The sequence below is a fragment of the Microbacterium esteraromaticum genome, from assembly GCF_028747645.1.
In the GTDB taxonomy this organism is placed as follows: Bacteria; Actinomycetota; Actinomycetes; order Actinomycetales; family Microbacteriaceae; genus Microbacterium; species Microbacterium esteraromaticum_C.
This window is the reverse complement of the sequence record NZ_CP118100.1, coordinates 2,381,673-2,493,907: the sequence shown is the minus strand read 5'-3', so window position 1 is coordinate 2,493,907 and position 112,235 is coordinate 2,381,673. Positions and strand designations below refer to the sequence as shown.

The 112,235-nt window shown below is 66.7% G+C and carries 112 protein-coding genes, 3 tRNA genes and 4 pseudogenes (1 of these 119 only partly in view); 49 read left to right on the top strand and 70 right to left on the bottom strand.

Going from position 1 to position 112,235, the window contains the following annotated elements; translation table 11 throughout:
- Positions 1-24 precede the first annotated feature (24 nt).
- From PTQ19_RS11975 to PTQ19_RS11925, 11 genes and pseudogenes are all read right to left on the bottom strand, one after another.
- Positions 25-783 (bottom strand): Fic/DOC family protein, encoded by a 759-nt coding sequence (locus tag PTQ19_RS11975; protein WP_274367503.1) that lies wholly within the window; start codon positions 781-783, stop codon positions 25-27.
- Positions 773-1,012, bottom strand: a complete 240-nt coding sequence (locus tag PTQ19_RS11970) for a hypothetical protein (protein ID WP_274367502.1) — start codon at positions 1,010-1,012, stop codon at positions 773-775. The genes PTQ19_RS11975 and PTQ19_RS11970 overlap by 11 nt, the downstream gene beginning before the upstream one ends.
- Before the next feature lie 149 nt (positions 1,013-1,161).
- Positions 1,162-1,389, bottom strand: a complete 228-nt coding sequence (locus PTQ19_RS11965; protein ID WP_274367501.1) for a hypothetical protein — start codon at positions 1,387-1,389, stop codon at positions 1,162-1,164.
- 17 nt (positions 1,390-1,406) lie between these two features.
- On the bottom strand, positions 1,407-2,297 hold the full coding sequence (locus PTQ19_RS11960; protein ID WP_274367500.1) for a hypothetical protein: 891 nt from the start codon (positions 2,295-2,297) through the stop codon (positions 1,407-1,409).
- Between the two features lie 262 nt (positions 2,298-2,559).
- A pseudogene (locus PTQ19_RS11955) lies at positions 2,560-2,832 on the bottom strand (transposase); the annotation flags it as partial.
- A gap of 106 nt (positions 2,833-2,938) precedes the next feature.
- Positions 2,939-3,289 carry a hypothetical protein gene (locus PTQ19_RS11950; protein WP_274367499.1) on the bottom strand — a complete coding sequence of 117 codons (351 nt, stop codon included), beginning with the start codon at positions 3,287-3,289 and terminating at the stop codon, positions 2,939-2,941.
- Positions 3,290-3,336: 47 nt separating this feature from the next.
- Complete coding sequence (locus PTQ19_RS11945; protein WP_274367498.1) at positions 3,337-3,678, bottom strand: hypothetical protein; 342 nt, start codon at positions 3,676-3,678, stop codon at positions 3,337-3,339.
- 58 nt (positions 3,679-3,736) lie between these two features.
- On the bottom strand, positions 3,737-4,195 hold the full coding sequence (locus tag PTQ19_RS11940; protein WP_274367497.1) for a hypothetical protein: 459 nt from the start codon (positions 4,193-4,195) through the stop codon (positions 3,737-3,739).
- 825 nt (positions 4,196-5,020) lie between these two features.
- The gene (locus tag PTQ19_RS11935) at positions 5,021-5,284 is read right to left on the bottom strand and encodes a hypothetical protein (protein ID WP_274367496.1); all 264 of its coding nucleotides are present in this window, start codon (positions 5,282-5,284) and stop codon (positions 5,021-5,023) included.
- A 63-nt stretch (positions 5,285-5,347) separates the two neighbouring features.
- Positions 5,348-5,476, bottom strand: coding sequence for a hypothetical protein (locus PTQ19_RS11930; protein ID WP_274367495.1), 129 nt, complete (start codon positions 5,474-5,476; stop codon positions 5,348-5,350).
- Positions 5,477-5,710: 234 nt separating this feature from the next.
- A complete protein-coding gene (locus tag PTQ19_RS11925) occupies positions 5,711-7,006 on the bottom strand; it encodes a PIN domain-containing protein (RefSeq protein ID WP_274367494.1) in 1,296 nt (431 codons plus the stop codon).
- A 381-nt stretch (positions 7,007-7,387) separates the two neighbouring features.
- On the opposite strand from PTQ19_RS11925, the gene PTQ19_RS11920 reads away from it, so the two are divergent.
- Complete coding sequence (locus PTQ19_RS11920; protein WP_274367493.1) at positions 7,388-7,720, top strand: hypothetical protein; 333 nt, start codon at positions 7,388-7,390, stop codon at positions 7,718-7,720.
- An 18-nt stretch (positions 7,721-7,738) separates the two neighbouring features.
- On the opposite strand, the gene PTQ19_RS11915 is transcribed toward PTQ19_RS11920, so the two are convergent.
- From PTQ19_RS11915 to PTQ19_RS11845, 15 genes and pseudogenes are all read right to left on the bottom strand, one after another.
- Positions 7,739-10,714 carry a type I restriction endonuclease subunit R gene (locus tag PTQ19_RS11915; RefSeq protein WP_274367492.1) on the bottom strand — a complete coding sequence of 992 codons (2,976 nt, stop codon included), beginning with the start codon at positions 10,712-10,714 and terminating at the stop codon, positions 7,739-7,741.
- Positions 10,711-11,931, bottom strand: a complete 1,221-nt coding sequence (locus PTQ19_RS11910) for a restriction endonuclease subunit S (protein WP_274367491.1) — start codon at positions 11,929-11,931, stop codon at positions 10,711-10,713. Before PTQ19_RS11910 ends, PTQ19_RS11915 begins: the two co-directional genes overlap by 4 nt.
- Positions 11,924-13,450 carry a type I restriction-modification system subunit M gene (locus PTQ19_RS11905; RefSeq protein ID WP_274367490.1) on the bottom strand — a complete coding sequence of 509 codons (1,527 nt, stop codon included), beginning with the start codon at positions 13,448-13,450 and terminating at the stop codon, positions 11,924-11,926. The genes PTQ19_RS11910 and PTQ19_RS11905 overlap by 8 nt, the downstream gene beginning before the upstream one ends.
- Positions 13,447-13,587: a hypothetical protein gene (locus PTQ19_RS11900; protein ID WP_274367489.1), complete on the bottom strand. Its 141-nt coding sequence runs from the start codon at positions 13,585-13,587 to the stop codon at positions 13,447-13,449. Before PTQ19_RS11900 ends, PTQ19_RS11905 begins: the two co-directional genes overlap by 4 nt.
- A gap of 74 nt (positions 13,588-13,661) precedes the next feature.
- Positions 13,662-14,453 carry a DUF2510 domain-containing protein gene (locus PTQ19_RS11895; RefSeq protein WP_274367488.1) on the bottom strand — a complete coding sequence of 264 codons (792 nt, stop codon included), beginning with the start codon at positions 14,451-14,453 and terminating at the stop codon, positions 13,662-13,664.
- A gap of 371 nt (positions 14,454-14,824) precedes the next feature.
- Positions 14,825-15,757: an ROK family protein gene (locus PTQ19_RS11890; protein WP_222445932.1), complete on the bottom strand. Its 933-nt coding sequence runs from the start codon at positions 15,755-15,757 to the stop codon at positions 14,825-14,827.
- A complete protein-coding gene (locus tag PTQ19_RS11885; RefSeq protein WP_222445933.1) occupies positions 15,754-17,427 on the bottom strand; it encodes an ABC transporter ATP-binding protein in 1,674 nt (557 codons plus the stop codon). The genes PTQ19_RS11890 and PTQ19_RS11885 overlap by 4 nt, the downstream gene beginning before the upstream one ends.
- Positions 17,424-18,311, bottom strand: a complete 888-nt coding sequence (locus tag PTQ19_RS11880; RefSeq protein WP_274367487.1) for an ABC transporter permease — start codon at positions 18,309-18,311, stop codon at positions 17,424-17,426. The genes PTQ19_RS11885 and PTQ19_RS11880 overlap by 4 nt, the downstream gene beginning before the upstream one ends.
- Complete coding sequence (locus PTQ19_RS11875; RefSeq protein WP_222445935.1) at positions 18,308-19,315, bottom strand: ABC transporter permease; 1,008 nt, start codon at positions 19,313-19,315, stop codon at positions 18,308-18,310. The genes PTQ19_RS11880 and PTQ19_RS11875 overlap by 4 nt, the downstream gene beginning before the upstream one ends.
- Before the next feature lie 44 nt (positions 19,316-19,359).
- A complete protein-coding gene (locus PTQ19_RS11870) occupies positions 19,360-21,174 on the bottom strand; it encodes a peptide ABC transporter substrate-binding protein (protein ID WP_261393747.1) in 1,815 nt (604 codons plus the stop codon).
- Positions 21,175-21,425: 251 nt separating this feature from the next.
- Positions 21,426-22,868, bottom strand: coding sequence for a M81 family metallopeptidase (locus tag PTQ19_RS11865; protein WP_425313211.1), 1,443 nt, complete (start codon positions 22,866-22,868; stop codon positions 21,426-21,428).
- Positions 22,869-22,968: 100 nt separating this feature from the next.
- Positions 22,969-24,150, bottom strand: a complete 1,182-nt coding sequence (locus tag PTQ19_RS11860; protein ID WP_261393748.1) for an ROK family protein — start codon at positions 24,148-24,150, stop codon at positions 22,969-22,971.
- Between the two features lie 120 nt (positions 24,151-24,270).
- Positions 24,271-24,516 (bottom strand): annotated as a pseudogene (locus tag PTQ19_RS11855) (integrase core domain-containing protein); the annotation flags it as partial.
- A gap of 331 nt (positions 24,517-24,847) precedes the next feature.
- Positions 24,848-25,744, bottom strand: coding sequence for a hypothetical protein (locus tag PTQ19_RS11850; RefSeq protein ID WP_222445937.1), 897 nt, complete (start codon positions 25,742-25,744; stop codon positions 24,848-24,850).
- A 165-nt stretch (positions 25,745-25,909) separates the two neighbouring features.
- Positions 25,910-26,482 carry a recombinase family protein gene (locus PTQ19_RS11845; RefSeq protein WP_222445938.1) on the bottom strand — a complete coding sequence of 191 codons (573 nt, stop codon included), beginning with the start codon at positions 26,480-26,482 and terminating at the stop codon, positions 25,910-25,912.
- Positions 26,483-26,689: 207 nt separating this feature from the next.
- Between PTQ19_RS11845 and PTQ19_RS11840 the strand changes: the two genes are divergently transcribed.
- From PTQ19_RS11840 to PTQ19_RS11810, 7 genes are all read left to right on the top strand, one after another.
- Complete coding sequence (locus PTQ19_RS11840; protein ID WP_274367485.1) at positions 26,690-27,526, top strand: hypothetical protein; 837 nt, start codon at positions 26,690-26,692, stop codon at positions 27,524-27,526.
- A gap of 52 nt (positions 27,527-27,578) precedes the next feature.
- Positions 27,579-27,767: a hypothetical protein gene (locus PTQ19_RS11835; RefSeq protein WP_274367484.1), complete on the top strand. Its 189-nt coding sequence runs from the start codon at positions 27,579-27,581 to the stop codon at positions 27,765-27,767.
- Between the two features lie 36 nt (positions 27,768-27,803).
- Positions 27,804-28,589 carry a metallophosphoesterase gene (locus tag PTQ19_RS11830; RefSeq protein ID WP_274367483.1) on the top strand — a complete coding sequence of 262 codons (786 nt, stop codon included), beginning with the start codon at positions 27,804-27,806 and terminating at the stop codon, positions 28,587-28,589.
- 261 nt (positions 28,590-28,850) lie between these two features.
- A complete protein-coding gene (locus tag PTQ19_RS11825) occupies positions 28,851-29,144 on the top strand; it encodes a hypothetical protein (protein ID WP_274367482.1) in 294 nt (97 codons plus the stop codon).
- Positions 29,145-29,175: 31 nt separating this feature from the next.
- Positions 29,176-29,823, top strand: a complete 648-nt coding sequence (locus PTQ19_RS11820; RefSeq protein WP_274367481.1) for a GIY-YIG nuclease family protein — start codon at positions 29,176-29,178, stop codon at positions 29,821-29,823.
- On the top strand, positions 29,820-30,332 hold the full coding sequence (locus PTQ19_RS11815) for a hypothetical protein (protein WP_274367480.1): 513 nt from the start codon (positions 29,820-29,822) through the stop codon (positions 30,330-30,332). The genes PTQ19_RS11820 and PTQ19_RS11815 overlap by 4 nt, the downstream gene beginning before the upstream one ends.
- A gap of 143 nt (positions 30,333-30,475) precedes the next feature.
- Complete coding sequence (locus PTQ19_RS11810) at positions 30,476-31,252, top strand: DUF4839 domain-containing protein (RefSeq protein WP_274367479.1); 777 nt, start codon at positions 30,476-30,478, stop codon at positions 31,250-31,252.
- A gap of 410 nt (positions 31,253-31,662) precedes the next feature.
- Here the strand turns inward: PTQ19_RS11810 and PTQ19_RS11805 are convergent, their stop codons facing one another.
- The 3 genes from PTQ19_RS11805 to PTQ19_RS11795 form a co-directional block, all read right to left on the bottom strand.
- On the bottom strand, positions 31,663-31,896 hold the full coding sequence (locus tag PTQ19_RS11805) for a hypothetical protein (RefSeq protein ID WP_274367478.1): 234 nt from the start codon (positions 31,894-31,896) through the stop codon (positions 31,663-31,665).
- Between the two features lie 130 nt (positions 31,897-32,026).
- Positions 32,027-32,161: a hypothetical protein gene (locus tag PTQ19_RS11800; protein ID WP_274367477.1), complete on the bottom strand. Its 135-nt coding sequence runs from the start codon at positions 32,159-32,161 to the stop codon at positions 32,027-32,029.
- A gap of 535 nt (positions 32,162-32,696) precedes the next feature.
- Complete coding sequence (locus tag PTQ19_RS11795; protein ID WP_274367476.1) at positions 32,697-34,145, bottom strand: hypothetical protein; 1,449 nt, start codon at positions 34,143-34,145, stop codon at positions 32,697-32,699.
- Between the two features lie 556 nt (positions 34,146-34,701).
- Between PTQ19_RS11795 and PTQ19_RS11790 the strand changes: the two are divergent.
- The 3 genes and pseudogenes from PTQ19_RS11790 to PTQ19_RS11780 form a co-directional block, all read left to right on the top strand.
- Positions 34,702-34,809 (top strand): annotated as a pseudogene (locus PTQ19_RS11790) (DUF4244 domain-containing protein); the annotation flags it as partial.
- A complete protein-coding gene (locus tag PTQ19_RS11785) occupies positions 34,806-35,177 on the top strand; it encodes a TadE family type IV pilus minor pilin (RefSeq protein ID WP_274367475.1) in 372 nt (123 codons plus the stop codon). The pseudogene PTQ19_RS11790 and the gene PTQ19_RS11785, both read left to right, overlap by 4 nt.
- A gap of 28 nt (positions 35,178-35,205) precedes the next feature.
- Positions 35,206-35,535 (top strand): Rv3654c family TadE-like protein, encoded by a 330-nt coding sequence (locus tag PTQ19_RS11780; RefSeq protein ID WP_274367474.1) that lies wholly within the window; start codon positions 35,206-35,208, stop codon positions 35,533-35,535.
- Between the two features lie 162 nt (positions 35,536-35,697).
- Here the strand turns inward: PTQ19_RS11780 and PTQ19_RS11775 are convergent.
- The 3 genes and pseudogenes from PTQ19_RS11775 to PTQ19_RS11765 form a co-directional block, all read right to left on the bottom strand.
- Positions 35,698-35,907, bottom strand: a pseudogene (locus PTQ19_RS11775) (transposase); the annotation flags it as partial.
- 604 nt (positions 35,908-36,511) lie between these two features.
- Entirely contained in the window at positions 36,512-37,591 is a 1,080-nt protein-coding gene (locus tag PTQ19_RS11770; RefSeq protein WP_274367472.1) for a hypothetical protein, read from the bottom strand.
- A 158-nt stretch (positions 37,592-37,749) separates the two neighbouring features.
- Positions 37,750-38,052: a hypothetical protein gene (locus PTQ19_RS11765; protein WP_274367471.1), complete on the bottom strand. Its 303-nt coding sequence runs from the start codon at positions 38,050-38,052 to the stop codon at positions 37,750-37,752.
- A 450-nt stretch (positions 38,053-38,502) separates the two neighbouring features.
- Between PTQ19_RS11765 and PTQ19_RS11760 the strand changes: the two genes are divergently transcribed.
- The 9 genes from PTQ19_RS11760 to PTQ19_RS11720 all read left to right on the top strand — a co-directional run bounded on the left by PTQ19_RS11760 (position 38,503) and on the right by PTQ19_RS11720 (position 49,851).
- Complete coding sequence (locus PTQ19_RS11760) at positions 38,503-39,918, top strand: hemolysin family protein (protein ID WP_274367470.1); 1,416 nt, start codon at positions 38,503-38,505, stop codon at positions 39,916-39,918.
- The gene (locus tag PTQ19_RS11755) at positions 39,915-40,928 is read left to right on the top strand and encodes a CNNM domain-containing protein (protein ID WP_274367469.1); all 1,014 of its coding nucleotides are present in this window, start codon (positions 39,915-39,917) and stop codon (positions 40,926-40,928) included. Before PTQ19_RS11760 ends, PTQ19_RS11755 begins: the two co-directional genes overlap by 4 nt.
- A 247-nt stretch (positions 40,929-41,175) precedes the next feature.
- Positions 41,176-43,989, top strand: a complete 2,814-nt coding sequence (topA, locus tag PTQ19_RS11750) for a type I DNA topoisomerase (protein ID WP_274367468.1) — start codon at positions 41,176-41,178, stop codon at positions 43,987-43,989.
- Positions 43,986-44,609: a dTMP kinase gene (tmk, locus tag PTQ19_RS11745; protein ID WP_274367467.1), complete on the top strand. Its 624-nt coding sequence runs from the start codon at positions 43,986-43,988 to the stop codon at positions 44,607-44,609. Before topA ends, tmk begins: the two co-directional genes overlap by 4 nt.
- 47 nt (positions 44,610-44,656) lie before the next feature.
- The gene (locus tag PTQ19_RS11740) at positions 44,657-45,814 is read left to right on the top strand and encodes a DNA polymerase III subunit delta' (protein ID WP_274367466.1); all 1,158 of its coding nucleotides are present in this window, start codon (positions 44,657-44,659) and stop codon (positions 45,812-45,814) included.
- On the top strand, positions 45,811-47,379 hold the full coding sequence (locus PTQ19_RS11735) for an alpha/beta hydrolase (protein ID WP_274367465.1): 1,569 nt from the start codon (positions 45,811-45,813) through the stop codon (positions 47,377-47,379). The genes PTQ19_RS11740 and PTQ19_RS11735 overlap by 4 nt, the downstream gene beginning before the upstream one ends.
- Positions 47,380-47,431: 52 nt before the next feature.
- Complete coding sequence (locus tag PTQ19_RS11730) at positions 47,432-48,079, top strand: TetR/AcrR family transcriptional regulator (protein ID WP_274367464.1); 648 nt, start codon at positions 47,432-47,434, stop codon at positions 48,077-48,079.
- Positions 48,076-49,695, top strand: a complete 1,620-nt coding sequence (locus PTQ19_RS11725) for an acyl-CoA dehydrogenase family protein (protein ID WP_274367463.1) — start codon at positions 48,076-48,078, stop codon at positions 49,693-49,695. The genes PTQ19_RS11730 and PTQ19_RS11725 overlap by 4 nt, the downstream gene beginning before the upstream one ends.
- 84 nt (positions 49,696-49,779) lie before the next feature.
- A tRNA-Thr gene (locus PTQ19_RS11720) sits at positions 49,780-49,851 on the top strand.
- 53 nt (positions 49,852-49,904) lie between these two features.
- Here the strand turns inward: PTQ19_RS11720 and PTQ19_RS11715 are convergent.
- Positions 49,905-50,042: a putative transporter small subunit gene (locus PTQ19_RS11715; protein WP_179410162.1), complete on the bottom strand. Its 138-nt coding sequence runs from the start codon at positions 50,040-50,042 to the stop codon at positions 49,905-49,907.
- Position 50,043: 1 nt separating this feature from the next.
- Positions 50,044-51,711: a sodium:solute symporter family protein gene (locus PTQ19_RS11710; protein WP_274369072.1), complete on the bottom strand. Its 1,668-nt coding sequence runs from the start codon at positions 51,709-51,711 to the stop codon at positions 50,044-50,046.
- A 489-nt stretch (positions 51,712-52,200) separates the two neighbouring features.
- On the opposite strand from PTQ19_RS11710, the gene PTQ19_RS11705 reads away from it, so the two are divergent.
- From PTQ19_RS11705 to PTQ19_RS11695, 3 genes are read left to right on the top strand one after another with little or no spacing between them, the layout of a single operon-like run.
- Positions 52,201-52,782 (top strand): isochorismatase family protein, encoded by a 582-nt coding sequence (locus PTQ19_RS11705; RefSeq protein WP_274367462.1) that lies wholly within the window; start codon positions 52,201-52,203, stop codon positions 52,780-52,782.
- A gap of 2 nt (positions 52,783-52,784) precedes the next feature.
- Positions 52,785-53,345, top strand: a complete 561-nt coding sequence (locus PTQ19_RS11700) for a DUF1697 domain-containing protein (RefSeq protein WP_274367461.1) — start codon at positions 52,785-52,787, stop codon at positions 53,343-53,345.
- Positions 53,342-53,992 carry an IMPACT family protein gene (locus PTQ19_RS11695; RefSeq protein WP_222446409.1) on the top strand — a complete coding sequence of 217 codons (651 nt, stop codon included), beginning with the start codon at positions 53,342-53,344 and terminating at the stop codon, positions 53,990-53,992. The genes PTQ19_RS11700 and PTQ19_RS11695 overlap by 4 nt, the downstream gene beginning before the upstream one ends.
- A 44-nt stretch (positions 53,993-54,036) precedes the next feature.
- Here the strand turns inward: PTQ19_RS11695 and PTQ19_RS11690 are convergent, their stop codons facing one another.
- The 4 genes from PTQ19_RS11690 to PTQ19_RS11675 are packed head-to-tail and all read right to left on the bottom strand — an operon-like array spanning position 54,037 to position 57,942.
- Positions 54,037-54,864: a serine hydrolase domain-containing protein gene (locus tag PTQ19_RS11690; RefSeq protein WP_274367460.1), complete on the bottom strand. Its 828-nt coding sequence runs from the start codon at positions 54,862-54,864 to the stop codon at positions 54,037-54,039.
- 53 nt (positions 54,865-54,917) lie between these two features.
- Positions 54,918-56,021 (bottom strand): ABC transporter permease, encoded by a 1,104-nt coding sequence (locus tag PTQ19_RS11685; protein ID WP_274367459.1) that lies wholly within the window; start codon positions 56,019-56,021, stop codon positions 54,918-54,920.
- Between the two features lies 1 nt (position 56,022).
- Positions 56,023-57,156 carry an ABC transporter permease gene (locus PTQ19_RS11680; RefSeq protein ID WP_274367458.1) on the bottom strand — a complete coding sequence of 378 codons (1,134 nt, stop codon included), beginning with the start codon at positions 57,154-57,156 and terminating at the stop codon, positions 56,023-56,025.
- A gap of 9 nt (positions 57,157-57,165) precedes the next feature.
- Positions 57,166-57,942, bottom strand: coding sequence for an ABC transporter ATP-binding protein (locus PTQ19_RS11675; protein ID WP_274367457.1), 777 nt, complete (start codon positions 57,940-57,942; stop codon positions 57,166-57,168).
- Positions 57,943-58,011: 69 nt separating this feature from the next.
- On the opposite strand from PTQ19_RS11675, the gene PTQ19_RS11670 reads away from it, so the two are divergent.
- Positions 58,012-58,629: a TetR/AcrR family transcriptional regulator gene (locus PTQ19_RS11670; protein ID WP_274367456.1), complete on the top strand. Its 618-nt coding sequence runs from the start codon at positions 58,012-58,014 to the stop codon at positions 58,627-58,629.
- 58 nt (positions 58,630-58,687) lie between these two features.
- Here PTQ19_RS11670 and PTQ19_RS11665 read toward each other — a convergent pair whose 3' ends face one another.
- The 9 genes from PTQ19_RS11665 to PTQ19_RS11625 form a co-directional block, all read right to left on the bottom strand.
- The gene (locus PTQ19_RS11665) at positions 58,688-59,590 is read right to left on the bottom strand and encodes a carbohydrate ABC transporter permease (protein WP_274367455.1); all 903 of its coding nucleotides are present in this window, start codon (positions 59,588-59,590) and stop codon (positions 58,688-58,690) included.
- 7 nt (positions 59,591-59,597) lie between these two features.
- On the bottom strand, positions 59,598-60,563 hold the full coding sequence (locus PTQ19_RS11660) for a carbohydrate ABC transporter permease (RefSeq protein WP_274367454.1): 966 nt from the start codon (positions 60,561-60,563) through the stop codon (positions 59,598-59,600).
- Positions 60,564-60,569: 6 nt separating this feature from the next.
- Entirely contained in the window at positions 60,570-61,475 is a 906-nt protein-coding gene (locus PTQ19_RS11655; RefSeq protein ID WP_274367453.1) for a phosphodiesterase, read from the bottom strand.
- Positions 61,476-61,498: 23 nt separating this feature from the next.
- A complete protein-coding gene (locus PTQ19_RS11650; protein WP_274367452.1) occupies positions 61,499-62,287 on the bottom strand; it encodes a tyrosine-protein phosphatase in 789 nt (262 codons plus the stop codon).
- Complete coding sequence (locus PTQ19_RS11645) at positions 62,284-63,633, bottom strand: extracellular solute-binding protein (protein ID WP_274367451.1); 1,350 nt, start codon at positions 63,631-63,633, stop codon at positions 62,284-62,286. The genes PTQ19_RS11650 and PTQ19_RS11645 overlap by 4 nt, the downstream gene beginning before the upstream one ends.
- 58 nt (positions 63,634-63,691) lie before the next feature.
- Positions 63,692-64,825 (bottom strand): ABC transporter ATP-binding protein, encoded by a 1,134-nt coding sequence (locus tag PTQ19_RS11640; RefSeq protein WP_274367450.1) that lies wholly within the window; start codon positions 64,823-64,825, stop codon positions 63,692-63,694.
- Positions 64,826-64,927: 102 nt separating this feature from the next.
- On the bottom strand, positions 64,928-66,013 hold the full coding sequence (locus PTQ19_RS11635) for a MurR/RpiR family transcriptional regulator (RefSeq protein ID WP_274367449.1): 1,086 nt from the start codon (positions 66,011-66,013) through the stop codon (positions 64,928-64,930).
- 10 nt (positions 66,014-66,023) lie between these two features.
- A tRNA-Lys gene (locus tag PTQ19_RS11630) sits at positions 66,024-66,096 on the bottom strand.
- 147 nt (positions 66,097-66,243) lie between these two features.
- Positions 66,244-66,900 carry a fasciclin domain-containing protein gene (locus PTQ19_RS11625; RefSeq protein ID WP_274367448.1) on the bottom strand — a complete coding sequence of 219 codons (657 nt, stop codon included), beginning with the start codon at positions 66,898-66,900 and terminating at the stop codon, positions 66,244-66,246.
- Positions 66,901-67,072: 172 nt separating this feature from the next.
- Between PTQ19_RS11625 and PTQ19_RS11620 the strand changes: the two genes are divergently transcribed.
- From PTQ19_RS11620 to PTQ19_RS11600, 5 genes are all read left to right on the top strand, one after another.
- Entirely contained in the window at positions 67,073-68,773 is a 1,701-nt protein-coding gene (locus tag PTQ19_RS11620; protein ID WP_274367447.1) for a cytochrome c biogenesis protein DipZ, read from the top strand.
- 49 nt (positions 68,774-68,822) lie between these two features.
- Positions 68,823-69,410 carry an ECF RNA polymerase sigma factor SigK gene (sigK, locus tag PTQ19_RS11615; protein WP_274367446.1) on the top strand — a complete coding sequence of 196 codons (588 nt, stop codon included), beginning with the start codon at positions 68,823-68,825 and terminating at the stop codon, positions 69,408-69,410.
- Complete coding sequence (locus PTQ19_RS11610) at positions 69,407-70,150, top strand: anti-sigma factor (RefSeq protein WP_179410181.1); 744 nt, start codon at positions 69,407-69,409, stop codon at positions 70,148-70,150. Before sigK ends, PTQ19_RS11610 begins: the two co-directional genes overlap by 4 nt.
- A 68-nt stretch (positions 70,151-70,218) precedes the next feature.
- Complete coding sequence (locus PTQ19_RS11605; protein ID WP_274367445.1) at positions 70,219-70,848, top strand: DNA-directed RNA polymerase subunit beta; 630 nt, start codon at positions 70,219-70,221, stop codon at positions 70,846-70,848.
- 227 nt (positions 70,849-71,075) lie between these two features.
- Positions 71,076-71,957 (top strand): aminodeoxychorismate lyase, encoded by an 882-nt coding sequence (locus PTQ19_RS11600; protein WP_274367444.1) that lies wholly within the window; start codon positions 71,076-71,078, stop codon positions 71,955-71,957.
- A gap of 65 nt (positions 71,958-72,022) precedes the next feature.
- Here PTQ19_RS11600 and PTQ19_RS11595 read toward each other — a convergent pair whose 3' ends face one another.
- The 8 genes from PTQ19_RS11595 to PTQ19_RS11560 form a co-directional block, all read right to left on the bottom strand.
- Positions 72,023-72,949 (bottom strand): type IV toxin-antitoxin system AbiEi family antitoxin domain-containing protein, encoded by a 927-nt coding sequence (locus PTQ19_RS11595; RefSeq protein WP_274367443.1) that lies wholly within the window; start codon positions 72,947-72,949, stop codon positions 72,023-72,025.
- A gap of 203 nt (positions 72,950-73,152) precedes the next feature.
- Positions 73,153-73,932 (bottom strand): phosphate ABC transporter ATP-binding protein PstB, encoded by a 780-nt coding sequence (gene pstB, locus PTQ19_RS11590; RefSeq protein ID WP_274367442.1) that lies wholly within the window; start codon positions 73,930-73,932, stop codon positions 73,153-73,155.
- Between the two features lie 35 nt (positions 73,933-73,967).
- Positions 73,968-75,044, bottom strand: coding sequence for a phosphate ABC transporter permease PstA (pstA, locus tag PTQ19_RS11585; protein WP_274367441.1), 1,077 nt, complete (start codon positions 75,042-75,044; stop codon positions 73,968-73,970).
- 1 nt (position 75,045) lies between these two features.
- The gene (gene pstC, locus PTQ19_RS11580) at positions 75,046-76,005 is read right to left on the bottom strand and encodes a phosphate ABC transporter permease subunit PstC (protein WP_179410187.1); all 960 of its coding nucleotides are present in this window, start codon (positions 76,003-76,005) and stop codon (positions 75,046-75,048) included.
- A 120-nt stretch (positions 76,006-76,125) separates the two neighbouring features.
- On the bottom strand, positions 76,126-77,229 hold the full coding sequence (locus PTQ19_RS11575; protein ID WP_222446419.1) for a phosphate ABC transporter substrate-binding protein PstS: 1,104 nt from the start codon (positions 77,227-77,229) through the stop codon (positions 76,126-76,128).
- A 121-nt stretch (positions 77,230-77,350) separates the two neighbouring features.
- Positions 77,351-78,289, bottom strand: a complete 939-nt coding sequence (locus PTQ19_RS11570; RefSeq protein WP_274367440.1) for an NUDIX hydrolase — start codon at positions 78,287-78,289, stop codon at positions 77,351-77,353.
- Entirely contained in the window at positions 78,286-80,451 is a 2,166-nt protein-coding gene (locus PTQ19_RS11565; RefSeq protein WP_274367439.1) for an RNA degradosome polyphosphate kinase, read from the bottom strand. Before PTQ19_RS11565 ends, PTQ19_RS11570 begins: the two co-directional genes overlap by 4 nt.
- Before the next feature lie 40 nt (positions 80,452-80,491).
- Entirely contained in the window at positions 80,492-81,169 is a 678-nt protein-coding gene (locus PTQ19_RS11560) for a response regulator transcription factor (protein WP_224818761.1), read from the bottom strand.
- Positions 81,170-81,250: 81 nt separating this feature from the next.
- Between PTQ19_RS11560 and PTQ19_RS11555 the strand changes: the two genes are divergently transcribed.
- The 4 genes from PTQ19_RS11555 to PTQ19_RS11540 all read left to right on the top strand — a co-directional run bounded on the left by PTQ19_RS11555 (position 81,251) and on the right by PTQ19_RS11540 (position 84,184).
- Positions 81,251-81,544 carry a hypothetical protein gene (locus PTQ19_RS11555; protein WP_274367438.1) on the top strand — a complete coding sequence of 98 codons (294 nt, stop codon included), beginning with the start codon at positions 81,251-81,253 and terminating at the stop codon, positions 81,542-81,544.
- 166 nt (positions 81,545-81,710) lie between these two features.
- Positions 81,711-82,313 carry an FABP family protein gene (locus PTQ19_RS11550; RefSeq protein ID WP_206821963.1) on the top strand — a complete coding sequence of 201 codons (603 nt, stop codon included), beginning with the start codon at positions 81,711-81,713 and terminating at the stop codon, positions 82,311-82,313.
- Between the two features lie 7 nt (positions 82,314-82,320).
- The gene (locus PTQ19_RS11545) at positions 82,321-83,409 is read left to right on the top strand and encodes a YgfZ/GcvT domain-containing protein (RefSeq protein ID WP_274367437.1); all 1,089 of its coding nucleotides are present in this window, start codon (positions 82,321-82,323) and stop codon (positions 83,407-83,409) included.
- Between the two features lie 31 nt (positions 83,410-83,440).
- Positions 83,441-84,184: a phosphoglyceromutase gene (locus PTQ19_RS11540; RefSeq protein WP_179410194.1), complete on the top strand. Its 744-nt coding sequence runs from the start codon at positions 83,441-83,443 to the stop codon at positions 84,182-84,184.
- Positions 84,185-84,263: 79 nt separating this feature from the next.
- Here the strand turns inward: PTQ19_RS11540 and phoU are convergent, their stop codons facing one another.
- Positions 84,264-84,977 (bottom strand): phosphate signaling complex protein PhoU, encoded by a 714-nt coding sequence (phoU, locus tag PTQ19_RS11535; RefSeq protein ID WP_274367436.1) that lies wholly within the window; start codon positions 84,975-84,977, stop codon positions 84,264-84,266.
- Positions 84,978-85,177: 200 nt separating this feature from the next.
- Here phoU and PTQ19_RS11530 point away from each other — a divergent pair, with 200 nt between their 5' ends.
- Both PTQ19_RS11530 and PTQ19_RS11525 read left to right on the top strand, forming a co-directional pair.
- Complete coding sequence (locus PTQ19_RS11530) at positions 85,178-86,395, top strand: sensor histidine kinase (RefSeq protein WP_206551585.1); 1,218 nt, start codon at positions 85,178-85,180, stop codon at positions 86,393-86,395.
- Positions 86,392-87,084 (top strand): response regulator transcription factor, encoded by a 693-nt coding sequence (locus PTQ19_RS11525; RefSeq protein ID WP_274367435.1) that lies wholly within the window; start codon positions 86,392-86,394, stop codon positions 87,082-87,084. The genes PTQ19_RS11530 and PTQ19_RS11525 overlap by 4 nt, the downstream gene beginning before the upstream one ends.
- An 82-nt stretch (positions 87,085-87,166) precedes the next feature.
- On the opposite strand, the gene PTQ19_RS11520 is transcribed toward PTQ19_RS11525, so the two are convergent.
- Positions 87,167-87,664: a DNA modification methylase gene (locus tag PTQ19_RS11520; RefSeq protein WP_274367434.1), complete on the bottom strand. Its 498-nt coding sequence runs from the start codon at positions 87,662-87,664 to the stop codon at positions 87,167-87,169.
- Positions 87,665-87,820: 156 nt separating this feature from the next.
- On the opposite strand from PTQ19_RS11520, the gene PTQ19_RS11515 reads away from it, so the two are divergent.
- From PTQ19_RS11515 to PTQ19_RS11495, 5 genes are all read left to right on the top strand, one after another.
- Entirely contained in the window at positions 87,821-88,303 is a 483-nt protein-coding gene (locus PTQ19_RS11515) for a CarD family transcriptional regulator (RefSeq protein WP_179410198.1), read from the top strand.
- Between the two features lie 94 nt (positions 88,304-88,397).
- Positions 88,398-89,582, top strand: a complete 1,185-nt coding sequence (gene ispD, locus PTQ19_RS11510; RefSeq protein WP_274367433.1) for a 2-C-methyl-D-erythritol 4-phosphate cytidylyltransferase — start codon at positions 88,398-88,400, stop codon at positions 89,580-89,582.
- Positions 89,583-89,699: 117 nt separating this feature from the next.
- Positions 89,700-91,136: a cysteine--tRNA ligase gene (gene cysS / locus PTQ19_RS11505; RefSeq protein WP_274367432.1), complete on the top strand. Its 1,437-nt coding sequence runs from the start codon at positions 89,700-89,702 to the stop codon at positions 91,134-91,136.
- Entirely contained in the window at positions 91,129-92,127 is a 999-nt protein-coding gene (gene rlmB / locus PTQ19_RS11500) for a 23S rRNA (guanosine(2251)-2'-O)-methyltransferase RlmB (RefSeq protein WP_179410201.1), read from the top strand. Before cysS ends, rlmB begins: the two co-directional genes overlap by 8 nt.
- Before the next feature lie 79 nt (positions 92,128-92,206).
- A complete protein-coding gene (locus tag PTQ19_RS11495; protein WP_274367431.1) occupies positions 92,207-92,848 on the top strand; it encodes an NAD(P)-dependent oxidoreductase in 642 nt (213 codons plus the stop codon).
- Positions 92,849-92,860: 12 nt separating this feature from the next.
- Here the strand turns inward: PTQ19_RS11495 and PTQ19_RS11490 are convergent, their stop codons facing one another.
- Both PTQ19_RS11490 and PTQ19_RS11485 read right to left on the bottom strand, forming a co-directional pair.
- Complete coding sequence (locus PTQ19_RS11490; protein WP_179410203.1) at positions 92,861-94,171, bottom strand: DUF4032 domain-containing protein; 1,311 nt, start codon at positions 94,169-94,171, stop codon at positions 92,861-92,863.
- Positions 94,172-94,263: 92 nt separating this feature from the next.
- Positions 94,264-95,367 (bottom strand): ABC transporter ATP-binding protein, encoded by a 1,104-nt coding sequence (locus tag PTQ19_RS11485; protein ID WP_274367430.1) that lies wholly within the window; start codon positions 95,365-95,367, stop codon positions 94,264-94,266.
- 321 nt (positions 95,368-95,688) lie between these two features.
- On the opposite strand from PTQ19_RS11485, the gene PTQ19_RS11480 reads away from it, so the two are divergent.
- Both PTQ19_RS11480 and PTQ19_RS11475 read left to right on the top strand, forming a co-directional pair.
- Positions 95,689-96,543, top strand: coding sequence for a DsbA family protein (locus PTQ19_RS11480; protein WP_338000575.1), 855 nt, complete (start codon positions 95,689-95,691; stop codon positions 96,541-96,543).
- 55 nt (positions 96,544-96,598) lie between these two features.
- Positions 96,599-96,674: transfer RNA gene (locus PTQ19_RS11475), tRNA-Thr, on the top strand.
- Positions 96,675-96,779: 105 nt separating this feature from the next.
- Here the strand turns inward: PTQ19_RS11475 and PTQ19_RS11470 are convergent.
- Together PTQ19_RS11470 and PTQ19_RS11465 are read right to left on the bottom strand one after the other, a co-directional pair.
- Positions 96,780-97,922 carry a M14 family zinc carboxypeptidase gene (locus tag PTQ19_RS11470; protein WP_274367428.1) on the bottom strand — a complete coding sequence of 381 codons (1,143 nt, stop codon included), beginning with the start codon at positions 97,920-97,922 and terminating at the stop codon, positions 96,780-96,782.
- Positions 97,923-97,979: 57 nt separating this feature from the next.
- A complete protein-coding gene (locus tag PTQ19_RS11465; protein ID WP_274367427.1) occupies positions 97,980-98,606 on the bottom strand; it encodes an SOS response-associated peptidase family protein in 627 nt (208 codons plus the stop codon).
- 61 nt (positions 98,607-98,667) lie between these two features.
- On the opposite strand from PTQ19_RS11465, the gene PTQ19_RS11460 reads away from it, so the two are divergent.
- Entirely contained in the window at positions 98,668-99,603 is a 936-nt protein-coding gene (locus PTQ19_RS11460) for a DMT family transporter (protein ID WP_274367426.1), read from the top strand.
- A 9-nt stretch (positions 99,604-99,612) separates the two neighbouring features.
- Here the strand turns inward: PTQ19_RS11460 and PTQ19_RS11455 are convergent, their stop codons facing one another.
- Both PTQ19_RS11455 and msrB read right to left on the bottom strand, forming a co-directional pair.
- On the bottom strand, positions 99,613-100,245 hold the full coding sequence (locus PTQ19_RS11455) for a nitroreductase family protein (protein WP_274367425.1): 633 nt from the start codon (positions 100,243-100,245) through the stop codon (positions 99,613-99,615).
- Positions 100,242-100,643: a peptide-methionine (R)-S-oxide reductase MsrB gene (gene msrB / locus PTQ19_RS11450; protein ID WP_206551598.1), complete on the bottom strand. Its 402-nt coding sequence runs from the start codon at positions 100,641-100,643 to the stop codon at positions 100,242-100,244. The genes PTQ19_RS11455 and msrB overlap by 4 nt, the downstream gene beginning before the upstream one ends.
- Before the next feature lie 84 nt (positions 100,644-100,727).
- Between msrB and PTQ19_RS11445 the strand changes: the two genes are divergently transcribed.
- The 4 genes from PTQ19_RS11445 (at position 100,728) to groL (ending at position 104,386) form a co-directional block, all read left to right on the top strand.
- Positions 100,728-101,720, top strand: coding sequence for a DUF2332 domain-containing protein (locus PTQ19_RS11445; protein ID WP_274367424.1), 993 nt, complete (start codon positions 100,728-100,730; stop codon positions 101,718-101,720).
- A gap of 9 nt (positions 101,721-101,729) precedes the next feature.
- Complete coding sequence (locus PTQ19_RS11440) at positions 101,730-101,987, top strand: DUF3263 domain-containing protein (protein WP_274367423.1); 258 nt, start codon at positions 101,730-101,732, stop codon at positions 101,985-101,987.
- A 61-nt stretch (positions 101,988-102,048) separates the two neighbouring features.
- Positions 102,049-102,642, top strand: coding sequence for a LytR C-terminal domain-containing protein (locus tag PTQ19_RS11435; protein ID WP_274367422.1), 594 nt, complete (start codon positions 102,049-102,051; stop codon positions 102,640-102,642).
- 127 nt (positions 102,643-102,769) lie between these two features.
- Complete coding sequence (gene groL, locus PTQ19_RS11430; protein WP_206821985.1) at positions 102,770-104,386, top strand: chaperonin GroEL; 1,617 nt, start codon at positions 102,770-102,772, stop codon at positions 104,384-104,386.
- Positions 104,387-104,482: 96 nt separating this feature from the next.
- On the opposite strand, the gene PTQ19_RS11425 is transcribed toward groL, so the two are convergent.
- The 6 genes from PTQ19_RS11425 to PTQ19_RS11400 form a co-directional block, all read right to left on the bottom strand.
- Positions 104,483-104,770 (bottom strand): WXG100 family type VII secretion target, encoded by a 288-nt coding sequence (locus PTQ19_RS11425; RefSeq protein WP_179410214.1) that lies wholly within the window; start codon positions 104,768-104,770, stop codon positions 104,483-104,485.
- A 114-nt stretch (positions 104,771-104,884) separates the two neighbouring features.
- Positions 104,885-106,600 (bottom strand): sensor histidine kinase, encoded by a 1,716-nt coding sequence (locus PTQ19_RS11420; protein WP_274367421.1) that lies wholly within the window; start codon positions 106,598-106,600, stop codon positions 104,885-104,887.
- A 19-nt stretch (positions 106,601-106,619) separates the two neighbouring features.
- Positions 106,620-107,312 carry a response regulator transcription factor gene (locus tag PTQ19_RS11415; RefSeq protein ID WP_179410216.1) on the bottom strand — a complete coding sequence of 231 codons (693 nt, stop codon included), beginning with the start codon at positions 107,310-107,312 and terminating at the stop codon, positions 106,620-106,622.
- Between the two features lie 96 nt (positions 107,313-107,408).
- Positions 107,409-109,052 carry a DNA repair helicase XPB gene (locus PTQ19_RS11410; RefSeq protein ID WP_274367420.1) on the bottom strand — a complete coding sequence of 548 codons (1,644 nt, stop codon included), beginning with the start codon at positions 109,050-109,052 and terminating at the stop codon, positions 107,409-107,411.
- 30 nt (positions 109,053-109,082) lie between these two features.
- Entirely contained in the window at positions 109,083-110,768 is a 1,686-nt protein-coding gene (locus PTQ19_RS11405; protein ID WP_274367419.1) for a helicase-associated domain-containing protein, read from the bottom strand.
- A gap of 15 nt (positions 110,769-110,783) precedes the next feature.
- Positions 110,784-111,059, bottom strand: coding sequence for a multidrug ABC transporter ATPase (locus tag PTQ19_RS11400; protein WP_206551604.1), 276 nt, complete (start codon positions 111,057-111,059; stop codon positions 110,784-110,786).
- Between the two features lie 98 nt (positions 111,060-111,157).
- Between PTQ19_RS11400 and PTQ19_RS11395 the strand changes: the two genes are divergently transcribed.
- Both PTQ19_RS11395 and PTQ19_RS11390 read left to right on the top strand, forming a co-directional pair.
- The gene (locus PTQ19_RS11395) at positions 111,158-111,538 is read left to right on the top strand and encodes a cold-shock protein (RefSeq protein WP_179410220.1); all 381 of its coding nucleotides are present in this window, start codon (positions 111,158-111,160) and stop codon (positions 111,536-111,538) included.
- The gene (locus PTQ19_RS11390; RefSeq protein WP_274367418.1) at positions 111,522-112,040 is read left to right on the top strand and encodes a DUF3027 domain-containing protein; all 519 of its coding nucleotides are present in this window, start codon (positions 111,522-111,524) and stop codon (positions 112,038-112,040) included. The genes PTQ19_RS11395 and PTQ19_RS11390 overlap by 17 nt, the downstream gene beginning before the upstream one ends.
- Before the next feature lie 153 nt (positions 112,041-112,193).
- Here the strand turns inward: PTQ19_RS11390 and serC are convergent, their stop codons facing one another.
- Positions 112,194-112,235, bottom strand: partial view of a phosphoserine transaminase gene (serC, locus tag PTQ19_RS11385; protein ID WP_274367417.1) — the end only. 1,068 nt of this gene lie beyond the right edge of the window; the window shows 42 of its 1,110 coding nt (coding positions 1,069-1,110); its start codon lies off the right edge, out of view; its stop codon occupies positions 112,194-112,196.

Below are 112,235 nucleotides of genomic sequence, written 5' to 3'. Positions count from 1 at the left end.
CCTCTCAGTCGATGGCGGCGAGCACTACGGCTGAGCGCTTGCCCCGTCGTGCCCTTCTGGCGGTGCGGGAGCGTCAGATAGCGGTTCGGCGAGCCGGAACTTGATGCCCCTCGACGACTCACGGGGGAGAGCGAGATCTCTGTGGAACTGAAGCGTGCTCCGCACCTGATCCCTCAGGTTCGGACCGGCGGGTTCGAGGAGAACGCTTCCGAGGTACTGCGCCAGCGGTCTCTCGCTCCCGGTAACGGCCGCGAGGCGGAGGCTGCGCAGGGTGGGGACGTCTACCTTCTGCCAATCGATCGGGTGTCCAGCGCGCGTCGCGAGGCGATCGACGTAGGCGCTCTGTGTGCGCGTGTTCCCGTCGCGAAACGGATGCACCGTCGTCAGGTAGCCCCAGCGATCCGCGAGCTTTGCAGCGAACTCTTCTGTGCCTAGCCCCTTGAGATAGTCCTCCGTGGCCAGCGTGTCGAACACATCGTTGAGACCATTCTGGAAGAACTCGGATCGGGCGTAGACGATGCCAGTGCCGCCAGCGACCACCTCATCGCCTCGCTGACGCACCTCTCCGGCCCAGTCGAGCACCGGTGAGAGCAACCGGCGGTGAATGGAGCGGAAGTACTCGATGTCCAGTCGATCGGGTATCGGCTCCATGACCATGATCGCCCACCGGGTTGTCGCGGCTTCGTTCATCGCTTCGTCGACACCCTCTTGGGTGGTCAGGCCGAGCTTGTTCTCAAGTACTCCGCCACTTCCAGGGATCGTGTACCGGTCGTCAGCTGCCATGCGAGACAGCGCGCTGACGGGCGACGATACGGGCGAGAGCTTCATTCATCTCGGCCTCGGCATCCGCGGCGCTGAGTTCACCGGTTAGGATCCGCCGCGCCCTGTTGAGAGCGCTGTCGCTGGGGAAGTGGCCAGCGAGCTGTTGACCCTTTTCGATGAGGGCGAGGGTCTGATCCACGTCGACGGCGGGGCGGTGAAGAACACCGGTCGATACGCGTCGTGCAGTCATCGATACCACCTCTCCTGATCTCCAATTCTACTCGTCTTCACCGCGAAACGGTGGCTATCAGGCGGGTTGCGAACCCTCGGCGCAGATCTGGCCATCCGCGGGAGGTCCCGGACGCGGGGAGCGCCCGCATGGACGCACCCCGCTCCTGGTCAGGTGCACCGACGTTCCTGGCGGTACCTGAGCATCATCGCGGCGTACCACCACAGCAGCACTCCGATGGCTGGTACGTAGAACCACAGAGGCTGCTCAGCCCAGTAGGTACCGGCGAGAACTCCCGCGATGAACAATGCGAACACCGCCAACGTGATGAACAGGCGGCGACGCGGACGCGTTATTACCTGAAACCAGGTCTTGCGTGCGTCAGTCGTTTCAACCATGGCTTACCTTCCTGCGCTCAGCGGCACGGGCCCCCACGATAGTTGTCCACCCACCAGATGGGGGTAGGGGGAATCGAAGTGAGCGTGACCTGGGTGCACATCTTTGGACTCGAGTTCTCAGCGACTCCCGCATTGTAAACGAGGACGCCGGCAGCGGCGATGCAGACCCAGGCCATTGGTCCACACGCGATACCACCTAGACCGAGCGCACCTGATTCATAGATCGTCTTCGTCTCGGCACGATTGAATCGAACGCGCGATTGCAGCGGGAGCGGAGAATCGAACGTCGGATCTGCGACCACAGGGTACGCAACATCAACACCGACGTGTTCAACAACCTGGGTGAGCGTGCTTCCGTCGGCCACGTATCGGGTCTGCACTGCTGCCCCGTTCGCGTCGAATGCCCACGGTGCTCGCACATCCGCTACGACGGTTTCGACCGTTGCGCCATCCGTGGTGCTATCCACCGCGTACACCAATACCGATCCGTCATCTTGAATCTCCACAGATGCAGCTTCTCCGAAGTCGTAGCTGTATGACTCGGACTGAGAGGCGGAATCGATAACGGTGCTGAAGCGCACCGCACCGGCGGCCGGCAGGACGTTCAAGGCCGCAGTGTGTGCGTCGCCGGCAAACGTGATCGAGCCATCATTGGCCACAGTGGCGTTCTTCAGTGCCTGTGCACCAGGGAGAGTAACCGTCACCTCCGATCGGTCATCGTGAGCCGAGAATGTGACGCCTTCAACCGGATCGACGGGCAGCTCCACTGCGGAACTGTTGTTCAAGCTTGCGCGGAACGTGTTTTCTTCGAGTTCGACGCTGGCGGCAGAGAGTGCCTCAGGGGCGACCGCCTCCACAGCCTCGGCGATGAGGTCCGCTTCACTGGTCGACGCGAAGGCGGGCGTCACGCTAGATATCAGGAGGAGAGCTGCCGCCCCTGAAGCGAGAACGCTGTACTTTTTCCCGAGTCTCATGTGCTTCCTTTCAGCCGTTATGTCTCAAGAGGCCACGCTACGCGGAGCCGATAGACGCTGTATGTAGGGTGTTTGGGGGACAGATGTCCCGCATGAGAGCTGATACCCTCGGCCGTTGCGCCTTTCCCGGACTCTTCAGAGTTGCGGGGTCAAGCCCCGCGAAGTGGTGTAGCTCGGTGTCCTTCGTTTTGATGGGTCAGGCGCTGAGCTCGAGGACAGGCCGGTCGATCGCCTCCGCTTCGGCATCGGTATCGGTGTCGGTCTCGAGGGTGAGGCGGGACTTGGCGAGGATGTCGAGGCCGAGGTGGCGGCGTCCTTCTGCCCATTCGTCGGTCTGCTCGGCGAGGACGACGCCGACGAGGCGGACGATCACGTCACGGTTCGGGAAGATCCCGACGCTGTCGGTGCGGCGGCGGATCTCCCTGTTGAGGCGCTCGTTGGGGGTGTTGAACCAGACCTGCGACCAGAGCACTCGAGATTGAAAAACAAGAACCCCGCAGCCTGTCGGCTACGGGGCTCTTCAGCTTGGGTGAGAGAGCGAGAGATCGAGGGGCGGGCACCCCAGGTGAGTCGGCTCACTCTCTGTCTGTTCTAGGCTCTCTGTCTGTTCTAGGCTCTCTGCCTGTGTCGGGATGCCGGCTGCGCAGGTCGTCGAGCAGTCGCGGGATCAGCTGGCGGATGCCGGTGAGAAGGAGCCCGGGCACGAAGAGCGCACCGGCAACGCCCGCTGCTACGTAGCAAGCCCCAATCAGCAAAGCGTCGACCCCAGGCGGTGCCTGAGCTATCACCGAGGCGCTGATAGGGACCAGGACTATTAGGGCGACCACGCACCATCCGAATGTCGTCCAGATGAAGCGCTCCATCAGGGTGGTCCGCGGCGCTTCACGCTTCTCGAGCATGATGCTGTCGTGTCCGCTGAGAGTCATGGTCACATCATGGCTGAGATCGGCCGAGAGAGTCTACTGATGCTCGATCACTGCCAGTCGGCGGCATCGAAGTCATGGCATGCAGGCCTGTCTGTCTTGTCGGTGCAGAAGGACTGGATGAAGAAGCTCTTGAGTTCGGCCGTGGTCTGGTACTCGTTCTCCGCGAGCATCCAGTCCGCGTCGCCGCGGTGCTCATAGGCTGCCGCGTAGAGATCCTCGACGCCTGCGCAGGCATCGTAGACGGGTTCGATGACGGCGTTGAAGCGCTCTTCCTCGTCGGCGGTCCACTCGTTCAGCGTCGCACTCTCTTCGTCTGAGAGCTTTCCGTCGGCGTAGAGGGCGTCGACGCCAGGGCCGAACAAGGGATGCGTGGTGTAGTGCTCGTTCATCGCCGTGCTCACCCCGCTGACTGCCGTGCTGCATGATGCAGTAGGGTGCGGTGCGCTGCTACTGGTGGACTCGCCGTTGCTGGCGGCACCCGGACGACCCTGCCGGGAAGAGCGTCATCCCCAGAGTGAATGCGACGGTGACGACGAGAGAAGTCGCAGCGGCCAGAACACCCAAGACAAGGCCGACCACACTCATCGCCTTGGACTGGATCCTGGTGATCGCGAGGATCGCGAGGACGGTCGCCGCGACGCCCAGGAGCAAACCCAGAACGGGTATCCACCCGATGAAGAACGCGACGATACCGATGATCAGTGCCGTGATCGCGAGGCCGTTGCTGCCACTGGCGCTGGTGGTCGGGGATGACGTGGCCACGGGGTGCTGCACGTACTGCGCTGGTAACGCCGGTGCAGCTGGTTGCGATGCCTGAGGTGCGGGGTCACCCCAGCGGGTTCCGTCCCACCACTGCATCTCACTGCGCCTCGGATACCACCCTGCAGGCGGCAGCTCAGCCATCATGGCCACAGCCTATCGGCGCGCCGGCGTGTGTCTGACGAAGCGGTGGTCCCGGCCCAGTGCGCAGCGCGAGCCGCAGCCCTCGACTATCGAGCACTTGCTCTGAACATGGAACGGTGAACCCGACCCGATCCATCGTGAGCTACCATGGTCTCGACGTAGCTACGGCTGTCGCTTCCAGCTATCAAACAGACCGCCACGCGGACCCACAGGCCATCAGCCCCCTTTCCCGCTGTCTGTTTTTGGAGGAAGTCAATGTCCGGTATTCACCACAAGCTTCGCCCGTGCCCGTACTGCCCCGCTGCCGGATCGGTGCCGATCTTCAGGGTTCGGAGTGAAGACGAGGGTGATCGCGTGGAGCATCGCGTGAGTGAGGATGGCTGTGGCCGTGAGTTCGTCGTCACCGACTGGCTTGTCTACGCCACAGGCGGGGATTTCGACTACCCGTTGTACCCAGTCGTCTAGCCGCTGGCGCAGGCGCGTCAGTCTTCGCCGCCTATGAGACATGCGCTCGGGCCGGGCTGACGGTTGAGACGGTCTGCCGCGTCGAGTCCGCCCGCTTGCCTGTGATTTTTGCGGGTAGGAACGGCTCTCCTTGCGGCCGCGACGCGCCCCCGCCGCAACAGCATTCTCGGCTGCGCGAAGCATGCGAGGCAGGTTCAACTTCGCACGTGCTCGAGGACTTAGATACTGCCTCCGAACGGTGTTGATCGGCTCGCTGTGCGTGCTCGTGTTCCATCGTCACGCGTTGAATGACGGAGTCATTCGTGAACGTGCTCGGAGTCGGCCTTGGCCTCGCTGGCAGCGCCGCCGACGTCGTGACGCGCTCTACTGAGATCGCAGTTCCCGTAAACGCGACCGGTACTCGGCTGTCTTCGCGCGGAGCGCCCCCGCGTCTGAGCCGGGCACGCGGTACATCTCCTGCCAGATGGCGACCTCCGCCGCTGCTGCTGTGTCTCGCGCAGCTGCAGTCGGCGCATGGCGGGAGAGCCAGATGTACTCGCCTCGCAGTTCGTTCGCGGCGTCGCACATGACGTCGTAGAGCGCGGGGTCGCAGTAGGTGGCGTCCGAGGCGCCGGTCGGTTCCGTCACGAGTATCCTTCCGGGGTCATTGTCAGCATGCCGCGGGTCACCGACACGGTCAGTGCTCTGTCGCTATGCCTTGACCCCGAGATGGAGTCCGAGGGCAACAACGAAGACAACGACTCCGGCGACGATCCCCAGGAACATGCTCCAGATGCCGCCGATGGCGAAGGCGAGCAGACCCCACACCGCAGAGAGCAACAACCCCAGAATGAAGCCCCCGACCGGAACGGAGAACAGGATAGCGTGGGCCGAGGATCGGCGAAGTGAGAGAATCGTCGACCGTTGTCCAGGACGGAGAACGCGGCGACGGTCGGTGCAGTACCGGTCGCCAGCGGCCCACGACTTGTCCTCGTGTCACTCACATCGAGGCGATGCCAACCCCCAACTCAGCCAAAGCCTCCGCGAGATTCGATCCGCTTTGGGAGATGCGACTCACTCATCTATCTTGTCGTCCGAGGTATCCTCGGTGTCATCGTTGTCGAGGCCTTCGAAGCCAGCTTCCGCTGCTCGTTTGCGCTCGCTGAGACTCCGGTCATACATGTGGAGTACTGCGCTCCGTCGGGCTTGCTGCTCTTCGGTTGCCTTTGCAAGCAGGAAATCGGCGGCTCTCGGATACTCGATGCTAGTGACGCCGCTTATTGGCGTTTCACCGTAGTTTCTTATGAAGTCCGCGACGCGGGGTTCCGTCAGAGCGTTCGGCGGATACATCTCGCCCACTGCCTTCGCGAGCTTAGTGTACGCCTCGCTTGTGCTGAGGGCTGGGGTTACTTCGGCCATCGCACGCATCAGGTCGTTGTAGCGCTTCGTGGCCCTCATCCTGCGCGCCACCTGTTCCGCCGATGACGGCTCCAGCTGCACCGATACCTTCTTCACCTCGGCAACCGACTCGTCGCTGATGTCCTCACCGCGCTCCTGGGCGTACGCAAGGTAGCGTCTCAGGTTGTAGAAGTGCGCGCGTTCTCCCGACGCTTCGTAGTACTCCTCGATGAGCTCGGGCCGCGCCCCAACGGTCTTCCCGCTCGCGATGTGCCACCAGTCTTCTTTGTTGTCATCCGTAACGAACAGGAGCGGCTTCTTCACGTTCTTGGCGTGATCCAGAATCTGTCTCCAGAGGACGAGGTCGCCGTACTTGCGTTCGTCCTTCTTGTCCGCGGCGTCCATGTAGCCCGGAGGAAGCCGCTTGTCGTAGCGCTCTGTTCCCTCTCTGTAGAGCTTCTTCAGATCATCCTCGATGTACGGCTCCCCAACGCGACCGGCGTACAACTCAGAGATCCGGTTGAACGTCGCAGTCTGCACCTGCTCTGACGTGACGGCCTCGGCATGCTTCTCGCTCGCACGCTTCACCTTCTTCTTGAGCTGCTTGGCGTGCTCTTGGAACGCCGCGCGAAGTTCGTCGGCCTCCGGTTGAGCATGACGCCCCAGCGTGCTAAGTGCTGTCTCAACGTTGCTGACCGCGTCGTTGAGGGCTTCTTGCACGCCGTTGAACGCCTTCGTCAAGTCGCCCGGCATACCGCGACGTTTTCGATGGAACTCCAGGCCGACCTGATATGGAATCCAGATCTGATCCTTCTTCTTACCTAGTAGATCGAGCAGCTGGTCTCGCGTGACTGCGGAATAGCGAAGGATGTTCAGCAGCGCATTGGTGTCGAGGACGATCAGACCCTCGTCCCAGATCTTGCTCATCTCGTCGTCGGACGGAGGGTAGTAGCCCCTGAACTTGCTCTTCATTGAACGTCTCCCCACGTAATGGCTATACGTTATCGGTGACGGCCGACGCTCATCTCCGAGACGTCGGCCAGAACGTGGCTTTGGCATCGATCGTCTGCTGTTCTGTTCACATCGCCCCTACAGGACAGCTCAGCGGGTGCAGCTCATCAGGTGTCGTTCGCCGGCGACACTTCCATGACGCGAGCTCCATTGCAGGGAGCGGACCCCTTCGACTATTGCGGGCGTGCGAGTGGCCCGAATCTGGTGCGCGTACTCAGGCAGCGGCAAAAAGCATGAACCCTGCAGCCTGTCGGCTGCGGGGTTCTTCGGTTGTGTGAAGGAGCCGGATAGAGGCGATCCTGGGGACGGCTCGACCCGCGTGCGCGTTGGTAGCGTGTGCTCATGTCACGAGCCTTCGCGTTCCGCGAGAGTCAACCCGTCATCGTCGACGATGAGCGAGGCCTCCCGGCCGTGGGTGTCTACCCGGCCGGGGTCGGCTTCCGCGCTATCGAGGAGTACGAGGAGTCCGGCGAGAGGTGGGTGACCGTCGAGTTGCCGGACCTCGACGATTCCTTCGAGTCTGACTTCCCGGTTCGGGTGGGCGAGTTTGTCGACTCCATTGGCAACGCGGAACCAGAACGCATCAGCCTGCACGACGCCGCGAAGCGCTTCCCGGCTCTCGTCGACGCGGAGATGATCGAAGAGTATGAGCGTGCCGAGGCGTCTATGGAGTAGGCCGCTGGGGGTCGTCGTTCAGTAGTGCTTCAGGATGTACCGCCACGCAGAGTCCATGGGCTCTCCGGTGCGCGGCAGCTGGTACTTCTTGAACAGGGCGTTCAGCTCGCGCTTGACAGCCTTCATCGACCCCTCCTGCGATGTCCACTGCGGGTGCACGGCCCGGCTGACGAGCTTGTCGACCTCGCGGGCGACGTCGCTGACGAGCACCGTCATGCCGGCAGGCTTGTGCTCCTCGAAGATCCGCGTGAGCATCCCGACGTTGGGGTCAGGCAGATCGGCGAGCACACCCTGTTGGTCGGCGTCCTCGACGGTCTTCAGATCCGCGCCGACGGTGAAGAGCTTGGTCAGCCACGCCAGCGAGTCCTCGGCGTTGGTGATCATCTGCTGACGCAGCTGGTCCAGCCGCTCGGCGATCGACGTGTATGCGGCGATGTTGCTGCCGCCGCCGTCGAGCTTCTTCTTGATGCGCGCGGTGAGTGAGTCCACGATCTCCTCGGCGGACTTGCCCTCGTACTCGGTGGGCACCGGCGGCAGCTGGCCTGCGTCGCTCATTTTCTTGATCGTCTCGGCGTCAGCGATCACGACCGAGAGCTTCTTGTCGTCGACGCGGACGCCGTGCATGTGCTGGTGGACGAGTTGGCGGGTCTTCGGCGCCAGCCGCTCCCACAGCAGATCGTCCGTGTCCTCGTTGCGCGGGAGCGCCGCGTAGATGCGCGCGTACCAGCGGTACTCGTCCTCCCAGGCCGAGAGCTGCTCGTCGGGAGCGATCGTCTCCCACAGCCCCTGGGCGTAGAGGAACTCTGCCCGGTACTCCACGCGGTCTTCGCTGTCGGCGGGGACACGCTCCAGTGCCTGCTGCAGAGAGTCCATCGTCGCCTCGCGCGTGACGCCGACGAACCTGCGGTGCATCTCCTTCAGGACGGCGGCGAGGTTCTTCAGCAGCGTGTCCGTGTCGATCTCGCGCTGCGCGTGATCCGGGTCGCTGGGGGCGATGGCACGGGCGAACGCCCCGCCGAGGCCGACGTAGTCCACGATCGTGCCGAAGCGCTTGATGAACCCGCTCTGAGGGTTGCGCCAGGGCCGGTTGGTGCGGGTGATCGTCTGGAACAGCGTGTGCAGCTTCATGGGCTTGTCCAGATACAGCACTCCCTCGATGGGCGCGTTGAAGCCCGTGCCGAGCTTGGCGGTGACGATGAGGAACTTCAGCGGATCGCTGACGTCCCGGAACCGATCCAACAGGGCTTCCTCCTCGCCCTCGGAGAGCTTGAACGGTTCGAACTCGCTCTTGCCGGTGGCCGAGATCACGACGGCGACCTCGTCGCCGTACCCCTGCTGTGCGAGCTCGCGCGTCAGCGCCTGCTCGTAGAGGATGCACAGCTCCTGGTCGGCGACAACCACCTGCGCCTTCATCCCGTGCGGATCGATCGATGCGTAGAAGTGCCGGACGATGTCGGCGGCGACCTTCTGGATGCGCTCGGGGTTGTGGAAGATCGCCCGGGCATTGGCGACCCGCCTCGAGAACGACTCTTTCTGCTGGTCGGTGAGTTCTTCCTCATCGGCCAGGGCATCGAAGGCCTGATCGAGCTCCTCCTTGGCGACGTCGAAGGTCACCGGCCGTGGGATCACTCTCATTGGGACGGTCGTGCCGTCGGCGATCGACCGATCAGAGTCATACCTGTCCAGCGCCCAGTCCGGGTCGCGCTCGTCACCGAACAGCTGGTACGTGTTCCGGTCCAGATCCGCGATGGGCGTGCCGGTGAACCCGAACCGGTGCGCGTTCGGCAGCGCTGTGCGCATGTCCGTGCCGAGCGATCCCTCCTGCGTCCGGTGGGCCTCATCCACCAGCAGGATCACGTTCTCGCGCTCGGTGAGCACGCCGGCCGAGGCGAACTTGTGGACGGTCGTGGCGATGATGCCGCGCTGACCGTCCTTCAGTGCCTGCTGCAGCGACGCGGTGCTCTTCGCCCTGACCGGTGCAGGCACCCCTGCCGAGGCGAACTGCGAGAAGGTCTGCGTGACCAGCTGCGTCCGGTCTGCCACCGCGACGATCGTCGGGTTCTGCATCCGCGGATCGAAGTACAGCCGCGTGGCCACCCAGCTCATCGTGAGCGTCTTGCCCGACCCCTGGGTGTGATAGATCAGGCCGCGGGAGCCCGCCTCGCTGGTCGCCCGGGCGACGATCTTCTCCACCGACTCGTACTGGAAGTAGCGCGGCAGGAGCTTGATCGTGCGGGCAGCGCCGTCGCCTGACTGGCGGTCGTACATCGCGTAGTGCTCGATGAGGTTCACGATCACCTCCGGCGCGAGGAGCCGGGCCGCGCTCATCTCCACGCGCTCCCACCCCTCGATGGTCGCCGGCGCTGTGCTCGAGCCCCAACGCTGCCAGTGGTCCAGCGGCGTGCGTACCCCGGCGTAGCGGAAGTCTTTGCCCTCGGTGGCGAAGGAGAGCAGGTTGGGGGAGAAGAACGCCGGCTGGTGCTCTTCGTAGGACGTGTAGATGTCCCGCGCGCCGTCCTTCCAGCTCTTGGTCAGCGACACCGGGGTCTTCGTCTCGCCGACGACGACGGGGATGCCGTTGACCCACAGCACCAGATCGAACCGCGCGCCCTGGTAGGTCACCTCGTCCGACACGATGAGCGTGTTCTCTGTTGGTTGGTCGAAGTCGATCAGTCGGAACGGCTCGTCGTGGTTGGTGTCCGGCATGAGCACAGTGCCGCTGCCGCGCAGCAGCTGCGTGAACTCTTCGTTCGCGGCCATCAGACCCTCAGCGGCCGCAGACAAGGCGACCTGCCGGACCTTCGCCAGCACAGCAGCGGTGCGGCCGACGAGCGTCGGGTTCAGACGCTCGATCGCGTGCCGGAGGTCACTCTCGATGAAGACCTGCTGCGTCGTGCGCGGGAGGTCTTTGCCCTCGACGTGCGACCAGCCCTGGGCGACGAGCAGCTTGATGAGCCCCGCCTGGACGGTGTTCTTCTCGGTGTAGCCAGTCATGCTGCTGTGATCACGTCCTCGTTGCTCAGCAGATCGTCATAGGTCGCAGGGATCTCATGCTCACCGGAGAGCAGCACCGTGAGCAGGTTGCTGCGGAGGGTGCGGAGGGATTCTGCGTGGGTGCGGGCGGTGTTTTGGTTCGACACGAGCGCTTCGTAAGTTGCGACTTGCTCGGTGCGGTCGTTGGTCTCCTTTGGCCACGGGATGGCCATCGCGCGCAGCTTGGAGGCCGCGATGTTACCCAGCCCAGTTGAGCCGGAGGCAGCCCTCGTGACTTCGGACTGAAAACCTGGCCGTCGCATCATCCAGTAGAGGTAGGCGCAGTCCTCTGGAATGAGGGGCTCCAAGATGAGCTGAAATGCGGACACTGCTGCGCCAAGATACTCGTCGGGCACCCGATAGACGTTGCCGATCCTGTCATGGTTCCCGTTGGTGCGGATTGCGACGATGGAGGAGGGTGTGAGTCTGCCTGTCTTCGCGCTGAGACCGGCCACATAGGTGGGGTCTCCGGCTACAGTGCCGTCGGGCTTTGTGTTGGTGATGGTGAGGACAGGATCCCCTCCGTCGTCAGGCGGCCGGACATCGACCTTTGCCCAAGATGCGCCGGATGAGATTGTCGCCACCGAGCCGATGGAGATGTCGGCCGCATCGTCTGCGGCATCAAGCACTGCGTTGAGAAGTTTCGCAGCAGAACCAGCCTCACCCTCCGCCGCCGCGATCGCATCATCGACGGCCGCGATCAGGTCCACGATCCGGCGCTGCTCGGCGAGGGGTGGGAGGGTGATCGAATACTCGAGAAACTGGCCTTCCTTCCACCGGCGCCGGCTCTTTGTAGTGCCGGTCGCCTGATCGGCGATGTCGCGCCACACCGACGGCTGCTGGAAGTGAAGGAGCAGGTAGCTCGGCAGCACGGTCGACTCGTCGAGATCGAACACGGGGAACTCGTTCGAGACTACGCCGCCGCTATGCTCCTGGGCTACAAGGGCGAAGGACCCCTCGGTGACGAACATCCGGTTGTAGATGAACTGTCCCGGACGAACCTCGAAGAGTCGTGCGGCTTTCATCTCCGATCCGAGCTTCGGCTCCCGTGCGAATGTGCCACCGGCATACCACTGAACTCCGAGGTTCACGTAGGTCGTGTCAGGATCAACCGTGAACGGCTTGACGTTCTGCGTCGCCACATCCTTCAGCCGAACCTCGCGCCACCCCTCACGCATCGAAGCCTGCTTCCCGAAGCCGCAGGTCCAGCGCCGTGCGCGCCGCGGCCATGGCTTCCTGTGCTTCGCGCAGAGCTGCCAGCGCAGCATCCACGTCAGCTTCCGCCTTCGTCTCGCCCTGGATGTACCGGCCGATGTTGAGGTCGTAGCCGAACTCCTGGATCTTCTCGCGCGGCACCAGCGACAGGGCGAGTCCGCCCTCGCCGTCGATGTCAGAGCCCTGCTTGTAGGCCGCGTCGATGACTTCGACATCGTCTTCGCTGAGGGTGTTCTGGTTCTTGCCGGCCTTGAACCTGGCGCGGGCGTCGATGAACAGCACGTGGTCTTTGCGCTCAGCAGTCTTCTCGGACCGGAAGATCAGCAGGCTGACGGGGATCGAGGTCGAGTAGAAGAGGTTGTTCGGCAGGCCGATGACTGCTTCGAGCTTGTCGTTGTCCACGGCCCACTGGCGCATCTCCGCCTCGCGGCCGCCGCGGAAGAGCACGCCGTGCGGCATGACGACGCCCACTCTGCCATCGCGGTCGTCCATCGTGGAGATCATGTGCTGGATCCACGCCCAGTCCCCGTTCTTCGCCGGCGGGACAATGCCGCCCAGAGCGCGCTTGTGCGGATCTTTCGCCCAGGTGTCAGCCGGCCAGTTGTTCAGCGAGAACGGCGGGTTGGCGATGACGACGTTGAACTTCCGCAGGCGCCCTGCTTCGTCGAGCAGCTTCGGCTCCCGGAAGGTGTCGCCACGCTTGATCTCGAAGTCCTCCACACCGTGCAGGTAGAGGTTCATCCGCGCGATCCCGGCGGTGGTGAGGTTCTGCTCCTGGCCGTAGAGGAACAGCGACCGCGGGTTCCCGCCGGCAAGCTTCACGGCCTCGACCGTCTCGACGAGCATGCCCGCCGAGCCACAGGCCGGGTCACACACAGAATCACCGGGCTGGGGGTCGAGGATCTTCACCAGCAGGTGCACCACGTGGCGGGGTGTGAAGAACTCGCCGGCCTTCTTGCCCGAGGCCTCCGCGAACTCCCGCAGCAGGTACTCGTACGCAGACCCCAGCATGTCGCCGGAGACGTGCGCGGGATCGAGCGTGAGCTTGTCGAACACCTGCATCAGCGCGCGCAGCGCTGCCTGCGGAAGTCTCTCTTGGTTGGCCCAGTTCACATCGCCGAAGACGCCGGCGAGCTTGCCGGGGTTGGCCTCCTGGATGGCGACGAGTGCGTTATTCAGAGCATGACCGGAGTTCTTCGTGACTTCGAAGGTCTCATCCCAATGCGCGCCGTCCGGGATGACGAAGGTCTGGTACTCCTCGTCTTCCTGCTCTTGCGACCAGTCGTCGCCGAGATCGTCGACGGCCTCATCGTGGCGGAAGTCGTAGACGTCGCTGATCCACTTGTAGAACAGCACGGGGAACACGTAGGCCTTGAAGTCGCCGGGGTCGACCGGACCGCGCAGCGCGTTGGCGGCGCCCCAGAGAGCCTGCTCCAGATCGCGCTGCGTGAGGTGGTCAGGGTTCGCGGGTGCGAGCGTCATCGTGCATCTCTCTTCGTGTCGTTCGTGCCGGAAGCAGTGGTTGCCGTAGCCGCCGTGCGTGCATCGAGCTCGCGGCGCGCGCGCACTCGCTCGCCGATGATCGCGCCGACAGCCTTCGGCTCGTCCGATGTGCACATGGATGCGAGTGTATCGATGCCGGGGACATCGGCTGTGTCGATGGGTGGGGTGCTGGGCGCTTCTCGTCTCCGTGTCAGTAGCAGGCGATCTCCGAGAGCCTGAAGGTATCCGCGCTGTCGTTGAAGTCCTGTAGGTGTGCCAACGCGCTCTCTTCGGGACGCACTTGGCCGAGGGCGTCGTTGGTCATTCCGACGACGGTGTCGCCCTGCAAGAGGCTGGCTTCGACGTAGAGCATGTTCGGGCAGCCGCTGATCGTCATGACCTCGTCATAGGAGCAGCGAGTGTATCCGCAGGTGTAGCTGCTCTTGTCGGCGAACCGGAAGTAGATGTTGCCGCTCTCGTAGATCGACCAGCCCAGGTCGGTCATCGTCGTGTCGGTGCTCTTCGTCGGGGGCTCTGCAGGCTCAGCGGGTGTCGCCGGCTCGATCTCCTCGCTACTGGCGTCTTCTGGCTCGTCGTCGGACGGCTCTTCGGCAGCCGGCGACGAGGAGCTCGACGGTGCGACCTCGGCCGGAGGGGTGAGCCCGACAGCGATGGTCACGACGATCGAGAACACGGTCGCGAGAGCGGACAGCACGATGCCGGTGACCGCACGCCCCTTGGGCTGGCGTTTCAGGAGGGCGCTTGCGCCAAGCGCGACCCCGATGACGCCGATGATCGCGCCGATAATCGGGAGCCAGCCAATCAGAAATGCGCCGATGCCGACGATCAACGCCGCCGTTGCGGACCCTGTGCGCGCTGTGGCGGGCCCCGCAGTGTGAGTCGTCGGCTGTGGTGACGGCTCTGACCAGGCAGAGCCGTCCCACCACTGCATCTCACCGGAGGGAGTCGGGTACCACCCTGGCGGCGGGAGCTGGCTCGTCATGGCCACAGCCTATCTATGAGGTGGTGCGCGGGTGCCCAGTCTTCGGAGAGCGGACAGCGAGAGAGAATCAGCGGACCTACACTTCTGATCTCAGCCTGCTATCGGTATGACTGCGTCCGTGTCCGGCCTCGTGCGCGCGATCTGTGGCAACACCAAGTGGGACCCGAACGACCCGAATGAGAGCACCGCCGAGCGTCCGCGGCTCGGCGGATGTGCTTGATGCGGCGCTACCGCGCAACGAGATCTTTAGGCGTCGACCTGATTTGGGCGTCAAGCCGATGCGTCCCATCCGCGTAGAGTTCGGCGGTCGCGTGGAAGAGCTCATCGCGAGCGTCCGCTGAGCGGCCCCGGGCAATAGCGTCGCGGTGCGCTCACGCCGGGACGCGACGACTGAGCGCCCGCGCCTCTGCCGCCGTTCCCACAGCACCCGCCCACTTGCCGAGACGTGCCGGGAGTATCCGCGGAACGTGGTGGAACGTCGCTCGCTCGGCCACCAGAGCGGTGGTGCGCTCCACGATGCGATGTGGGGCGCTCGCCAGCCCGCCGCCGATCACGATGACGCCCGGATCGACCAGTGCAAGCAGCGTGACGATCGCGTCTGCCAGCGCGCCCGCGCCGCGCTCGACAACCTCCTGGGCGCGCTCGTCACCCGTCTCGTACGCCGCCAGGAGGTGCTTGGGTGACCCGCTGCCACCTGCTGCGTGCCAGGCGCGCCGCAGAGCCGGCGCCCCTACCACCGTCTCCAGGCAGCCCTTCTGCCCGCATCTGCAGGCCATTCCGTCCGGCTCGACCACGATGTGCCCGAGCTCACCGGCGACGCCGTGCGCGCCATCGACGACGCATCCTGCGACGATGTGCGATCCTGCGATGCCGGTACCGAGCGCGAGCGTGAACACGTCGTTGGCACCCGCACCTGCTCCCCATCGGGCCTCGGCGACTGCAGCCGCGCGCCCGTCATTGATGACCGAGACCGGAACTCCCAGTCGGGCCGCAAGGTCCGGCCCGAGGGGAAGGCCGTCGAGCGCGGGCAGATTCGCCGAGCGCCGGACAGTGCCGGAGGTCTCGTCGACCAGTCCTGGGACCGCAACCGTGACGGCGACAAGTCGGTTCTCGCCTGTTACCTGCCGGGCGATCGCGGCAAGGCCCTGGACGGGGTCGTCAGCCGGCGTCGTTACACTGCCTTCGGCGAGCGCATTTGGCATCCGATCCGAATCGTCTGCGGAGGCAAGCCGATACTTCACGCTCGAGCCTCCGACATCGAGGCCGAGCACAACGGCAGCAGTCATCGCGGGCACTGCGATCACCCCACGCTCCTAGTTGCAAGGCGCGCGAGGCGGCGTTCGGACTGCACGGCCGGGTCGGGCACCGGAACGGATGCCAGCAGGCGTCGACTGTAGGGGTGTTCCGGATGCAGCAGGACGTTGTCGGTGCGACCGAGCTCGACGATCTGCCCGGCGTACATGACGGCCACGCGGTCGGAGAACTCATGCACGACAGCGAGGTCATGGCTGATGAATAGGCAGGCGAAGTGCATGCGCTGCTGCAGTTCGCGCAGCACCTTGAGCACGGCCGCTTGCACCGAGACATCGAGTGCGCTTGTTGGCTCGTCGGCGATGATCAGCTCCGGCTCCAGCGCGATGGCCCGCGCGAGGCCGATGCGCTGACGCTGACCACCGGATAGCTCGTGCGGATAGCGGGTCGCGTAGGCTGCGGGAAGCTCGACGGCCTCGAGCAGCTCGCTCACCCGTGCCGTCCGGTCGCGGCTCGAGATCGGATGGGTCGCCCGCTGCACGATGAGCGGTTCGGCGATGGCCTCAGCGATCGTGGTGCGCGGGTCGAGGCTCGAACCCGGATCCTGGAACACAGCTCCCACGCGACCGCGCAGACGACGCTCGTCGCGGCCGCGAGCACCGCCGCGGCCGACCTTCTTTCCGAACAGGTGTAGCTCGCCGCCCGACATCGGCGCGAGGCCCAGTGCGACCTTTCCGAGCGTCGACTTGCCTGATCCTGATTCGCCGACGAGCCCGAGAATCTCGCCCGGCGCGATATCGATCGACACTGCATCGAGGGCAGTGAAGATCTGACCTGCCTTGCGGTAGGTCACGCTCGCTTCACGCAGCGACAGCACCGGCGTCACCTCCGGGGCAGACGCGGGCTCAGTGAGTTCGACGGTGCCGGTCTCGGGCAACCGCGGCACAGCGGAGAGCAGGTGCTTGGTGTAGTCGGCCTCGGGCTGCTGCAGCACGCGCGCGGTCGTTCCGACCTCGACCATGTCACCGCGGTACATGACGGCCACCCGATCGGCGATATCGGCCACGACGCCCATGTTGTGGGTGACGAGCAGAAATGCCGTCCCCCGCTCGGTTGCCAGATCACGGATCAGATCGAGGATCTCGGCCTGCACGGTGACATCGAGGGCCGTCGTCGGCTCGTCGGCGATGATGAGCTTCGGCTCGCAGGCCAGAGCGATCGCGATCACGACGCGCTGTCGCTGGCCACCAGACATCTCATGCGCATAGCCGACCGCGCGACGCTCCGGCTCGGGAATGCCCACCCGGCGCAGCAGTTCGACGGCCTGCTTGCGGGCTTCGGACTTCGTCGCCTTGCCGTGGTTGAGCAGAGCCTCGGCGATCTGATCGCCGATGCGCATCGAGGGGTTCAGTGCCGTCATCGGCTCCTGGAAGATCATCGAGATCTCCTGCCCGCGCACGCCGTTCATCTGCGCCTCGGTCAGTGCGGTGAGCTCGCGACCGTCCATCACGATGGATCCTGTGCGGGTCGCTGTCGAGGGCAGCAGTTGGAGGATCGACATCGCGGTCACCGACTTGCCCGACCCTGACTCGCCGACAAGCGCCAGGACCTCGCCAGCGTTGATCTCGAGGTTGATGCCCTTGACCGCTTCGACCGGACCGCTGTCGGTGCGGAAGGTGACGCTCAGGTCACGGATACTCAGCAGAGGTGCGTTCGCGCTCAACGGTCGCGTCCCTTCACGTCGAAGAAGTCGCGTAGGCCGTCACCAATTGCGTTGAACGCGACGACGACCAGCACGATGCAGATGCCGGCGGGGAAGATCAGCCACCAGGCGCCCGCGTAGGTGTACTGCATGCCGCTTGTGAGCATGGCGCCCCAGTCGGTCGCGGGCTTCTGCAGTCCCATACCGAGGAACGAGACGTAGGCGACGAGGAGGATCGCATCGGCGACCTGGAACGTCGCGTTCACGACGATCGTTCCCACCGTGTTCGGCACGATGTGCTTCAGCACGGCGCGTCCGTGCGTGCCGCCCATCGCTCGCAGCGCCAGAACATACTCGCGCGACTTCAGTGAGATCGACTCGGCGCGCACCAGACGCGCCGGAACCAGCCACGAGACCAGACCAATCACGATGATCATCAGCGGCACCGATGGCTTCATGATCGCCGAGAGGATCAGCAGCAAGAATGTCGCGGGAATCGCGATACCGGCGTCGACGACACGCATCATCACGGCATCCATCGCACCGCCGACGTAGCCGGCGACGGCGCCCCAGAGTGTGCCGATTACGGTCGCCAGCACACCGGCGGCGAGACCGATCAGGATCGAGATCTGCCCGCCGATCATGAGGCGACCGAGCACGTCGTATCCGACGTCGTCCGTGCCGAGCGGGTGCCCGGCAGTGCCGGGAGGAAGCATCGTGTTTCTCAGGTCGGTGTGCACCTGATCGGTCGGGTGCACGAGCGGGCCGACGAAGCAGAAGAGCAGGAACAGCGCCAGGACGACGAGCCCGAACATCGCGAGCTTGTTCTGCCGGAACCGACGCATTCCGCGGAGGAACGGAGAGCCGGACGGGGAGCCGGCGAGGATCATTGTGGTGGTCGTCATGACAGCTCACCTCGGGTGCGGGGGTTCAGCAGCGCCTGCGTGAGGTCGGCCAGCAGTGAGCCGACGACCGTGGCGATAGCGATGACCATCACGCAGCCGAGCAGAACGGGGTAGTCGCCGGTCTGGGCGCTCGTCCAGAAGAGCAGCCCCATTCCGGGGTAGTTGAAGAGCGATTCGACGACGATCATGCCGCCGAACATTACGGGGAGGTAGTAGCCGAGCATCGCGACGACGGGCGTCAGTGAGTTGCGCACCACGTGGCGGCGGATGACCACCGACATCGGCGTTCCTTTCGCGCGTGCCGTGCGGACGTAGTCCTCCGAGAGGTTGTCGATCGTCGCCGAACGCATATAGCGCGAGATCGTCGCGATGATCCCGAGGGCGGCCGTTGCGATCGGAAGGATGAGCCCCGCCGGCTTCGACAGCACATCGGCGACCGTGTCGCCCTGGGGTGCGAGAGCCGGAGCCCACCGCAGCCACTGCGAGAAGATGATCACCAACACGAGGCCGAGGAAGAACGACGGCGTTGAGTAGATGATGAAGTTCCATGTTGTGAAGATGTAGTCGCCGATCTTGCCGCGGCGCATGGCCTGGTAGATGCCCATCGGGATGGCGATGAGCAGAGCCACCAGCATCGAGATGAGCGCCAGCACCAATGTCTTAGGCAGACGTTGGCCGATCGCATCGGCGACCGGGCGATTCAGCGTGAACGAATCGCCCAGGTCGCCGACAGCGAGTTGCGCGACGAAGTTAAGGTACTGCTGCCAGAGAGGCAGGTCATAGCCATTCGCCTTGTTGAAGGCGTCGATCTGCTCCTGCGTGGCCTGCATGCCCAGGATGCCCAGTGCCGGGCCCTGCGGCATGGCCAGGTGCAGCAGCGCGAAGACGATCAGCGTCACGATCAGGATGACGATGACGCCTTGGACGATTCTCCGGGCCAGGAACTTCCAGATCCCGAAGCGATTGCTCGTCGTCCGTGTCGTACTTCGCGCTGCTTGCGCCATGGTTGTGCCTTTGCTTTTACTTCGTCGTCGCGGAGGTGTTCAGCTCACTTGGTCCAGGACCAGCGCTGCGGGAAGAACGACGCACCCGGGTCCTGGTGCGCGATGTCCAGGCCGTCCTTGATGACCGAGACCTGGTACACCGGGTTGGGCATCCACATCACGGGCAGGTCGGTGGCCAGTAGAGCCGAGTACTTCTGAGCGATCTCCGAGTCGGTGGAAGCGGTCATCTGGTTGATGAGCTCTTCGGCCTCGGGGTTGTCGTACTGACCGGCGTTCCACTTGGTGTCCTTGGCGAAGACCCGCTCACCCGTCGGGTAGGCGGGGAAGTACCACGAGCCGGCCGTGCCGAAGAAAACGAGCTCCCACGAGCAGGTGGTCGAGCCCTCAGCCTTGCACGACTGCGCCTCGGTGAGCACCGAGTCCAGCGGCTTGGCGTCGATTGTCATCGCGACGCCCACCTTGGCGAGCGACGACTGGATCTCTGCCATCATGTTGTCGGTTTCCTGCGAGCCGTTCTGCGTGGTGACGACGATCTCAGCCTTCGTACCCGCGGCGATGCCGTCGCCGCACGCTGCGTCGCCGACACCGGGCGTGGTGCACTCGAAGATGCCGTCGGAGTTCTTCGTCCATCCGTGGTTCGAGAACAGCTCTTCTGCCTTCTCCTGATCAAAGGGGTAGGGGTTGTTCTTCTGCTCGTCCGAGAGGTAGGCCGAGTCCTGGGTCTGCGGCACGGGGCCATAGTCGGGAGTCGCAGCGCCGTGCCAGACGACCTCGGAGATGGTCTCCTGGTCGACGGCGTGCTGCAGTGCCTGACGCACATAAAGCTGCTTGTAGAACGCGCCCTTGTCCGGGTTGGCGAAGTTGTAGGGCATGTAGGTGATCGACCAGCCGGCCCACGGCTCGACCTTGTAGCCGAGGTCGGTGAACTGCTGCTCATTGGTGAGTTGCGCACTGGTGACGTAGCCGTAGTCGACCTCACCCGAGCGCACGGCGTTCATCTCCGCGTCCGCCGAGGTGAAGGGAAGGAAGGTGACCTCGGCGATCGAGGGCTTGTCCTCGCCGGTGTACTCCTTGTTCGCGGTGAGCACGACCTCACCCGAGTCCGACCAGCTCTTGACCGTGTATGGTCCCGAGACGGTCTTCCACAGCTCGTTCGTGGCGTAGGTCTTCATGTCCTTCGCCTCGGCGAAGAGGTAGTCGAAGACCTCGACGGCCGTCGCGCTGTCGCGGTCGAAGTCACCGATCTCGCCGTCTGCGCTGGTCTTGTCCCACGCGTGCTGTGGCATGGGGTAGACGAGGCTGAGCTGGTTGGCGAGCAGGAACTCCTCGTTGTAAACCTTGTCGAAGGTCAGCGTGAAGTTCTTGTCGTCGACGATCTCGAAGGCCGTGATGTTGTCGGGGATGCGGCCGGCCGAGTAGCCTCCGGTCTTCTCAGCGTTGAAACGCACGAGGTTGTACCAGAACTCGACGTCGCGCGAGGTGACGGGTTCTCCGTCCGACCAGTTGAGGTCGTTGAGCGTGATGGTGACCGACAGGTTGTCGTCACTGAACTTGTAGGACTTCGCGGCGGAGGCCTTCTGGTCCCACTCCATCTTTCCGCTTGTGCCGTTGTACTCGAACAGACGCGGCCACATGGTGGCCTTGATCGCGCTGTTGTGCGTGGCCATCGTGTCGGGGCTCGAGATCGGCAGGATCCAGTTGGGTCCCGTGCCTGCCGGCAGGGCGTAGCTGACCGAGTCCTTGGCGTCGGCACTGCCGGTGCCTTCGCCGCCGGATGCCGCGCATCCGGTCACGACGAGAGCCGCCGCTGCCATGAAGCTCAGGGGAGCTACGAGCCGTCGCATCGCTGACTTGCGCATTAAACCTCCTTGTTTACACGGTCGAGACGAGCATTGGTTCGTAGTTTTCTCGACGCAGTTTCAATTATTCACGAAGAAAGTCTGCTTGCAATGTTTACCTAGTTACGGTTGAGTAACTAACTTTTTATGATTTCGAATGAAGTGAATACTGCGTGCAGCGTCTCCGTGGATTCACGCACCACAGCACGCTCGCGGCAGAGCTCGCGACTGTCCCTCCAGACGCGGGGACGATCGCGAGCTCGGGTGCGTGATCAGCCGAAGAGACGTGCGGAGAGCTCCGGATCGCCGTCGAAGCTGTCGAAGGGGAACATTGGTCGCTGGATGCGGTGATGCCCGAGCCGCTGCAGATCCTGGTCTACGCCACCGGGCGTTAGCGCCAGCGTCCATCCGTGCTGTGCGTCGTAGAGGGTCGGTTCGAGGTAGCCGATCTTGGTGACGACGATCTGCGCGGTTGCAGGGTCGAGTCCGATCGAGGTGAAGTCGGCGATCTCGTGGTACGCCTTGCGGAACTCGGTGATGATCGCGTACAGGCCGCCGACGCGGATCACGGCAATCCCTCCTGCGTCGACGTCTCCCTCGTGCAGGCTGTGGAGCACGCCTGTGATCTCAACCGGGCCGTGCGGGCCGTGGTCGACACGGGCGCCGGCGGTGACGGTGACCGTCTCTCCGACGGTGCGCCGGCGCAGTTCGGCGAGCGCTCCCTTGTCGAAGATTGAGCCGACCAGCACGGTGGGCGCACCCTCGGTGGTGAGGCGCTCGTCCTGCAGTAGCTGGGCGAGCGTCCAGGTCACGTCGCCCGTGCCTCCGGCGCCCGGGTTGTCGCCCGAGTCGCTGATGAAGTAGGGAGTGTCGACCGCGGCGAGCCCCGCGTCTACCCCCTCGGCGAGGGTTCCCGGAGGGCCGACGAACTCGAAGTCGTCGCGCACGTTCCAGAAGGCCTGCCCCAGTTCTTCGGCTCCCGTCGCGATCGCCCCATCATCGGTGCCGGTCACCACGACGACGCCGTGGCAACGCGGCTCATCGGCCCAGGCGTAGCCGATCCAGATCGCGGCGTCGATGATACCCGGCCGCTGCTCGACCTCGTCGATGCGGGCGTAGAGGCTCTTCGCCGGCTCGACGCGGGTCGAGGTCTTCTCGCCCGGAAGCAATATTGGCACCATGACGTGCGCCCTGCGTGGCTTCGTGCCCTGCTGCAACGCCTCGATGAGGTTCTTGATCGCACGGTCACGGGTCTCCCACGTGTCTTCGTGGGGCGCGAGTCGATAGCAGGTGATGATGTCGACCTGCGAGACGAGAGGGTCGGAGACGTTGCCGTGCAGGTCCATGGAGGCCGAGACGATCGCGTCGGCGCCGATCACCTCACGGATGGCCGTGATGAGGTCGCCTTCGGCGTCTTCGAAGCCGTCGACGCTCATCGCACCGTGGATGTCGAAGAAGAGTCCGTCGAGCGGAGCCTCGGCGACGAGCGTGCGCAGTCCGTCGAGAATGCGGGCCTTGATCTCGTCGTAGACCTCGCGCAGCACGGCTCCACCGGGGATCGCGCGAGCGTAGTAGACGGGCAGCCATTCGGCGGCATCGAGGTGGGTGCCGTCGCGGAACGAGGTGTATCGCTGCACCAGGTCGTCGCCTTCGAAACGCTGGAAGTCGCGCGCTTCGGCGCGGTGGGGGGAGAACGTGCTCGATTCGATGGCCATACCGGCGATCGCGATGCGCGGAAGAGGTCGCTGAGTCACACTCCCAGCTTAGGCCGAGTTCGAATCTCTTACAGAGAAATCTTTGCGAAGATGTGCGACTTTATTCGATACTGGAGATTTGTGTGCGGAGTTGCCGATCGATCTGCGCGGGCTCCAAGAGCACGGCGAGCAGGGCATCACCCACGCCGCGAGCTCCGCCGAGGGGACCGGCGGCCGAGATGCTGATCTCGAGCAAGTCGGTCGACATTGGCAGGCACAACGTGTAGATCGCCTGACGGACTCCGGCGACGAAAGCATCCGCGGTTGCGAGCTGGCCGCCGATCGCGAGCACCTGCGGATTGAAGAAGTTGATGATCGTGGCGAGCACTTCACCCGTGCGCTGACCTGCCTCGCGTAGCAGCCCCGTGGCCCGGGGATGTGCATCGATCGCGAGGGCGAGCACGTCCTCGAGGTGATCGACGGCGACGCCGGCCTCGCGCAGCGCATCGACGATCGCCGATCCGCTGGCGACGACATCGAGGCATCCAACTCGTCCGCAGGAGCAGATCACGGGTGGCGCATCGGCGAGAGCCACGTGGCTGATGTCCCCGGCAACGCCGCGGAAGCCTCGGTAGAGCTCGCCGCCGGCGATGATGCCGCAGCCGATACCGGACCCCGCCTTCACGAACACGAGCTCGCTGACGCGCTGCCCACGTTCGACGAACTCTCCCATCGCCATCGCGTTAGCGTCATTCTCGACGTGCGCGGGGAGTTTGGTGATCTCCCGCAGCACGTCGGCGACGACAACGCCGTTCCAGCCAGGCATGCGCATGGGGGCGAGCAATCGTCCATCGCGCGAGTCGACGGGACCAGGCAGACTCATCGCTACACCTTCGATGCGGATCCCATCGTGCTCGGCGGCGAGTTCTTGCACAGCAGCCCAGATGCTGACCAGCACGCTGCGGGGGCCGTCGAGCAGCGAGAGCGGACGGGTAGCGTCGGCGAGTACGTCTCCGCGGCGATTCATCAGTACATAGGTGACGTGCCGTTCACCGAGGTCGATGGCCGCGATGGCCGTTTCTCCGGCGCGGACCGCCAGCATGCGAGGGCGGCGTCCCCCCTTGGAGGCGCCATGGCCGGTCTCTTCGAGGTAGCCATGGGCCAGGAGCTCGTCGACCCGCATGGCGACGGTCGAGGCGCTGAGACCGGTCAGTCTGCTGAGGTCGGCTCGTGATTGGGCGCGCCCGTTCAGCACGAGGCGGAACAGCTCCCCGGCGCTCGGTGTGCTCGTGACGTGCATCATCAGACCTCCAACTTGAATCCTTCAACGATACGGGTAACCGGGGCACTTGTGTCGAGCACCGCACGATCTTTCTTCATTCTCGTAAGTAAGGAACGGGTGGTGTGGACCGTGGCATTGGGTGTGATGTCCAGGCAGGTTGTTGAGCCTGCTGATGGGTGGGGCTCCGATCGCTGAGTGGTGTCTGTGATGATTGTAGAAGTGAGGCCAGCTGGGTAGCGCGGCTCGACGTTCTGCCTCGGACTCGTAGAAGCGGGCGTGGTCCCAGCCATCGGCGAGGGTGCGGTGGAATCGTTCGATCTTGCCGTTTGTCCGTGCCCGATAGGGGCGTGTGCGCTTGTGTCGGATCCCGAGCGCTGCGCAGGCGTCTTGCGAGACGTAGGACCTATGAAGGTCTTCGCCCGCCAGCAGATCACACGCGATTTGCACACCAACGTCCCTAGACATCACACCTACCCCAGTCGCTAGGCGGTGCTTCAACGTCACTCTCGTCCTGTCCGTATCAGCCCGACGCTCGTCGGGACACGAGGGCTTAGCCGGACGTCGCCGACTATGACTAGGGAGGCATGAGTTCGACCGAAGTACGCAAAGATCGGCGGCTCGTGCTCTATCGACCGAGCGATCTCGACGCATTCGTCGAGTCGAAGCTGGTGGGCTATCAACGCCGTACGCACCACCCGCGCCTTCAGCAGGACCGAGTTCAATCGGAAGGGGCCGCCGCGTCCCAACGTGAGCGCGCGGCCTCCTCGTCCAGCGCTGTCACTGCCGTGTCCTCTTCACGCTCGATGTCACCTAGCTGAAACTCCAAGTCGGTTGCACGACGCAGACCCTCTAACGCGGCAACGAGTACCGATCGATTCGGAAGGTCGCCTTCCGTAATCGTCCATCCCGCGAGCGAAAGTTCACCTCGCGACAAACTGCTGACTCTAGCCTGCGCGACAGCGAGGGATGGAACGGAGCCAGCGATCAAAGCGCGCAAGAAGGACTCAGTAGTCTGTTCCGGCGCAAGTCGGAAGATGGGGCGCGGAGCGGGCCGTCGCGGCTGGATGGCGTTGAGATAAGCCTCGCCGATGTTTGCTGCAGCGGGCCGGCTGCCGCAGTTCGAAAGGAAACTTGCCAAGAATCTCTGGCCTAGCATTGCGGCATCTACCACAAGCGCGTAGCGAAGCCGTCGGAGCTCGTCATCCGTGAGCTTCGCGATCGCCGATACTTGACCACCGAGATGTTCGTCGAACGACGCTTGGACTCCCGAGATGACGGCTTCAGTGTTTTCGTCAGCCCATGACCGCACCTGAGCTAGAACCTCGGCGCGAGTCTGTTCGATCTCGGTCGTTACGGCAACGAAGCGACGGGTTGCCCTGATCACTCGCTCCTCGGAGGGCGTGAGCCGGACGATTACACGCATCTCATCAATCTTGTCGTGTAGCAGTCGAGCCATCGCGCTGGGAGCTACTTGTGAGAATTGCAGATGAACTCTCACGCGGTCGGACGCTGTTTTTGCTTCGCTGAGCGCAGCACCTACGTCGCGCGAACTATGATTAAGTAGGCGAATCAACACTTGCGGATCTAGGGTTCCCAGGTCTTCATGGTCTGCCATGGCTACATTCTCTCCCCTGGCAGACACTCACACCTTTAGCCTCACCAGTTCTTGCTGAGCATTGAACGCTTCGGACGTGTCAGTTCCGTGCGGCGGCGTGCACACGCGCGACAACTTAGATCGCGTTGTTCGTTACCTCCAGGTCGCTCACCGTATGCGCTCAGGCTATTCTTCCGCGCCAGCACGCTCCACAGCGCGGTAGACCGTTGAGCGCGCTACCCCGAACTCTGATGCCAGTTCAGCGGTGGTGTGCTCGCCCGCACGGTACAGAGCTACCAGGTGCTTTTCCTGGGTGGGGGAGAGCTTCGGTTGCTTGCCGCGTAGCCGGCCTTTGGCCTTGGCGACCTGCATCCCCTCGCGCGTCCGCATCCTGATGAGGTCCGCTTCGAACTCGGCGAAGGTCGCGAGGATGTTAAACAGCATCTTGCCCATCGGGTCCGTCGGATCGTAGGCGCTGTTGCCGAGCTGCAGGGTGACGTCCTGCTCGGCCAGCTCGTCGGCGATCTCGCGAGCGTCGCGGATGGAGCGTGCCAGTCGGTCGAGCTTGGTCACCACCAGCACGTCGCCGGCGCGGACCGCTGCCAACGCCTTCTCCAGGCCAGGCCGCGAGCGGTTGGTGCCGGTCAAGCCGTGGTCGACGTACACGTTCTTCTTCTCGACGCCGAGGCCTGCGAGCAGGTCGAGCTGGGCGGCCAAATCCTGTTGCGCCGTGGAGACGCGCGCGTATCCGATCCTCATGCTTCATTGTTTCATTTGTGGCCCCTTGGCCGGGCATTTATGCGGGCGGGTCTAATGGGACGTTTCTGCCCGCGTGGATACGCGGATCACGCTGATGCGCAGAGTGTCCCGTAGGACGGTCGGCTTGCGGACGCGGTGCCGAACCGGGTTGCCCGGAGCGCCGCGCGGCCAACCAAGGTCGTGGCCAGGGAGAGGGAGGATGTGCCTATGGAAACTGGGGAGCGCTGGGCCTACCGTGCAAGAAGCATCGATCCGCTCGTCGAGGTCGAGGTGAAGCGACACGGGACGCAGAAGCCTGCCCGCGTGCTCGTCGGCTTCATCGGCGACGACGCCGAGGGACGTGAAGACTGGGTTCCGCCCGCACGCCTGAAGGTGCGATGGTCGGAGGTCGCCGCGTTCGAAGCGCTTGAGGCTAACTGGAGAGCGATCGAGACACATCCCGAACTGCGTCACACCCCCGAGGAGTACGCCGCTGACCAGGTGATGTCCATCGTGTTTGACTGGTCGCAGGTGTCGCTCGGGGGGCGCCGCTCAAACGTTGCCTGCATCACTGACGTGCAGGAGGTCGCGCGACGACTCGACCTCGACGAAGCTGACCTCCGAGCGGCGCCCGAGTCGTTCGAGGACGACGGCAGGCTGGTTGTTCCTTGGAGAACGGTCGAGCTCATCGCGCTTCGCGTGTGCGAGCTGTTTCCCGACCGCATCTTGCGGGCGGTCGAAGAGGAAGAAGCGCGGGTCCGTCATACCTCGATGCACGGCGAGAGGTGTTGGAGCGGTTCGCGCTCCTTCTTCGTCGAGCCGGAGCGTGTAGCGGAGCTGGATGAGGAACCGTACGGAAGGCCAAAGCGAGACCTCATCCGCGAGTGGTGTGGGCAGGAGGCGATCGTTCGCAGAGACGAACTCAGGGCGCTCCGGGAGGAAGTCATGCGTGTCGACGGTCTCCTGTCCGAGGCGATCAGAACGCTCCAGGAGGCGGGCCTCAAGGATCAGGCGGCGAGCCTGGAGCACCGATCCGGAGCTGCACTCGCCGAGGTTCGTGAGTGACGAGGGCCGCTGCGTTGGCGGCGCTGGGGCCGACGTCCCTCGGCTGTGCGTCTTGAGTGCTCGCGACATCCAGCAGACACTCTGGGACAAGGGATTCCTGCGCGTCGCAGCGGCATTCGACTGCCCCATTGCGGCGGACGCCATTGCCAACGACGCCGTGATCCTCAACTCCGACCGCGACTTCGGATACATCGAGTTGGCAACCGAGGGCCTGCTCCGGCAGGAGTACGTGGCCGTCTGACCCTTCGACCCGCCGTTCCCGATCCTCAAGGACAGCATGCCCACCTTCGCCATCTCCGACATCCACGGCCACGCCCTGCAGCTGCGCCGGGCGCTGGCAACGATCCCGCTGCAGGACCCGAGAACACAGCTCGTCCTTCTCGGCGACTACATCGACCGGGGCCCCGATTCCTTCGGTGTGCTTGAGCTAGTCCGGCAGGTTCAGCACGACTACCCGGATCAGGTCACAGCGTTGGCCGGCAACCACGACCGTTGGTTCCTCGACTGGCTCGACGGCGACGATGACGAACTCAACTGGCTGATGAACGATATCGACCTGGGCACAGTGAAGTCGTTGCTGGATCCGATGGCGCTTGCCCGGGCCCTCGGGCACGAGGAGCCGACCTCCGACGCGTCGAGCCTGGACGGCCCGACGATGAACCACAACATCAAGACTGCCGTCCGGGCGCGGCACGGAGAACTGATCGTCTGGATACGCGCGCTGCCACTTGTCCACGAGACCGGGTCGCACGTCTTCGTGCACGCCGGCGTCGACGAAGAGGCGGGTGACCTCTGGCGCCACGGAACGTCGGAGCACGTCTTCACCGAGAAGTTCCCCGCGACCACGGGCCCCATGCTGATCGGCAAGAGGATCGTCGCCGGCCATGTGGGCACCGCGTTACTACACGGCAGAGGGCTGCGAGGTGATTCCCAAACCCACGGAGTCTTCGCTGATGAGGGTCACCTCTACATCGACGGCAGCGTCGAGACCACAGGTCTGCTGAACGTGCTGCGCATCGACGACGACGGAGAGTGGTCAGAGACCGCAGTGGGCCTGGGCTGACGCCGGCGACATCCCCTCCCGCTCGCCTCGCTGGTAGGCAGCCGGCGGCCACACCGTGCACCGTGCACCGCGCACCGTGCACCGAACTCCGAACGCATGCCGGCTCGGTGGACGCGCGGCGGAGGCCGCGCCTGGAGGGGTCCTGAGATGCGGACGAATGCCCGCTGCGTGCGGTCAAGATCATGATCACTAGAGACGACGCGTGCGCGCAGCTGAGCGCTGCGATCGATTCCCACTCGACAGACTTCCATACCGCGGCCATTGAGGGGCCGGGCCGCGGCCGGGTCGCAGCAGGACGGCGACGACGTCAGCATCGTCGCTGTGCTGGGGCTCGTTCAGAGCTTCCTGGCAGCACGTGGCATCCCTGCGATCGACAACAGAGAGGACCTCGACGCGTTCGAGTTCTGGCTGGCCGTCGCAGGTCTGTCCATCCCGTGGGATCCCTACCGCGGCAACAGAGCATCAGCCGAAGAGCACTTGCGCGCCGCTGTCGTCGCCGGCAAGACCAAGGCGGGCTTCGCCGAGTGGTGGGACGACCAGATCGGGACGTTCTGACACAGGCGAACACCTCAGTAGAGTCGCTCACATGACCAAGGTGCCTCCGCTACAAGACCTCACCGCGGCCGCCATCGACGCGCTCACCGGTGAGCGATGGTCAATCAGGGATGCCGCGCAGCATGTCCCCGCGCGTCCCGGCCTGTATGCCATCTACGGCGATGAGCAGGCCTGGCTGGATCTTGGGCTCGGGGCGGCCTACGACCAGCCGCTCTATGTCGGCAAGGCCGAGAAGAGCCTGGTCTCCCGTGACCTGAACGGCCACTTCGCCACGAACCCGAAGTCCGCGCCGCGCACCGGCGGCTCCACCGTGCGCCGGTCGTTCGCCGCTCTCCTGCGCGATGCTCTCGATCAGCAGGCCGTCCCACGGAATCTCGCCAAGCCCGAGCGCTTCGCCAACTACGGTCTCGCCGAAGGCGGAGACGCGCGCCTGAACGAGTGGATGCATGCCAGGCTCACGCTGGCGGTCTGGTCGGCGCCGGCGGGCATGACTGTGCCGCTGGGAGATGTCGAAAGCGCGGTCATCGTGCGCTTCACGCCGCCGATCAACCTCGACAAGAACCCCGGCAAGCTCGCACGGCTCTCTGCCGCGCGGGCCGACATGGCCGCCGAGGCATCACGATGGCGCGCTGAAGACTCTCTTGCCCATCCTCCGATCGATGGAAGGCTCACTCCATGACCACCTCGCGTCTCGACGAGCGCCGCATCCGTGCCGCGATCGCTGCCTTCGATCTCATTGAGACGGAGGTCCGGCCGCACCTGGCTGCCGGCGGCAACCTGTGGACCAAGGGGTCAGGAGGGTACCCGCGCCGGCTTCGGCAGATGCTGATCGCGCTCGACAAGGGTCATGCGGTGACCTTCGCGACCCGGGACGCGATGCAGCTGTCGCAGGGCGAACGGAAGACCGAGCACGTCATCCCGTTCAAGCGGATCATCGTCGAGATCGTCGACCCGAGCCAGGCGGATCCGCGGTCGAACACGCACCGCGAGCCGATCGCTGGAGGACCTGCCACGTCGCCCGAGCACCTGCTGTCGATCTTCGATCAGCTCCTGCTGAAGTGCTGGGTCACCAAGGACGAACACGACCGGCTGAATCGCGCCGGCCGGAGCCTTCAGTGGGATGCGCCTGATGGCGACGGCTGGGCGCGGTATCGCCTCGCAGACGTGGTCGCCCACCCGCTCGCCTAGCCGTTGTGTGCGGGTCATGCCGAAACCCTCGACCAAGATGAGAGCTGATGCACGCGCTCGTCGTTGGACCCGCCGTCTGGCCGATATGCTCACAATGACCCGGCGGTGAGCTGTTCTCCCGGGATCTGGGGAGGGAGAGCCGGATGACGGACAGTGACGTGCGCGGTGGGACTGAGAGTGCGACCGAGGCCGTGAAGTACGAGACCAGGAGCGCTCAGACGGTCCGCGGTACCGAGAAGCTCATGATCTCGAAGTGGGAGAAAGACGGCTGGGAGCTCGTCACCCAGAACACCGGCAAGCTCCGAACTGAGCTCGTCTTCCGACGCCCCAAACCTCCGTTCCCGTGGAAGCCGCTCGCGATCATCGGCGGTGTGCTCGTGGTCCTGGGCATCTTCATCGCGATCATGGTCGCCGTCACCGGCGGCGACGAGAATGACGCCCCGGCGCCGGCGGACACCTCCAGCTCCGAAGCTGTCGCGCCGCGAGACGAGCCGTCGGAAGAGCCTGAGGAGCCCATCGCGACGGCTCCCGCCGAGGAGGCTCCGCTGACGGTCGAGAACAACGCCGACCTTGCTGCTCTGCTCACCGGTCCTCAGGACGGCCCCACCGTCGAGGCCTTCGCTCAGCAGTACGCCGGCCAGCTGATCGAGTTCGATGGCTCGATCGGGGCGATGAACAACCACGAGGGCTATACGACCCGATACGACATCCTCATCTCCTACGGCGACTACAGCGAGACTCATTCGAACGGCGGTCCGAGCTTCCAGTTCCGCGATGTGAACATCACGAACGACCTGCACTTCATGGGTGACGTTCCCGACACGATCGGTGTCGGCACCAACGTGCACGTCATCGCTCGGGTCGGATCGTTCAAGGAGCCGCTGTTCCAGCTAGAGCCGGTGGAGACCCGCGTGCGCTGAGTCGGGGCCGCTCTGGAGGGGCGACCGCTGATCTACTGGTCGATCCGCTCGGTGTCGGCGAGAAACTCTCCATCCAGGTGGGCTGACCCCGCTTCTGTCGGTGGCTCGAGAGTTCCGCTCACCCGCAGAGAACTTCGGCGCAAACGCGAGTTGGTGCGGCGGCCGAGGTGGCGGCGGTGGGGTGCGCGTGCGTGATGGGTGTTCCGCGCGGTGGAGTGCGTGTCTGCGGTCTTGGTGCTCTACCGCTTCGCGGCGGATGCGGTGTGCGCGGCCATCCAACTGTTCTCAGGCCTGTTGGGCCGAGATGCCATCGGCTCGACGAGCCAGAGCAGAGAAGAAGCGAGAGCCCCATCGCTGCGTGCGATGGGGCTCTCTCGTTAGCGTGCGGATTCGAAGACCTCGCGAATGACTCACGCGCGTTCTGGCGAGATTCTCGGCGCCGTGTTGACGCTTCTGATGATGTCCGCGAGGTACGGCGGTTTCGGAAGGGCCAATCCCAGTCGGTCGAAGTCCTCCTCGGTCATCGGAGGGTACGGCTGCGGATCTTGGACAGGCGTGGTCGGCTCATCGAGTTCTGCGCTCGTGTTGTCGGAGATATCTGATGAGCCCTCAAGCGAACTGTCTTCGTGCAGTTGATCGTCCATGTTTGACCGTCGCTTCGACTACCAGCTAGGAGAAGGTCAACGGATCAACGATGCCACCTGGTGCATCTCATGCTCGCGTCACCCTTCCTTGCATTTCGTCTCACGGCTACCAGCGCAGCCAAGCGTTCCGCTAAAGAAAGATGATGCAGTTCGGAGGCTCGGTGCCGCTGGGGTCTACGAGATGGACGCGCCGCCCGCGCTGAGTCTCCTCGTGAACATGGTCATACAGCGTCACAGCGCGCTCGATGATCTGTCGCTTGCTCATCCCGGCTTCCTTGGTGAGCCTTGCCAGGGTTGCGGCAGTCGAGCTGTTAACCGCGGTGCTGAGTCGGGCCTGGGGGCTGTCGGGGGTCGGGGTAGCCTCTGTGCTCACGACGGCTTCTTTCTGCTGAGGGCGATGAACACCCTCACTGTAGTTCAGCCGTAATGGCATGTCGCTTGACCTACCGGGCAGCGTGCCACGGGCACCCATAGCTGATTCCGCCCTCGAGCCTGCCGAGGAACTCGAGCGCGTTGTTCGTTGGGCGTGCCTACTGCGAGAATCCTGGTTCGTGGTTGCTTGCTGATCGAGCCGCTCGGCGCTGGCGCCTGCAGAAGCGGCGTCCGCGCTGTTCCAAGTCATCAACCAGCGCTGCCGGAAGACCCCGATCGTGATCACCACGAACCGCCATGTCGGAGCATGAGGCGAGATCCTCGGCGACACCAGTGGTTTCGACGTCGATGCGCTGTGATTCGCAGCGATCGCGCGAACGCTGGCACGCTGCGTGAGAGAGCCGTTAGCTCTTCGACTCGGTTGCAACCTACTCTTGTGCAGGCTTGTCAAAATAGTCGAACGCCATATGCGCGTCCGCGCTGTAGTGATGCTTGATCTGGAGGCGATGCTTGGAACTGATGTAGCGTCCGAGTAGCAACGTTGCGAGAGCTTGCTGGATGCAACTTGGGACCGAAACATCCTCGTCGGCATCGTGGTGCTTTCGATATCTCAGAGCCCAGAGGGCATCCTTGGCCCGCGCGGTGAGTGCGGCCCAATACAAGATCGCGCTGATCGCTATGTGAAGCTGTCGTCCCGTGGAAGAGTACGCCATCTCGCGCAACCGGCGAGAGATCAAGTATGCGACCTCCCCGGCCTCAAGCCAAGAAGAACAGACCGGCCATTCCTCGACGCCCTCATCCGGTTCGTCATCTGCGCTTGATTCGCCCTCCCCATCGCACTCGTTGCGCTCCACACTTCTCAGCACCCACCAGTCATCGGCGCTGACAAGGAACAGATCGATGCCAGCCTCATTGCCGATCTGCAGCCCCTCACCGCTGCCGAACAAGAAGACATCGCTTGTCATTTGCGGGTCGGCGAAAGATGGTGTGATGCCGAGCTTCTCGCATAGCTGGGCGACAGGGAGAGCGCGGAACGCTGTCTCATTCTCAGCCCAATACGTACTCCAGAACTCGAACTCCTGTTCATCCGGGTCGAAGGACTCGTCATTGTCGAAATCTTCCCAAGAGACGTCATCGAACTTGTCGCCGGGGGCCGGCTCGACGCCACCGTCATGCGGCGCATCAAGGGAAGGTGACGGCGCCGCGACGGGTTCTGCGAGCGCAGGGGCCCCTACGGAAGGAACAGACCCAGGCACTGATGGAGGCGGAGTGGAAGGACTTGGCGCAATGGGCGCATGAGGCACTTCAGCAACGGGCGCTGGCGATTCAGTCGCTCCTACCGAGGGGATAGTAGGTGTCGATATCTCGCGAATCGTCACCTGAACTGCTTGAAGCATCTCCCCGGCTCTCCGACGCGTATCTGGGTGCGTGTGACCAATACCCCGTGCTACAACGTTCAGATGCCTCACCACCTGAAGTAGCGCCTGCAGGCGCTCGGCGTCTCGGCCATCATCGGATCTCAGCATGAAGCCCAAATCCGGATCGACCAAGAGCTGGTTCTTCGATCCAAGTGCCGCCGCGAGGATCGACGCGTAAGTATGTGTCACTGCGAGCCATACGTCCGCCTCGAGGGCGTCACCCTGACAAAGAACCAGCGGAGCTTGCGCGGGGAACGGGTCGTTCAAGACTGGCGGGTAAGCAAGCCACCATGTGAAGTTGTCACAGTAAATGTCCCTGACGAAGAACGGCGCCTCGATGCGCCCGACCACCGATTTCGGTGTCGCCCCTGGGGCCTCCGTGACTCGCCCCCATTCAAGGTAGCCCTGCGTGGCATATGCGATGCCCTTCGCAGTGATCCTTCGGTCAGCCCACTTCATGCCGTGATGTTATCGCGAAGGACCGCTCCGGGGCTCGCCTGGCAACGGGCGTGGCAGAACGACCGCCCTCTCTAGCGAGCGCGTCGGCCCGACTCACTCAACGCAGCCCCCGAGGGGCCGCTTGACACCGAACTTGGCACCCGCCGTCGATGTCGACGCGGCACGGCCACTCTTGCAACCTCATCGGCTGTCCGTAGCCATTCACGATCTGCTCGATCGCCAGGACTGGCGTGTAACTGCTGGCAATGTGCGCCACGCCGTCTGGAAACTCACTCGTGGAGCCTAGGCACCGCATCATGTTCGTAACTACTGTCCATGACAGGTCGGCCAGATCAGATGCCACCTACTCATGCAGCGGCCCCTCGCGGACGGCCTCGAAGTCACGGGAGGCGGTCAGCGCGCGGCCTCTCTCGAGCTGGATGTCGATGTCCTCGCTATCCGAGACGGCCTGCCGTGCGTGGTTTGATGCGCTGGTGTGGTGCTTCTTTGGCGCGATGGCTGAACGTCGGTGGCACCGTCTGCGGAGGGCGCCTCTCAAGTACGCTTTATTCCAACAACAACGGCGGCGGTGGCCTTTGCGGGCTTGTTGGTGGTGATCATGCGGTCGGATGAGGTGCGTGGCATCCTCACTGATCTGGTGCGGCGGGCGTTGACGGTGTCGTGATCGGTCGCCGAGGTCGGGTGTCGGTGCGCGGCGTGTTGCGCGGTGAGCGCGGTTCGGTCGCGGCCGAACTCGCTGTGGCGCTTCCTGCGGCGCTGGTGGCGGTGCTGTTCGGCGTGGGTGCGCTGAACGCTGCCGCGACGCAGGTGGCGTTGCAGGATGCTGCGGCGGACGCGGCCAGGCTGCTCGGGCGGGGCGAGAGCGCCGCCCGAGCAGCGGGTGTCGTCTCGGCGGCAGTCAGCGGGGCGCGTTCGTCGTCGCAGGGTGCGGGTGATCTGGTCTGCGTCACGGCCTCGGCCGACCTTCGGGTGGGCCGGATCATCTCGGTACCGCTTCGGGCATCGAGCTGCGCTCTCGCGGGAGGGCTGTGAGCGTGCGGCGGATGGAAAGGACGAGACGATGGCAGGAACGGCTCTTGCGGCCGGCGTGCTGACGGTGGCCGCGACGCTGTCGCTCGGTCTGGCGGCCGTGGGCGGTGCCGCGGTCACCGCCCAGCGTGTGGCGGGGGCGGCGGATGCTGCCGCGCTGGCCGCCGCGGATGCCGCATCGGGAGCGGTCATGACCGGTGAGGATCCGTGTGCGCTCGCAGCACGCGTGGCGGCGGCATCCGGTGCCCGCTTGTCAGCCTGCCAGGTCGACGCGCTCACCGCCACCGTCGAGGTACGGGCGGGGTATGCCGGACTTGTCGCGCTCTCGCGGGCGCGCGCGGGGCCGCCGGCGGGCGGGTGACTGCATCAGGCAAGGCTGGCTCGCACAGGACGTGGTTCCCGGACACGACATGGCCGCGTAGCTGTCGGGGCAGCATCGTGCTTCAGCGGTGGCGTCTTTCGACGCGGTGCGGGGTCAAGTCCTGAGAAGTGGAGGATCGGATCCGTGACCCTTTGAGGGTGGGGTGTCGACCTCGCGGTACCGGTACCCGTTGCTCCGGTTCACGCGGTCATCGCTGACCGTGCCGTAAGAGGTGCCGCAGAGCTGCTTGGCGTCGGCGGACAACAATACGCTGATGAACGTGGTCAACATCTCCCGGAGCAGGTCCGGGGACGCCCGGTCGAGCTGTTCGCCGAGGAAGCGTGCAGGGTCGACACTGGGTACGATGGTCATCGTCGTGGTACCTTTCGAGATGGATGTGAAGAGTTCTCTCGAAGGATCACGCGGTGATCGTCGCCACGTTCATAGCGACACGACCACCGGATCCGTTCCTCGACCGTTGTGGATTCGGTCGACAGGGGTTTGGCCTCCGATGTCGAGGTGGGTTCTGTCTAGGTTGTGGTGGTCGAGCCAGCTCTGCAAGCCTGCCGCGCGCTAGGTGTTGGAGGTCCAGAGCCTGGCGCAGGCCCATACGGTGGCGAGGGTGCGGTTCAGACGTTTGACTTTCCCGTCGGTCCAGGGACAGTGCGGTGTGATGAACCTCTGCGTGATGCCGTGGGTGTCAATCACGTCACGGAATGCAGCGGAGTAGCGGTAGGCGAACGCGCTCAGCCCGACGGTGCAGACGCCACCCGCCGTCGTCCGGGAGCCGGGCATTCTCGTGGGACACGAGAAGCCTCCGTGTGATCGAGCTGAAGAACTAGACAGCTTCAACTCGACACCGGAGGTTCCTCCTACATCAACAACGATCCAGGTCAGTACACCTGGTTCAAGGTCCCATCCACTCCTTTTGTGGCCTATAACCCCTGCCGGGTCCCTATCGTTGTGTGGTCGCCGCTCAGGTGCAGACCTCGTATTGCAGGGTGACCCACCCCGGGGTGCGGGTACCGGTCGTTGCTCGCACATCGGTGACCCCTGTAGTGCCTGTGGCCGTGGGGGCCAGGTAGTCGCTCCCGTATCCGCCGTCTCCGACGGCTGCCACGACGGTTGCGTAGGTTCCCGACCAGTATGCGCGCGAGACGTTGCCGCTGCCACCACCGGCATATCCGCCGCCGCCGGCTGCAGATGAGGCATGAACGCGTGCGTTCTGGCCAGCGACCTGACTTTCCACCCAGTTGTACAGGCCGTTGGCACCGTTCCCGGGCACACCTCCCGCTCCGCTTGCCCCGTTGAACGCATTCTGCCAACCCAGCGTCGCTGGATCGCCCGATGTTGCTGACGGTACGGTGCCTCCGGAGCCGCCTGTAGCGCCCGAAGCGTCTTTTCCGAAGCCTGCGTAGATGTGGCGGTCCCAGCTGCCTTGGATGTAGTCGTAGCCGTGATCGGCGCCCCACACCATGTACTGGTACGGAATCCAATCCGGATCCGATTGCGGCACCCGCCCAGTCATATGCCCCTGTCCGGGAGCGCCACCGGCGACGACGAGGGGTGTGCTCCCAAGGAGGATCGCTGATCCACCGCCACCAGACCCCCCGACTGCTCCGTACAGGTTGGTGCCCGCGCCGGGCTCGGGCGTGTAGACACTGTGGCCGCCGTTGCCGTAGCCCTGTCCGCCGTACCACCCTGCGGCCGAACTGAGATCCTGAGGCTTGTATCCACCTTGCCCGACGATGAGGGTGAGCACGTCGCCCGGCGTGACCTGCAGAGTTCCTTGAACCAGCCGGGCACGCGAACGGTCATAGCCGTTGCGGGCGCCGCCGGCACCACCGGCGACCGTGAAGCTCAAGCTGGTCACGCCCTGCGGCACCACGAACGTCGTTGTGGTCGCTTCGGTCTGGTTGGCTCCGGTGCCTGGGGCAGGAGCATCGAAGCGGGCCGGAACGCAATTCGTGCTCGCCGAAGAAGCGGGCAGTGCGACCGCTGCCGCGATGACGGGCACTCCCCACGCCGCGCTCTTGGTCAAGGTGCGTCGTGTCATCTCTGCGTCCTGCAACCTATGACGCGTCTGATCGTGTGTCATCTCTCTCCCCGATGAGTTGTTGCCCGTGGGCGTGAATGCGCGCATCCCCATGCGCTGGGTTCATAATCCACTGAGTTCTCTGGTGCATGCAAATTGACCGCGTTCCTCGTCGACGGCTATCGATCTGCCCGCATGCGACGAGGGCGATTGCGCTCCCACGCCAGTCGTATCACGGTGGCGACGACGAGCGCCGCGCCCGTCGTGACCACGACCACTGTGGGGCGCAGATCCACGAACGCCGCCGCGACCGCGAGCAGCATCCCGACCAGCCAGACCGTGATCGGCACACCCAGTTCAATATTGCCGACGGCAACAGCTATGCAGGCGACGAGCGCTCCCACGACAGCCAGCGCTGCGCCGACAGTGCCGATGTATCCCAGGGTCTCCGACAGCTGGTGAGCTGAGACGAGTTGCGTCATGAAGCCTCCGATTAGATTCAGTGCGTGGTGCGGAGCGCTGTACGGTGTGCCTCTCGTTGCTTCTGAGACGTCACCGTCCAACAGTGCCGGGTGAATCCGGGTGAGGCCGTTGGGTCCCGTCTCACCCGGATGGAGAGCACTCGGTTACTCCGTCGGGTAACGACTCTTCGTGGCGCTAGGGATGGACCGCGAAGAATTGTGACCCACTGAATGAGAGTCGTGTCCGGTCTGTTCATTACGCGGATCCGCTGATCTTTTGTGGAGTGCCTGGGGCAGCCACGTGGCGCAACTCACAGCTTTTCCCTTACCAGTTCTCGCTACGCTGGCAGTGCCCACCCGTGCCGTGCGGACCGTACAAGAAAGAACACCCGTGAGCATTCCTCGAACCTCCACCGACCAGGAGGGCGGATATCCGAGCCCTCTCGATCTGATGAGAGGGGGTGAGATCGGATGCTGATCGCGGCGCTCACACTGTTGCTGGGCGTGCTGCTGACGCTGGCGATCATCGCTGCCTGCGGGTTCTTCGTCGCGCAGGAGTTCGCGTACATGTCGGTCGACCGGTCGCGGATGGCCGCTCACGCCGAGAAGGGCGACCTTCAGGCGAAGCGCGTGCTGGCGATCACCAAGCGCACCTCGTTCATGCTCTCGGGCGCCCAGCTCGGCATCACCGTGACGGGTCTGCTGATCGGTTACGTCGCCGAGCCGTTGATCGGTCAGTCGATCGGCACGCTGCTCGGAGGCGTGGGCCTCGATCCCGCCGTCTCGGTGCTGATCGGAACGACCGGGGCGCTGTTGCTGGCCACCGTCGTGACGATGATCTTCGGCGAGCTGTACCCGAAGAACCTCGCCATCGCGAGCCCCGAACCGTTGGCCCGTGCTCTGGCCGTGCCGACGCGCATCTACCTGCTGCTGTTCGGTTGGCTGATCGCCGTGTTCGATCTCGCCGCGAACGCCCTGCTGCGCCTGCTGCGCATCGAACCCCTCGAAGACGTCGACGCCAGTGCGACCGCTCGTGATCTCGAAGCGATCATCGAGGACTCCCGCGCCAGCGGTGACCTGCCCGATGACCTGTCGATCATGATCGATCGCATCCTCGACTTTCCGCAGCGCGACGTCGAGCACGCGATGGTTCCGCGCTCGCGGGTCGACTCCGTCCAGCCCGATACGACGATCGCCGAGGTGCGCGCGATGATGGCCGTCGGTCACACCCGCTACCCGGTGGTCGGCGATGAGGACGTGCCGGTCGGCGTGGTCGAGCTGATCGACCTGCTGCGCTCCGGCGGCTCCGACGATGCTCCGGTGAGCACGATCATGCGCGAACCCGTCATCCTGCCCACCGCGATGCGTCTGCCCGTGGCGCTCGATCGCATGCGCCTCGCGCGCAACGAGATGGCCTGCGTCGTCGACGAGTACGGCAACTTCGACGGCATCCTCACCATCGAGGACCTCACCGAGGAGGTCGCCGGAGAACTCTCGGACGAGCACGACGACGCCCCCGACCCCCTGCGCATGCACGACGACCGCTGGTGGATCGACGGCGACGTGCACCTCGACGAGGTCGAGCGTCTGGTCGGATACGACTTCGACGAGGACGACGATGAGGATGAGACGATCGCGGGCCTGATCATCCGCGAGTACGGAGACCTGCCCCCGGTCGGCGCCATCGTCACGATCAGCCTGGCCGACCGGCCGAGCGAGACGGTGCAGGGCCTGCGGATCCACCGGAGTCTGGAGGTCGAGGTCATCGAGGTGGCGCGGCTGGTGCCGTCACGGGTCGCCGTGCGTCTGCACGAGACCGACGACGACGCGGATGCTACCGCCGACGCGCCCACCGAGGATCGACGCGACGAGGAGGCGGCACGATGAGTTGGTGGATGGTCACGATCATCACGATCGCTCTGATCGTGGCGAGTGCGTTCTTCGTCATCGTCGAGTTCGCGCTGCTCGCCGCGCGCCGTCATCGGCTCGAAGAGGAGGCCGAGCACAGCGCCTCGGCCCGTGCTGCGCTGCGCAGCGTCAACGAGCTGACCGTCATGCTCGCGTTCGCCCAGCTGGGCATCACCGCCTGTACGTTCCTGCTCGGCGCGATCACCAAGCCGGCTATCGACTACGCGTTGGCGCCGGTGCTGGTGCAGTGGAACGTGCCGGCGGTCGCCGCCGACATCATCGCGTTCATGATCGCCCTGGTGATCGTCACCTTCCTGCACCTCGTCATCGGTGAGATGGCGCCGAAGTCATGGGCGATCGCGCACCCCGAGACCGCTGCGAAGTCGACCGCGCTCGCCGCCCGCGCGATGACGTGGCCGCTGCGCCCCTTCCTGCTGTGGATCAACCACATCGCGAACCGGCTCGTGCGGGCATCCGGCGTCGAACCGGTCGAGAAGGCCGCGGTGGGCGGGCAGGACGCCGACACCATCCGCGAACTCGTCGCGCACTCGCGCGCCGCCGGCGCTCTCGAGGAGCAGTACTCGCGCCCGATCGTGCGCGCCATCACCCTGGGGTCATCGACCGTGGGAGATATCGTGCGCACCGATCGACGACCGACGGCAGTGGCTGAGAATGCCACGGCCGCCGACGTGCAGGCCGCGGCTGAAGTATCCACGCATCTGCGCATCCTCGTCGGAACGGGCGCGGACTGCCGTGTCGCGCACGTGCGCGACACCCTCGGGGTCGCCTCCGACACGCCGGTGGCGCAGATCGCCCGTGTGCCCCTGGTGCTCGCGCCCGATGACTCCGCATACGACGCTCTGACCCGTATGCGCGCCGCTCGTGCGCAGTTCGCGGTCGTCGTCTCCCAGGCCGAGCTCATCGGTGTGGTGACCGTCGATGACCTGCTGCGGCAGATCCTTCCGACGGCGGACCAGATGGCGGGTTGAGACCGTCACCGGGCGCGGCCTCGGCCGCTCCCGGTGACGATCGGCGCCGTCGTCCGGCGACGGACAGGGCCGGTTCCGCGTACGCTGGTGTCGTTGCCGTCTCGCTAGCCCGTGCGGGCACACGCGGAGAACGTGACGACGAACCCCTCTTAACGCATACCCCTTTCCGATGAATTCGGTCATCGGTACTCTCGGCTCACGCCGGGAATGCGGTGTGTATGGTGTGCTTCGAAGAAAGGACGCACCCTTGGCTGAAGGCAAGAAGCTCGTCATCGTCGAGTCCCCGACGAAGATGCGATCGATCCAGGGCTACCTCGGTGATGGCTACGAGGTGCTCAGCTCGGTCGGCCACATCCGTGATCTGGCCGACAAGAAGGACATCCCCGCCGACCAGAAGAAGGCGTACGGGAAGTACTCGATCGACGTCGAGAACGACTTCGACCCCTTCTACGTGGTCTCTGACCGCAAGACGAAGACGGTCGCCGAACTGCGCCGCGCGCTCAAGGGCGCCGACGAGGTGCTGCTCGCCACAGATGAAGACCGCGAGGGCGAGGCGATCGCCTGGCACCTGCTCGAGACGCTCAAGCCCAAGGTGCCCGTCAAGCGCATGGTGTTCCACGAGATCACCAAGGACGCCATCCAGGCGGCCGTCGGCAACACCCGTGAGCTCGACATCGCGCTGGTCGATGCGCAAGAGACCCGCCGCATCCTCGACCGTCTGTACGGCTGGGATGTCTCGCCCGTGCTCTGGTACAAGGTCAAGTCCGGTCTCTCGGCGGGCCGCGTGCAGTCGGCCGCCACCCGCATGATCGTCGAGCGCGAACGTGAGCGCATGGCCTTCGTGTCGGCCGAGTACTGGGACGTCGAGGCCGACGCCGCCGCAACCGGCAAGTCGTTCCGCACGCGCCTGGTGCGCGTCGACGGCGGACAGCTGGCACGCGGTACCGACTTCGACGACACCGGCAAGCTCAAGAAGGCCGTCGTCGTGCTCACCGAGCAGCAGGCGACCGCGCTCGCAGAGGCGGTCGACGCCGCCGCATCGGCGACCGTCAGCAAGGTCGAGGCCAAGCCCGGAACCCGCAGCCCCTACGCCCCGTTCACCACCTCGACGATGCAGCAGGAGGCCGGTCGCAAGCTCTCGATGAGCGCCAAGCACGCCATGGGCGTCGCGCAGCGTCTGTACGAGAAGGGGTACATCACCTATATGCGTACCGACTCGGTGGCGCTGAGCGCGCAGGCGACGCAGGCCGCCCGCAGCCAGGCCGTCGCCCTGTACGGCGACGCGGCCGTGCCGCTGAAGCCCCGCGTGTACAAGTCCAAGAGCAAGAACGCGCAGGAGGCGCACGAGGCGATCCGCCCCTCGGGCGACACGTTCCGTACGCCCTCGTCGGTGGCATCCGGACTCGACCGCGACGAGCAGAAGCTGTACGACCTGATCTGGAAGCGCACCGTCGCCAGCCAGATGTCGGATGCCAAGTACGAGACGACCACGGTCACGCTCGAGGTCGACGCCGACGGGCAGACCGCCGAGTTCACCGCCTCGGGCACCGTGTACACGTTCCGTGGGTTCCTCGAGGCGTACGAAGAGGGACTCGACGAGAAGCGTAACGCCCAGGACAAGGCCGATGAGCAGTCGCTGCCCGCCGTCGCCGTCGGCGACGAGGTGGCGATGTCGGATGCTACCGCCAAGGGCCACCGCACCACGCCGAAGCCCCGCTACACCGAGGCGTCGCTGGTGAAGGCACTCGAAGAGCACGGCATCGGCCGTCCGTCGACGTTCGCCAGCACCATCGGTACGGTCATCGATCGCGGCTACGCCTCGAAGCGCGGTCAGGCGCTGGTGCCCACGTGGCTCGCCTTCAGCGTCGTGCGTCTGCTCGAGCAGCACTTCGCCGACCTGATCGACTACGACTTCACGGCGGCACTCGAAGACGATCTCGATGCGATCGCCCGTGGCGAGCAGAATCGCGTCGAGTGGCTGCGCTCGTTCTATTACGGATCGGATTCGCAGGTCGGACTGCGGCAGGTCGTCGACAACCTCGGCGAGATCGATGCACGGGCGCTGAACTCCACCCCGATCACCGACACCGCGACGTTGCGCTTCGGCAAGTACGGCCCGTACCTCGAGGTGACCGACCCCGCCGACCCCGAGGCGAAGCCCCGTATCGTCAACGTTCCCGAGGATCTCGCGCCCGATGAGCTGACCGCCGAGAAGGCTCAGGAGCTGATCGACGCGCCGGTCGCGGGCGACCGCGTGCTGGGCGAGAACCCCGAGAACGGCAAGATCATCGTCGTCAAGGACGGTCGGTTCGGGCCCTACGTTCAGGAGAACGACCCGGTCTCCGACGAGGACGCCGTTGACGCGGCCACGGGCGAGGTCGTCGAAGCGCCCAAGGCGAAGAAGACCAAGAAGGATGCGCCCAAGCCGCGCACGGCATCGCTGTTCCGCTCGATGTCGGTCGAGACCATCGACCTCGATGCCGCGCTGAAGTTGCTGAGCCTGCCGCGCGTCGTGGGTGTCGATCCCGAGTCGGGCGACGAGATCACGGCCCAGAACGGCCGTTTCGGCCCGTACTTGAAGAAGGGCACGGATTCGCGTTCGCTCGAGAGCGAGGCGCAGATCTTCGACGTCACGCTGGAGCAGGCGCTCGAGCTGTATGCGCAGCCGAAGTACGGCGCCCGCAAGGCGTCGAGCGCGCTCGCCGAGTTCGACGCCGACCCCGTCAGCGGTAAGCCGATCCGCGTGCGTGATGGGCGCTTCGGCCCGTACGTGACCGACGGCGAGACGAACGTCACCATCCCGCGCGGTCAGACTCCGGACGACATCACCTTCGAGATCGCCGTGCAGATGCTCGCCGACAAGCGCGCAAAGGGCCCCGCGCCCAAGCGCGGCAAGAAGGCCCCGGCCAAGAAGGCCCCTGCCAAGAAGACCCCTGCCAAGAAAGCAGCGGCCAAGACGGATGAGGAGAAGGCTGCGGCTCGCTCCGCCGCCGCCAAGAAGGCAGCCGCCACGCGTGCGGCGAACCGCATCAAGGCCGCGCAGGCCAAGGCGAGTTCGTGAGCTCAGCGGGCGTCTGGGTCACCTTCGAGGGCGGCGACGGCTCCGGCAAGTCGACGCAGGCCGCGCTGCTGGGTTCGTGGCTCGACGCGCAGGGGCGAACCGTGTTGCGCACGCGGGAACCCGGCGGCTCCGAGGTCGGGGTGCTCATTCGCGACATCGTCCTGCATCACCGTGGTGATATCGCGCCGCGCGCCGAGGCGCTGCTCTATGCGGCCGACCGGGCGCACCACGTCGCGACAGTCGTCCGGCCGGCGTTGCAGCGGGGCGACGTGGTCGTGCAGGATCGCTACCTCGACTCGTCCGTCGCCTATCAGGGAGCGGGCCGAGTGCTCGATGCGGGCGAGGTGCGCGAGCTCTCGCTGTGGGCCACCGAAGGCGCGCTGCCCGACCTGACCGTTCTGCTCGATATCGATCCGTCGCTGGCGCGGAAGCGATTGGATGCCGACGACAAGCCCTTCGACCGCCTGGAGGCGGAGAAGGAGGAGTTCCACACGCGTGTCCGCGAAGCGTTCCTCGCTCTTGCCGCCGCCGAGCCTCAGCGGTTCCTGGTGGTCGACGCGACGGCCGATCCCGAGGACATCGCCGTCGTCGTGCGTGCGCGCCTCGCGCGCCTGCTCTGACGTCGCGTACAGCAGCCGATGTCGGGCACGCCGTTAGGCTGGAGAGCATGACCACCGTCTCGACCGCCCCGTTTCCGTGGTCGGATGTCTGGGGGCAGGAAGCTGCGGTGCAGACGCTGCGTCAGGCAGCAGCCGACCCGGCCGCGCTGTCGCACGCGTGGCTGATCACCGGTCCGCCGGGGTCGGGGCGCTCGACGCTCGCCTATGCCTTCGCGGCGGCGCTGATCGCCGCGGGCCCTGAAGACGAGGCCACGATGCGGCAGGTGCTCGCCGGAACGCATCCCGATGTCACCGCGCTGCGCACCGACAAGGTGATCATCACGATCAAAGAGGCTCGCGCGCTCGTGGAACGGTCATACTTCGCGCCATCGGCCGGGCGATATCGCGTGATCGTCGTCGAAGACGCCGACCGCATGGTCGAACGCACCTCGAACGTGCTGCTGAAGGCCCTGGAAGAGCCGCCCGAGCAGACGGTTTGGGTGCTGTGTGCGCCCAGCGAGGCAGACCTGCTGCCCACGATCCGCTCGCGCGTGCGTGCACTGCGGTTGCGCGAGCCCGATGTGGCGGACGTCGCGCGTCTGATCTCGGCGCGCACGGGGGCTGAGGACGTCGTCGCCGAACAGGCGGCTCGGCATGCCCAGCGTCACATCGGCATGGCGCAGCGGCTGGCCGGCAACGACGATGCCCGACGTCGACGCGACGAGAGCCTGCGCGCCGTGCTCGGCGTGCGGGGCGTCGGCACCGCCGTCGAGGTAGCCGGGCGCATCATTCAGGCGGCCACCGAGGACGCGAAGTCGCTCACCGCCGAGCGGGATGCTGCCGAACGCACCGCACTGCTGCGCATGGTCGGTGTCGCCGAGGGGCAGGCCGTGCCGCCCGCGTTGCGATCGCAGATCTCGGCGCTGGAGGACGAGCAGAAGAAGCGGGCCACACGCAGCCTGCGCGACGGTATCGACCGGGTGCTCACCGACCTGCAGTCGATGTACCGCGACGTCGTCATGCTGCAGTTCGGGCGTCGCGAGGGGCTGATCAACGCCGAACTGCTCGCCGAGCTCGAAGCCGTCGCTGCTGCCTGGCCGGTGCAGCGCACTCTCGTGGTGCTCGACGCGATCGCCGAGACGCGGGAGTCGTTGGAGCGCAATGTCGCCCCGTTGCTCGCCCTGGAGAGCCTGTTCGTCACCGTCGCCAGCGGAAGGACCCCGTGAACCACCCAACCGAACCCCGCGCACCCCGATCGGGTCGCGTGCGTCGTCTTGTCGCTGTCGTCTCCGGGCTCGCGGTGGCGTCCCTCGCCCTCTCCGGATGCCTCTACGCGCAGATCCCCGAGATGCAGGCCTCTGAGACGCGCGCACCCGACACCGCGGGCATCGCGCCCGAACTGGTGCCGTTCTATTCGCAGGAGATCGTGTGGGAATCGTGCGGTGCGCGCTTCGACTGCACCGAGGTCACCGCGCCGCTGGACTGGGACAACCCGGGCGACGGTGAGATCTCGCTCGCGCTGGTGCGTCATCAGGCGACGGGCGAGTTCCAGGGCTCGCTGCTGATCAACCCCGGTGGCCCCGGCGGCAGCGGCTATGACTTCGTCGCCGACTCGCTCGAGTACGCGGTGGGCCCCGAGTTGATCGAGAGCTTCGACGTGATCGGCTTCGACCCGCGCGGCGTCGGTCGTTCGACGGCCGTGCGGTGCCTGGACGACGCCGAGATGGATGAGTACAACTACGGTGTCCTGACCGCCGAGCGCGGAACACCGGAGTGGGAGGACGAGGTCACGGCCCGCAACGCCGAGTTCGCCGACGCGTGCGAGGCGAACAGCGACGGCATCCTGCCCCACATCACCACGGTCAACTCCGCTCGCGATATGGACCTCATTCGTGGAGTGCTCGGCGACGACCACCTGAACTACCTCGGATTCTCGTACGGAACGTTCCTCGGAGCGACGTACGCCAAGCTCTACCCCGAGCGGGCTCAGCGCCTCGTGCTGGACGGCGCCATCGACCCGGCGGTGCCGGGCCTGCAGGTGGGAACCACTCAGGCTGTCGGGTTCGAGTCGGCGCTGCGCGCGTACCTGCAGGACTGCCTCGACACGGCCGAGTGCCCGTTCAACGGCACGGTCGACGAGGCGACCGCCGACCTGCAGGCGCTGCTGGCGAGCGTCGAGCGCTCGCCCCTGCCCAACGGTGATGGGCGGATGCTGACGGTCGACACCATGATCACCGGCGTCATTACGGCGCTCTACAGCGAGCAGAGCTGGCCGTACCTCACACAGGGGCTCACCCTGGCACTGCAGGGCGACCCGTCGGTGATGATGCTGCTCGCCGACAGCTACAACAGTCGCGACGTCGACGGTGTCTACCTCGACAACTCGTCTGAGGCGTTCCGCGCGTACAACTGCATGGACTATCCGGTCGAGGATGATCCCGTCGCCGAAGAGGCGGCGATGAAGCGGATCCGCGAGCAGGCGCCGACCTTCGCACCGTACTGGGAGGGGCCTGACCCGTGTGCGGTCTGGCCGTACCCGCCGACCGGTACGCGCGGCGAGATCGCGGCATCCGGTTCGGGGCCGATCGTCGTGGTCGGCACCACCAACGACCCGGCCACTCCTTACGAGTGGTCCGAGTCGCTCGCCGACCAGCTCGAGAACGGCGTTCTCGTCACCCGCGTCGGCGAGGGGCACACGGGCTACAACAAGGGCAACGCGTGCGTCGACGCCGCGGTCGAGGGGTTCCTTATCGATGGCACCGTGCCCGAGGACGGTCTGCGCTGCGAGTAGCCCGGAGGTCATAGGGCTGTCAGAGCGCGGTGAACCGTGGTTCAATACCCGCATGACATTCCAACGTCGGGGCACGGGCCGGCGCGAGGACCTCGTCGAAGCGGCGACCGCGATCGTGCGCGATTCCGGCTTCGGCGCCGCATCCGTCAAAGCGGTGACGGCGCGCGCGGGGATGAGCACCGGTCTGCTCTACCGATATGCGGATGGGCTCGACGACGTGCTCGCCGAGGTGTTCCGTCGCTGTGCCGGTGTCGAGATGGCCGCGGTCGACCAGGCCGTGACCGCGGTCGCGAGCGCCGACGCGACGAGCAGACTGGTCGCGCTCATCGAGACGTTCGCCGATCGGGCGCTGCGCGGTGGCAGACTCGCGTGGGCGTTGCTGGCCGAACCCGTCGACCGCATCGTCGACGACGAACGGCTCATCTATCGTCGCGGCTACGTCGGCATCCTCACCGAGATCGTCACGGACGGCGTGCGCAGCGGTGAGTTCCCGTTGCAGAACGCGCGACTGACCGCGGCCGGACTCGTCGGCGCCATCGGCGAAGCACTGGCCGGGCCACTTGCTCCGGTGAGCGCCGAGCATGACGATCCCGATGCCGTCGTCGAGGCGATCACCGCGCTGTGCCTGCGCGCCGTCGGTGCGCGGTGCGATCCTCCCTCATCAGCGCACGGTCTCTCGGGCGAGCAGCCGGGGCCATGAGCACGCACCAGGTCTTCAACCAGGCGCCGCCCCGCGTCGACCTCGACGAGTACACCGCCAACGTCGCCCTCGGCGAGGGCGTCGCGCGGTACGACGCCGGTTGGGCCGAAGACGCGCTGCGCGCCACCGGACTCCGCGTCGGAACCGCACAGTTTCAGGACGACGCGCGCCGCGCGAACCGGCACAAGCCCGAACTGTGCACCCACGACCGCTGGGGTCATCGCATCGACGAGGTCGACTACGACCCCGCCTACCATCGGATCATCTCGGCGGCTGTGGCCGACGGTGCGCACACGAGCGCCGTCGCCGAGCCGCGCCCCGGCGCCAACGTCGTCCGGGCTGCGACCTTCATGCTCTACGCGCAGATCGAACCCGGACACGCATGCCCCGTGTCGATGACGCACTCCGCCGTGCCTGTGATCGAGCAGCATCCGCATGTCGCCGCGGAGTGGATGCCACGACTGCTGTCGCGGTCATATGACGGCCGGCTCGTGCCGGGCAAGCAGAGCGCGCTGTTCGGTATGGCGATGACCGAGAAGCAGGGCGGGTCCGATGTTCGGGCCAACACCACGGTCGCGCGCCCGATCGGTGACGGCCGGTACGAGCTGACCGGGCACAAGTGGTTCTGCTCGGCGCCGATGTCGGACGCCTTCCTGGTGCTCGCGCAGGCGCCCGGCGGGCTGTCGTGCTTTCTCGTGCCGCGGCTGCTCGACGACGACACGCGCAACGCCATGCGCATCATGCGGTTGAAGGACAAGCTCGGCAATGCCGCCAACGCCTCCAGCGAGGTCGAGTACGACGGTGCGATCGCTCACCTGATCGGTGGGGAGGGGCGGGGAGTCTCGACCATCATCGAGATGGTCACCCACACGCGGCTGGACTGCATTCTCGGGTCGGTCGCCGGCATGCGCCAGTCCGTCGCCGAGGCGGCTTGGCACGCCAGACACCGCCTGGCTTTCGACCGCACCCTGATCGATCAGCCGGCCATGACGGCGGTGATCGCCGACCTGCAGCTGGAGACCGAGGGTGCCACAGCGGCGGCGCTGCGCCTGGCGCGTGCGTACGACCGGGACGCGACCGCGCAGGATTCCGCCTTCGCGCGTCTGGGTACGGCGGTGATGAAGTACTGGGTCTGCAAGCGCGGTCCCGCGCATACGGCCGAGGCGCTCGAGTGCCTGGGCGGCAACGGCTACACCGAGGATTTCCCGCTGGCGATGCGCTACCGCGAGCAGCCCGTGCTGGCCGTGTGGGAGGGGTCCGGCAACGTGATCGCGCTCGACGTGCTGCGGGCGCTCGGTCGCGAGCCTGAGGCCTTCGACGCGTTCGATGCGGAGGTTTCGAACGCGCGCGGAGCGGATGCCCGCCTCGACGCGCACCTGGACAGAACACGCACGCTGGTGCGCGCAGTCGGCGCGGATGATGCTCCCCAACGGCGGGCACGCGCACTCACGAGCGCTCTGGCGCTGGCCCTGCAGGGGGCCCTGCTGGTGCAGCACGCGCCGTCCGCTGTGGCGGACGGCTTCGTCGGTTCCCGCCTCGGCGATGACGCGGGAGGGTTCCTGTTCGGCGCGTTGCCGACCGGAGCGGATGCTGTCGCGATCGCCGCACGCGCGTGAACACGCCCGTGGTGACACGGCCGGTTTCGCGATGACGGCTTTGGCGTAGTAGGATTCTTGATCGTGCCGCGGTTCACCGCGCACGCCACCTTAGCTCAGTGGTAGAGCATCCCACTCGTAATGGGAAGGCCGTCAGTTCGATCCTGACAGGTGGCTCGAGAAAGGCCCGGGATGCCAGCATCCCGGGCCTTCTGCGTACTCGCGCCGGATCAGATGACCGAGCGGCCCTCGGCCTTGGCCTTGCGGGCCTCCTTGATGAAGGCACGGACGATGACGGTCAGCGTGCCGGCCACGATCACAGGCCACATCAGCACGTACACGGTCAGTGCGACGGTCGACAGTTCCATGTCAGTTCCTCTCGTTCTCGGCCCGCAGGGGCTTCTCGGTGTCGGTGAGCTGCGCCAGCTCGACGTTCAACGCGTCGGTGTCGACGGTGTCGAAGTCACCGGTGCGCTGCTTGATGACGTCGAAGTCGAAGTCGGGCTTGCGGCTCGGCAGCGTCAGGGCGACGCACACGATCGTCGAGACCGAGTAGGCGATCAGCGAGCCCGACAACACCGGGTAGGTGTGCAGGAAGCCGATGGCGAACGGTGCCGCGGCGAGTGTCGAGACGACGCCCACGATCAGCGCCACCCGCGTGCCGAAGAAGCCGAAGGCCATCAGACCCAACACGACACCGATGCCGATCGTCGAGAACACGTCTGCGGCGATGCCGATCGGGCCGCTCAGGTCGACCCACTCGAACCGCACCGGCAGGAACGCCGCCAGAGCGACGACCACCGACACCGAGAAGGCGAGGTTGGTCACGCGGTTCCAGTAGAAGCTCGCGATCACCGGGAACACCAGCGCACCCCAGAGAGCACCGACGAACACCAGCAGATCGAGGATGTTGAACTGGCTGCCGGCGAAGTAGAGTCCTGCCACCATCGCGATGACCATGGTGATGCGGCCGATGAGCACCATGGTGCGCGGGTTGGCCTTCTTCTTGCCGGCGATGTTCTGGCCGTAGATGTCGGCCATCACGATCGACGACAGCGCGGTCAGATCGGAGTCGGCCGTCGACGACAGCGACCCGATGATCATCACGAAGAAGATGCACAGCAGCAGTGGCGACAGGTAGGTCGCGGCCATCTGCGGGATCAGGTTGTTGACGTCGCCGCCCTCGGGCGTGATGCCCGCGTACAGCGCGATGACGCCGAGCATGCCGACGCCGATGATCGTGGCGCCGTAGCCGAACGTCGCCGTCACGAACGTCTTCTTGATGAGGTCCTCGCGCACCGCGAACAGGCGCTGCGCGATGGTCTGGTTGCCGATCGCATAGGCCAGCACCGCGGCGATGTAGGGGGCGCCCTGGTTGAAGAACGCGTCGGACGAGAAGAAGTCCGCCTGCTGCGGGGTGAGGTTCGATGCCCCCGTCTCGAACAGGCTCGGGCCGCCGGCGGCGAAGAACACCACCGGAATGATCACGATCACCGCGCCGAGCATGGCGCACACCTGGGCGAAGTCGGTCAGCACCGAGGAACGGAATCCCGACCACAGGGTGTACAGCAGCACTCCGGCGCCGATGGCGAGGATGCCCTGACTGAACGTGAACGGCGAGAGCAGCGAGATCAGCGCGCCACCGGCGATCAGGTTCGAGGTCAGGCTGATGACGCTGCCGAGCACGTTCGATCCGGCGAGCATGAGCTGGCTGGAGCGGCCGTGGCGGGCGAACATCACCTCGGCGATCGTATGCGCCTTCGGGGCCACCTGGCGGATGCGCCGGCCGAAGGGGTAGATCAGCAGGATCATCAGCGCGCCCCACAGGCCGTAGTGGATGGGGCCCGAGATGCCGTAGGTGTATCCCGAGGTGGCTGAGGCGTACATCGATGCGGCCCAGATCCAGGTGGCGGTCATCGAGGCGGCCGAGATGCCGAACCCGATCTTGCCGCCGCCGGTCATGTAGCCGTCGGCGTTCTCGGTGCGCTTGCGGATGCGCAGGGACATGTACAGACTGCCGCCGAAGAACAGCAGCATCAGAAGGACCGTGATGGGTCCGGAAAGCACTTGAAGGTTCTCCACGTTTCTCTCTCTCGTATCGAAGGTCGGCGTCGGTGCCGGATCACGGGAGCGAGAGAGCGCTAACGGGAGGGGAGCGTGGCCTTGAGGGGTCCGGAGGTGCGGGCGGAGTCGTAGCGGGAGGCGGGCGTCACGCGGGCCGGCATACAGGTCCTTTCGTCGGTGAGCACGCGCGCCACAGCATCCGTCGCCCTGCGGGGTGCTGCACGCGTGCGCGGACGGAGATTCCATCCGCACGAGACCGGCGAGAGCGCCGCGCTGCTCACGACGAGGCGCAGTCGTGGCGCGCCTGAGGCGGGGCATCTCATGCCCCGAAAAGGCGGGCGCTCGCGAACGGCGGCAGCGCAGCGAGCGCACTGGGCCCGCTTCTCCAACGTAGCAATCCGCCTGGTCAAGTCAAATGCGCACGGTGTTCGCGATGTCGGTATCTCGGCGTACTCTCGAGGCATGAGCCGGGCTTTGCTGATCGTCGACGTGCAGAACGACTTCACCGAGGGCGGGGCGCTCGCCGTCGCGGGTGGTGATGCCGTGGCATCCGCCGTGTCGCAGCTGCTCGCCGACCGCGCGGGCGACTACGTCGTCATCGTGGCGTCCCGCGACTGGCATGACGCCGACGGCGATAACGGCGGGCACTTCGCCGACGCTCCCGATTTCGTCGACACGTGGCCGGTGCACTGCGTCGCCGGCACCGACGGCGCCGAGTACGATCCGCTGCTGGTGACCGACGCCGTCACGCACCATGTGCGTAAGGGGCAGGGCATCCCCGCCTACTCGATGTTCGAGGGCGTCACCGATGAGGGGCGGAGTGTTGCCGAGGTGCTGTCGTCCCACGGCGTGACCGACGCCGACGTGGTCGGCATCGCGACGGATCACTGCGTGCGCGCATCGGCGTTGGATGCTATCGCCCATGGCGTTCACGTGCGTGTGCTGACCGATCTGACTGCGGGCGTCGGGGAGGAGACGAGCGAAGCGGCGCTGGCCGAGCTCGCTCACGCCGGTGCTGAACTCGCGGTCAGCGCGGACGTCTGAACGTGACCGAACCGGTCGCCGGCGCGCCGCGGTGCGCGCTGCTGTTGCGCGCCGTCAACGTCTCGGGCCGCAACAGGGTTCCGATGGCCGAGCTCCGAGCGGTGCTTGCGCAGCACACTGCGCTGACGGGCGTGTCGACGTACATCGCCAGTGGCAACATTCTGTGCGATCTGGCCGGTGACGCCGCAGACGTGAGCGCTGAGGTCCGGGCGCTGATCGCCGAGCACTTCGGCGTCGATACGCCGGTGATCGTGCGCACGCATGCTCAGCTTGTCGCCGCTCTGCGCGACAACCCCTTCCCGGATGCGCCGCTCGATAAGACGCTGCACGTGATGTTCCTCGCGTCCGATCCCGCACCGGACGCCGTTGCTGCCCTCACACCGCGCCTGCTGCCGGGGGAGCGGATCGCGCTGGTCGGACGCGACCTCTGGATCGACTACGGGCCCGGCGGGGCGGGAGCGACGAAGCTCTCCAAGAGCCTGCTCGACCGGGCGCTCACAACCACGGGGACGGCGCGGAATCTCAACACGTTGCGCCGCCTGATCGAGCTGACGAGCACGTGAGCGCCTTCCCCGCCACGATCGCGGCACCCGTCGAACACGAACTCGTCATCAAGAAGTCGCGGTTCCTCACTACGGTCGCACCGGTCGAGTCGCCCGAGCACGCCGACGAGATCATCGCCGCGATCAAGAAGACGTACTGGGACGCCCGGCACAACTGCAGCGCGCAGGTCACGGGATTGAGCGGAGACCGGGCGCGTTCGTCCGACGATGGCGAGCCGTCGGGCACTGCCGGTATGCCGATGCTCGAAGTGCTGCGTCGTCGTGAACTGACCGACGTCGTCGCGGTGGTCACGCGGTACTTCGGGGGCATCAAGCTCGGTGCCGGGGGCCTTGTGCGTGCCTACTCGACGGCGGTGTCCGAGGCGCTCGACGGCGCGGCTCTCGTCGACCGGCTGCCGTTGGCGCAGGCCACGCTGGCGGTGCCGCACGCCGATGCGGGGAGGTTCGACAATCTCGTCCGCACCTGGGTGGCCGCACACGGTGCGGTGCTGGGTGAGACCGTCTACGCGGCAGAGGCCCGGTTCGAGGTGTGGGCGCCGGCGGATGCGCTGCCGGCGCTCGCCGCCGAGGTCGCCGAGGCCTCGGGTGGTGCCGTGGCGGCGGTGCAGACCGGCGAACGGCGCGTGATCGACGTGCCGCGCGGGTAGGCGCCCGCGCTCAGCCGCGCAGAGTAGTCAGCCGCGCAGAGCGGTCAGCCGCGCAGAGCGGTCAGGACGGCATCCGAGAACGGCGGCCATACCTCGGCCGCCCACGGGCCGAAGTCGCGATCGCCCAGGGCGACGCATGCGACGCGGGCCTGCGGGTCGACCCACAGGAACGTGCCCGTCTGACCGAAATGACCGAAGGTCTGGGCGGAGTTGCCAGATCCGGTCCAGTGCGGACTCTTCTGGCCGCGCAGTTCGAAGCCGAGCCCCCAGTCGTTCGGGCGCTGCGCGCCGAAGCCGGGCAGGACGCCGTCCAGGTCGGGAAAGGCGACGGAGGTCGCCTCGGCGAGCGTCTGCGGCGCCAGGAGCGTCGGATGCTGCAGTTCGGCGGCGAAGCGTGAGAGATCGGCGACGGACGCCACCGCGCCGGCGCCCGCCGACCCGTCCAACCGAGCGGTGTCCATGCCGAGAGGCGCGAACACCGCCTCATCGAGATAGGTGTCGAAGGGGATACCGGACCGGTCGGTCAGCGTCTCGGCAAGCACGTCGAAGCCCCGGTTCGAGTAGATGCGTCGGGTGCCCGGGGCCGAGCGCACCTTGTTCTCGGAGAAGTCGAGTCCCGACGTGTGCGCGAGCAGATGGCGCACCGTCGACCCCTCGGGACCCGCGGGGTCATCGAGCGCGAAGACCCCCTCTTCGATCGCGATCAGCGTTGCATAGGCGGTCAGCGGCTTCGTGACCGATGCCAGTCGGTAGGGCTGCTCGATGTCACCGTGCGAGGCGAGCACGCGGCCGTCGGCCGAGATCACCGCGGCTGCGGTGTTCTGCGCCGGCCAGTCCTCGATGCGGGCGAGAGCGGCGTCGAGAGTGTTCATGCCTCGATCCTCCCACGCATGGTGCGGGCGCGCGCCGTGCCGGTGGCTGCGCCTTACTGGCCTTGTGCGTATGAGCGCCGGTAGTCCTGACGCGCGGCCCACATGGCCGCACCCACCGTGACCGCCGCCGCCGTCAGCACGGCCGCGATAGAGAGCGCGGAGGGCCCAGCCGCGAAGCCATGCAGCACGGGATTGGCCCACTCGAAGACGTAGGTCGGCGGCCACCACTCCGCGACCGTGCGCGCCAGCGGGGGTAGGCCTGAGACGGGGATGAACCCTCCGCTGGCGAAATAGCTGCCGAGGGCGAGCATGATCATGACGGGCTGGATCAGGCGGTGCGTGTGGAGCCCGACGGCCGCCAGCACGCCCAGACCCGCGCACGCGACACCGGCCGGAACCACGATGAGTGCGGCCTGCATCAGGTCGAACGGGGCGATGCGCGTACCGAAAGCCAACGCCAGCAGCACTGTCGGGATCGCTGCCACGAGCGACAGCATCCATCCCGCGATCGCGGCGCCCGCCGCCGCGAGATGCGTGCCCACCGGTGTCAGCGCGATCTCCTTGCGCGTGCGGTGCTCTGTCTCGACGGCGTACAGGTTCGCCGAGATCAGGGCGGCTCCGAGGAGCAGGGCGAGGATGACCGCTGAGCCGCCCATGAACGCCGTCCGCGTGACGTCCGTTCGCTGCTCCTTGATGGTGCTGGCAGAGACCCCTGTCAGATGTGAGAGGTCGTCGTAGAGGTTCGCGGTGGTCGTCAGACGCAACCGCACGTTCTTCATCGCATCGGTATTGATGTTGTACGTGCTCGTGAGGATGCGCTGCGTCTCGGCGAAGTCGGGCGGAATGGTCACGATCGCGTGCAGCCGGCCATCGCGCAGCATCCCCTCGGCCACATCGGCGTCCGTGGTGATCGTGTCGAAGTACGGGCCCGTGGCGCCGTGTGTGTCATCGAGAGTGCGGATGAGGCTGCGCGAATCGGCGGACTCGCTCTCGTCGATGACGGCGATCGGCCAGGCATCGCTCGCACCGAAGATGATCGAGGCGAGTCCCAGCACCACGACCGGAACGGCCATCGTCTGGATCAGCAGGTCGATCCGGCGGCGGGCGAGGCGCAGGTTCCTGCCGATGAGGGCGAACAGGGCGTTCAGCTGCGTCATGTCATTGTCCTTGGGTGAATGTCGCGGTGCGGGTGACTCGAACGATCGCGAAGGCGGCGAGAGCTGCGGCGATCAGCATGCTGCTCACCAGCCCCCAGGCCAGCCCGGGCGGTTGGGAAAGACCGGCCGCCTCGAACCGGACGGCGTCGAAGAGATGGTGCAGGGGGATCCACTCGGTCGACCGCCACAGCACTTCGGCGATCCCGCCGTGAGCGAAACCGCGGATGTACGACTCGTACCCCGAGACCAGAAAGTGCCCGACCGCGAGGATCACCGCAATCGGGATCAGCGGGAGGCTGCGGCGCAGCGTCACGGCCAGAAGCGTTCCCAGGGCCGCACCGTACGCCCAGATGACCATCACCGACACGAGAGCCAACGGTCCCAACCGACCGAGCGGAAAGCCCAGCACCCAGCCGATTCCGACAGTCGCGCAGCCGATCGTCACGAGCGAGAGCACCAAGCTGGCGAGCCACTTGCCCGCGACGAGCACGCCCGGGCCCGCAGGAGAGAGGATCAGTGCCTTGGCGGTGCGCTCCTCCCACTCCCGGGTGAGAGAGACGCCGGCATTGACGATGCCCGAGTAGAGGGCGGCGAACAGGATGAGTGCCGACCCCAGGTAGATCGTGATCGGGATGTCATGTTCCATCGCCGCTGTCTCGACGATCTGAAGACGCGGTGAAGAGGCCGGGACAACCTCTGTGTTGAACGTGCGCAACGCCTGCTCCAGGCGCAGATGCTGGTTCTTCGTGCCGTCGGAGTTGATGTTGAACAGCGCGAGCTCGACCTGCGGAGCGAGGCCGGAGGCGAGGTCGTCGTCGAAGCCGTCGGGGATCGTCAGCACCGCGCCGACCTCGCCGGAGGAGTACATCTCTCGTGCCCGCTCGGGATCCGTCGTGAGGATCTCGTAGTACTGCCCGTCGTCGTTGCGCATGTCCTCCATGACCTGGACGAACTGGTGCGATCGGAAAGAGTCGTCCTCATCGGCAACAGCGATGGTCGCGGTCGTCGACACATGGATCACGATCGCGTAGAGAAAGGTGAACGCGACGGGCACGAGGATGCTGATCGATGCGAACAGCGGAGCCCGCCACGCTACCTTCAGATCCTTGAACAGCAGAGCCGTGATGGATCGCATGACGTCCTCTCAATCCCTCAGGTCTCGACCGGTGTAGTGCAGGAACACGTCCTGCAGGCTCGCCTGCGGCCGCAGCACCTGCTCGGGCTCGGGCACGACCGCGGTGAGCTCGTCGATCGTGCCGGCGGCGACGTTCCGACCACGGTCGATGATGATGACCCGGTCGCCCAGACGCTGCGCCTCCTCCATGTAGTTCGTCGTCAGGAGTACACCGCGTCCTTCGGCGGCGGTCTCGCGGATGCGCGCCCAGATCGCCTCTCGCGATTGCACGTCGACCCCGAGCGTGGGCTCGTCCAGCACCAACAGGTCCGGGGCCATCATGAGGGCCTTGCCCAACGCCAGTCGGCGCTGCATCCCGCCGGAGAACGTGCCCGCGCGATCGTCAGCGCGTTGCTGAAGCTGCACCAGGTCGAGCGCCTCGGCCACCCGGCGTCTCTGTTGGTCGCGCGGCACCCCGTAGTAGCCGGCGTGGAAGGTCAGGTTCTCCCGGGCGGTGAGTTCGGGGTACAGTGCCGTCTCCTGAGGGACCACTGCCACGCGGCTCAGGAGCTCTCTGCGGTTCTGACGAGGGATCAGACCCAGCACCTTCACCTCTCCGACTGTCGGGGTGAGCAATCCCGTCAGCACGTTGATCAGTGTCGTCTTACCGGAACCGTTCGGCCCGAGCAAACAGGTCACCTGACCGCGCTCGGCGCGCAGCGTCAGATCGCTGAGGGCGTGGAACGGGGCTCGTCTACGCCGTTTGAACTCGACGTCGACGCCTACCAGGTCGATCGCTGCGGTCACGTTCGCTCTCCTCATCTCGTGGTCGGATGAGACGAGCCTGCTGCCGACGCGTCAGTAGGATCAAGCGTGATGAATAAGCAACGAGGGCGTCCGAAGAGGGGTGCTGACGACGGGCGGGCCAGGATTCTCGCGGCTGCGGGTGAGCTGTTCGTCGGTGGCGGATATCAGCGCACCACACTGCGTTCCATTGCCGAGAAGGCGGGGTGCGATGTGGCGCTCATCTCCTACCACTTCGGCTCCAAGAAAGGACTGTTCGCGCAGGCGATGGCGTTAGAGCTGGCCCCGGCGGAGGTTCTCGAGCGGGCATTCCCCGGCGATCCGGACACGCTCGGCATCCGATTGCTCGTGCTCGTCACGACGGCATGGGAGCGTCCCGAGGTGTCCGGCTCGCTGACGCACCTCGTGCAGATGGCGATGACCGATGAAGAGGTGCGCCAGCCGTTCCTCGAATACCTCGATCGAGAGGTCATGGCCCGCATTGTTGAATACTTCGGCGGACGCGATGCTCGCGCACGAGCGACGGCGGCACTGACACTGGTGATCGGTGTCATCTTCGGTCGATACGTGCTGCGGGTGCCGTCATTGGCCGGGCAGGATGCGCAGCAGTTCCTCGACTCGCTGGCACCGAGCGCGCGTGTGGCGACGACGCGTCGCGTCCATCGAGTGCGCACGGGGGAGCAGACATGATGCGGGCGCGGACCGGATTCCCGGCCCGCACCCACTCCGCGGATGCCGCAGGCGCGGCCTACTTCAAGCCGGAGCGCACGAACGCGTCGACGACGTAGCGCTGCAGGAAGATGTAGATCAGCAGCACCGGTACGCAGGCGAGTCCCGCGGCGGCCATCGTGGCGCCCCAGTTGTTGCCCTCGGCGCTGAGGAAGCTGCGGACGCCCACCTGCAGCAGTGCATCGCTCTGCCGCATGATCAGCGTGGGCCACAGGTACTCGTTCCACGCCGAGATGAATGCCATGATGCCCAGCGCCGCCAGTGCCGGCCGCATGTTCGGGACAACGACCGACCACAGAGTGGCCCAGCTCGAGCGGCCGTCGAGGTGCGCAGCCTCGATCAGCTCACGCGGGAACGCGCGCATGTGCTGCACCATGAGCAACACCGCGAACGCGCCCGCGAGCTGCGGTACGACGACGCCGCCGATCGTTCCGAGCAGCCCCATCTGCGACACCAGCACGTAGTTGGGGATCATGGTCACCTGGAACGGCACGAGCCAGGACCCGATGAAGAGGAACATCAGCAGTTTTCGGCCCACGAAGTTCCACACCGCGAACCCGTAGGCGGCGAGCACGGCGATCAGCAGCTGGGCTGTTGCCAGGGTGAGCGCCATGACGAACGTGTTGACCAGCATCGATCCGATCGGAATCGTGTCCCAGACGTACGCAAAGTTCTCCAGACTCAGTGGCCACGGCAGCAGCGTCTGGTCGAGGGCGTTCTCAGGGGCGCGCAACGCGGTGGCGAACATCCAGTAGACGGGGAAGACGCTGAACACGGCCAGCAGCACGAGCACGAGGCGCCCGACGACCGTGCCGACGCGGCTCCGCGAAGCGACGGCGACGTCCTCTTCGCCCTGCCGGCGCGCGGCGGACGGCCGTGGCGCTGCTGCCAGCGCAGGAGTGGTGACGGTGACGAAAGACATGTCGGTCCTAGTTGTCGTAGAAGCTGAGCCGCTCCTGCAGCTCGAGGAAGATGAACGCGATGACTCCGAAGCCGACGAAGAAGAGCACGCCTGCGGCCGATGAGATGCCGACGTCGAAGTTCTGGAACCCGAACTGATAGAGCAGGTAGTAGATGTTCGTGGTCGAGTTGGTCGGGCCACCCTGGGTGAGCAGGTCGATGATCGGATACGTCCACTGCGCCGCGAGCAGGATCGTCATCAGCGAGAGGAACACGAGCGTCGGCGAGAGCAGCGGCAGGGTGATCCTCCGGAAGATGCGACCGGAACCGGCGCCGTCCAGCGAAGCCGCCTGCGCGTACTCCGGGGCGATCCCGGCGAAGCCCGCAGCGACGACGAGGACGCCGAACCCCAACATCTGCCAGCCGACGATCACGATGATGCTCCAGATCGCCAGGTTCGGGTCGCGGAACACATTCGGCATGTCGACGCCGAAGTGCGCGAGCACCGTGGCGAAGGCGCCCTGCTCGGCGAGCAGCCAGCGCCACACGGCGCTTGTCGCGACCGGCGTGATCAGGAACGGCACGAAGATGAGCGCCTGGTAGAACGTGCGTGCGCGCCCCGTGACCTGGCGCGACATCATGGCGATCGCGATCGGCAACACGAGAGAGAACATGAAGAACGCCGCGATGTAGACGACGGTGTTGAGCAGTGCCGTGTGCAGTTCAGGAAGAGCGAGGACCTCGGCATAGTTGTCGGTGCCGACGAAGGTCTTGGGGCTGGTCGGAAGCAGGTTCCAGTCGTAGAACGACAGGCCGAAGGTCTGCGCGAGCGGGCTGTACGTCCACAGGATGAGGAACAGGACGCCCGGCAGCACATAGAGGTAGGGCTGCAGCGATTGCGGGCGCAGACGGCGACGGCGTGCCGGCGCCGTGGGTGCGCCCGCACCTTCGCCGACCGGGCGGGCCGGCGAAGGTGCGGTGACGGTGACGAACATCCGGAGTTACTCCTGCACCGATCCGTTGACGGCCGCGAGCTGCTCGTCGGCGCTCATCTTCATGAACGCCTCGAGCATCTCGGGGGTCATCTCGTACACCGTCGGGAACTGCCCGATCGGCACGACCGAGTGCAGCACCCGGTCGCCGTACACGTGCACCAGATTGTAGGACTGGCCGCCGTCCTGCCCGCGTGCCCCCGGGTGCGCCACCGCGAGGTCCTGGGTGTAGCACGTGGCAGAGGCTACCGATACCGGGATGCCGGCGAACGTGCTGGTCGTCGAGTAGTGCAGATGGCCCCCGAGGATGCCACGGACGTCTGAGCCCCGCAGCACGTCCGCAAGGCGCTCCTGGTCGCGCAGTTCGACGAGACCCATCAGGCCCAGGGGGCTCGGCACGGGCGGGTGGTGCAGCGCGAGCAGTGTGCCGTCCTGCGCCGGGGTGGCGAGCTCGTTCGCCAGCCAATCGAGCTGCGCGTCAGTGATCTCACCGTAGTGCTGACCGGGCCGTGTCGAATCGAGGGCGATGATCCGCAAGCCGTTGATGTCGTAGACGCGGTCGACCGGTTCGGACTGATCGGCGTCTTCGTCGAGCAGACCGCGGCGGAACGCGACGCGCTCGTCGTGGTTGCCCATCACCCAGATGATCTGGGCGCCGAGCGCGGCAGCGGCGGGCTCGACGATGGCGCGAAGCCGCTGGTAGGCGTCGGGGCGGCCGGTGTCGGCGAGGTCTCCGGTGAAGACGATCGCTTCGGGGCGGGCGTTGGCCTTCTCGAAGCCAGCGAAGAGTTCGGCGAGGTTCTTGTCCGAGTCGATCTTCTCGTGGAGCAGGTCGCCGTCGCCGACGAAGTGCGTGTCGGAGACGTGGAGGATGAAGTGTTCGGGAGCAGGGTGCTGTCCGATGAGAGTGGACATGTGTCTCGTTTCTGGAGTCGGGGTCAGGCGGATGTGCGGATGTCGACCAGCGCGGCAGTGAGCCGCGTGAGGTCATCACCGGTGAGGCCGTGCGCGAGCAGGTAGTCGGCGACCGACCCGTGCTGCTTCTCAACACGGTCGATCAGCGTGTCGAGCACGGGTGCCGGGCTCTCGGCGATGAGCCCGAGGACGTCGGGGGTGAGGGTGAACCCACGCTGCTCGAACGACGAGACCATGGCATCGACCCATTCGCCGCGCAGATTCTCCTCGCTGGCGGCGTAGTCGTCGACCACAGCGCGGCGTTCGACGCCGGCCGCGCTCAGCGCGAACGCGACGACGATGCCGGTGCGGTCTTTGCCCGCCGTGCAGTGCACCAGCACGGCCTCGTCCTGCGGGGTGTCTGCGATGGCCTTGATGGCAGCGGCCAGCTGGCGTCCGCGTCGGTCCACGATGTGGTCGTACACCGGGGCGAGGGCCACACCGCCTGCGGCCTGCGCGGCGGGAGCGGCGTCATCGAACACCGGCAGGTGATAGACCGTGAGATTCATGCCGTCCAGTGCGCTCGGCGACGACTGGCGTTCCTCAGCGCCCCGAAGGTCGATCACCCGGGTGATGCCCAGTTCACTGAGACGGTCACGTCCGGCATCGTCGATCCGGTGCAGGGCGTCGGACCGGAACAGCTTGCCCCAGCGGCTGGCGCCGGATGCTGCCGGGTAGCCGCCGGTGTCGCGCAGGTTGTAGAGCCCGCGGAGCGGCTGGTGGCGGCGCTCGGATGCCGCATGTTCCGCGTCGAGCAGAGGGTGGCCGGTCACTCGATCAGCCCCTGGGCGCGATCGGCCGCCTCGCGCATGGTCGCGGTCGGGTCAGCGCCGTAGTAGATCGACTCCTCGATCGCGGTGGCCAGGACCTGATCGACCTGCGCGTAGCTGCCGCCCGGGTACGACACCCAGGGCTCGAGTGCGTCGAGCTGTTCCAGGTTCGGCTCCACGAGCGGGTTCTGCGACACCCATTCGTGCAGCGGGCCGCCCTCTTCGGTCATGCTGCTGCGCAGCGGCAGGTAGCCGATCTGAGTGGAGATGATCTCGTACGCGCGCTCACTCGTCATCCACTTCATGAGCTCCCATGCCGCGGCCTGCTTGGCGGGGTCGGTGGCGAACATCGCCAGGAACGAGCCCGAGTTCGTCGGAACGACGGCCTGATCGTCGAAGGCGGGGAGCGTGCGTGCGCCCAGCTGCCAGCCGCCGGCCTCGGCGCCCATCATGAATGCGCCCTGCAGAGCAGAGGTGTTCACATGAATGGCCGTCTTGCCCTGGGCGAACGCCTCGTACTGGCTGGTGGAGTCCTCGTTGGTGAGGATGCCGGACTCGAACATGTCGGTGAACGTCTGGACGGTGTCGATCGCGGCGTCGGAGCCGAACTCGATCGATGCGCGATCCGCGCTGAGCACATCCGCACCGTTGGAGCGGAAGAGCCCCTGCATGCACCAGCTTCCTCCGGTGATCACGCACGAGATGCTCAGCGACGGCGCGTCGGTTGCGGCCGTGATCGTCGCCGCGGCCTCCGAGACGGCTTCCCATGTCGACAGATCGACCGTCTCGGCGTTCAGACCCGCGGCCGCGAATGCCTCGGCGTTGGTCCAGAGCACGGGAGTCGAGAACACGTACGGGAGCCCGTAGGTGGCATCGTCCCAGTCCGCGAGCACAGCGGCGCGCTCGTGGTACGGGTACTCGCCGCCGAACTGGTCGTCAAGACCTTCCTGTCCCACCAGCGCGGTCAGGTTCTGCGCGCCGAGTGTGGTCGCCGCGAAGTCGAGTTCGTTGAACGTGAGCTGCGCGATGTCGGGCGCGGCGCCGGCGAGCAGTTGCTGCTGCACGCTCGCCGCCGTGCCTGCGGAGGAACTCGGCTGACCGACGACGGAGATGTTCGGGTGCTCGGCCATGAACTCCTCGAGCAACTGGTTGATGGCATCCGACCAGGTGCCGACGTTGGCGAGGTTGTACGACTCGAAGACGATCTCGACCTGCTGGTCGTCCGACAGCTCGACAAGCGTTCCGGAGGCGTCCGCAGCGGAGCCGGTGGCAGAGCTGCAACCTGCAAGGGCGGCGACGCCGAGGATCGCCGTGGCGGCGAGTCCGGCGCGACGGGCACGGAGTTTCATGATGTTCCTTTTGATGAGGGGTGGGTAGAGAAGGGAGAAGGGAAAAGGAGGGCGATGCTCAGACGGCAGCGAGTTCGGTGTCCGCCACGGCGGCAGGTTCGGCGTCGTCGACCCAGACGAGTCGTCGCCCGGAGTCACGATCGAAGAGGTGCACGTTTTCGGCGGCGACGCACAGCGTCACGTCCTGGCCGGGCGTGACGATCAGATCGCGTGATGTGCGCGCGAAGACCCGGCTTCCGGCGACGAGACATGTCACGATCTGTTCACCGCCGAGATTCTCGACGATCTCGACACGGCCGGCGAGTCGCACTCCGGGGCCGGTCAGCGGTGCCGTCGCGACGGCGACCTGTTCGGGGCGTACCCCGAGCACGATGTCGAGGTCGTCGCTGCGTCCCGCCCACAGCCGGCCGGTGACGCCGTCTGCCTCGATGGCGACCTCGCCGTCGCTCGTGGTTATGCGCGCGTCGATCAGGTTCATCGCCGGGCTGCCGAGGAACCCCGCGACGAAGACCGATTCGGGGCGATCGTAGACCTCTTCGGGAGTGCCGTACTGCTCGATGCGGCCGGCGTTGAGTACGACGATCTTCGTCGCCATCGTCATTGCCTCGACCTGGTCGTGGGTGACGTAGACGAAGGTCGCGCCCAGCCGCCGGTGCAGCGCGGTCAGCTCGTGTCGAGTCTGGGTGCGCAGCTTCGCGTCGAGATTGGACAGCGGCTCGTCCATCAGGAACGCCTTCGGGTTCCGCACGAGCGCACGCCCGACGGCGACGCGCTGACGTTGCCCCCCGGACAGCTCCTTGGGCTTGCGCTCCAGCAGATGGCCGATCTCGAGGCTTTCTGCGACCTCCTCGACGCGCCGCTCGATCTCGGCGGTGCTCAGTCGTTGCACCCTAAGAGGGAAGGCGAGGTTCTTGCGGACGCTCAGGTGCGGGTACAGGGCGTAGCTCTGGAAGACCATCGCGAGGTCACGCTTCTTCGAGGGCAGCTCGGTGATGTCATCGCCGTCGAGCAGGATGCGACCGGCGGTGGGCTCCAGCAAGCCGGCGATCATGCGCAGCAGCGTCGTCTTGCCGCACCCCGAGGGACCGAGCAGGACGACGAACCCGCCGTCCTCGATCGTCAGATCGATGTCGCCGACAGCTACGGTGCTCCTGAAGCTACGACCGATGCCCGAGAGCTGGATGGTTCCCATGAGTCGCTTCCCGCAAGCGACCTATGATGCCGGGACCCTCCCGTGAAATTCGCTTGCGGTTACATTCGAATCTGGGAAAGTTAATTTCCTACTAACGAGGGGTCAACGACGATAGCCCTCGGCGGTAACATCTTCATCTTCATCCGTGTCTGTGGCATCGTCGGCGACGAGGTCGAGCACTTCTTCGCGTACGGCGGTGCGGGCGCGCTCGGATGCATCGGCCATTCGTTCAGCGACGGCGATCTGCAAGGCGTTGAGTGCGAGCAACTGCACCAACCCGCTCGCCATCGTGCCCTGGTCCCAGCTCTGAAAACGGGCACCAGTCACCAGCATGTGCGCGGCGCGGGAGGCAAGCGGAGGACGAGCGAAACTGCTCAGCCCGATGACCGTTGCACCGGCCTCGATGGCAGCATCCGCGACAGCCAGCGACAGAGAGTTGGCGCCGCTGGCGCTCACCACCAGGCACACGTCGTCGTGGCTCAGCACGCGCGCCGTCAGTTGAGCGACGACGCCATCGCTCGGTGCCTCGCAGGGGCGCCCGTTGATCGTGAACGCCATGGCGGCGGCTTGCGCGGCTGCGTGGGAACCGCCCGTGCCGACCAGAAGCACTCGCCGCGCGCGGGCAATGGCCGCGACCGCCGCATCGAACGCGTCGGGGTCGACGGAAGCCAATGAGGTCTGCAACATGGTCCCTGCCGATTCGGCGAGGCTGCGCAGATACCCTTCTGTGCCCGTCGGACATTCCTGTCGCTGTGCTCCCTCGGCCGCGAGGTCGCGCAACAGCATCATGCGCAGGTGCTGGAACCCTCGAAATCCCAGCCCGCGGCTCGCACGGCTGACCGTGGCGGGGGAGGTCTCGGCAGCTTCTGCGAGCTCAGCTCCTGACATCTCGACGACATCCTGCGGCCGCTCAGCACACAGCCGTGCCACGCGCTGCGCGCTCGGCACCAAGGACGGCAACAGCGACAGGATCTGTTCGATCGTGCCGCCGAGGGGCGGCTCGCCAAGCGACGCGCTCATGCCAACGAGGATGCCATGCACACGGGTGTGGATACCCGTCGTACGCCGACCATGTGCATTGCTCTCCTCCGGTTGAACGCTCCGAACCGTAGTGATTCTGGGCGGCCGTGTGGACAACGGCCGGTGAACGATGCGTGCCGCGTATCGAGATTCGGGCGTGCGGAACACACCTGTGCGGTGGGCCCCGTGGGGCTCGAACCCACGACCCGCGGATTAAAAGTCCGATGCTCTGCCGACTGAGCTAGAGGCCCGTGGCTCCAGTCTAGGGCGACGTGATCATCCAGGGCGAAACGAGCGGCCCGGCGGGTAGACGCACAAGAGGGAGTGCGGCATCCCCCGAAGCCGCACTCCCTCTCAGTTCTCGCGCCGAGCGGTCCCCACCACTGGCGCGACTGCACTCATTCGGTCGGCAGCAGCACCGAGTCGATGAGGTACACGGTGGCGTTGGCGGTCTGCACGCCACCGCAGATGACGCCTGCGTCGTTGACCATCCACTCCTCGCCCGAGCCGGTCACCTCGAGGTCGGAGCCCTGCACGGTGGTGTGCATACCGGCGATGTCGGCGGGCTCGATCTGACCGGGCACCACGTGGTACGTGAGGATCGACGACAGCGTGTCGGCGTCGGTCTTCAGCGCCTCGATGGTGGCGGGGTCGATCTTCGCGAACGCGTCGTCGACGGGTGCGAACACGGTGAACTCATCACCGTTGAGCGTGTCGACCAGGTTCACATCCGGATTGAGCTGACCGCTAACTGCCGAGACGAGCGTCGTCAGCAGCGGGTTGTTCGACGCGGCGACCGCGACCGGGTCCTGCGACATGCCCTGGATCGAGCCGTCGCCGTCCGGCACCTGCTCGGCGTAGGCGGCGCAGCCGGGTCCGACGAGGTTCGCGGCCGGGTCCATCATGTCGTCGGTTGCCTCTTCCGACGTCGCAGGGGCCTCGGGCTCGGTCGATGCCGACTCGGTGTCCGACCCAGCCGAACATCCGGCGAGCAGGAGAACGCCGGCGAAGCCGAGGGCGAGAGCTGCGGTGGTCTTCTTCTTGGTGCTGAGCATTTCAACCTCCGGGGTTCGGGGCCGCGGACTTCCCGCGGCGTTGACGGTTGTTCGGAGGCCTCGCCAGATCGGATCGGAGAATCTCGAGAATTTTCTCTGCGCCGCGGATTTCCGGGCTGAAGCAATCCGATCCGGGGTGCCGGGCCGAAGCACCAGCAACGGAAGGCGGATCATGGAACTGATCATCATCGGGCTGCTGGGCGGCCTCATCACCGGCATCTCGCCGTGCATCCTGCCGGTGCTGCCGGTCATCTTCCTCACGGGCGGCGCGCAGTCCGCGCGGTTCGAGGGAGAGGCCCTGCCGGCGCGACGCAGCCGGCCGTTTCTTGTGATCGCCGGGCTCATGCTCAGCTTCACGCTCGTGACTCTGCTCGGTTCGCTGCTGCTGGGCCTGCTCAACCTGCCACAGGATGTGCTGCGGTGGGCGGGCATCATCGTGCTGCTGCTTCTCGGACTGGCGCTGATCATTCCGCGGCTGGAGCACCTGCTCGAGAAGCCGTTCCAGTGGATCCCGCGCAAGCAGGTCGAGAACCGGGGCAGCGGGTTCGGGGTGGGGTTGGCGCTCGGCGCCGTGTTCGTCCCCTGCGCGGGCCCGGTGCTGGCCGCGATCATCGTGGCAGGATCCACCGGACGCATCGGGCTCGACACCGTGCTGCTGACCGCCTCGTTCGCGGTGGGTGTCGCTGCTCCGCTGTTGGCGTTCGCGCTCGCCGGCCGCGGGTTGGTCGAGCGCATCCGTGCGTTCCGTTCGCGCGAGCGGATGCTGCGGATCACCGCGGGTGTGGCGATGATCGCTCTGGCGGTCGGCCTGATCTTCAACGTGCCGCAGATGCTGCAGCGGCTGGTTCCCGACTACACCGCCGGACTCCAGCAGGATCTGGCAGAACGCGGAGATGCGCTTGACCTGGGTGGGCTCGTCACCGATGAGAACCGCGAGCTCGACAACTGCACGAACGGCGCGACGGTGTTGGAGGAGTGCGGCACCGCTCCCGCGATCCGCGGTATCGAGCAGTGGCTGAACACCCCCGACGGCGCAGGCGTTGACCTGGAGCAACTGCGCGGCGAGGTGGTGCTGATCGACTTCTGGGCGTACTCGTGCATCAACTGCCAGCGTTCGATCCCGCACGTCGTCGCCTGGGATGACGCGTACCGCGATGCGGGGCTGAACGTCATCGGCATCCACTCTCCGGAGTACGCCTTCGAGAAGGACGCCGGCAACGTTCGCGCCGGGATCGACGACTTCGGCATCGAATACCCGGTGGCGCTCGACAACACCCTCTCGACGTGGACGGCGTATCGCAACCGCTACTGGCCCGCCCACTACTTGATCGATGCCGAGGGAACGGTGCGCCACATCTCGTTCGGTGAGGGCAACTACGCCGCCACCGAGAAGATGATCCGCGAGCTGCTGCAGGACGCAGATTCGAGGGTGTCCCTGCCCGAGGCCACCGAGATCGCCGATGTCACCCCCGAGGTGGGGGCGACCACACGAGAGACCTTCCTCGGTTCGGCGAAGGACGTCAACTACGGCGGGCCGGGCGCCTACCGGGCCGGACGCGGCAGCTACACGCTGCCACAGCAGCAACCGGATGATTCCTTCGCTCTCGATGGTGACTGGCAGATCGAGACGCAGTACGCCACGCCTGTGGCGGGGGAGAGTGGCATCCGGCTGAACTATCGGGCATCCGAGGTCCGTATGGTCCTCGCCGGTGCTGGCGACGTCACGGTGCGTGGTGATGACGGCTCGACGCGCACACTGCGCGTCGACGGGACCCCGCGCTCGTATCAGGTCGTCGACGACGACCCGCACACGGGTGTGCTCACCGTCGACGTCTCCGAGGGTGTCGAGGTGTACTCGTTCACCTTCGGGTGACGGAGTGGCGTACAGGGGCAGCGAGAGAGGATGCGGCATGCTGGTCGATATGGTCATCGACGGCGTAGAGGTGCCGGAGGACGGCTCGGCGGGAGACAACGCCACCGTGCTCCTGTTGCGCATCGCTGACGGCGATCAGCAGGCGTTCGCCGAGCTCTACGACCTGCTTTCGCCTCGCGTGTTCGCGCTGATCCTGCGCGTCATCGTCAACCGTTCGCAGGCCGAAGAAGTGCTGCAGGAGGTCTTCCTGGAGATCTGGCAATCCGCCGGGCGTTTCGCTCCGAACAAGGGGCAGGGAAGATCGTGGGTTCTCACGATCGCCCACCGACGTGCAGTCGATCGCGTGAGGGCCTCGCAGTCCAGCGCTGACCGGGACGTTCGCGTCGGTGCGCGTGACCTCGACCCCGCGCGGGACGTGGTTTCTGATGAAGTGGAGTCGCGGCTGGAGAGCCACCGGCTGGTACGTGCGCTCAAGATCCTGCCGGAGGCCCAGCAGGAGGCGCTGATTCTGGCCTACTACGGCGGCTACAGCCAGAGTGAGATCTCGGCCCTGGTGGGTATCCCCCTGGGGACGGTCAAGACGAGGATGAGAGATGGGATGTCGCGGTTGCGCGGCGAACTGGGGGTGACGACATGAACGAGCAGGAGTTCTCCGAGCTCGCGGCCGGCCATGCCCTGCACGCGCTGTCGGATGCTGACCAGCAGCGCCTCACCGCCGCACTGGCCGCCCACCCCGAATGGCAGGCGACCCTTGACGCCGAGCTCGAGACCGCGTCCGCGCTGGGAGCGATGCTCACGCCGATCGCTCCGCCCGCCGCTCTGCGCGAAAACCTTCTCGCCCAGATCGCGACGACACCGCAGGCAGCGCCGGTGGCATCCGAGCAGGTCCCCGCTCCCGGCACGAGCGGGCCCGGCGGTCGTCGCTGGAATCGGATGCTGTTCGCGCTCGCCGCCTGCCTGGTGCTGCTGGTCGGCGCCGGCATCGGCACCGCTGTCGTGCTGGCGCAACTGCAGCGTCCCGAGGCCGTCGTCGCGCTGGAGCAGATCCTCGGTGCCGAGGATGCCGATGAGGCGACGGTGCAGACCGTCGCCGGCGGTACCGCGACGGCGCACTGGTCCGACACCCTGGGCACAGCGGTGCTCGTCACCCACGGACTCGACGATCTGCCGGCCGATGCGAGCTACGAGCTGTGGTTCGTGCGCGGCGATCAGCCCATTGCCGCGGGAGTGTTCGACACGTCGCAGGGCGAGGCGACCGCCCTGCTGGATCAACCCATGCAACCCGGTGACGCCATCGCCGTCACGATCGAGGCCGCCGGTGGGTCACCGACAGGGCAACCCACGACCGACCCGGTCATCGTCATCCCGACCAGCTGACCACCACACGGTGCCGGTGCCGCTGCCGGGCCGGTGCCGGTCGCGCGCAGCGCGCGTACCCTGGAGGGATGCCCGAGCAGTTCCACCGCCCCGTCCGCCGCCCCACGGCCGCCTTCGACAACCTGGTCGGCCACGAGGATCCGGCCGAGCAGTCGCGCATGGCTCACGCGACAGCATCCGCACTCCTCGACCGTGCGCGCACCGATGACAGCGGTGCCGTCACCGACCGGCTGATCGGGTTCGCCGCTGAACACGGCATCGACGAGATCGCCGAACTGTGGTCTCATACGCCGGCGCGCTCGCTGCCCGGCGCTCTCTGGCGGCTGTATCTGCTGCAGCTCGCGACGCGGAACGACGCCGAGCAGACCGCGCTGCTGTATGAGCGGGGGCGCGTCGAACTGCGCTCGCCGGACGCCGCAATTGCCGGTGCACCCGCACCCGCCGACCCGCAAGAGATCGTCGCCCTGGTCGATGCGATCCTGCGCGGGGTCTTCCGCGGCGACTTCGCCCTCGCCCTCGAGAGGGCGGCCGCGTACTGTCGGGTGCAGGCATCCGGGGCGACCCACGTGGCCGACGACTACGAGGCGACCGAGCCCGAGCGCGCCGGCGCCCTGACCCGCCGGGCACTGCGCCTGAGCACCTACGCCGAGGATCTCGCAGCGTCGGCAACAGCCTGGCGGCGCGGAACCCTCGTCTGAGAACGCGGCGCGGCGTCTGGTGCTCGGTGCCCTGGGCGGGTCCGGGAGCGGGCATGAAAAAGACCGGACCGCAAGAACGCCTCTCGGCGGAAGGCCGCTCGCAGCGGCAGAAGTTGGAGCCCGGGGTTATGCGGCCCGGCCGATTCCAGTCTAACGCGTACGCGGCCGTGGTGATTCACGGGCGGCACTTCTGCCGGGCACAAGCCGCCGGGCAATAGGCTGAGCGCATGGCTCAGCGCTACGCCCTCATGATCACGCCCGCGGATGCGACCGACACCCGCACGGACTACTCCGAGACCTTCACCCCCGTCGATGTCGCCGCACCCGCACTGAGCGTCGGCGAGCTCAGCACACAGCGCGGCGACGGCGTCTTCGAATCGATCGGCGTCATCGACGGGCATCCGAACGAGGTCGAGGCGCACGTGCAGCGCCTGGCGCACTCCGCGCGGGTGTGTGATCTTCCCGCCCCGAACCTCGCGCAGTGGCGACAGGCCGTCGCCACTGCCGCTGCCCAGGCGCCCGAGGGCGAGGGCGTGGTCAAACTCATCCTGAGCCGTGGCGTCGAGAACGGGCCGGCGCCGACGGCATGGGTCACGGCATCCACCGCGCCCGACTACACGCGCGTGCGCCGAGAAGGCGTGCGTGTGGTCACGCTCGACCGCGGCTACGACCTCGGGGCGGGGGAGCGGGCACCCTGGCTGCTGCTCGGCGCAAAGACGCTGTCGTACGCCGTGAACATGGCGGCGCTGCGCGAAGCGCACCGACGCGGCGCCGACGACGCGATCTTCGTCACCCGCGACGGTGACGTGCTCGAAGCGCCGACCGCGTCGCTCATCATCCGCTCCGGCGACGAGTTCATCACCACGGCTCCGTCGGCCGGCATCCTGCACGGCACTACCCAGCTGGCCGTGTTCGAGTACCTCGAGGCACAGGGCCTCCGTACGCGCTATGCGACGCTGTCGACGGCCGATCTGATGGGGGCGGATGCCGCGTGGCTAGTCTCCAGCATCCGACTGGCAGTGGCGATCACCGCCATCGACGGTGAGCCACTGGCATCCGACGCCGTTCTGACCGCCGAACTGAACACCTTCCTGCTCTCCCCGCGCTGAGCCGCGCCCAGGTGTCCCGCGCCCCGCGCCCTCGGCCCCGTACCCCGTGCGCAGTGTCGGAAATCTCAGACGGATGCCGCCGCGCGCGGCGTGTCGGGGCGCGACGCGCCGCCCCGAGCGATCTTCGTCTGGGATTTCCGACGGGGGTCCGGGGCATCCTGCGCCCGCAGGTGCGCGCCGGCCTCGACCTTCGCCAGGATCGCCGCCTGCACACTCGACCAGTCGTGCACGATCATCGCGTAGTCGAAGCGCAACGTCTCATAGCCCCGGGCGGCGGCCCGAGCGTCGCGCAGCAGGTCCTTGTGCCGATTCTGCTCGCGGGCGTGGTTCTCGCGTCCGTCGCATTCGATCAGCAGCCGGTCGCCGACGACGAAGTCGACCTCGCCGACACCGCGGATGCTGACCTGCGAGCGCACGGTGATCCCGAGCGTGTGCAGCCGTAGCCTCATGAGTGATTCGAGGCCGCTGTCGGCATCCGAGCGGGCGAAGCCGACCAGCCAGCGCATGACGAGCGGCAGACGGTGCCACAGCCAGGCGATGCCCGCCGGTGAGATCTTCGCCTGCCGCAGGGCGGACTCCAACGCCGCGAAGAAGGTGTCCTCACTCTCGCACGAGGCCAGTTGCAGCAGCACGTTGTGCACCGGAGGCAGCTCGCCGATCATGGCGGTTCCGTCATCCCAGTGCAGCGTGCACCGGGAGCATGGGCCGTGCGGCACGCCTGCGGTGCCCAGCCAGACGTGGTCGGCCGCGCCGTCGAGCACCCACAGTCCGTGCAGGCGGGCCGCCTCGGCGCAGGCGGGAACGCCGCCGTGCTCTGTGGCGTGGCGGAATGTCGCCGGCACATCGGGGAGCGCATACACCCCCTGACGCACGCGCACGACCTCACCGTCGCGCACGGCGCGGGTGAGTTCGCGCTCGGGAACCCCGCGCGCTTTCAGCTCACTCGTGCGCGCGGGGCGGCCGAGTTCGGAGAGGGCGAGGCGCACCAGCATCCGTCGAGAATGCCTGCCGGGCAGGGACCGCGGATGCCCGATTCCCGACCCCTGTGCATAACGTGCCTCGACACGGCGCCTGGGGACAAACAGAAATCCCAGACGATCAGCAACCCGGTCGGCGTGTCAGCATGTGACACGCCGGGGCCGCAGACGATCGTCTGGGATTTCCGACGGTGCGGGCGCTCAGCGCGCCCCGGGAATCACCCGAAGCGGCCCGAGACGTAGTCCTCGGTGGCCTGCACGCTGGGCGTGGTGAAGATGGTCGAGGTCTCGTCGAACTCGATCAGCTTGCCCGGCTTGCCGGTGCCGGCGATGTTGAAGAAGGCGGTCTTGTCGGAGACGCGGCTGGCCTGCTGCATGTTGTGCGTGACGATGACCACCGTGTAGTCGTTCTTCAGCTCGCCGATCAGCTCCTCGATCGCGTAGGTCGAGATCGGGTCGAGGGCCGAGCAGGGCTCGTCCATCAGGATGACCTCGGGCGAGACGGCGATCGCGCGGGCGATGCACAGACGCTGCTGCTGGCCACCCGACAGACCCGAACCGGGCTTGTCCAGGCGGTCCTTGACCTCGTTCCAGAGGTTGGCACCACGCAGCGACTTCTCAACCAGGGACTCCTGGTCGCTCTTGGACATCTTGCCGTTGTTGAGCTTGACGCCCGCCAGCACGTTCTCCTTGATCGACATCGTGGGGAACGGGTTGGGACGCTGGAAGACCATGCCCACCTGGCGGCGCACCAGCACGGGGTCGACGCCCGGGCCGTAGAGGTCCTTGCCATCGAGCAGCACCTCACCCTCGACGCGCGCGCCGGGGATGACTTCGTGCATACGGTTCAGCGTGCGCAGGAACGTGGACTTGCCGCAGCCCGACGGGCCGATGAACGCGGTGACGCTGCGGGGCTGGATCTCGAGGGACACGCCCTCGACGGCGAGGAAATCGCCGTAGTAGACGTTGAGGTCGTTGACTTCGATGCTCTTGGACACGAGGTTCCTTCTATCGGGTGGAATCGGGATGCGGCTCAGCGGCCGGCGGTCTTGGGGGCGAACCACTTCGCGATCAGGCGACCGAGCAGGTTCAGCAACATGACGATCAGGATCAGCGTGAGCGCGGCGGCCCACGCCCGAGCCAGTGAGGCGTCGGGGCTGGTGCCCTGGTTCATGTACGAGTTGTAGGCGAAGACCGGCAGGGTCATCATCTGCCCGCTGAACAGGTTGGTGTTCAGGCTGGCGGTGAACCCGGCGGTCAGCAGCAGGGGAGCGGTCTCGCCGATCACGCGGGCGATGGCGAGCATCACCGAGGTGGTGATACCGGCGATCGAGGTGGGCAGCACGACCTTGAGGATCGTCAGCCACTTCGGCACGCCGAGCGCGTACGAGGCCTCACGCAGTTCGTTGGGCACGATCCGCAGCAGCTCTTCGCTGCCTCGCACGACCACCGGGACCATCAGCACGGCCAGCGCGAGCGAACCCATGAAGCCCATCGAGATGCCGGGGCGGATCAGCAGGGCGAACACCGAGTAGATGAACAGACCGGCCACGATCGAGGGGATGCCCGTCATGACGTCGACGAAGAACGTGATGCCCTTGGCGATGCGCCCGCGACCGTACTCGACGAGGTAGATCGAGGTCATGAGGCCGACGGGGACGGCGATCAGGGCCGCCACCAGGGTGATCAGCACCGTGCCCCAGATGGCGTGCACGATACCGCCGCCCTCGCCGACGACGTTGCGCATCGAGTAGCTGAAGAACTCGGCATCGAACCGCGCGATGCCGTTGCTGATGACGGTCCACAGCAGCGAGATCAGCGGCAGCAGCGCGACGGTGAACGCGGTGGCGACCAGCGCGGTCATCAGCCGGTCGACAGCCTTGCGGCGGCTCTCGGCGATAGCCGACATGGCCGTGATGAGCACCATGTACAGCAGCACACCGGTGATCACGGCGCCGGCGATGTTGAAGTCGGCGAGGTTGCCGTTGGGAGCGGTCACCGCGAACGCGGCGGCGGACAGCACGAGCGACGCGGCCAGCAGGGCCCACGGGGCCCACGAAGCCAGGCGACCAGAGGTGAGCGAGGTGGAGGCGGGGGTCTGCATGGTCATGTCAGTTCGCTCCCGAGAACTCGGCGCGGCGGGCGACGATCCAGCGCGCCAGCGCGTTGACCGCGAAGGTCACGATGAACAGGATGAGGCCCGTGGCGATCAGGGTGTTCACACCCGTGTCGTGCGCCTCGGGGAAGGCGAGGGCGATGTTGGCCGGGATCGGCGTCGGGTTGGTCGCCGTCAGCACGAGGAAGCTGTAGACGGCAGCGGGGGAGAGCACCATGGTCACGGCCATGGTCTCACCGAGGGCGCGACCCAGAGCGAGCATCGTCGCCGAGACCATGCCGCCGCGAGCGAAGGGCAGCACGGCCATGCGCACCATCTCCCAGCGGGTGGCTCCGAGCGCAAGCGCGGCCTCTTCATGCAGCTTCGGCGTCTGCAGGAAGACCTCGCGGCAGATCGCGGTCATGATCGGGATGACCATCACGGCAAGCACGAGAGCGGCGGTCAGGATCGTCTTTCCCGTCGACGAGACCTGTCCGCCGAAGAACGGCACCCAGGCCATGTTCTCATTCATCCAGGCGTAGATCGGCTGCAGCAGCGGGGCGAGGACCAGACCGCCCCACAGGCCGAACACGACCGACGGCACAGCAGCCAGCAGGTCGATGATGTACCCCAGCACACCGGCGAGGCGGCGCGGGGCGTAGTGCGAGATGAACAGTGCGATGCCGATCGAGATCGGGGCGGCGATCAGCAGCGCGATGAAAGACACCCAGACCGTGCCGAACGCGAGCGGTCCGACATACTGCCAGAACGAGTCACCTTCGAGGATGTGGTTGTCGGTCGTGTCGGGAGCGAACGCGGGCAGGCTCTGAATGATCAGGAACGCCGCGACCGCCACGAGGACGACGAGGATTGTGATGCCGGCGCCGAGCGCGGTGCCCGAGAAGACCCGGTCGCCGAGACGCTGCTTGGCCTTGATCGGGGGCGCGGCTTGAGCCGGCCTGGTCGTCGTGGTCATGTTCTCCTGCTGTTCGGGTGGAATCGGATGCTGTGGTGTCGGAAGTCGGGGTGTCGACCGCCCGATGCCCCCACGCCCTGTGCAGGGCGTGAGGGCATCGGTTTCAGCTCAACTCGTGGATCAGTCGACCTTGATGGTGTCGATCGCGGCGAGGACCTTGTCGCGCAGTCCGGCCGAGATGGGAGCGCTACCTGCGTTGTCGGCGGCAGCCTGCTGGCCCTCTTCGCTGGCCATGTACTCGAAGTACGACTTGACCAGTGCAGCGGTGTTGGCGTCCTCGTACTGCTCGCATGCGATCAGGTAGCTGACCAGGGCGATCGGGTACGAACCTGCCGGAGCTGCGGCCGGGTCGATGGCGAAGACGAGGTCACCGGCGCCGCGGCCCTCCTCCAGCGGCGAGGCCTCGACGAGCGCTGCGGCGGCGTCTGCCGAGTACGCGACGTACTCTCCGTCGACACCGACGTGCACCTGGCCGAGCTCTGCGGTCTGCGACGCGTCGGCGTAGCCGATCGCGCCGTTGCCCGCGGTGATCGCCTGCACGACACCCGAGGTGCCCTGAGCGGCCTCGCCACCGTTGATGGGCCACTCGCCGTCGGGCTCGTGGGTCCAGACATCGGCAGCGGTCGCTGCGAGGTAGGTGGTGAACGTCTCGGTGGTGCCCGAGTCGTCCGAGCGATGGACGGGCGAGATCACCAGGTCGGGCAGCTCGACGCCCTCGTTCTGCTCGGCGATGGCCGCGTCGTTCCAGTTGGTGATGGTGCCCGCGAAGATGCCCGCGATGGTGGCGGCGTCGAGGTTGAGCGAGTCGATGCCCTCGAGGTTGAACGCCACGGCGACGGGCGAGATGTACAGCGGCACCTCGACGATGGCGTCGCTGGAGCACATGCCGAAGCCGCCCTCGGTGAACTCGTCGAGCTTGAACGCGCGGTCCGAGCCGATGAAGTCGCTGGCGCCGGCGAGGAAGTTCTCGCGGCCGGTGCCCGAACCGGTGGGCTCGTAGTTGACGGTGACGCCGGTGTTGGCGGTCTGGAAGCCGGCGACCCATGCCTCCTGGGCGGCGCCCTGCGAGGAAGCGCCCGTGGCGCGCAGGGTGCCCTCGAGCGTCGAAGTCGAGTCGGAGGACGAGCCCTCGGTAGCCGGGGCTTCGTTCGCGGCGCAACCGGTGAGGGCGAGTGCGGCCACGGCGCCGATGGCGCCGATTCGAGCGATGCTGGAGATCTTCACTGTGGATCCGTTCGATCGGGGACTTGTGGATGCCCTGGTGCGGGGCACACAGTGACGCTACGAGCGACGGTTAACGAGACTCTCCCACGATGGTGAACGGAAGGTGAACGACTGCTGTCGGCTAGACCTTCGGCTCATGGGTCTCGATCGAGATGATCCCTGACCCCGGATTGGTTGCCGAGAGGTGAACAACCGAGAACGCGGACATGGCCAGTGCGCTCGCGCTGTTGACATACGACCCGCGCATGGTGCCGGTCGCCAGTGCCATCTCTGAGAGCAGTTCCGGCAGAACGGGGCCGTGGCTGCACAGCACAGCGGGCTTGCGAGAGCGCACACGGCGTCCGATGACGGAGCGGACATCGGCGGTGCCGTGTTCCCAGGCATCCTGACTGATCTTGTCGGTGACGCGCGCCGCCCGCCCGAGTTTGCGTTCCAGCGGAGCTACGGTCTGCCGGCACCGTTCGGCGTCGCTGGTGACGATGCGGCGCACCCCGAAGGCCCGCAACGGCGCGACGATCGCCTTCGCCTGGCGCACGCCCTTGCCGGTGAGTGGCCGCGCAGCGTCCGGCCCGTCCCAGTCCGACCGCGCAACCGCCTTGGCGTGGCGCAGCGCGATCAACGGGAAGGTATGCAGTACGCCGTCCTCGACCAGCCGTGCGAAGTTCTCGAGGATCTCGATGTCGACGGGATAGCTCAGGCGCTGGCGCGCCTGCTTCACGCTGACCCATTCGATGGCGGCGATCTCACCGTTGGGGACGAAGGATGAGGCGCGGATCGCGTCGTCGGTCGCCTCGGCAGCCCAGTAGTGCACGACCTTCTGGCGCTTGGGGCGCATCCAGTACTTGCTCACGCCGACCGGGACGCCCAGACAGACGCGGATGCCGGTCTCTTCACGAACCTCACGCACCGCGGTCTCGGCGAGCATCTCGCCCGGGTCGACCTTGCCCTTGGGCAGCGTCACGTCACGGTACTTCGTGCGGTGGATCAGCAGCACGCGCAGCTTGCCCTCCAGCATCCGCCAGACGACGGCGCCGGCGGCGTAGACGGCGGTGTCGGTCATCGACGGGTCTGCTTGCGACGGCGGCGTCCCTGGACGGCCGCCATCATGCGGTCCTGCAGATCGATCAGCGGTGCCTCCTCTGTCGACTGGGCGCGCGTCCACACCCCGCCCTCACCCAGATGCCACGAACTGGTACGCGGGTCCATGGCGAGATCGAACAGCGCGTGCAGTTCCTTGGTGTGCGCCGGGTCCTCCAGGCGCACCAGCGCCTCGACGCGCCGGTCGAGGTTGCGGTGCATCATGTCGGCGCTGCCGATGTAGACGATCGGGTCGCCGTCGTTGTCGAACATGAACAGTCGCGAATGCTCGAGGTAACGCCCCAGGATGCTGCGCACCGTGATGTTGTCGCTGACGCCGGGCAGGTCCACGCGCAGGCCGCAGATGCCGCGCACCCACACCTCGACCTTCACGCCGGCGATGCTGGCGCGGTACAGGGCGTCCACGATCTGCTCGTCGACCATCGAGTTGACCTTGATACGGATGCGTGCGGGGCGACCGGCCTCGGCGTGCTTGCGCTCGTTGTCGATGTGACGCAGCAGCCCCTTGCGCAGATGCAGGGGCGCCACGAGCAGACGCTTGAACTTCTTCTCGATCGCGTAGCCGCTGAGCTCGTTGAACAGGCGGGTGAGGTCGCGTCCGACGAGCGGGTCGGCGGTGAACAGACCGAAGTCCTCGTAGATGCGGCTGGTCTTGGGGTTGTAGTTGCCGGTGCCGACGTGCGAGTAGTGGCGCAGTACGCCGTCCTCCTCGCGGATCACGAGCGCCAGCTTGCAGTGCGTCTTCAGACCCACCAGTCCGTACACGACGTGCACGCCGGCCTTCTCGAGCTTGCGAGCCCAGACGATGTTGGCGGCCTCATCGAAGCGGGCCTTCACCTCGACAAGTGCCAGCACCGACTTGCCGGCCTCGGCGGCGTCGATGAGGGCCTGCACGATCGGGCTGTCGCCCGAGGTGCGGTACAACGTCTGCTTGATGGCCAGGACGTGCGGGTCGCGCGCGGCTTGCTCGAGGAACGCCTGCACGCTCGTCGCGAACGATTCGTAGGGGTGGTGCACGAGCACATCGGACTTGCCGATGGCCCGGAAGATGTCGGGCCGCTCATTGCTGTCGCCGGGCTGGAACGCCACGGCCGTGGTCGGCAGGTGCGGCGGGTAGCGCAGGTCGGGGCGGTCGATCCGCGACAGGCCGAACAGGCCGCGCAGGTCCAGCGGCCCAGGTAGGCGGTAGACCTCCTGGTCGGTGATGTCGAGCTCGGTGATGAGCAGCTCGAGCGTCACATCGTCCATGTCGTCGGTGATTTCGAGGCGGATCGGTGGACCGAACCGGCGCCTGAGCAGCTCGGCTTCGAGCGCCTGGATGAGATTCTCGCTCTCATCCTCTTCGACCTCGACGTCCTCGTTGCGGGTCAGCCGGAACGCGTGGTGGTCGAGCACCTCCATCCCCGGGAACAGATCATCCAGGTGGTTGGCGATGAGGTCTTCGAGACGGATGTAGCGCACGATCTGCCCGCCTCCGGGGACGGCGATGAGACGCGGCAGCATCGAGGGCACCTTGAGGCGCGCGAACTCCTGGCGACCGGTGCGGGCGTTGCGGATGCGGATGGCGAGGTTCAGCGAGAGCCCGGAGATATAGGGGAACGGGTGCGCGGGGTCGACGGCCAGCGGCATGAGCACGGGGAAGACCTGCGCCTGGAAGTACTCGCCCAGCGCGGCGCGCTCAGCGTCGGTCAGCTCGTCCCAGTCGGTGATCTCGATGCCGGCGTCAGCCAGTGCGGGCTTGACCTGTTCGCTCCAGACCGCGGCGTGCCGCAACTGCAGCGCATGGGCCTCGCGCGAGATGTCGCTGAGCACGTCGGAGGGCGCGCGTCCGACATTGGTGGGCACGGCCAGCCCTGTGAGGATCCGCCGCTTGAGTCCGGCGACGCGCACCATGAAGAACTCGTCGAGGTTGCTGGCGAAGATCGCCAGGAAGTTCGCCCGTTCCAGTTCGGGGACCGTGGGGTCCTCGGCCAGTTCGAGCACACGCTGGTTGAACGCCAACCAGCTCAGTTCCCGGTCGTGGTAGCGATGATCGGGCAGAACCGAGTCCGGGGTCTCATGCGCGTCGAAGTCGTCGTCTTCGGCGTCCTCGAGTCCGGCGTCGACAAGTACGTGATCGATCATGGGGTACATCCTTGCATCCGTCGGTTACGAGCAGGGGAACTCAGCCCGCCGCCTGTCCCGGTTCGTCGTTCAGATTGAAGCGGTAGCCGACGTTGCGGACGGTGCCGATGACCTGCTCGGCGTCGCCGAGCTTGGCGCGCAGGCGACGCACGTGCACGTCGACGGTGCGGGTGCCACCGAAATAGTCGTAGCCCCAGACGTCGCTGAGCAGCTGTTCTCGGGTGAACACCCGAGAAGGGTGTGTCGCCAGGAAGTGCAGCAGCTGGAACTCCTTGTACGTCAGGTCCAGCGGCCGTCCGTGCAACTTGGCAGAGTACGACTGCTCGTCGATTGTGATCCCGGATGCCTGCACGCTGACGGGTGTCTCGGCGTCGGGCCGGGTCAGTGCGAGACGCAGGCGGGCATCGACCTCGGCGGGGCCCGCGGTGGCCAGCACGACATCGGCGAAGCCCCATTCGGTGGAGATCGCGCTCATGCCGCCCTCGGTGACCACGAGCAGCACTGGCGCCTCGCCGCCCGCGGTCTGCAACAGACGACAGGCGGCTCGGGCCGCGACGAGGTCTTCGCGGCCGTCCACGACGATCGCCGCGCACTCGGGGAGCGACAGCAGACGGGACGGCTCGATCGGGTGATGGCGGATGCTGTGGGCGAGCAACCCGAGCGCTGGCAGCACCGGCTCCGCATCGGGAGCCGGGGTGAGTACCACCAACACGGCCACTCACACATGTTAGTCGGGTGCGTCCCGCTGTCGGCGGAATGCGTCAGACGGGTCCGGGTATGTGACGGGTACGATGGCGTCATGCAAGAAGTGGCACTCGCTCCGCGCAACGCGTTCCACGGCGTGCTCGCCGTCTGGGGCGTGGCGGCGGTGACGGCGATCCTGCTGGGATTCCTGCTGCCGGCCGACACCCGGATCGGCTGGTTGCTGATCGCCTTCGGCGGTGTCGTGTTGCTGTCGTTCGCCGTGCAGCTGGCGTATGCCCGTCCGCAGGGGTTCGTCGTGCGGGTATCGGCCAGCATCGTGGGATCGCTGGTGCTGATGGGGATGGCGTCGGCGGCCTTCGGCGTCGCGACACTCGTCTCGGCGTTCTGACGCGACCGGGGTGCGTGACAGGTGACTAGACTGTCGGGCATGGACATCGTCGCGCTCGAACTCTTCTTCCTCGGTCTGCTGGGCCTTGCGGGCCTCGCGATCGCCTTCGTCGCCGGCGTCGTGCTGGTGAACCTGTTCCGCGGTCAGCGCTGATCCAGAGCCGATCATGATCGAACTGCCCACGGATCTGCCTGCCGATCTGGCACCGTTGTCGTGGTTGCTCGGCGTCTGGGAGGGCACCGGCGTCATCGAGTACAGTGCGGGTGACCAGCGCTTCGAGGGCGAGTTCACCCATCGCGTGAGCTTCAGCCACGATGGCGGGCCGTTCCTGAATTACGCCGCCACGGCCTCGTTCCGCGGCGCTGAGGGTCAGGACGAGCCGATCGCCTTGCTGTCCGAGACCGGCTTCTGGCACCTCGCACGGCCGCGCACGGCATCCGATCCCGGCCCCGCGCTCCTGCCTCCCGCCGAGGCCGCGACCGAGCGCACGGTCGACGACGTCGAGGCACTGCGTACCGACGACGGTTTCCCGCTCGAGGTCTCGGTCGCGCATTCGGACGGCACGCTCGAGCTCTACCTGGGGCGCATCGCCGGCCCCCGTATCGACATCGCCACGGATGCCGTCGTGCGTCCCGCGGGTGCAAAACAGTACACTGCGGCCAGCCGCATGTACGGCCTGGTCGATGGACACCTGCTCTGGGCCTGGGACATCGCGGCGATGGGCGAGACGCTGAAGTCGCACGCATCCGCCCGCCTGGCCAAGGTCTGAGCCGGTGGTGTTCGACAGCATCCCTGGTGCCGTCCGTGATGGCGACGTGATCGCCCACTTCGGCAACCCGCTCATCGAGCAGCGGCAGCTGGCCGCGGGCGAGGCTTTGGTGCCGCTGACCGATCGCACCCTGATCGAGGTCGCAGGCGCAGACCGCCTCACCTGGCTCGACTCGTTCACCTCGCAGGCGTTGAAGGGCCTGCCCGCGGGTGCCAGCACTGAGCTGCTCGTGCTCGACCCGCAGGGGCGCGTCGAGCACGCCGCCGCCGTCTTCGAGGACGGCACGGCGACGTGGTTGATCGCCGACAGCGCGGATGCCGATGCGCTGGCCACCTGGTTGCAGCGCATGGTCTTCCGCTCCCGCGTCACCGTCACGGTGAAGTCGGATGCTGTCCTGGTGGGTTTCTTCGCAGGAGACGGTGCGCAGGCCCGCGTGGCCGCCGCGGCTCCAAATGGTCACGTGCTTATCTGGAACGACCCGTGGCAGAGCGTGCAGCCGGGCGGACACCAGTACGCCGCCGTCGACGGGCATCCGGGCGCGGACTACGCCTGGACGATCGCCGTGGTCGATGACGCGGATGCGCTCACGGGGCCGTTCGCGGGGGCGCTGGCGGCCGAGGCTCTTCGCATCGCCGCGTGGCGCCCCCGTTGGTCGCATGAGGTCGATGAGCGCACGATTCCGCACGAGGCCGATTGGATCCGCTCCGCGGTGCACCTCGACAAGGGGTGCTACCGCGGCCAGGAAACCGTCGCGAAGGTGCACAATCTCGGCCATCCGCCGCGACGACTCGCGGCACTGCACCTCGATGGCAGCGAGGTGACCCTGCCGCAGCCGGGATCGCCCGTGCTGTCGGGTGACGCCGAAGTCGGTCAGGTGACCTCCGCCGCGCTGCACTACGAGGACGGGCCGATCGCGTTGGCGATGCTCTCACGACGAGCGCCGATCGGCGACCTGGTTGTGCGTGCCGACGGCGTCGACATCGCGGCGGCGCAGCAGGTCATCGTGCCGGCCGATGCCGGGGCCACGGCCGAGGTGCCTCGTCTGACGCGCCTGTCGCGGCGACCGCTGGGCGAGGATCCTCGCAACAGCCGCTGAGCCGGTCGTGCCCGGCCGATAGGCTGGGTGCATGACGCGCACCCTGATTCTGCTCCGGCACGGCCAGAGCGAATGGAACAAGCTCAACCTGTTCACCGGATGGGTGGACGTCCGCCTGACCGAGCAGGGCAAGGAAGAGGCCCGCCGTGGTGGCGAGCTGCTGGCCGAAGCCGGGCTGCTGCCCGACGTGCTGCACACGTCGCTGCTGAGCCGTGCGATCCAGACCGCGAACATCGCCCTGGATGCCGCCGATCGGCTGTGGATTCCAGTGACCCGCTCGTGGCGCCTCAACGAGCGTCACTACGGCGCGCTGCAGGGCAAGGACAAGGCACAGACGCTCGAAGAGTTCGGCCCCGAGCAGTTCCAGCTCTGGCGCCGCTCGTTCGACGTGCCGCCGCCGCTGCTCGACGACGACAGTGAGTTCAGCCAGGTACACGACGCGCGCTACGCGGGCATCGACGGCGACGTGCCGCGCACCGAGTCGCTCAAGCTCGTCATCGACCGCCTGCTGCCGTACTGGGAGGACGCGATCGTCCCCGACCTCGAAGCCGGCAAGACGGTGCTCGTCACCGCGCACGGCAACTCGCTGCGCGGTCTGGTCAAGCACCTCGACGGCATCAGCGACGACGACATCGCCGAGCTGAACATTCCCACCGGCATCCCGCTGGTGTACGAACTCGATGAGAACAACGTGCCGACTGGACCGGCTCGCTACCTCGACCCGGAGGCCGCTGCGGCCGGTGCCGCGGCTGTCGCCGCGCAGGGCAAGAAGTAATCCCCGCAACGACGAAGCCCCTCTGAGTCCTGGGCGGATTCAGAGGGGCTTCGTCGTATCGAACAGCGGATGCCGCGGATCAGGCCTCCGGTGCGTCCCCGTCAGGAGCCGAGAGCTGCGCCTCGACGGCGAGAGCGATGTCCTCTTCTTCGATCGCCCAGTCGCCGGTGGCGAGGTAGACGACCTTCTTGGCCACGGCGACCGCGTGGTCGGCGAAGCGCTCGTGGTAGCGGCTCGCGAGGGTGGCATCGACGGTGGCCTCGGCCTCACCCTTCCAGTTGTCGCTGAGCACCTTGTCGAAGACGTGCGCGTGCAGCTCATCCACGTCGTCATCGGCGTTGCGGATCGCGTCGGCGAAGCGCAGGTCCTGCGTGCGCAGCAGGTCGGCGAGCGTGCGAGCGATCTCGACATCGAGCTCTCCCATGCGGCGGAAGGTGCCCTTGAGGCCCTTCGGCACGGCGCGCTCGGGGAAGCGCAGGCGGGCGAGCTGAGCGATGTGCTCGGCCATGTCGCCCATGCGCTCGAGCGATGCGCTCACGCGCAGCGCGGTGATCACGATGCGCAGGTCGCGGGCGACCGGCTGCTGGCGCGCCAGGATCTCGATGGCCTGCTCGTCGAGCGCGACGGCGAGTTCGTCGATCTTGGCGTCGTCGGCGATGACCTCGTCAGCCAGCGCGACGTCGCTCTCGGCGAACGAAGTGGTCGCCTTCTCGATGGCGATCGTGACGAGATCGGCGATCTCGGTGAGCTTCGTCTGCAGGTCCTCGAGGGACTGGTGGAACACTTGGCGCATGTCGCGCAACCTTTCGTCGGGGACTCGGCACGGTGAGTGCGCGGGCACGGGTGCCTGAGGGGCACGCTCGCGCGAGGTCGACACGATTGTGTTCGCCGAAGGTTAACGAACGGTGCCCGGAATGTGAATACTAGCCTTCCCGCCGCATGACGGCGCGCTGAACGGCAGGCAAAGCCGCGCGATCCCCGTACGCTGGAGCCATGGATTCGCCCCAGCTCGCGCTGTTCGCACTCGCCATCGGCGCGATCATCGGGGCCGGTACCGTGCTGCTGGTCGTCTGGGCCTACCGCGTCCGGGCACTGGCCGCACAAGAGACGTCCACCGCGGTGCCCGCTGGCGTGGCCGAGGTTCTTCGGGGCATGGATGATCCCGCCTGCGTGCTCAACGCTTCGGGCGTGGTCGTCGCGATGTCCCATGCCGCGGAGCGGTTCGGGATCCGTCCGGGGGCCGTGCTCGACAACGCCGATCTGCGCCGGCTCGTGCGCAATGCGCGTGATGACGGGGACACCGTGGCCGACACGCTGCGTCTTGCCGTGGGCGGAAGCCTCGACCCGCGCCTGGTGTCGGCGCGGTCGAGTCGTATCGGCGCGCAGCTGACCCTCTTGATCATCCGCGATGTCACCGAGCGGGAGCGCCTCGAGCAGATGCGCACCGATTTCGTCGCCAACACCAGCCATGAGCTCAAGACGCCGGTCGCTTCGGTCAGCCTTCTTGCCGAAGCCATCGAGTCGGCGGCCGACGACCCACACCAGGTGCGCGTGTTCGCCAAGCGGATCGCCGCCGAGGCCGGTCGCCTCGGCCAGCTCACCGGTCGCATCCTGAGCCTGGCCAGACTGCAGGCTGCCGAGACTCTGGCACAGGTCAGGCCGATCTCGATCGATGAGGTTGTCGCGGCCTCGGTCGAGGCGCATCTGGTACAGGCCGATTCGGCGGGTGTGACGCTGACTCGCGGCGGCGAGCGGGGCGCATGGGTGCGTGGCGACGCACAGGTGCTCGTCGAGGCCGTCGGTAACCTGATCGCGAACGCCATCGTCTACTCGCCCAAGGGCTCGAGCGTGGGAATCGGCGTCAAGGTCGTCGACGACATCGTCGAGATCGCCGTCGCAGATCAGGGAATCGGTATCGCGGAAGCGGATGCTGAGCGCATCTTCGAGCGCTTCTACCGCGCCGACGAAGCGCGCTCGCGACGCACCGGGGGCACCGGGCTCGGGCTATCGATCGTCAAGCACGCGACACAGCGGCACGGCGGCGAGGTGCGGCTGTGGTCGCGGCCGGGGCGGGGGTCGACCTTCACGATCCGCCTGCCGCGGATCGAGGCGCCGGACACCGGCAAGAAGAAGACCAAGAAGAGCAAGAAGAAGCGCACGGACAAGAGCGCGGCGAAGGCTGTCGCGGCACGAAACGGAGAGAACGCATGACCCGGATCCTGCTGGTCGAGGACGAACCCGACCTGGCTGACCCGCTCGCCTACCTGCTGCGCAGAGAGGGCTACGAGGTCGAGATCTGCGAGGACGGTCCCGGCGCGCTGAATGCGTTCCGCGAGCGGGGTGCCGACGTGATCCTGCTCGATCTGATGTTGCCGGGAATGCCGGGTACTGAGGTGTGCCGCCAGGTGCGGCAGAGTTCGTCGGTGCCGATCATCATGCTCACGGCGAAGGATTCGGAGGTCGACATCGTCGTCGGGCTCGAGCTCGGGGCTGACGACTACATCACCAAGCCGTACTCGTCGCGCGAGCTGTTGGCCCGCATGCGTGCCGTGCTGCGCCGCGTGGTGCAGCCGGAGGCCGAGCTCGACGAGCGCGTGCTCGAAGGCGGCCGCGTCGTGCTCGACATCGACCGGCACACGGTCGCCGTGGACGGCGACGAGATCAGCATGCCGCTGAAGGAGTTCGAGCTGCTCGAGGTGCTGATGCGCAACTCGGGTCGTGTGCTCACCCGCGGGCAGCTCATCGACCGGGTCTGGGGGAGCGACTACTTCGGCGACACCAAGACTCTTGATGTGCACATCAAGCGCATCCGCTCCCGCATCGAAAAGAACCCGGGTGACCCGGTGATGCTGGTGACGGTGCGCGGTCTCGGCTACCGCTTCGAGGGCACATCCGGCTGAGTACGTCGCCCTGGCACTCATGCAGAAGAGGCCGATCCCTTCAGGGATCGGCCTCTTCTGTCGTTCGCGCGGAGCGCGGAAGTCACTCGCCGGCGCTGGGCACCAGGTCGGAGTACTCGGGCAGGGTGCCGTCGAGCACCGGGATCTCGGTGGCTGCGGCTTCGCCGTTTCCAGAGACGAAGAGCGCCTCGACGTTGGAGCCGGGCATCACATTCAGGCCGTCGATGGGCAGCGGGTCCTTGTCGGCGCCGAGGCTGACGGAGTCGCCCGCGGGAACCCGCACGGTCAGCATGGTGCCGGCGATGTCGATGTTCAGCCGTCCGCTCTTGTCGCCGGTGTTGACGAACGCACCGACGAGGTTGCCGGTCGAGCCGTCTTCGGTGGCGATGACCATCGCGTTGCGGACGACGATGTCGCCGCCGGTCGCGTCGACGTTGACGCCGTCGGACGGCGAGTAGTCGATGGTCGTGGCCTGGTTCGTCATGAACGTGCAGCCAGTGGTGCCGAGCGCGACGACGGCGCCCAAAGCGACAGCGGCGACGAGACGCGAGGCGATGGACGCAGCAGAGCGCGAGTTCACGGATCCTCCTGAGATGCGACGGGTGTCGAGGATCAGTCTAGTGGGTCGTGCGCCACGGTTCAGGACCTGACCGCCGGATCAGTTCGCGCACGTCGGCGCGAACTCTAGTACATAGTCGCTGTGGTATCCTGGAGATTGCCGAAAGGACACGTTTTTATGCTTTTTGAGGTTGGCGAAACCGTCGTCTATCCGCACCACGGAGCCGCAACGATCATCGAGGTCAAGGACCGCGTGATCAAGGGCGAGACGAAGAAGTACCTGAAGCTCAATGTCACTCAGGGCGACCTGATCATCGAGGTTCCCGCTGAGAACGTCGACCTCGTCGGCGTGCGTGACGTGATCGGCCAGGAGGGCCTCGACCACGTGTTCGAGGTGCTGCGCGCCCCGTTCACCGAAGAGCCCACGAACTGGTCCCGCCGCTACAAGGCGAACCTCGAGAAGCTGGCGTCGGGGGACGTCATCAAGGTCAGCGAGGTCGTGCGCGACCTGTGGCGCCGCGATCAGGACCGCGGCCTGTCGGCCGGCGAGAAGCGGATGCTGGCGAAGGCTCGCCAGATCCTCGTCTCGGAGCTGGCCCTCGCCGAGAAGATCGACGAGGACAAGGCGGGCGCTCTGCTCGACGAGGTGCTCGCCTCGTGATGTGAGACCGACCGGAGTCGGAAAGAGGACGGATGCCATGGGCATCCGTCCTCTTCGCGTCTGTGGCCTGCGGCGGGGCGGGTAACGTGTGAGCGTGACTGTGCACAGCTCTCCTCGCACCGCGATCATCGTCGTCGCAGCAGGCTCCGGCACGCGACTCGACGCCGGCGCGCCAAAGGCGCTGGTCGCGCTCGACGGGCGCTCGATCTTGCGGCACGCACTCGATGGCGTGTTCTCGGCGCAGCCGGCCCAGGTGATCGTCGTCGCACCGGCCGGTCACGAGCAGACCGCGGCGGACGCACTGGCGGATGCCAATCGCGATCGAGGCTGGCGGACGACTGTCGTGACGGGCGGCCAGACGCGCCAACAGTCGGTCGCCGCCGGGATCGCGGCCCTTGACCGCACGGTCGAGACGGTGCTCGTGCACGACGCCGCCCGCGCTCTCACGCCCGCCGCGCAGATCGACGCGGTCGTGGCCGCCGTGTCGGATGCGGGGATCATCCCGGCACTGGCCGTGATCGACACGCTCAAACAGGTCGACGGCGATGTCATCGTGGGTGGAGTCGATCGGTCGTTGCTCGCGGCCGCTCAGACCCCACAGGGCTTTCCGCGCGCAGCCCTCGAATCCGCCTATGCGCACGCCGAGGCGGATGGCATCGAATACACCGACGACGCCGCGTTGTTCGCCGCGGCCGGGGGCGCTGTGCAGCGCATCGCCGGCTCTGCACGCGCTTTCAAGATCACCACGCCCGCCGATCTGGAGAGGGCACGCATGCTGCTCGCCGACACCCCCGCAAACCCCTCGTTGCCCCGGGTGGGCGTCGGCACCGATGTGCACGCCTTCGGCGGTGAGGGCAACCTCTGGCTGGCCGGTCTTGAATGGCCGGGGGAACAGCCGTTGTCCGGGCACTCCGATGGAGATGCGGTGGCACACGCCATCGTCGATGCGTTGCTCGGCGCTGCGGGGCTCGGAGACATCGGCCAGCACTTCGGCACGGCGCACCCCGAGTACGCCGGTGCGCACGCCGACGTGTTCCTCGCCCGCACCGCCGAGATGCTCGCTGAGGCGGGCTTTGTGATCGGCAACGTGTCGGTGCAGTTCCAGGGCAACCGTCCCCGCTTCAGCGCACGACGCCTCGAGGCGGAAGCCGCTCTGTCGGCCGCGCTCGGCGGGGCGCCGGTGAGTGTCGCGGCAACCACCACCGACGGCCTGGGGTTCACGGGGCGTGGCGAAGGCATCGCGGTGACGGCCGTCGCGCTGGTCGTGCCGACCCGCTGACAGCATCCGTTCTGCGGAGTTCTGCGCAACGGCGGACGCCTCCGGCCAGAGTGTCCGAAGAACTGCAGAAGTCCGATCGACGGCTGTGCTCCAGGTGCACCCCGGTACGCTAGGGAGGTGACTCTCCGGCTCCATGACACCCGCGCGCAGCAGCTGCGCGATTTCGTTCCGCTCGATGCCTCGAACGTGACGATCTACGTGTGTGGACCCACCGTGCAGTCCGGCCCCCATATCGGTCACGTCCGCGCGGCCCTCAGCTTCGATCTGCTGCGCCGCTGGCTGGAGTACCGGTACGGCCGGGTGACCTTCGTGCGCAACGTCACCGACATCGACGACAAGGTGCTCGCGAACGCTACCGATGACGAGCCGTGGTGGGCTCTGGCCTACCGCATGGAGCAGGAGTTCTCGGACGCGTACGCCGCGATCGGCATCCTGCGGCCGACCTACGAACCGCGCGCGACCGGTTTCATCCCGCAGATGCACGAGCTGATCGCGACGCTCATCGAGCGCGGTCACGCGTACCCGGCATCCGATGGATCAGGCGACGTGTACTTCGACGTGCGCTCGTGGCCCGCCTACGGCGAGCTCACACGTCAGCGCATCGACGACATGGAGGCGGCTGCCGACGCCGACCCGCGCGGCAAGCGCAACCCTCAGGACTTCGCCCTCTGGAAGGGCGCCAAAGCCGAAGAACAGTCGGATGCCACCTGGGCATCGCCCTGGGGGGAAGGGCGCCCCGGATGGCACATCGAGTGCTCGGCGATGGCGCGCCGGTACCTCGGCGCCGAGTTCGACATCCATGGCGGCGGACTCGACCTGCGCTTCCCTCACCACGAGAACGAGCTCGCCCAGTCGACCGCGGCCGGTGACGGATTCGCCCGCTACTGGGTGCACAACGGCCTGGTGAACGTCGACGGCCAGAAGATGTCGAAGTCGCTCGGCAACTTCACCCTGGCATCCGACGTGCTCGCGAAGCACGACCCGCTGGTCGTCCGCTACGCACTCGCCGCCGCGCACTACCGCTCGAGCCTGGATCTGTCGGAATCATCCTTTGCGGAAGCCGAGGCCGCACTCGCGCGCGTCGAAGGTTTCCGCGAGCGGTACGCACGCGCGGTCAGCGGTGCGGGTGAGCAGGGGCCGATCTTCGCAGGCGGAGGCTTCTTCGCCGTTGCGCCGAAGATCCCGGCGCAGTTCGCAGCGGCGATGGATGACGACCTCGGCGTACCGCAAGCGCTCGCCGTGCTGCACGAGACAGTGCGAGCCGGTAACTCCGCGCTCGACGTCGGCGACCGCGATGCCGCGGCGCGGGCATTCGCGGCCGTCTCAGGGATGACCGACGTGCTGGGCCTGGCGCCAACGGCATCCACCACCGGCGACGACGGCGCGACGGCATCCGCCCTCGACACGCTGGTGCAGACGATGATCACGCAGCGCGCGCAGGCGCGCGCTGACAAGGACTGGGCCGCAGCCGATCGCATCCGCGATGCGATTGCGGCGGCAGGAATCACTCTGGAGGACACTCCGGACGGAACACATTGGAGTATCGATGGCTAAGCCTCAGCGCCCCGGAGCGGGCAACAGCAAGAAGAAGGGTGCCACCAAGGGCACCGGAGGGCACAGCCGCAAGGCGCTCGAGGGCCGCGGGCCCACGCCCAAGGCCGAGGACCGAGCCTGGCACGTCGCCGGAAAGCGCAAGGCCGCCCAGGAGCGCTTCGCCGCGGCCGGCGGTAAGGGGCGTCCCGGAGGCAAGCCGCAGCGCAACGACGTGAACCGTCAGGCGCGCGCGAAGTCCTCCGATGACACCGAGACGGTCACCGGCCGCAACTCGGTGCTCGAGGCGCTGCGCACCAAGATCCCCGCGACCACGCTCTACATCGCCCAGCGCGTCGAGATGGACGACCGGGTCAAGGAGATGCTCGCGATCGCCCGTCACCGAGAGATCCCCGTCCTCGAGGTCACCCGGCAGGAGCTCGACCGCATGGCAGGGTTCGACGGCGTGCACCAGGGCGTCGCGCTGAAGGTGCCGCCGTACGAGTACGCGCACCCGCAGGACCTGCTCGAGCAGGTCATCGATCGCGGTCAGACCCCGCTGTTCATTGCGCTGGACGGCATCACCGACCCGCGCAACCTCGGCGCGATCATCCGCTCGACCGCGGCGTTCGGCGGCCACGGCATCATCCTGCCGCAGCGTCGCTCGGCGAGCGTCAACTCGGCTGCGTGGAAGACCAGCGCCGGTGCGGCCGCGCGCCTGCCCGTCGCTCTCGCCGCGAACCTGACCACGCAGCTCAAGGAGTTCAAGAAGCAGGGCGTGTTCGTGCTGGGCCTGGACGGCGGGGGAGACGTGGCGCTGCCCGCGCTCGAGCTCGCCGACCGTCCGGTCGTCATCGTCGTCGGCTCCGAGGGCAAGGGCCTTTCGCGCCTGGTCACCGAGACGTGCGATCAGATCGTGTCGATCCCGATCTCGGCCGCGACCGAGTCGTTGAACGCCGGCATCGCCGCATCCGTCGCCCTGTACCAGGTGTCGACCATCCGCGCCGCGGAATGACGGAGACCGTTCGACGCTTGTACTGAGTGCCGCCCGCAGCGGGCGGCACTCAATACGCACCGCATCGGAGAGGCCCCACATGGCTCGCATCGTCGTCATCGGAGGAACCGGCTACGCCGGATCGCACATCGTCCGTGAGGGGGTGCGCCGAGGACACGAGATCGTGTCGATCTCACGATCGATGCCGGATGCCCCTGTCGACGGCGTCCGCTATGCGCGGGGCTCCGTGCTTGACCCGGCCGCGCTGGGCGACGTCTTCGATGGAGCGGATGCCGTGGTCTCGGCACTCTCGCCGCGGGGCGACATGCAGGATGCCGTGCTCGACGCGCTCGAAGGGCTCGTAGCCAGCCTGACCGGTACCGGTACGCGCCTGGGCGTCGTCGGTGGAGCGGGCGGCAGCCTGGTCGCTCCCGGCGGGCCCCGGCTCTTCGATCAGGGTTTCCCTGACGAGTACAAGCACGAGGCGCAGGTCGGCATCGACTCGCTCGACCTGCTGCAGCGCTCGGACGAGAATCTGGACTGGTTCTTCATCCACCCCGCTGAGGTGTTCGGGCCGTGGGCAGAAGGTGAGCGCACCGGACGCTACCGCGACGGCGGCGACGTCGTCGTGCGCGCCGAGGACGGCACGTCCACGATCTCGGGCGCCGACTTCGCGATCGCCGTCATCGACGAGATCGAGACGCCCAGGCACCACCGGGGGCGGTTCACCGTCGGGTATTAGCGCGGAGCCCGCCTAGACCAGGTCGCGCCAGTTGATCGCCGCGGTCTCGGGTGAGACGGCGACAGCGCCGGTCACCACGGGGAGTCCCATGGTCTCGGTGGGCGGGCCCATGATCGTGGCCTCATCGCGGCGGTGCCGCAGCACCTCGTTGATGTAGCTGGTCAGCACCTCGGCGAGGGGCACGGACCGCCCCTGCGCCTGCGACAGGTACCAGCGGTGTTCGAGCACCTGGTGATACACCTCAGCGGGTTCGAGCTTGGCACGCAGGTCGTAGGGGATCGCGCGCACCACCGGCTCGAAGACTCGCGTGAGCCACTCATGGGCGTACATCTCCTCGTCCGCGAGGTGCTTCTTCGAGCGCACCCGGAACTCATCGAGGTCATTGAGCAGTCGGCGCGCCTGGTTCTCCTCGACGTCCAGGCCGGTCAGGCGCAGCAGGCGCCGCTGGTGGTGACCGGCATCCACCACCTTCGGCTGGATCCGCACCGACGTACCGTCGGGAGTGGCCACCATCGACATCTCGTCGATGTCGAAACCGAGGGCGTTCAGCTTCTCGACCCGCTCGGTGATCCGCCAGGTCTCTCCGACCGAGAACGACTCCTCGTCGGTCAACGCTGCCCACAGCGATCGGTACGACGAGACGATGCCATCAGCGATCTCGAGCGCATCCATACCGTGCTCGAGCCGGCCGCCCGCGGCGAGATCCATGATCTCGCCCGCGATGTTCGTCCGGGCGAGATCCAGGTCGTACGCACGCTGACCGTCGGTAAGGCCCTCTTCGTGCAGTTCTCCGGTCTCAGCATCCACCAGATAGGCGGCGAACGCGCCGGCATCGCGTCGGAACAGCGTGTTCGAGAGCGAGACATCACCCCAGTAGAAACCCACGTTGTGCAGGCGCACCAGAAGTAGCGCGAGCGCATCGACCAGGCGCGTGGCCGTGTCGGGACGCAGCAGCTGCGTGAACAGCGAACGGTACGGCATCGAGAACCGCAGGTGCGACGTGACCAGCGCGGCCGGCAGCGGTTTGCCATCGGCATCCGTGCGTCCCGCGATCACGGCGACGCGACTCACGCACGGCACATCGAGTTTGGCGAGGCTGCCCAGCATCTCGTACTCGCGGCGCGCCATCTCGTCGGTGGTCTCCTTGACCGCCACGACCTTGCCCGACAGATCGGCGAAACGCACCAGGTGGCGTGAGAGGCCCTTGGGGAGCGAGACGATGTGCTCGGACGGCCACTTCCCGAGCGGCGTCGACCACGGTAGCGACAGCAGGCCGGGGTCGACCGTGCTGGCGGTGATGCGCAAGGATTCGGTCGTGTTCATGCATCCTCCGATGCCGATCTCTCGACGTGGCCACCGGGACGACGACGGCGCGGGCGACCCGAAGGTCGGCCCGCGCCGTCGGATGTGGGATGTCAGGCCGAGAGGACCGGCTGCTCGTTGAGTCGCTCACCCGTCTCGATGTCGAACAGGTGCACGTGACCCGGGATGGGGGCGAGCACCACGGTGTCGCCGGCCATCGGGTGACGACGGCCGTCGACGCGTGCGACCAGGTCGGTGCGCTTGCCGTTGATCTCGGTGTGACCGTAGAGGTATCCGTCGGCGCCGAGCTCCTCGACGAGGTCGACCGTGACGGTCAGGCCGAGGCCGTCCTCGGGAGCGACGATGATGTCTTCGGGGCGGATGCCGACCGTAACGCTGGAACCGTGCGCCTTGGTGACGGCTGCTGTCTCGGCGGCGACCGACTTGGTGCCGAACTGCACCCCGCCCTCGGTGAGGGGGACCTCGAAGAGGTTCATGGCGGGCGAGCCGATGAAGCCGGCGACGAAGACGTTGCTCGGGGTCTCGTACAGGTCGCGCGGCGTGCCGACCTGCTGCAGGAGGCCGTCCTTCAGCACGGCGATGCGGTCACCCATCGTGAGCGCCTCGGTCTGGTCGTGCGTCACGTAGACGGTGGTGACGCCCAGGCGGCGCTGCAGCGATGCGATCTGGGTACGGGTCTGCACACGCAGCTTCGCGTCGAGGTTCGACAGCGGCTCGTCCATGAGGAACACCTGCGGCTGGCGGACGATGGCGCGGCCCATGGCGACACGCTGACGCTGACCACCCGAGAGTGCCTTCGGCTTGCGGTTGAGGTACTCCTCGAGGTCGAGCAGCTTGGCCGCTTCGAGCACGCGAGCAGCACGCTCTTCCTTGCCGACGCCGGCGATCTTGAGCGCGAAGCCCATGTTCTCGGCGACCGTCATGTGCGGGTACAGCGCGTAGTTCTGGAAGACCATCGCGATGTCGCGGTCCTTCGGCGGCACATCGGTGACGTCACGGTCGCCGATCAGGATGCGGCCGCCGTTGACCTCTTCGAGGCCGGCGAGCATGCGCAGCGACGTGGACTTTCCGCAACCGGAGGGGCCGACGAGAACGAGGAACTCGCCATCGGCGATCTCGATGTTCAGCTTGTCGACCGCGGGGCGCGTGCCGCCCGGGTAGAGGCGGGTGGCGTTGTCAAAGGTCACAGTTGCCATTGCGTTTCTCCTTCACCGGCAGGTACGTGCCGGACGATCCGTCGTGATGGAAGCGGTGGGCACCTGCCCGCCGTGACCCGTCATCGGGTCGAGATCAGTATGGCATGCGGTGGCGCATCTGGGTATTTCTCAGGCTGCCTGGTTAACATCGAACCCGACGCCGCATTTCTTCGCGGCCGCGGGATCACCCGTCCCACCCGATCTTCAAGAGGAACGATGTCGAGCGACGAAACGCCGAACGTCCCCACCACTCGCAACTCGCGCGACGCGGTGCGGAACAAAGCACAGCAGGTGCGAGCTCAGCAATCCCGAGCCCGTGTGATGCGACGAATCATCATCGGAGTCGTCGCGATCGTCGCGGTGGGCTCGATCGGCACCGCTGTCGCGTACACCGTCGGCTCTTCGATCTCGAAGCCAGAGCTGAGTCCGCTCGGAATGGATGCTGACGGCGTGACGGTCAGTGATGTCACCCCGGCCCCGGGCGACGGTGCCACGCCGACACCGGAGGCGACTGCCTCCGAGGCAGGGACCACGGCCACGCCGACACCGGACCCGACCGAGACCGCCACCGGCCCGACAGAGATCCACGTGTATGTGGACTACCTCTCCGCGGCAGCATCCGAGTTCGAGGGCGCGAACGCGCGGCAGCTCGCCACCTGGATCGAGCAGGGCGCGGTGACTGTCACGTACCACCCGGTGGCGATGCTGACGGCGAGCTCGAACGGCACCAAGTACTCGTTGCGCGCTGCCTCGGCGGCCGCATGTGTCGCCACCTACTCGCAGGAACAGTTCTACGACTACAACCACGAGCTGCTCACCGACCAGCCTGAGATCGACACCGACGGGCGCACTGATGTGCAGCTGGCCGACCTGGCCGTCGCCGTCGGCGTGCAGAACCCCAAGCAGGTGCGCGAGTGCATTGAGCAACAGGACTTCGTGAAGTGGGCGAAGGGTGCGACCACGCGTGCATTGGAAGGCCCGCTTCCCGGCTCGAAGGATCTCAAGCTCACCAACGAGGCGCTCGTCGTCGTCGAGGGCAAGGCGTACGTGGGTGCGATGGGGGATCCGGCCGAGTTCTCGCAGTTCGTGCTGACCACGGCCAGCGACGAGTACTTCGGGGCGACTCAGCCCACCCCGACACCCACGCCGGTGCCGACCACCACTCCCAAGTCCTGACGCCGGATGCGGCTACTCGCCCCGTGGTGGCTATGCTTGTCACGGTCACCTGTCCGCCGACTTGGCGCAATTGGTAGCGCACCGTACTTGTAATACGGGGGTTACGGGTTCGAGTCCCGTAGTCGGCTCCACGAAAAAGAGTCCGCACGAACCGGCACTGCCGGTTCGTGCGGACTCTCGGTGTTTCCGGGGCTCTGTTCGGTGTTCCGTTGAGCTCGCAGTCGAGTCCGCGGGGGTCAGACCACCGGCGGTTGCGTCGGCCAGCCGCCTACCGCGCCGGAATCGGTGAAGTACCCGGTGTAATCGACGTGCGGGATGTTGTGCCAGATCATCGGGTCGGTGTTCCAGATGCTGCCGTCCGCCAGTCCCGCGAGCAGCGCCTCGACGCCCTGGACGTTCTGCTTGATCGCCTTGCCTCGGCTCTTCTGTCCGATGGAACCGCCGTAGGTCTCGAAGAACACCATCGGGTGGCTGTGGCCCGTGGGGTTGAGACCGTTGTAGTCCAGACCCAGCATCACGGCCGAAGCGACACCGCCCTTGATGTCGATCTCGTATGATCCGACACTGTAGCGGTCGATGTTGATGTAGCCGTACTGCTGCAGCGCGTCGTACACATGCCCCTGCAGTCGGCGCGTCGAGATGTCGTACTCTCCTCCGAGGATGCCGGGAAGCGTGGGGCCGCTGGGCGCCAGCGAGATCCCGAGCGACATCGTGATCGGTTCGTCGGAGTCGTCGTACTTGAGTCCCTGGTGGTGGATGTCGAGGCCGACGTCGGGCTTGACCTGAGTCCAGTACGTGTACCAGGCGAGCGATTCCTTGGCGGCGAAGCCGGCCGGCGACCAGTCCCGGTTGAGGTCGATACGCCGCTCGCTGCCGTCCTGCAGCACCGTGTGCCGAATGTACAGCTCCGAACCGTCGGGGTTGTACATCGGGATCACATGCAGCGTGAGGTTCTCTCGCACGGCCTTCCACAGCGGGGAGCCGCTGGAACCCGCTGCCTTGAGGATAGCGAGCAGCGTGTCGGGGCCGTACGGTTCGTTGCCGTGGATGCGTCCCTGCAACCACACGGAAGTCGGTCCGGTACCGACCGTCGCGACGTAGAGTTCGCGCCCGGCCTCGCTGAGCCCGGGCGAGATGCCGAGCCCGGAGAGCGTGTGCACCTGCACGGCACCCTTCGATGTCTTCTGGATGCTGCTGAGGGCCTGGACGACGTCGTCATAGGTCATCAGCGCGTCGCGGGGAGGGAAGGGGCCGGGTTCGGGGAATGACCCGGCGGCGATGGCCGGCTGGGTGGCCAGCAGGGGGAGTGCTGCCGCCAGCGGCGCGGCTGCCAGCAATTGGCGTCGGGTGAGAGAGAACGGGGGGCGTCGATCCTGCATCACTTGCTCCTATGTCGTCATTGACGGGGGTGGGGCCAGTGTGGCAGCAGCTTGTTATCACAGGCAAGAGTTGGGAGTGATCTCGATCCGCTCGCTGACAGGTATCGCAGCGGCGACCGCGGCCTCGACGATCTCGCCGCCGGGGTGCGGCGTCAACAGCCACTCCTCGGCGAAGCCCGGGGCGATCAGGAGCGGCATGCGATCGTGGACATGCTGCAGGTGCGCCGCGGCGGGTTGGGTGATGATGCTGTAGCAGGTGTAGTCGGCGCCGTCGGCCGTGCGGCCGGGGCGGGTCACCGCGGCCAGACCCAGAAGATCCCCTTCTGCCGTGGCGAAGTGCTGCCAGACGCGTGACGGTTTGGCCATCTCACGCCAGTACGAGACAGGGACGATCGCGCGCGCAGGGAGGGCACCGCGGGTACCCGCGAGGCGCTCTGAGCGGGTGTTGATCGACGCGAAGCTCGCCGGAGCGCCGTTCACCAGGTATCCCCACCAGGCCAGCTCCATCGTGTCGGGACCGGTGAGGATCGGGTTCAGATTGCGCAGGTTCTTGCCGGTGGGGCGCAGCACCTCATCTGCATTGCCCGCTGCCCACGAACGCAGCCCGTCGAGCACCGCCGCGTCGACCGCAGCCCGGTACTCGCTGTCGTCGAATCTCGGATCCAGCCCGTAGCTCGCGCACATGGCCTCAGCGTAGACCGGGCATCCGACATCCCGGTCGTCCGGCTCGGATAAGGTTGCCAGGATGACCGAGACCCGACGCATGCCCGCCTGGATCGCCCTCGGCGGGGCCGTGGCGATCGGCGTCATGACCGCTGTGCAGGCGCGCATCAACGGGGTGCTCGGCGTGCGGCTCGACGATGGCATCGTCGCCGGGTTGGTGTCGTTCGCGGTCGGGCTCACCGCCCTGCTGATCGTCGTGCCGCTGATCCCATCGGCCCGCGCGGGCGTGCGACGCCTGTGGCAGGGCATCCGCTCACGAACCATCCCGTTCTGGATGCTGCTCGGAGGCACGTGCGGCGCCCTCACGGTCTCGACGCAGGGCCTTGTCGCCGGTGTGCTTGGCGTGTCACTGTTCACCGTCGGCGTCGTGGCCGGGCAGACCATTCACGGTCTGGTGCTCGACCGCATCGGCTTCGGGCCCTCCGGTGTCGTCGCCGTCACGCCGGGGCGAGTCCTGGGGGGAGTGCTCGCGCTCGCCGCCGTCGCCATTTCGCTGGGCGGCGATGTACTGGCCAGCGCCCCGCTGTGGCTCCTGCTGCTGCCGTTCGCCGCGGGGGCCGGCATTGCCTGGCAGTCGGGGGCGAACGGGAGGCTCGCGCGTGCGACCGCGTCGCCGATCACGGCCACGCTGATGAGCTTCACCGCGGGAACCGTCGTGCTGGCGCTCGCCGCGGGGCTCAGTGTCGCCGTCACGGGCATGCCCGCGGCGCTCCCCGCAGAACCCTGGCTGTACGTCGGCGGTCTGCTCGGCTTCGTCTACATCCTGCTCGGGGCCTGGCTCGTGGCGCACACCGGCGTGCTGCTGCTCGGACTCGGCAGCGTGCTCGGGCAGCTCGTCGCATCGGTCGTGATCGACCTCGTCTGGCCGGTCACGGGCGCGCCCGCACTGTGGCAGCTCATCGCGATGGTGGTCGTCGCGGTGGCATCCGTCGTGGTCGCGCTGCCCCGCCGGCGCTGAGCGACGCGGTCAGTCCTTCTTCGACTTCTTCTTGTGCTTCTTCGTCTTCTTCTTCGACTTCTTCTTGTCCGTCGAGGTGGGCGGCTGTTCGTCTCCTTCGTGGCCAGCGTCGGGCATCCGCGTGAGCACGGTGTCGACGTCGACGGGCTTGCGCCGTCCCGCGCTCTTGCCCTCCGGCTTCCCACCGACGTAGAGCCAGCCCAGCAGCTCCTCGTTCTCGTGCAGTCCGTGCGCCCGCGCGACGGCCTCCGCCCGTGTGAGCCCACCCGTGCGCCAGATCACACCCCAACCGGCCTCATCGAGAAGCAGGCTGAGGGTGTGTGCGACGCCCGAGGCGACGGCCTCTTGCTCCCACCGAGGCACCTTGTCGGTCTTGCGGTATGAGGCGACGATCGCGATCAAGAGCGACGCGCGCAGCGGTTTCGTCGACGGCTTGTCGTCGCCGGCCGCCTCGGCCAGCGCCGCTCCGAGTGTCAGACGATCGTCTCCGCGCAGCTCGATGAGCCGCCACGGGCGCAACGACGAGTGATCGGCGACCCGGCCGGCGGCCTCGATCAGCGGCACCAGCTCATCGCGCGTGGGCGCCGCCTCGGTGACCTTCGACCAGGAGGTGCGCGCCAGCGCCGCTTCGCGCGCGCTCATGCGTCGGGCGTGAACGACAGCGCGACCGAGTTCATGCAGTACCTGTCGCCGGTCGGTGTGCCGAATCCGTCCGGGAAGACATGCCCGAGGTGCGATCCGCACGCAGCGCAGCGCACCTCGGTGCGCACCATGCCCAGCGTGCGGTCCTCGATGAGTTCGACGGCCTCGGGACGCACCGACTCGTAGAAGCTCGGCCACCCGCATCCTGAGTCGAACTTGGTGCCGCTGCGGAACAGCTCCGCATCGCACGCACCGCAGGTGTACAGGCCGCTGCGACTCTCATCGAGCAGCTCACCCGTCCAGGGGCGTTCCGTGGCGGCGTTGCGCAGCACCGCGTACTGCTCCTCGCCGAGCTCGGCCCGCCATTCGGCATCGGTCTTGTTCACGCTGTACGACATGCCTCCATTCTCGCGCGTTCCTGGCGGCGCGGGGTCGTGTTCGACGTGTCGCATTGTCGGCCCTCTCCCGGTGAGAATGAAAGGGTGACGGATGCTGTGCGTGAACGCTTCGACCGATTCGCCCAGGTCGAGGCCCCGGGCCGCAGCGAGATGTACGCCGAGTGGGCAACAGGGATCGCGTCGGATGCGCAGATGCAGCGGCTTCTCACCCGGATCGATCCGCAGCATCGGCAGCCACCTCTGGTGTTCGCCGTCACCCGCCTGCTCGGCGCGCCCCTCGGCGGCTACGTGGCCTGGCGCCAGTTCGTGCTCGCGCACGCCGACGACGTGGTCGCCGAATGCGAACGCCGTACGGTGCAGGCGAACGAGCCCTTGCGTCTGGCCGCGCTGCTGCCCGCGCTCAGCGCGATCGAGGGCCCCATCGCCCTGCTCGAACTGGGGGCTGCGGCCGGGCTGTGCCTCTACCCCGATCGGTACTCCTACCGGTACGTGGATGGCGACGGCGCGCAACGCATGCGCCTCGACCCCGACGGCGGGCCGTCATCGGTCGTACTGACCAGCGTCGTGCGCGGTCCGCTCCCGCCGCTGCGGATGCCACGGATCGTCTGGCGCGCGGGCATCGACCTCGCCCCGATCGACGTGCGCGACCCCGAGGACCGGGCGTGGATGGATGCCCTGATCTGGCCGGGGGAGCACGAGCGCGCCGCCCGTATTGCCGCGGCCATCGACATCGTCGCAGCCGACCCGCCGCTGCTCGTGGCTGGCGACGCGATCGAGCGGCTCGAGCAACTGGCATCCGCCGCGCCGCCCGACGCGACGCTGGTCATCAGCACCCCGGGCATGCTGGTCTACCTTCCCCGCGCCGAGCGGGAGACGCTGATCGATCGCATCCGCGGGATGGATGCCCGATGGATCACGATCGACCAGCCCGGTCTGCACGACGGTTGGGAACCGCCGATCAGGGTGGAGGACTTCCGCGGGTTCGCGGTGGCGCTGGATGGGCGGGTGTGTGCCGATGCCGATCCACTCGGGCGCTGGTGGGAGTGGCGTGCCGATGGTGGGACGGATGCGACGTAGCCTGAAACCATGCTCGGAGACCTCTCTGATCGCGACCGCGCGATCCTGACGCTGGAAGCGGCCTGGCCGCGGCACGGCGGCATGAAAGAGGAGACGATCCGTACGCAGTTGGGTATGAGCCCCGCACGCTACTACCAACTGCTCGGCCGGCTCATCGAGACCGAGCAGGCGCTGCAGTTCGACCCGCTGCTGGTGCGGCGGCTCCGTCGGCTACGGGACGCCCGCAGCGCGCAGCGCTCGTCTCGGATGCGGGGCTTCGTCGGCTGACACCGACGTCGAGCCCGGCGCTCGCTGGGGATTCACGGGAACCGCCCGCTAGCATCAAGGGGTGTCACAGCAGCCCCACGATCGTTTCGACGACATCCCCCGCGGCTCGGGGCGCGTCGGCGCCCACCGCGCCGAGCAGCCCGGTATGAATGCGCTGGTCGTGCTGCTCTGGTCAGCGGCCGTCGCTCTCGTGCTCATCGTCGCCGGTATCTTCGCAGCCCTCGTCATGATGGATCGCATCTCGTTCGGGTCGGGGGATTCCTCGCCTTCCGCGTCGCAGAGCGAGGAAGGGACAGCGGCCGAGATCGACACGTCGTACCGTGTGCTGATCCTCAACGCGACCTCGCAAGAGGGGCTCGTCGCCGAGGCCGAGGAGACGCTGCAGGCGCAGGGCTGGGCGCAGGGCGACGTGTTCGGCAGCGACAGGGCCAGCGAAGAGTTCGAGACCACGACGGTGTTCTACGTCGACGACACCGACGAGGCGGCCGCGCTCGGCGTGGCCGAGGTGATCGGCGGTGCTGCCGTGCAGCAGAGCGACTTCTACGCGGACTTCAACGACAGTGAACACCCACAGCTGACGGTCGTGTTGGGAACGGACCGCGTGAGCGGCGGGGCCCCGTCGACCAACGAATCCGAAGACTCTCCCGCCGAATGATCCGTGCCGGACGCACCGGCGCCACGCGGCTTGCACTCTCATGGGTCGAGTGCCAAACTGGGTGTTAGCACTCGCGTACTCTGAGTGCTAACACCCATCGCCTACGTCCGGGAGGGACGAAAGACTCATGGCAAAGATCATCGCTTTCGATGAGGAGGCCCGCCGCGGCCTCGAGCGCGGCCTGAACACCCTGGCCGACGCCGTCAAGGTGACCCTCGGCCCGCGTGGTCGCAACGTCGTGCTCGAGAAGAAGTGGGGCGCCCCCACGATCACGAACGACGGTGTGTCGATCGCCAAGGAGATCGAGCTCGACGACCCGTACGAGAAGATCGGTGCGGAGCTCGTCAAGGAGGTCGCCAAGAAGACCGACGACGTCGCCGGTGACGGAACCACCACCGCAACCGTTCTCGCCCAGGCACTGGTGCGCGAGGGCCTGCGCAACGTCGCAGCCGGCGCGGACCCCATCTCGCTCAAGCGCGGCATCGAGAAGGCCGTCGCGGCCATCACCGAAGACCTGCTGAGCAGCGCCAAGGAGATCGAGTCGAAGGAGCAGATCGCCGCCACCGCGTCGATCTCCGCCGCAGACAACGAGATCGGCGCGCTGATCGCCGAGGCGATCGACAAGGTCGGCAAGGAGGGCGTGGTCACCGTCGAGGAGTCGCAGACCTTCGGCACCGAGCTCGAGCTCACCGAGGGCATGCGCTTCGACAAGGGCTACCTGAACCCCTACTTCGTCACGGACCCCGAGCGTCAGGAAGCGGTCTTCGAGGACCCCTACATCCTCATCGCCAACCAGAAGATCGGCAACATCAAGGACCTGCTGCCGGTCGTCGACAAGGTGATCCAGGACGGCAAGGAGCTCGTCATCATCGCCGAGGACGTCGAGGGCGAGGCTCTCGCGACGCTCGTGCTGAACAAGATCCGCGGCATCTTCAAGTCGGTCGCCGTCAAGGCTCCCGGCTTCGGCGACCGTCGCAAGGCGCAGCTGCAGGACATCGCGATCCTCACCGGTGGTCAGGTCATCACCGAAGAGGTCGGCCTCAAGCTCGAGAACACCACGCTCGACCTGCTCGGCCGCGCGCGCAAGGTCATCGTCACCAAGGACGAGACCACGATCGTCGAGGGTGCCGGTGAGGCATCCGTGATCGAGGGTCGCGTGACCCAGATCCGTCGCGAGATCGAGAACACCGACAGCGACTACGACCGCGAGAAGCTGCAGGAGCGTCTCGCCAAGCTCGCCGGTGGCGTCGCCGTCATCAAGGCGGGCGCGGCCACCGAGGTCGAGCTCAAGGAGCGCAAGCACCGCATCGAGGACGCCGTCCGCAACGCCAAGGCTGCGGTTGAAGAGGGCATCGTCCCCGGCGGTGGCGTCGCGCTGCTGCAGTCGGCCAAGGTTCTCGACAACCTGCAGCTCACCGGTGACGAGGCAACGGGCGCGAACATCGTGCGCGTCGCCACCGAGGCACCGCTGAAGCAGATCGCCATCAACGCCGGCCTCGAGCCCGGTGTCGTGTCGCACAAGGTCTCGGAGCTCCCCGCGGGCCAGGGCCTGAACGCGGCCACCGGCGAGTACGGCGACATGTTCGCACAGGGAATCATCGACCCGGCGAAGGTCACCCGCTCGGCGCTGCAGAACGCGGCCTCGATCGCCGGTCTGTTCCTCACCACCGAGGTCGTCGTCGCTGACAAGCCCGAGAAGGCTCCGGCCGCTCCGGCTGACCCGACCGGTGGCATGGACTTCTGATCTGATCTGATCAGGGCCCATCGGCTCAGACAGAACGCCCCCTGCGTGTGCAGGGGGCGTTCTGCGTGTCGGGCCCGCCGGCCGCTGAAACGGGCCTCAGCGGAACAGGCTCGCCGAGTACTGGTCCGCCTCGGCGTATTGGCTGGCGGCCGACCCGAGCGCGGTGCTGATCGACGCGAGCACCTGCTCGACGTGCATCTGTGCGCCGCGCCACTGCTCGCCGCACTGCTGGAAGGCGTTGGCCGCGGTGCCGGTCCAGGTGGACTGCAGCTGAGTCAGTTGCGCCATCAGCGCGGTGGACTCGCTCTGCAGACGCTCCATGGTGGCGCGGGCGGCTCCGTGTGCGGCGTTGACCGCATCGGTGTCGACGGTGAAGACGGACATGGGTTCTCCTCTCAACGGGCTTCTGACTTTAGAAGCGCGCGGCAGGGCCGAGAGGTGCCGTTCCCGGGAGCTGTGCACAACTCCCGGCATCCGCCGATTGTGCACGGCGAACCGTCAGAGGTCGAGGCGCTGAATCGGCTGCGTCTCTTCGAGCAGGTGCGCCGGCGTCGCCTGGGGCGAGGCCAGCGGAAGCGATACCACGAAGGTCGCGCCGCCACCGGGGGTCTCATCCACCCGCACCGAGCCGTGCAGCGATTCGATGATGGACGCCACGATCGCGAGTCCCAGACCGGCACCGCCGGTCTCACGGGCTCGCGAGGTGTCGGCGCGCCAGAACCGTTCGAAGATGTGCTCACGAATCTGCGGGGGGATGCCATCGCCGTGATCGACGATCGCGATCGTACCGACGCCGCGGCGCCGGTCAGCACCGACGACGATCTCGATCGGCGCGTCTTCCGGCGAGAAGCGGCGCGCGTTGCCGAGCAGGTTCGTCACGACCTGCCGCACCTTGTTGTCCTCGCCCATCACGATCGGGGGCGTGCGCACGGGGGCATCGGTCGCTTCGGTGAAGTCGATCGACGGCACCTGCTCGGTCGGGGAGGGCTTGGGGCGGCGTCGCAGCCGAGACAGCGGCCCGCCGGCGCGCCCCGGTGCGGGGGTCGGCTTGGTCGGAGCGGGGCTCACCGGTGCGTGCAGGTGCGGTTCGACGGGGCCGTCGGCGGTGGTGTCGATCACTGTGACCGTGCGACCGGGGGCGGCGACGCGCACGTCGAGAGCAGCGTCACGAGCGATCGGACGCAGATCGAGTGGTTCGATCTGCAGCTCCCGCGAGCGTTCCTCGTCGAGACGAGCCAGGGCGAGGAGGTCCTCGACCAGGACGCCCATGCGGATCGCCTCTTTCTCAATGCGCTCCATTGCCCGCGCGGTGTCTTCATCGCCGTGGATGGCGCCCATGCGGTACAGCTCGGCGTACCCGCGCACGCTCACGAGCGGAGTGCGCAGTTCATGGCTCGCATCGCCGATGAAGCGGCGCATGTTCTGCACGGTGCGATCGCGCTGGGCGATCGACCTGTCGACGCGGTCGAGCATGGTGTTGATGGCCGCATTGAGGCGTCCGACCTCGGTGGTCGGCTCGAGGTCGGTGAGTCGTTGGCTGAAGTCTCCGGCGGCGATGGCCATGGCCGTGGACTCGACGTGGCCCAGGCGCCGAAACGTCAGCGTCACCAGCACGCGCGTGAGCAATGCCGCCAGCAGGATCGTGACAAGCGCGACGGTCGTGTACACGGCCGAGTAGGTGCCGACGATCCGGTCGGCCTCTTCCAAGGGCAGCGCGACGACCTGCACATACAGGTTGTTCGGCGCGCTCTGCGCGGGCTGCGGCGAGACCGCGGCATGGAACTGCAGCCCGTCGGGCCCGCTCAGGGGGATGACCTGGTCTTCTCGGGCCTTCGCCTGCTGAAGGGTGAGAGTCTCGGGAAAGACGGGGCGACGTTCTGCGGAGTGACCGCCGGCCTCGGCGATCATCGTGCCATCGGTCTGGTAAAACGCGACCACGAAGTCCGTCGCCCGCGGCGCGTCCGCCGCGGGATCGAAGATCAAGCCGCCGTCGCCCGCCGACACGTCGAAGAAGCGCTCGGCCTGCCCGGTGGTCGCCAGCGCGGGCAACTGCGCGTCGATGTTGTCGATCATCGCCGTGCGCAGGATGGGAACGGTGCCGATTCCGGCGATCACCAGGCCCAGGGCGAGCACCGCGACGGTGACGCCGGTGACCTTCGCCCGCAGGCTGATTCGCCGCCACCACTGGGTGACGGCATCGGATCCGTTTGCCATGACCGTCTTCCGCTGGGCGTCAGGCGGACTTGCCGACCTTCAGCATGTATCCGAAACCGCGCTTGGTCTGGATCACTGACTCCTCGGTGTGCGGGTCGATCTTGCGTCGCAGATACGAGATGTAGCTCTCGACGATGCCGGCGTCGCCGTTGAAGTCGTACTCCCAGACGTGATCGAGGATCTGGGCCTTCGACAGCACGCGGTTGGGGTTGAGCATCAGGTACTTGAGCAGCTTGAACTCGGTCGGGCTGAGCTCGATCGGGATCTTGCCGACGAAGACGTCGTGTGTGTCCTGGTCCATCGAGAGCTCGCCGGCACGGATCAGCGACTCCTCATCGGCCTGCATGGTGCGCCGCAGGATCGCCTGCGCACGGGCGACGATCTCGTCGAGCGCGAACGGCTTGGTGACGTAGTCGTCGCCGCCCGAGTTGAGGCCCTCGATCTTGTCCTGGGTATCATCCTTCGCGGTGAGGAACAGGATCGGCGCGGTGAATCCGGCACCGCGGAGGCGCTTGGTGACGCTGAAGCCGTTCATATCGGGCAGCATCACATCGAGGATGATGAGGTCAGGCTCCTCTTCGAGGACGGCCGAGATGGTGGCCGCGCCGTTGGCGACCGTCTTCACTTTGAAGCCGGCGAAGCTGAGACCCCGGGAGAGCAGGTCGCGGATGTTCGGTTCGTCATCGACGACCAGAATGCGCGCATCAGTCATGACCCCATTATGGTGACTTCGCCATGGTGTCGGCTGATTGTCTTCGGAGGTGCGGCGCTTCACCCGTTCGTGGAGTCGGTGTGCGTCGGATGTCCGCTACGCGGCGGTCAGGTCGTGGGCGTCGAGGATCGTGTAGCTGTACCCCTGCTCAGCGAGGAATCGCTGTCGGTTCTGCGCGTAGTCCTGGTCGACGGTGTCGCGGGCGATCAGCGTGTAGAAGCTCGCCGTGTGGTTCGACTGCTTGGGGCGCAGCAACCGGCCCAGACGCTGGGCCTCCTCCTGGCGGGAACCGAACGAACCCGACACCTGGATGGCGACGGACGCCTCGGGCAGGTCGATCGAGAAATTCGCGACCTTCGAGACCACGAGAAGCGAGATCTCGCCCTCGCGGAACTGCCGGTACAGCTCCTCACGCTCGTCGACCGGCGTCGCGCCGGTGATCCGCGGGGCGCCGAGGGCATCTGACAGCGCCTCGAGCTGGTCGAGGTACTGCCCGATGACGAGGATTCGCTCACCGGGGTGTTTGTCGATCAGCTCGCGCACGGCGGTGATCTTCGCCGGTGCCGATGCCGCGAGGCGGTAGCGCTCGTCGTCGGTCGCGGCGGCGTACTCCAGCCGGTCGCTCGGCGGCAGATCCACCCGCACCTCGAAGCACGCCGCGGGCGAGATGAACCCCTGCGACTCGATCTGCTTCCACGGTGCGTCGAAGCGCTTTGGCCCGATCAGGCTGAACACGTCGCCTTCGCGGCCGTCCTCGCGCACCAGCGTGGCGGTCAGCCCGATCCGGCGGCGCGCCTGCAGGTCGGCGGTCAGCTTGAACACCGGCGCCGGCAGCAGGTGCACCTCGTCGTACACGATCAGCCCCCAGTCCATCTCATCGAGCAGCGACAGGTGGGCGTACTGGCCCTTCCTCTTCGCCGTCAGGATCTGGTAGGTGGCGATCGTGACCGGCTTGACCTCCTTGGCCTGCCCGGAGTACTCGCCGATCTCCTCGGGAGTCAGCGAGGTACGCTTGAGCAACTCGTCGCGCCACTGGCGGGCCGAGACGGTGTTGGTCACCAGGATCAGCGTCGTCGTCCCGGTTGCCGCCATGGCTCCCGCGCCGACGATCGTCTTTCCGGCGCCACAGGGGAGCACGACCACCCCAGAACCGTCCTTCGCGAACGCGTCGACGGCCTCACGCTGGTAGGGGCGCATCGTCCAGCCGTCCTCGGCGAGATCGATCTCGTGCGGAGTGCCGGGGGTGTACCCGGCGAGATCCTCGGCCGGCCACCCGATCTTGAGCAGCTCCTGCTTGACCTGCCCGCGCGCCCAGGCGTCGACGACGTAGGTGTCGGGACTCGGATGCCCGATGAGCAGCGGCTGGATGCGCTTGTTCCCCGCCACCTGTGTCAGCACCGCCGGATCGCTGGAGCGCAGGATCAGCGCACCCTCGTCATCGCGCTCGATCACCAGGCGTCCATACCGGTTCACCGTCTCGCGCAGGTCGACGGCCACCGATGGCGGCACGGGGAAGCGCGACCACCGGTCGAGCGTCTCGAGCATGTCCTCAGCGGTGTGGCCCGCCGCGCGAGCGTTCCACAGACCCAATCGCGTGATGCGGTAGGTGTGGATGTGTTCCGGCGCGCGCTCAAGCTCGGCGAAGATCGCCAGTTCGTGCCGGGCCGACTCGGCATCGGCGTGCGCGACCTCCAGCAGCACGGTGCGGTCGCTCTGGACGATCAGGGGGCCATCAGACATAGCGGATCAGTCTACCCGCCGCCCATGTGGTCAGCTCTCCAGCATCCGCACCGATCGGATGCTGCGCACCGGCAGCGTTCGCTCCACGTCGGCGGCGCGGTCGCGACCGCGCAGGCGGCCGCCGCCGAGCCCGGAGGCCTCCAGCGTGAGCTCCCGGCTTGAACCGTCGGGCATCGCCACCTCGACGACCACGAGTGCGCGAGCGCGGACCGCTGCATCCAACTCGCGGTCGAGCCAAGCAGCATCCGCATCCGGTCCTTGCCGGGAGCGCAGCCGTGCGATCAGCGGCGCGTATGACAGCTCCTGCGGGCCCTCAGTCGGCGCCAGCCGGGTGCGCGAGGCGGCCACCGGGATCCCGCCGCGATCCACCAACGTCGCCGGGTAGCGGGCGTCGGTCAGCGCCCAGGTCACGGTCTGCGCACCGACCCGCGACACGAGCACGTCGCCATCGCGCACCAGGCCCATCGGGCGCAGGCTGCGATCGATCTCGATCGCTTCCAGCAGATGGTCGTCAGCGCTCGACACCACCGTGCCGCCGGTCGCGTCGGGGCCGACGCGCACCAGGCCATGACGCGCCGCCGTCTGGGCGAGCAGGTACTCCAGGGGTTGCGGGACGCCGGTCAGCGACACCTCGCGCAGGAACCCGAGGATCCCCTGCTGGGTCTCGCCTTCGGCCAGTGCGCGAGCGAGGGCATCCGCCGTGAAACGGTACGACGAGGCCTGCGCCGCCGACTCGTGCTCGGTCATCGCCCGCAGCCGGTTGTCGAGCGCCGGCACCAGGGGGCCCGGCGCGATCGCGGTGAGGTCGTTCTGCAGGAACAGCCGGTCCACCTCGGTCGGCAGGAGCGCTTCGAGCGCGCGCGTGTCAACGGCTGCGCCGGCGCGCAGCGGCTCAGCCCACTCGGGTTCGGTGCCGTCCTCGGCGAGCAGCCCCAGGAGCTCGGCGAGCCGCTGCAGCTGCGCGGCCCGCGCCGGCCAGGCCGGGTCCCAGGGATGCGCCTCTGGCCAGTGCGCCGCCGGAAGCCACCCGTTCGCGGAGCGGATGCCGCGCGGCAGAGCCGCCCGGAGAGCGTCGGCGACCTGCGCCCATCGCGGTCCGAACGAGGCAGCCAGCCATTCCTCGGCAGCGGCGGTGATGCGCAGCTCGCGGTCGACCGGACGCACGAGCCCGGCCGTCTCGGCGAGCACCCGAAGATCCTCGACGTTGCCGGCACCGGCGAACTGTCGCCGCTCCGAGGCGCTCAGCGCGCCGGTCGCCACCAACGACAGCGGTGCGGAACGCGTCGCAAGCAGCAGATCGGCCACCGCGCCGATGGTCGTGAAGGCGCGTTCCGCGGCGCGTGCGGCGACGGCGTCGGATGCCCTCTCCACGGTGGTCTGCGCGGGGTCCGGCACCGGGCCGCGGGCCGTCACGGCGGCGGCGACCGGTGCCGGTGCGCGGCCGTCGGCGTCCAGAAGCGCGAGATCGTCCAGGGCGGCCGGAGCCGTGGCATCCGATGATCCGGTGACCGCCGCATGCACCGTCTGCGCCTCAGGCAGAGTGAGTGCTTCGAGACCGCGATCGATCGACGCGGACTCGAGCAACGCCTCGGCCGCGTCGAAGAAGTCTTCCCATGCGACGTCCGGGCGCACCCCCCTGATGCGCAGCAGCCGTTCCAGCTGCGCATCGCTCGCCGCGGCGAGCCGGTCGGCCAGCGGGCGTGCGTGGGTGCTCATCGGGGCCGCTTGTTCTCAGGACCGCTTGTTCGCGCGTCCCTTGCGCACGAAACTGATCGTCAGCAGCGCGATGATCATCACGAACGCCAGAGGCAGACCGAACAGGGGGAGCGCCGCGATGAACGGCCAGACACCGCTGCCGAACGACTCCTGATCCATGCCGGTGGACGTTCCGATGATGATCGCGAAGAAGCTGATGATGGAGGCGGCGGCGAGGCCGAGCGCCCCGTACGCCAGGAATCGTTCCAGGCTGCCGGTGCGTGGTTCGGGGCTCTGCTCATGCGTACTCATCCTTCTCAGCGTATCGCCTGCGGCTCACCGGCAGACGGGTAGGCTGGAGGCAGTCGCGCGCCGCGCGGCTTTTCATCATTCTTCAGTGAGGTTCTCGCATGCCCACCGGCAAGGTCAGGTTCTACGACGACGAGAAGGGGTTCGGCTTCATCGCAGGCGATGACGGTCAGGACGTCTTCCTGCACGCCTCGGCCCTTCCCGAAGGCGTCGCGGTCAAGAAGAACTCGCGCGTCGAGTTCGGTCTCGCCGACGGTCGCAAGGGGCCGCAGGCGCTGTCCGTGCGCGTGCTGGACGCCCCGCCGAGCCTGGCGAAGGCCGCACGCAAGAATGCTGACGACATGGCCGTCATCGTCGAGGACCTGGTGCGTCTGCTCGACGAGATGGGCGGAGCACTGCGCCACGGGCGCTACCCCTCCCCGGCCCAGGGTCGCAAGATCGCTGCCGTGCTGCGCAAGGTCGCCGATGACCTCGACGCCTGACGAACTCGCCGCGGCGACGCGAGAGCTCGCCCTGGCCGCGCTGCACGAGATCACTCCTGCGGCAACGGTCGGCCCGCCCGCTGGGTACAGCGTCGACGACTCGGGCGCCGTCTCACTGCGCTTCGAGAACCGTCTCTCCGGGTATCCGGGGTGGTACTGGACGGTCAGTGTCGCCCAGGTCGAGGACGCGGAGCCCACCGTGCTCGAGGTCGAGCTCATGCCGGGCGAGGGCGCGTTGCTGGCACCGGACTGGGTGCCGTGGGCTGAGCGCCTGGCCGAGTACCGTGCACATCAGGCGGAACTCGCCGCGCAGGGCGCAGAGTCGGATGCTGACGAAGAAGACACCGAGGACGATGACGCAGACCTCGACGACGTCGACGACCTCGACGCGTCGGACTTCGACGAAGACGGCTCGCCGCACCTGCATGGCGGAGATCTCGACGGCGTCGACATCGACGAGCTCGATGAGGATGACGCTGATGAGGCGGACGACGAGTCCTGAGCCACGCGTCTGTCGGGCCCCGCGCTCTGAGCCTCGCGCTCTCTGACGACTGAATCGCTCGCTCACTGACGAACTCGCGCGCTGACGACGATGGAGCCCCGCCCGCGGACCGATGGTCTGCGGGCGGGGCTCTGTGTTGAAGTCAGGTCTGGATCAGCCCTGCTGCGCAAGCACGTAGTCGATCGAGCGGATCAG

Bases quoted from the DNA above. Each gene is read 5' to 3' on its own strand.
- PTQ19_RS11975 (WP_274367503.1), bottom strand. From the start codon at position 783: ATGGCAGCTGACGACCGGTACACGATCCCTGGAAGTGGCGGAGTACTT.
- PTQ19_RS11970 (WP_274367502.1), bottom strand. From the start codon at position 1,012: ATGACTGCACGACGCGTATCGACCGGTGTTCTTCACCGCCCCGCCGTC.
- PTQ19_RS11965 (WP_274367501.1), bottom strand. From the start codon at position 1,389: ATGGTTGAAACGACTGACGCACGCAAGACCTGGTTTCAGGTAATAACG.
- PTQ19_RS11950 (WP_274367499.1), bottom strand. From the start codon at position 3,289: ATGACTCTCAGCGGACACGACAGCATCATGCTCGAGAAGCGTGAAGCG.
- PTQ19_RS11945 (WP_274367498.1), bottom strand. From the start codon at position 3,678: ATGAACGAGCACTACACCACGCATCCCTTGTTCGGCCCTGGCGTCGAC.
- PTQ19_RS11940 (WP_274367497.1), bottom strand. From the start codon at position 4,195: ATGATGGCTGAGCTGCCGCCTGCAGGGTGGTATCCGAGGCGCAGTGAG.
- PTQ19_RS11925 (WP_274367494.1), bottom strand. From the start codon at position 7,006: ATGAAGAGCAAGTTCAGGGGCTACTACCCTCCGTCCGACGACGAGATG.
- PTQ19_RS11920 (WP_274367493.1), top strand. From the start codon at position 7,388: ATGTCACGAGCCTTCGCGTTCCGCGAGAGTCAACCCGTCATCGTCGAC.
- PTQ19_RS11915 (WP_274367492.1), bottom strand. From the start codon at position 10,714: ATGACTGGCTACACCGAGAAGAACACCGTCCAGGCGGGGCTCATCAAG.
- PTQ19_RS11910 (WP_274367491.1), bottom strand. From the start codon at position 11,931: ATGCGTGAGGGGTGGCGCGAGGTTCGGCTGAAGGATGTGGCGACGCAG.
- PTQ19_RS11905 (WP_274367490.1), bottom strand. From the start codon at position 13,450: ATGACGCTCGCACCCGCGAACCCTGACCACCTCACGCAGCGCGATCTG.
- PTQ19_RS11900 (WP_274367489.1), bottom strand. From the start codon at position 13,587: ATGTGCACATCGGACGAGCCGAAGGCTGTCGGCGCGATCATCGGCGAG.
- PTQ19_RS11895 (WP_274367488.1), bottom strand. From the start codon at position 14,453: ATGACGAGCCAGCTCCCGCCGCCAGGGTGGTACCCGACTCCCTCCGGT.
- PTQ19_RS11880 (WP_274367487.1), bottom strand. From the start codon at position 18,311: ATGACGACCACCACAATGATCCTCGCCGGCTCCCCGTCCGGCTCTCCG.
- PTQ19_RS11875 (WP_222445935.1), bottom strand. From the start codon at position 19,315: ATGGCGCAAGCAGCGCGAAGTACGACACGGACGACGAGCAATCGCTTC.
- PTQ19_RS11870 (WP_261393747.1), bottom strand. From the start codon at position 21,174: ATGCGCAAGTCAGCGATGCGACGGCTCGTAGCTCCCCTGAGCTTCATG.
- PTQ19_RS11865 (WP_425313211.1), bottom strand. From the start codon at position 22,868: ATGGCCATCGAATCGAGCACGTTCTCCCCCCACCGCGCCGAAGCGCGC.
- PTQ19_RS11860 (WP_261393748.1), bottom strand. From the start codon at position 24,150: ATGATGCACGTCACGAGCACACCGAGCGCCGGGGAGCTGTTCCGCCTC.
- PTQ19_RS11850 (WP_222445937.1), bottom strand. From the start codon at position 25,744: ATGGCAGACCATGAAGACCTGGGAACCCTAGATCCGCAAGTGTTGATT.
- PTQ19_RS11845 (WP_222445938.1), bottom strand. From the start codon at position 26,482: ATGAGGATCGGATACGCGCGCGTCTCCACGGCGCAACAGGATTTGGCC.
- PTQ19_RS11840 (WP_274367485.1), top strand. From the start codon at position 26,690: ATGGAAACTGGGGAGCGCTGGGCCTACCGTGCAAGAAGCATCGATCCG.
- PTQ19_RS11830 (WP_274367483.1), top strand. From the start codon at position 27,804: ATGCCCACCTTCGCCATCTCCGACATCCACGGCCACGCCCTGCAGCTG.
- PTQ19_RS11820 (WP_274367481.1), top strand. From the start codon at position 29,176: ATGACCAAGGTGCCTCCGCTACAAGACCTCACCGCGGCCGCCATCGAC.
- PTQ19_RS11815 (WP_274367480.1), top strand. From the start codon at position 29,820: ATGACCACCTCGCGTCTCGACGAGCGCCGCATCCGTGCCGCGATCGCT.
- PTQ19_RS11810 (WP_274367479.1), top strand. From the start codon at position 30,476: ATGACGGACAGTGACGTGCGCGGTGGGACTGAGAGTGCGACCGAGGCC.
- PTQ19_RS11805 (WP_274367478.1), bottom strand. From the start codon at position 31,896: ATGGACGATCAACTGCACGAAGACAGTTCGCTTGAGGGCTCATCAGAT.
- PTQ19_RS11800 (WP_274367477.1), bottom strand. From the start codon at position 32,161: ATGAGCAAGCGACAGATCATCGAGCGCGCTGTGACGCTGTATGACCAT.
- PTQ19_RS11795 (WP_274367476.1), bottom strand. From the start codon at position 34,145: ATGAAGTGGGCTGACCGAAGGATCACTGCGAAGGGCATCGCATATGCC.
- PTQ19_RS11780 (WP_274367474.1), top strand. From the start codon at position 35,206: ATGGCAGGAACGGCTCTTGCGGCCGGCGTGCTGACGGTGGCCGCGACG.
- PTQ19_RS11770 (WP_274367472.1), bottom strand. From the start codon at position 37,591: ATGACACGACGCACCTTGACCAAGAGCGCGGCGTGGGGAGTGCCCGTC.
- PTQ19_RS11765 (WP_274367471.1), bottom strand. From the start codon at position 38,052: ATGACGCAACTCGTCTCAGCTCACCAGCTGTCGGAGACCCTGGGATAC.
- PTQ19_RS11760 (WP_274367470.1), top strand. From the start codon at position 38,503: ATGCTGATCGCGGCGCTCACACTGTTGCTGGGCGTGCTGCTGACGCTG.
- PTQ19_RS11755 (WP_274367469.1), top strand. From the start codon at position 39,915: ATGAGTTGGTGGATGGTCACGATCATCACGATCGCTCTGATCGTGGCG.
- PTQ19_RS11740 (WP_274367466.1), top strand. From the start codon at position 44,657: ATGACCACCGTCTCGACCGCCCCGTTTCCGTGGTCGGATGTCTGGGGG.
- PTQ19_RS11730 (WP_274367464.1), top strand. From the start codon at position 47,432: ATGACATTCCAACGTCGGGGCACGGGCCGGCGCGAGGACCTCGTCGAA.
- PTQ19_RS11725 (WP_274367463.1), top strand. From the start codon at position 48,076: ATGAGCACGCACCAGGTCTTCAACCAGGCGCCGCCCCGCGTCGACCTC.
- PTQ19_RS11715 (WP_179410162.1), bottom strand. From the start codon at position 50,042: ATGGAACTGTCGACCGTCGCACTGACCGTGTACGTGCTGATGTGGCCT.
- PTQ19_RS11710 (WP_274369072.1), bottom strand. From the start codon at position 51,711: ATGCTGCTGTTCTTCGGCGGCAGTCTGTACATGTCCCTGCGCATCCGC.
- PTQ19_RS11705 (WP_274367462.1), top strand. From the start codon at position 52,201: ATGAGCCGGGCTTTGCTGATCGTCGACGTGCAGAACGACTTCACCGAG.
- PTQ19_RS11690 (WP_274367460.1), bottom strand. From the start codon at position 54,864: ATGAACACTCTCGACGCCGCTCTCGCCCGCATCGAGGACTGGCCGGCG.
- PTQ19_RS11685 (WP_274367459.1), bottom strand. From the start codon at position 56,021: ATGACGCAGCTGAACGCCCTGTTCGCCCTCATCGGCAGGAACCTGCGC.
- PTQ19_RS11680 (WP_274367458.1), bottom strand. From the start codon at position 57,156: ATGCGATCCATCACGGCTCTGCTGTTCAAGGATCTGAAGGTAGCGTGG.
- PTQ19_RS11670 (WP_274367456.1), top strand. From the start codon at position 58,012: ATGAATAAGCAACGAGGGCGTCCGAAGAGGGGTGCTGACGACGGGCGG.
- PTQ19_RS11665 (WP_274367455.1), bottom strand. From the start codon at position 59,590: ATGTCTTTCGTCACCGTCACCACTCCTGCGCTGGCAGCAGCGCCACGG.
- PTQ19_RS11660 (WP_274367454.1), bottom strand. From the start codon at position 60,563: ATGTTCGTCACCGTCACCGCACCTTCGCCGGCCCGCCCGGTCGGCGAA.
- PTQ19_RS11655 (WP_274367453.1), bottom strand. From the start codon at position 61,475: ATGTCCACTCTCATCGGACAGCACCCTGCTCCCGAACACTTCATCCTC.
- PTQ19_RS11645 (WP_274367451.1), bottom strand. From the start codon at position 63,633: ATGAAACTCCGTGCCCGTCGCGCCGGACTCGCCGCCACGGCGATCCTC.
- PTQ19_RS11640 (WP_274367450.1), bottom strand. From the start codon at position 64,825: ATGGGAACCATCCAGCTCTCGGGCATCGGTCGTAGCTTCAGGAGCACC.
- PTQ19_RS11625 (WP_274367448.1), bottom strand. From the start codon at position 66,900: ATGCTCAGCACCAAGAAGAAGACCACCGCAGCTCTCGCCCTCGGCTTC.
- PTQ19_RS11620 (WP_274367447.1), top strand. From the start codon at position 67,073: ATGGAACTGATCATCATCGGGCTGCTGGGCGGCCTCATCACCGGCATC.
- sigK (WP_274367446.1), top strand. From the start codon at position 68,823: ATGGTCATCGACGGCGTAGAGGTGCCGGAGGACGGCTCGGCGGGAGAC.
- PTQ19_RS11610 (WP_179410181.1), top strand. From the start codon at position 69,407: ATGAACGAGCAGGAGTTCTCCGAGCTCGCGGCCGGCCATGCCCTGCAC.
- PTQ19_RS11605 (WP_274367445.1), top strand. From the start codon at position 70,219: ATGCCCGAGCAGTTCCACCGCCCCGTCCGCCGCCCCACGGCCGCCTTC.
- PTQ19_RS11600 (WP_274367444.1), top strand. From the start codon at position 71,076: ATGGCTCAGCGCTACGCCCTCATGATCACGCCCGCGGATGCGACCGAC.
- PTQ19_RS11595 (WP_274367443.1), bottom strand. From the start codon at position 72,949: ATGCTGGTGCGCCTCGCCCTCTCCGAACTCGGCCGCCCCGCGCGCACG.
- pstA (WP_274367441.1), bottom strand. From the start codon at position 75,044: ATGACCATGCAGACCCCCGCCTCCACCTCGCTCACCTCTGGTCGCCTG.
- pstC (WP_179410187.1), bottom strand. From the start codon at position 76,005: ATGACCACGACGACCAGGCCGGCTCAAGCCGCGCCCCCGATCAAGGCC.
- PTQ19_RS11570 (WP_274367440.1), bottom strand. From the start codon at position 78,289: ATGACCGACACCGCCGTCTACGCCGCCGGCGCCGTCGTCTGGCGGATG.
- PTQ19_RS11565 (WP_274367439.1), bottom strand. From the start codon at position 80,451: ATGATCGATCACGTACTTGTCGACGCCGGACTCGAGGACGCCGAAGAC.
- PTQ19_RS11555 (WP_274367438.1), top strand. From the start codon at position 81,251: ATGCAAGAAGTGGCACTCGCTCCGCGCAACGCGTTCCACGGCGTGCTC.
- PTQ19_RS11550 (WP_206821963.1), top strand. From the start codon at position 81,711: ATGATCGAACTGCCCACGGATCTGCCTGCCGATCTGGCACCGTTGTCG.
- PTQ19_RS11540 (WP_179410194.1), top strand. From the start codon at position 83,441: ATGACGCGCACCCTGATTCTGCTCCGGCACGGCCAGAGCGAATGGAAC.
- phoU (WP_274367436.1), bottom strand. From the start codon at position 84,977: ATGCGCCAAGTGTTCCACCAGTCCCTCGAGGACCTGCAGACGAAGCTC.
- PTQ19_RS11530 (WP_206551585.1), top strand. From the start codon at position 85,178: ATGGATTCGCCCCAGCTCGCGCTGTTCGCACTCGCCATCGGCGCGATC.
- PTQ19_RS11525 (WP_274367435.1), top strand. From the start codon at position 86,392: ATGACCCGGATCCTGCTGGTCGAGGACGAACCCGACCTGGCTGACCCG.
- PTQ19_RS11515 (WP_179410198.1), top strand. From the start codon at position 87,821: ATGCTTTTTGAGGTTGGCGAAACCGTCGTCTATCCGCACCACGGAGCC.
- rlmB (WP_179410201.1), top strand. From the start codon at position 91,129: ATGGCTAAGCCTCAGCGCCCCGGAGCGGGCAACAGCAAGAAGAAGGGT.
- PTQ19_RS11495 (WP_274367431.1), top strand. From the start codon at position 92,207: ATGGCTCGCATCGTCGTCATCGGAGGAACCGGCTACGCCGGATCGCAC.
- PTQ19_RS11490 (WP_179410203.1), bottom strand. From the start codon at position 94,171: ATGAACACGACCGAATCCTTGCGCATCACCGCCAGCACGGTCGACCCC.
- PTQ19_RS11485 (WP_274367430.1), bottom strand. From the start codon at position 95,367: ATGGCAACTGTGACCTTTGACAACGCCACCCGCCTCTACCCGGGCGGC.
- PTQ19_RS11480 (WP_338000575.1), top strand. From the start codon at position 95,689: ATGCGACGAATCATCATCGGAGTCGTCGCGATCGTCGCGGTGGGCTCG.
- PTQ19_RS11470 (WP_274367428.1), bottom strand. From the start codon at position 97,922: ATGCAGGATCGACGCCCCCCGTTCTCTCTCACCCGACGCCAATTGCTG.
- PTQ19_RS11465 (WP_274367427.1), bottom strand. From the start codon at position 98,606: ATGTGCGCGAGCTACGGGCTGGATCCGAGATTCGACGACAGCGAGTAC.
- PTQ19_RS11460 (WP_274367426.1), top strand. From the start codon at position 98,668: ATGACCGAGACCCGACGCATGCCCGCCTGGATCGCCCTCGGCGGGGCC.
- PTQ19_RS11455 (WP_274367425.1), bottom strand. From the start codon at position 100,245: ATGAGCGCGCGCGAAGCGGCGCTGGCGCGCACCTCCTGGTCGAAGGTC.
- msrB (WP_206551598.1), bottom strand. From the start codon at position 100,643: ATGTCGTACAGCGTGAACAAGACCGATGCCGAATGGCGGGCCGAGCTC.
- PTQ19_RS11440 (WP_274367423.1), top strand. From the start codon at position 101,730: ATGCTCGGAGACCTCTCTGATCGCGACCGCGCGATCCTGACGCTGGAA.
- groL (WP_206821985.1), top strand. From the start codon at position 102,770: ATGGCAAAGATCATCGCTTTCGATGAGGAGGCCCGCCGCGGCCTCGAG.
- PTQ19_RS11425 (WP_179410214.1), bottom strand. From the start codon at position 104,770: ATGTCCGTCTTCACCGTCGACACCGATGCGGTCAACGCCGCACACGGA.
- PTQ19_RS11420 (WP_274367421.1), bottom strand. From the start codon at position 106,600: ATGGCAAACGGATCCGATGCCGTCACCCAGTGGTGGCGGCGAATCAGC.
- PTQ19_RS11415 (WP_179410216.1), bottom strand. From the start codon at position 107,312: ATGACTGATGCGCGCATTCTGGTCGTCGATGACGAACCGAACATCCGC.
- PTQ19_RS11410 (WP_274367420.1), bottom strand. From the start codon at position 109,052: ATGTCTGATGGCCCCCTGATCGTCCAGAGCGACCGCACCGTGCTGCTG.
- PTQ19_RS11405 (WP_274367419.1), bottom strand. From the start codon at position 110,768: ATGAGCACCCACGCACGCCCGCTGGCCGACCGGCTCGCCGCGGCGAGC.
- PTQ19_RS11400 (WP_206551604.1), bottom strand. From the start codon at position 111,059: ATGAGTACGCATGAGCAGAGCCCCGAACCACGCACCGGCAGCCTGGAA.
- PTQ19_RS11395 (WP_179410220.1), top strand. From the start codon at position 111,158: ATGCCCACCGGCAAGGTCAGGTTCTACGACGACGAGAAGGGGTTCGGC.
- PTQ19_RS11390 (WP_274367418.1), top strand. From the start codon at position 111,522: ATGACCTCGACGCCTGACGAACTCGCCGCGGCGACGCGAGAGCTCGCC.